Annotated in this window: 94 protein-coding genes, 1 pseudogene and 1 riboswitch (2 of these 96 only partly in view); of the genes and pseudogenes, 50 read left to right on the forward strand and 45 right to left on the reverse strand. The window is 64.3% G+C overall.

All coding sequences use genetic code 11. The features are described from left to right. The 3 genes from FQ746_RS10640 to FQ746_RS35155 all read right to left on the reverse strand — a co-directional run. Positions 1-2,647, reverse strand: partial view of a mechanosensitive ion channel family protein gene (locus FQ746_RS10640; RefSeq protein WP_144109210.1) — the 5' portion only. The gene continues 134 nt to the left of window position 1, outside the view; only the first 2,647 of its 2,781 coding nucleotides appear in the window; the start codon lies at positions 2,645-2,647; its stop codon lies off the left edge, out of view. A 246-nt stretch (positions 2,648-2,893) separates the two neighbouring features. Then, positions 2,894-3,796 (reverse strand): LysR family transcriptional regulator, encoded by a 903-nt coding sequence (locus FQ746_RS10645; protein ID WP_144109212.1) that lies wholly within the window; start codon positions 3,794-3,796, stop codon positions 2,894-2,896. A 51-nt stretch (positions 3,797-3,847) separates the two neighbouring features. Beyond that, on the reverse strand, positions 3,848-3,973 hold the full coding sequence (locus tag FQ746_RS35155; RefSeq protein WP_260853972.1) for a hypothetical protein: 126 nt from the start codon (positions 3,971-3,973) through the stop codon (positions 3,848-3,850). Here FQ746_RS35155 and FQ746_RS10650 point away from each other — a divergent pair. Next, on the forward strand, positions 3,972-5,522 hold the full coding sequence (locus tag FQ746_RS10650) for a UbiD family decarboxylase (protein WP_144109214.1): 1,551 nt from the start codon (positions 3,972-3,974) through the stop codon (positions 5,520-5,522). The genes FQ746_RS35155 and FQ746_RS10650 overlap by 2 nt on opposite strands. After that, the gene (locus FQ746_RS10655; protein WP_144109216.1) at positions 5,515-6,177 is read left to right on the forward strand and encodes a UbiX family flavin prenyltransferase; all 663 of its coding nucleotides are present in this window, start codon (positions 5,515-5,517) and stop codon (positions 6,175-6,177) included. The genes FQ746_RS10650 and FQ746_RS10655 overlap by 8 nt, the downstream gene beginning before the upstream one ends. 34 nt (positions 6,178-6,211) lie before the next feature. On the opposite strand, the gene FQ746_RS10660 is transcribed toward FQ746_RS10655, so the two are convergent. Beyond that, complete coding sequence (locus FQ746_RS10660) at positions 6,212-7,654, reverse strand: sigma-54-dependent transcriptional regulator (protein WP_144109218.1); 1,443 nt, start codon at positions 7,652-7,654, stop codon at positions 6,212-6,214. 1,350 nt (positions 7,655-9,004) lie between these two features. Between FQ746_RS10660 and FQ746_RS10665 the strand changes: the two genes are divergently transcribed. Both FQ746_RS10665 and FQ746_RS10670 read left to right on the forward strand, forming a co-directional pair. Continuing rightward, the gene (locus FQ746_RS10665; protein ID WP_144109219.1) at positions 9,005-10,198 is read left to right on the forward strand and encodes a CpaE family protein; all 1,194 of its coding nucleotides are present in this window, start codon (positions 9,005-9,007) and stop codon (positions 10,196-10,198) included. 177 nt (positions 10,199-10,375) lie between these two features. Further along, complete coding sequence (locus tag FQ746_RS10670) at positions 10,376-11,803, forward strand: nicotinate phosphoribosyltransferase (protein ID WP_144109639.1); 1,428 nt, start codon at positions 10,376-10,378, stop codon at positions 11,801-11,803. 16 nt (positions 11,804-11,819) lie between these two features. On the opposite strand, the gene FQ746_RS10675 is transcribed toward FQ746_RS10670, so the two are convergent. Both FQ746_RS10675 and FQ746_RS10680 read right to left on the reverse strand, forming a co-directional pair. Continuing rightward, positions 11,820-13,658, reverse strand: coding sequence for an ATP-binding cassette domain-containing protein (locus FQ746_RS10675; protein WP_144109221.1), 1,839 nt, complete (start codon positions 13,656-13,658; stop codon positions 11,820-11,822). A gap of 3 nt (positions 13,659-13,661) precedes the next feature. Further along, on the reverse strand, positions 13,662-14,552 hold the full coding sequence (locus tag FQ746_RS10680) for an extracellular solute-binding protein (RefSeq protein WP_144109223.1): 891 nt from the start codon (positions 14,550-14,552) through the stop codon (positions 13,662-13,664). Between the two features lie 157 nt (positions 14,553-14,709). Here FQ746_RS10680 and FQ746_RS10685 point away from each other — a divergent pair, with 157 nt between their 5' ends. Next, positions 14,710-15,195: a molybdopterin-dependent oxidoreductase gene (locus FQ746_RS10685; RefSeq protein WP_144109225.1), complete on the forward strand. Its 486-nt coding sequence runs from the start codon at positions 14,710-14,712 to the stop codon at positions 15,193-15,195. Positions 15,196-15,239: 44 nt separating this feature from the next. Then, positions 15,240-15,731 (forward strand): winged helix-turn-helix domain-containing protein, encoded by a 492-nt coding sequence (locus FQ746_RS10690; protein WP_409932394.1) that lies wholly within the window; start codon positions 15,240-15,242, stop codon positions 15,729-15,731. 19 nt (positions 15,732-15,750) lie between these two features. Here FQ746_RS10690 and FQ746_RS10695 read toward each other — a convergent pair whose 3' ends face one another. Beyond that, positions 15,751-17,121: a DUF2325 domain-containing protein gene (locus FQ746_RS10695; RefSeq protein ID WP_144109229.1), complete on the reverse strand. Its 1,371-nt coding sequence runs from the start codon at positions 17,119-17,121 to the stop codon at positions 15,751-15,753. A 216-nt stretch (positions 17,122-17,337) separates the two neighbouring features. On the opposite strand from FQ746_RS10695, the gene FQ746_RS10700 reads away from it, so the two are divergent. Then, positions 17,338-17,817 (forward strand): nuclear transport factor 2 family protein, encoded by a 480-nt coding sequence (locus FQ746_RS10700; protein ID WP_144109231.1) that lies wholly within the window; start codon positions 17,338-17,340, stop codon positions 17,815-17,817. Positions 17,818-17,897: 80 nt separating this feature from the next. Further along, on the forward strand, positions 17,898-18,782 hold the full coding sequence (locus FQ746_RS10705) for a 2OG-Fe(II) oxygenase (RefSeq protein WP_144109233.1): 885 nt from the start codon (positions 17,898-17,900) through the stop codon (positions 18,780-18,782). 28 nt (positions 18,783-18,810) lie between these two features. On the opposite strand, the gene FQ746_RS10710 is transcribed toward FQ746_RS10705, so the two are convergent. From FQ746_RS10710 to FQ746_RS10720, 3 genes are all read right to left on the reverse strand, one after another. Further along, entirely contained in the window at positions 18,811-19,464 is a 654-nt protein-coding gene (locus tag FQ746_RS10710) for a cation diffusion facilitator family transporter (RefSeq protein WP_260853973.1), read from the reverse strand. A gap of 188 nt (positions 19,465-19,652) precedes the next feature. Next, a complete protein-coding gene (locus tag FQ746_RS10715) occupies positions 19,653-21,092 on the reverse strand; it encodes an MFS transporter (protein ID WP_144109235.1) in 1,440 nt (479 codons plus the stop codon). A 337-nt stretch (positions 21,093-21,429) separates the two neighbouring features. Next, a complete protein-coding gene (locus tag FQ746_RS10720; protein ID WP_144109237.1) occupies positions 21,430-22,326 on the reverse strand; it encodes an oxaloacetate decarboxylase in 897 nt (298 codons plus the stop codon). Positions 22,327-22,538: 212 nt separating this feature from the next. On the opposite strand from FQ746_RS10720, the gene prpR reads away from it, so the two are divergent. The 4 genes from prpR to FQ746_RS10740 all read left to right on the forward strand — a co-directional run bounded on the left by prpR (position 22,539) and on the right by FQ746_RS10740 (position 28,485). Continuing rightward, positions 22,539-24,548 (forward strand): propionate catabolism operon regulatory protein PrpR, encoded by a 2,010-nt coding sequence (gene prpR, locus FQ746_RS10725; protein ID WP_144109239.1) that lies wholly within the window; start codon positions 22,539-22,541, stop codon positions 24,546-24,548. Between the two features lie 136 nt (positions 24,549-24,684). Continuing rightward, on the forward strand, positions 24,685-25,248 hold the full coding sequence (ahpC, locus tag FQ746_RS10730) for an alkyl hydroperoxide reductase subunit C (RefSeq protein WP_144109241.1): 564 nt from the start codon (positions 24,685-24,687) through the stop codon (positions 25,246-25,248). Between the two features lie 158 nt (positions 25,249-25,406). Continuing rightward, on the forward strand, positions 25,407-26,999 hold the full coding sequence (ahpF, locus tag FQ746_RS10735) for an alkyl hydroperoxide reductase subunit F (RefSeq protein ID WP_144109243.1): 1,593 nt from the start codon (positions 25,407-25,409) through the stop codon (positions 26,997-26,999). Positions 27,000-27,330: 331 nt separating this feature from the next. Continuing rightward, a complete protein-coding gene (locus tag FQ746_RS10740) occupies positions 27,331-28,485 on the forward strand; it encodes an alkane 1-monooxygenase (RefSeq protein WP_144109245.1) in 1,155 nt (384 codons plus the stop codon). Positions 28,486-28,583: 98 nt separating this feature from the next. On the opposite strand, the gene FQ746_RS10745 is transcribed toward FQ746_RS10740, so the two are convergent. Then, positions 28,584-29,309 carry a pirin family protein gene (locus FQ746_RS10745; RefSeq protein WP_144109247.1) on the reverse strand — a complete coding sequence of 242 codons (726 nt, stop codon included), beginning with the start codon at positions 29,307-29,309 and terminating at the stop codon, positions 28,584-28,586. Between the two features lie 132 nt (positions 29,310-29,441). Here FQ746_RS10745 and FQ746_RS10750 point away from each other — a divergent pair, with 132 nt between their 5' ends. Further along, on the forward strand, positions 29,442-30,356 hold the full coding sequence (locus FQ746_RS10750) for a LysR family transcriptional regulator (protein WP_186310691.1): 915 nt from the start codon (positions 29,442-29,444) through the stop codon (positions 30,354-30,356). Here the strand turns inward: FQ746_RS10750 and FQ746_RS10755 are convergent. Beyond that, the gene (locus FQ746_RS10755; RefSeq protein ID WP_144109251.1) at positions 30,337-31,353 is read right to left on the reverse strand and encodes a 1-aminocyclopropane-1-carboxylate deaminase; all 1,017 of its coding nucleotides are present in this window, start codon (positions 31,351-31,353) and stop codon (positions 30,337-30,339) included. The two genes, FQ746_RS10750 and FQ746_RS10755, sit on opposite strands and share 20 nt — an antisense overlap. A 189-nt stretch (positions 31,354-31,542) precedes the next feature. On the opposite strand from FQ746_RS10755, the gene FQ746_RS10760 reads away from it, so the two are divergent. Together FQ746_RS10760 and katE are read left to right on the forward strand one after the other, a co-directional pair. Then, positions 31,543-32,064 carry an Lrp/AsnC family transcriptional regulator gene (locus FQ746_RS10760; protein ID WP_144109253.1) on the forward strand — a complete coding sequence of 174 codons (522 nt, stop codon included), beginning with the start codon at positions 31,543-31,545 and terminating at the stop codon, positions 32,062-32,064. 172 nt (positions 32,065-32,236) lie between these two features. Continuing rightward, positions 32,237-34,348 carry a catalase HPII gene (gene katE, locus FQ746_RS10765; protein WP_144109256.1) on the forward strand — a complete coding sequence of 704 codons (2,112 nt, stop codon included), beginning with the start codon at positions 32,237-32,239 and terminating at the stop codon, positions 34,346-34,348. Between the two features lie 109 nt (positions 34,349-34,457). Here katE and treA read toward each other — a convergent pair whose 3' ends face one another. After that, a complete protein-coding gene (gene treA / locus FQ746_RS10770; protein WP_144109258.1) occupies positions 34,458-36,266 on the reverse strand; it encodes an alpha,alpha-trehalase TreA in 1,809 nt (602 codons plus the stop codon). A 285-nt stretch (positions 36,267-36,551) separates the two neighbouring features. Between treA and FQ746_RS10775 the strand changes: the two genes are divergently transcribed. The 5 genes from FQ746_RS10775 (at position 36,552) to FQ746_RS10795 (ending at position 43,756) form a co-directional block, all read left to right on the forward strand. Next, positions 36,552-40,196: a response regulator gene (locus FQ746_RS10775; protein WP_144109260.1), complete on the forward strand. Its 3,645-nt coding sequence runs from the start codon at positions 36,552-36,554 to the stop codon at positions 40,194-40,196. A 17-nt stretch (positions 40,197-40,213) separates the two neighbouring features. Then, positions 40,214-41,059 (forward strand): CheR family methyltransferase, encoded by an 846-nt coding sequence (locus FQ746_RS10780; protein WP_144109262.1) that lies wholly within the window; start codon positions 40,214-40,216, stop codon positions 41,057-41,059. A gap of 11 nt (positions 41,060-41,070) precedes the next feature. After that, positions 41,071-41,709, forward strand: coding sequence for a chemotaxis protein CheB (locus FQ746_RS10785; protein WP_144109264.1), 639 nt, complete (start codon positions 41,071-41,073; stop codon positions 41,707-41,709). Then, positions 41,706-42,833, forward strand: coding sequence for a hybrid sensor histidine kinase/response regulator (locus tag FQ746_RS10790; protein ID WP_144109266.1), 1,128 nt, complete (start codon positions 41,706-41,708; stop codon positions 42,831-42,833). Before FQ746_RS10785 ends, FQ746_RS10790 begins: the two co-directional genes overlap by 4 nt. Positions 42,834-42,928: 95 nt before the next feature. After that, positions 42,929-43,756 carry a helix-turn-helix transcriptional regulator gene (locus tag FQ746_RS10795; RefSeq protein WP_144109267.1) on the forward strand — a complete coding sequence of 276 codons (828 nt, stop codon included), beginning with the start codon at positions 42,929-42,931 and terminating at the stop codon, positions 43,754-43,756. Between the two features lie 6 nt (positions 43,757-43,762). Here FQ746_RS10795 and FQ746_RS10800 read toward each other — a convergent pair whose 3' ends face one another. Beyond that, positions 43,763-44,704, reverse strand: a complete 942-nt coding sequence (locus FQ746_RS10800) for a LysR family transcriptional regulator (RefSeq protein ID WP_144109269.1) — start codon at positions 44,702-44,704, stop codon at positions 43,763-43,765. A 146-nt stretch (positions 44,705-44,850) separates the two neighbouring features. Between FQ746_RS10800 and FQ746_RS10805 the strand changes: the two genes are divergently transcribed. Continuing rightward, positions 44,851-45,642, forward strand: coding sequence for a class II aldolase/adducin family protein (locus tag FQ746_RS10805; RefSeq protein WP_144109271.1), 792 nt, complete (start codon positions 44,851-44,853; stop codon positions 45,640-45,642). A gap of 35 nt (positions 45,643-45,677) precedes the next feature. Further along, positions 45,678-46,661: a 2-dehydropantoate 2-reductase gene (locus FQ746_RS10810; RefSeq protein WP_144109273.1), complete on the forward strand. Its 984-nt coding sequence runs from the start codon at positions 45,678-45,680 to the stop codon at positions 46,659-46,661. A 50-nt stretch (positions 46,662-46,711) separates the two neighbouring features. Here the strand turns inward: FQ746_RS10810 and FQ746_RS10815 are convergent, their stop codons facing one another. The 3 genes from FQ746_RS10815 to FQ746_RS10825 all read right to left on the reverse strand — a co-directional run bounded on the left by FQ746_RS10815 (position 46,712) and on the right by FQ746_RS10825 (position 49,816). Continuing rightward, positions 46,712-46,897, reverse strand: a complete 186-nt coding sequence (locus FQ746_RS10815) for a hypothetical protein (protein ID WP_144109275.1) — start codon at positions 46,895-46,897, stop codon at positions 46,712-46,714. Between the two features lie 20 nt (positions 46,898-46,917). After that, a complete protein-coding gene (locus FQ746_RS10820; protein ID WP_144109277.1) occupies positions 46,918-48,663 on the reverse strand; it encodes an FAD-dependent oxidoreductase in 1,746 nt (581 codons plus the stop codon). 196 nt (positions 48,664-48,859) lie between these two features. Next, positions 48,860-49,816, reverse strand: coding sequence for a LysR family transcriptional regulator (locus FQ746_RS10825; RefSeq protein ID WP_313955570.1), 957 nt, complete (start codon positions 49,814-49,816; stop codon positions 48,860-48,862). Positions 49,817-50,306: 490 nt separating this feature from the next. Here FQ746_RS10825 and FQ746_RS10830 point away from each other — a divergent pair, with 490 nt between their 5' ends. The 7 genes from FQ746_RS10830 to FQ746_RS10860 all read left to right on the forward strand — a co-directional run bounded on the left by FQ746_RS10830 (position 50,307) and on the right by FQ746_RS10860 (position 62,054). Continuing rightward, on the forward strand, positions 50,307-51,479 hold the full coding sequence (locus FQ746_RS10830; RefSeq protein WP_144109281.1) for a porin: 1,173 nt from the start codon (positions 50,307-50,309) through the stop codon (positions 51,477-51,479). 170 nt (positions 51,480-51,649) lie between these two features. Further along, positions 51,650-52,999, forward strand: coding sequence for an efflux RND transporter periplasmic adaptor subunit (locus tag FQ746_RS10835; RefSeq protein WP_144109283.1), 1,350 nt, complete (start codon positions 51,650-51,652; stop codon positions 52,997-52,999). 18 nt (positions 53,000-53,017) lie between these two features. Beyond that, positions 53,018-56,245 carry an efflux RND transporter permease subunit gene (locus FQ746_RS10840; RefSeq protein ID WP_144109285.1) on the forward strand — a complete coding sequence of 1,076 codons (3,228 nt, stop codon included), beginning with the start codon at positions 53,018-53,020 and terminating at the stop codon, positions 56,243-56,245. A 118-nt stretch (positions 56,246-56,363) separates the two neighbouring features. Next, positions 56,364-57,842, forward strand: a complete 1,479-nt coding sequence (locus tag FQ746_RS10845) for an efflux transporter outer membrane subunit (RefSeq protein ID WP_144109641.1) — start codon at positions 56,364-56,366, stop codon at positions 57,840-57,842. Beyond that, positions 57,830-60,250 (forward strand): carbohydrate-binding family V/XII, encoded by a 2,421-nt coding sequence (locus FQ746_RS10850; protein ID WP_144109287.1) that lies wholly within the window; start codon positions 57,830-57,832, stop codon positions 60,248-60,250. The genes FQ746_RS10845 and FQ746_RS10850 overlap by 13 nt, the downstream gene beginning before the upstream one ends. A gap of 143 nt (positions 60,251-60,393) precedes the next feature. Continuing rightward, the gene (locus FQ746_RS10855; RefSeq protein ID WP_144109289.1) at positions 60,394-60,720 is read left to right on the forward strand and encodes a helix-turn-helix domain-containing protein; all 327 of its coding nucleotides are present in this window, start codon (positions 60,394-60,396) and stop codon (positions 60,718-60,720) included. Further along, on the forward strand, positions 60,717-62,054 hold the full coding sequence (locus tag FQ746_RS10860; RefSeq protein ID WP_144109291.1) for a type II toxin-antitoxin system HipA family toxin: 1,338 nt from the start codon (positions 60,717-60,719) through the stop codon (positions 62,052-62,054). Before FQ746_RS10855 ends, FQ746_RS10860 begins: the two co-directional genes overlap by 4 nt. Positions 62,055-62,091: 37 nt before the next feature. Here the strand turns inward: FQ746_RS10860 and FQ746_RS10865 are convergent, their stop codons facing one another. Next, the gene (locus FQ746_RS10865; RefSeq protein ID WP_144109293.1) at positions 62,092-64,074 is read right to left on the reverse strand and encodes an AI-2E family transporter; all 1,983 of its coding nucleotides are present in this window, start codon (positions 64,072-64,074) and stop codon (positions 62,092-62,094) included. A gap of 138 nt (positions 64,075-64,212) precedes the next feature. Further along, positions 64,213-65,493 (reverse strand): DUF445 domain-containing protein, encoded by a 1,281-nt coding sequence (locus FQ746_RS10870; protein ID WP_144109295.1) that lies wholly within the window; start codon positions 65,491-65,493, stop codon positions 64,213-64,215. A gap of 202 nt (positions 65,494-65,695) precedes the next feature. Between FQ746_RS10870 and FQ746_RS10875 the strand changes: the two genes are divergently transcribed. Then, complete coding sequence (locus FQ746_RS10875; protein ID WP_144109297.1) at positions 65,696-66,838, forward strand: exonuclease SbcCD subunit D; 1,143 nt, start codon at positions 65,696-65,698, stop codon at positions 66,836-66,838. Then, positions 66,835-69,459 (forward strand): AAA family ATPase, encoded by a 2,625-nt coding sequence (locus FQ746_RS10880; RefSeq protein ID WP_144109299.1) that lies wholly within the window; start codon positions 66,835-66,837, stop codon positions 69,457-69,459. The genes FQ746_RS10875 and FQ746_RS10880 overlap by 4 nt, the downstream gene beginning before the upstream one ends. Here the strand turns inward: FQ746_RS10880 and cobJ are convergent. From cobJ to cobG, 4 genes are read right to left on the reverse strand one after another with little or no spacing between them, the layout of a single operon-like run. Then, positions 69,456-71,216 (reverse strand): precorrin-3B C(17)-methyltransferase, encoded by a 1,761-nt coding sequence (cobJ, locus tag FQ746_RS10885; protein WP_144109301.1) that lies wholly within the window; start codon positions 71,214-71,216, stop codon positions 69,456-69,458. The genes FQ746_RS10880 and cobJ overlap by 4 nt on opposite strands. Continuing rightward, a complete protein-coding gene (locus FQ746_RS10890; protein WP_260853977.1) occupies positions 71,213-71,989 on the reverse strand; it encodes a precorrin-2 C(20)-methyltransferase in 777 nt (258 codons plus the stop codon). The genes cobJ and FQ746_RS10890 overlap by 4 nt, the downstream gene beginning before the upstream one ends. Further along, the gene (locus FQ746_RS10895) at positions 71,989-72,615 is read right to left on the reverse strand and encodes a precorrin-8X methylmutase (protein WP_144109303.1); all 627 of its coding nucleotides are present in this window, start codon (positions 72,613-72,615) and stop codon (positions 71,989-71,991) included. The genes FQ746_RS10890 and FQ746_RS10895 overlap by 1 nt, the downstream gene beginning before the upstream one ends. Continuing rightward, on the reverse strand, positions 72,608-74,140 hold the full coding sequence (gene cobG, locus FQ746_RS10900) for a precorrin-3B synthase (RefSeq protein WP_144109305.1): 1,533 nt from the start codon (positions 74,138-74,140) through the stop codon (positions 72,608-72,610). The genes FQ746_RS10895 and cobG overlap by 8 nt, the downstream gene beginning before the upstream one ends. Positions 74,141-74,221: 81 nt before the next feature. Further along, a riboswitch (cobalamin riboswitch) is annotated at positions 74,222-74,401 on the reverse strand. A gap of 84 nt (positions 74,402-74,485) precedes the next feature. Between cobG and cbiE the strand changes: the two genes are divergently transcribed. Genes cbiE through cobM form a run of 4 tightly spaced genes read left to right on the forward strand, consistent with a single transcriptional unit; the run spans position 74,486 to position 78,293 of the window. Then, positions 74,486-75,727 carry a precorrin-6y C5,15-methyltransferase (decarboxylating) subunit CbiE gene (gene cbiE, locus FQ746_RS10905; protein WP_144109307.1) on the forward strand — a complete coding sequence of 414 codons (1,242 nt, stop codon included), beginning with the start codon at positions 74,486-74,488 and terminating at the stop codon, positions 75,725-75,727. Continuing rightward, positions 75,727-76,815: a cobalt-precorrin-5B (C(1))-methyltransferase gene (locus FQ746_RS10910; RefSeq protein WP_144109309.1), complete on the forward strand. Its 1,089-nt coding sequence runs from the start codon at positions 75,727-75,729 to the stop codon at positions 76,813-76,815. The genes cbiE and FQ746_RS10910 overlap by 1 nt, the downstream gene beginning before the upstream one ends. After that, a complete protein-coding gene (locus tag FQ746_RS10915; protein WP_144109311.1) occupies positions 76,812-77,561 on the forward strand; it encodes a cobalt-precorrin-6A reductase in 750 nt (249 codons plus the stop codon). The genes FQ746_RS10910 and FQ746_RS10915 overlap by 4 nt, the downstream gene beginning before the upstream one ends. A 3-nt stretch (positions 77,562-77,564) precedes the next feature. Beyond that, complete coding sequence (cobM, locus tag FQ746_RS10920) at positions 77,565-78,293, forward strand: precorrin-4 C(11)-methyltransferase (protein WP_144109313.1); 729 nt, start codon at positions 77,565-77,567, stop codon at positions 78,291-78,293. Between the two features lie 79 nt (positions 78,294-78,372). On the opposite strand, the gene metE is transcribed toward cobM, so the two are convergent. Beyond that, a complete protein-coding gene (gene metE, locus FQ746_RS10925; RefSeq protein WP_144109315.1) occupies positions 78,373-80,667 on the reverse strand; it encodes a 5-methyltetrahydropteroyltriglutamate--homocysteine S-methyltransferase in 2,295 nt (764 codons plus the stop codon). Between the two features lie 145 nt (positions 80,668-80,812). Between metE and FQ746_RS10930 the strand changes: the two genes are divergently transcribed. After that, positions 80,813-81,733 carry a LysR family transcriptional regulator gene (locus FQ746_RS10930; RefSeq protein WP_144109317.1) on the forward strand — a complete coding sequence of 307 codons (921 nt, stop codon included), beginning with the start codon at positions 80,813-80,815 and terminating at the stop codon, positions 81,731-81,733. Positions 81,734-81,763: 30 nt separating this feature from the next. On the opposite strand, the gene FQ746_RS10935 is transcribed toward FQ746_RS10930, so the two are convergent. Both FQ746_RS10935 and FQ746_RS10940 read right to left on the reverse strand, forming a co-directional pair. Next, on the reverse strand, positions 81,764-83,299 hold the full coding sequence (locus tag FQ746_RS10935; RefSeq protein ID WP_186310692.1) for a rhomboid family intramembrane serine protease: 1,536 nt from the start codon (positions 83,297-83,299) through the stop codon (positions 81,764-81,766). A 105-nt stretch (positions 83,300-83,404) separates the two neighbouring features. Beyond that, complete coding sequence (locus FQ746_RS10940) at positions 83,405-84,898, reverse strand: MDR family MFS transporter (protein ID WP_144109321.1); 1,494 nt, start codon at positions 84,896-84,898, stop codon at positions 83,405-83,407. A gap of 266 nt (positions 84,899-85,164) precedes the next feature. Here FQ746_RS10940 and FQ746_RS10945 point away from each other — a divergent pair, with 266 nt between their 5' ends. After that, on the forward strand, positions 85,165-85,425 hold the full coding sequence (locus tag FQ746_RS10945) for a DUF1488 domain-containing protein (protein ID WP_144109643.1): 261 nt from the start codon (positions 85,165-85,167) through the stop codon (positions 85,423-85,425). A gap of 211 nt (positions 85,426-85,636) precedes the next feature. After that, positions 85,637-86,272 carry a carbonic anhydrase gene (locus FQ746_RS10950; protein ID WP_144109323.1) on the forward strand — a complete coding sequence of 212 codons (636 nt, stop codon included), beginning with the start codon at positions 85,637-85,639 and terminating at the stop codon, positions 86,270-86,272. Positions 86,273-86,276: 4 nt separating this feature from the next. Here FQ746_RS10950 and hmpA read toward each other — a convergent pair whose 3' ends face one another. Continuing rightward, the gene (gene hmpA / locus FQ746_RS10955) at positions 86,277-87,458 is read right to left on the reverse strand and encodes an NO-inducible flavohemoprotein (RefSeq protein ID WP_144109325.1); all 1,182 of its coding nucleotides are present in this window, start codon (positions 87,456-87,458) and stop codon (positions 86,277-86,279) included. A gap of 108 nt (positions 87,459-87,566) precedes the next feature. Between hmpA and norR the strand changes: the two genes are divergently transcribed. The 3 genes from norR to FQ746_RS10970 all read left to right on the forward strand — a co-directional run bounded on the left by norR (position 87,567) and on the right by FQ746_RS10970 (position 91,443). Next, positions 87,567-89,168: a nitric oxide reductase transcriptional regulator NorR gene (norR, locus tag FQ746_RS10960; protein WP_144109327.1), complete on the forward strand. Its 1,602-nt coding sequence runs from the start codon at positions 87,567-87,569 to the stop codon at positions 89,166-89,168. 92 nt (positions 89,169-89,260) lie between these two features. After that, on the forward strand, positions 89,261-90,376 hold the full coding sequence (locus FQ746_RS10965; RefSeq protein ID WP_144109329.1) for an alkene reductase: 1,116 nt from the start codon (positions 89,261-89,263) through the stop codon (positions 90,374-90,376). 266 nt (positions 90,377-90,642) lie between these two features. Further along, a complete protein-coding gene (locus tag FQ746_RS10970; RefSeq protein ID WP_186310693.1) occupies positions 90,643-91,443 on the forward strand; it encodes a DUF4148 domain-containing protein in 801 nt (266 codons plus the stop codon). Between the two features lie 34 nt (positions 91,444-91,477). Here the strand turns inward: FQ746_RS10970 and surE are convergent, their stop codons facing one another. The 3 genes from surE to FQ746_RS10985 all read right to left on the reverse strand — a co-directional run bounded on the left by surE (position 91,478) and on the right by FQ746_RS10985 (position 93,429). After that, positions 91,478-92,257 (reverse strand): 5'/3'-nucleotidase SurE, encoded by a 780-nt coding sequence (surE, locus tag FQ746_RS10975; RefSeq protein WP_144109333.1) that lies wholly within the window; start codon positions 92,255-92,257, stop codon positions 91,478-91,480. Between the two features lie 66 nt (positions 92,258-92,323). After that, positions 92,324-93,061, reverse strand: coding sequence for an LrgB family protein (locus FQ746_RS10980; protein WP_144109335.1), 738 nt, complete (start codon positions 93,059-93,061; stop codon positions 92,324-92,326). Then, complete coding sequence (locus FQ746_RS10985; RefSeq protein ID WP_144109644.1) at positions 93,058-93,429, reverse strand: CidA/LrgA family protein; 372 nt, start codon at positions 93,427-93,429, stop codon at positions 93,058-93,060. The genes FQ746_RS10980 and FQ746_RS10985 overlap by 4 nt, the downstream gene beginning before the upstream one ends. A 146-nt stretch (positions 93,430-93,575) precedes the next feature. Between FQ746_RS10985 and FQ746_RS10990 the strand changes: the two genes are divergently transcribed. Continuing rightward, positions 93,576-94,742 carry an epoxide hydrolase family protein gene (locus FQ746_RS10990; protein WP_144109337.1) on the forward strand — a complete coding sequence of 389 codons (1,167 nt, stop codon included), beginning with the start codon at positions 93,576-93,578 and terminating at the stop codon, positions 94,740-94,742. A gap of 42 nt (positions 94,743-94,784) precedes the next feature. On the opposite strand, the gene speB is transcribed toward FQ746_RS10990, so the two are convergent. The 8 genes from speB to FQ746_RS11030 form a co-directional block, all read right to left on the reverse strand. Beyond that, positions 94,785-95,726 carry an agmatinase gene (speB, locus tag FQ746_RS10995; protein WP_144109339.1) on the reverse strand — a complete coding sequence of 314 codons (942 nt, stop codon included), beginning with the start codon at positions 95,724-95,726 and terminating at the stop codon, positions 94,785-94,787. A gap of 10 nt (positions 95,727-95,736) precedes the next feature. Continuing rightward, complete coding sequence (locus FQ746_RS11000) at positions 95,737-96,273, reverse strand: helix-turn-helix domain-containing protein (RefSeq protein WP_260853997.1); 537 nt, start codon at positions 96,271-96,273, stop codon at positions 95,737-95,739. Positions 96,274-96,405: 132 nt separating this feature from the next. After that, positions 96,406-97,131, reverse strand: a complete 726-nt coding sequence (locus FQ746_RS11005; protein ID WP_144109341.1) for a DUF1989 domain-containing protein — start codon at positions 97,129-97,131, stop codon at positions 96,406-96,408. Between the two features lie 13 nt (positions 97,132-97,144). Beyond that, positions 97,145-98,416, reverse strand: coding sequence for a M20 family metallo-hydrolase (locus FQ746_RS11010; RefSeq protein ID WP_144109343.1), 1,272 nt, complete (start codon positions 98,414-98,416; stop codon positions 97,145-97,147). Continuing rightward, a complete protein-coding gene (locus FQ746_RS11015) occupies positions 98,413-99,285 on the reverse strand; it encodes an amino acid ABC transporter ATP-binding protein (protein WP_144109346.1) in 873 nt (290 codons plus the stop codon). The genes FQ746_RS11010 and FQ746_RS11015 overlap by 4 nt, the downstream gene beginning before the upstream one ends. Further along, positions 99,282-99,935, reverse strand: a complete 654-nt coding sequence (locus FQ746_RS11020; RefSeq protein WP_144109348.1) for an amino acid ABC transporter permease — start codon at positions 99,933-99,935, stop codon at positions 99,282-99,284. The genes FQ746_RS11015 and FQ746_RS11020 overlap by 4 nt, the downstream gene beginning before the upstream one ends. A gap of 20 nt (positions 99,936-99,955) precedes the next feature. After that, positions 99,956-100,618 carry an amino acid ABC transporter permease gene (locus tag FQ746_RS11025; protein WP_144109350.1) on the reverse strand — a complete coding sequence of 221 codons (663 nt, stop codon included), beginning with the start codon at positions 100,616-100,618 and terminating at the stop codon, positions 99,956-99,958. A 46-nt stretch (positions 100,619-100,664) separates the two neighbouring features. Continuing rightward, positions 100,665-101,522: a transporter substrate-binding domain-containing protein gene (locus FQ746_RS11030; protein WP_144109352.1), complete on the reverse strand. Its 858-nt coding sequence runs from the start codon at positions 101,520-101,522 to the stop codon at positions 100,665-100,667. Between the two features lie 356 nt (positions 101,523-101,878). On the opposite strand from FQ746_RS11030, the gene FQ746_RS35160 reads away from it, so the two are divergent. From FQ746_RS35160 to FQ746_RS11045, 3 genes are read left to right on the forward strand one after another with little or no spacing between them, the layout of a single operon-like run. Then, entirely contained in the window at positions 101,879-102,994 is a 1,116-nt protein-coding gene (locus FQ746_RS35160) for a membrane dipeptidase (protein ID WP_260853978.1), read from the forward strand. 19 nt (positions 102,995-103,013) lie between these two features. Further along, positions 103,014-103,826: an IS5 family transposase gene (locus tag FQ746_RS11040; protein WP_144109354.1), complete on the forward strand. Its 813-nt coding sequence runs from the start codon at positions 103,014-103,016 to the stop codon at positions 103,824-103,826. 18 nt (positions 103,827-103,844) lie between these two features. Further along, positions 103,845-104,159 carry a membrane dipeptidase gene (locus FQ746_RS11045; protein ID WP_144109356.1) on the forward strand — a complete coding sequence of 105 codons (315 nt, stop codon included), beginning with the start codon at positions 103,845-103,847 and terminating at the stop codon, positions 104,157-104,159. A gap of 193 nt (positions 104,160-104,352) precedes the next feature. Here the strand turns inward: FQ746_RS11045 and FQ746_RS11050 are convergent, their stop codons facing one another. After that, positions 104,353-105,234 carry a LysR family transcriptional regulator gene (locus FQ746_RS11050; protein WP_144109358.1) on the reverse strand — a complete coding sequence of 294 codons (882 nt, stop codon included), beginning with the start codon at positions 105,232-105,234 and terminating at the stop codon, positions 104,353-104,355. Between the two features lie 223 nt (positions 105,235-105,457). Here FQ746_RS11050 and FQ746_RS11055 point away from each other — a divergent pair, with 223 nt between their 5' ends. Beyond that, positions 105,458-106,231 (forward strand): SDR family oxidoreductase, encoded by a 774-nt coding sequence (locus FQ746_RS11055; protein ID WP_144109360.1) that lies wholly within the window; start codon positions 105,458-105,460, stop codon positions 106,229-106,231. 27 nt (positions 106,232-106,258) lie between these two features. Here the strand turns inward: FQ746_RS11055 and FQ746_RS11060 are convergent, their stop codons facing one another. Continuing rightward, positions 106,259-107,161: an SDR family oxidoreductase gene (locus tag FQ746_RS11060; protein ID WP_144109362.1), complete on the reverse strand. Its 903-nt coding sequence runs from the start codon at positions 107,159-107,161 to the stop codon at positions 106,259-106,261. A gap of 77 nt (positions 107,162-107,238) precedes the next feature. On the opposite strand from FQ746_RS11060, the gene FQ746_RS11065 reads away from it, so the two are divergent. Beyond that, positions 107,239-107,682 (forward strand): winged helix-turn-helix transcriptional regulator, encoded by a 444-nt coding sequence (locus tag FQ746_RS11065; protein ID WP_144109364.1) that lies wholly within the window; start codon positions 107,239-107,241, stop codon positions 107,680-107,682. A gap of 38 nt (positions 107,683-107,720) precedes the next feature. Here FQ746_RS11065 and FQ746_RS11070 read toward each other — a convergent pair whose 3' ends face one another. Next, positions 107,721-108,194 (reverse strand): cupin domain-containing protein, encoded by a 474-nt coding sequence (locus FQ746_RS11070; RefSeq protein ID WP_144109366.1) that lies wholly within the window; start codon positions 108,192-108,194, stop codon positions 107,721-107,723. Positions 108,195-108,459: 265 nt separating this feature from the next. On the opposite strand from FQ746_RS11070, the pseudogene FQ746_RS35585 reads away from it, so the two are divergent. Next, positions 108,460-108,639, forward strand: a pseudogene (locus FQ746_RS35585) (alcohol dehydrogenase catalytic domain-containing protein); the annotation flags it as partial. 34 nt (positions 108,640-108,673) lie between these two features. Continuing rightward, on the forward strand, positions 108,674-108,919 hold the full coding sequence (locus FQ746_RS35010) for a zinc-binding dehydrogenase (RefSeq protein WP_222105862.1): 246 nt from the start codon (positions 108,674-108,676) through the stop codon (positions 108,917-108,919). A gap of 83 nt (positions 108,920-109,002) precedes the next feature. Here the strand turns inward: FQ746_RS35010 and FQ746_RS11080 are convergent, their stop codons facing one another. Both FQ746_RS11080 and FQ746_RS11085 read right to left on the reverse strand, forming a co-directional pair. Continuing rightward, entirely contained in the window at positions 109,003-110,262 is a 1,260-nt protein-coding gene (locus FQ746_RS11080) for an MFS transporter (RefSeq protein ID WP_222105863.1), read from the reverse strand. A gap of 761 nt (positions 110,263-111,023) precedes the next feature. After that, complete coding sequence (locus FQ746_RS11085; RefSeq protein ID WP_144109370.1) at positions 111,024-112,457, reverse strand: MFS transporter; 1,434 nt, start codon at positions 112,455-112,457, stop codon at positions 111,024-111,026. A 212-nt stretch (positions 112,458-112,669) separates the two neighbouring features. Between FQ746_RS11085 and FQ746_RS11090 the strand changes: the two genes are divergently transcribed. Continuing rightward, the gene (locus FQ746_RS11090; protein ID WP_260853979.1) at positions 112,670-113,524 is read left to right on the forward strand and encodes a phytochelatin synthase family protein; all 855 of its coding nucleotides are present in this window, start codon (positions 112,670-112,672) and stop codon (positions 113,522-113,524) included. 28 nt (positions 113,525-113,552) lie between these two features. Here FQ746_RS11090 and FQ746_RS11095 read toward each other — a convergent pair whose 3' ends face one another. Together FQ746_RS11095 and glgA are read right to left on the reverse strand one after the other, a co-directional pair. Continuing rightward, on the reverse strand, positions 113,553-114,200 hold the full coding sequence (locus tag FQ746_RS11095) for a glutathione S-transferase family protein (RefSeq protein ID WP_144109372.1): 648 nt from the start codon (positions 114,198-114,200) through the stop codon (positions 113,553-113,555). 111 nt (positions 114,201-114,311) lie between these two features. Then, a protein-coding gene (gene glgA / locus FQ746_RS11100) for a glycogen synthase GlgA (protein ID WP_144109374.1) crosses the window boundary here: on the reverse strand, positions 114,312-115,343 show its 3' portion. It continues 573 nt past the right edge of the window; 1,032 of the gene's 1,605 nt are visible here — the last part of the coding sequence; the start codon falls outside the window, past its right edge — the gene reads right to left on this strand; it ends in the stop codon at positions 114,312-114,314.

A 115,343-nucleotide genomic window follows, 5' to 3' on the forward strand; every position in this document is an offset into this window, starting at 1 on the left:
CTTTCGCTGCTGCGTCGGCGGCCGCGGCATCGACCACGCGATCCTGCTGCGCCGGCCCGGCGGACGGCGCGTCGTGCGCCATACGGGCCGGTTCGCTTTGCGGGTCCCACGTGAGCAGATTGCGTTGCGGATTGGCGATTGCAATACCGCGCGCGCGGAACTGATCGAAGATGCGCCGGTTGAACTCGCGCTGCACGCCCCAGCGCGTGGTGTCGCGGCACTGGATCTGCCCGGCCAGCGTCACCGCCGAACCGTCGAGGCCATCGACGCCCCAGAAGCTGAAGTCCGACAGAATGCCGTCCTTGAACTGCGCGTCCTCGCGCAAAGCCGCGCCGATTTCCTTCAACGTGGCAATGGCCAGTTCGACATCCTCGCCGAACACGATGCTGACCCGCACCGCCGCGTTGCCCAGGCCGCGATTGGTGTTGTTGACCGTGGACACCGAACTGAACGGCACCGTGAACAGCGAGCCGTCGCTGCCGCGCAGCCGCACGGTACGGATCGACAGGTACTCGACGGTGCCGGACACGCCCGCGAGCGTGACCCAGTCGCCGACCTGCATCGCGTTTTCCATCAGCAGAAAAATACCGGTGATGAAATCCTGCACCAGCTTTTGCGAGCCGAAGCCGAGCGCCACGCCGAAGATGCTGGCGCCCGCCAGCAGCGGCCCGATATTCACGCCGAGTTCGCTCAGGCCGGTCAGCACCACGACCAGCGCGATGGCGCAGAACAACGCGCTGCGCAGCATCGGCAGCAAGGTGCGCAAACGGGCCGCGCGGACCAGATCGCCGCTGGTGGTCCAGCGGTCCAGCCGCTGCTCGACGGAGACGTTGACGCTTTCCCAGACCAGCAATGCGATCACCGCAGCGACGCCGATCGTGACGATCGCCGAGGCGAGCCGGTGGCCGACGGTGCCCGCGCCGAACAGGTCGATCACGTCGACACCCCACACCTGCAACAGCCCGAGCACGGTGAAGATGCCGATAATCCAGCCGATCACGCGGCGCAGCAGCGGGTAATACCGGTACGCGTGCCGGTGCACGAGCGATGTCGAGCCTTCGTCGTCGACATGGAACAGGCGGGCGAGCGCGCCGAACAGCACGATCGACACGACCCGCGCACCCACCAGGATCGCCAGCGACAGGCCACCGAGATGCAGCAGCGCCGCATAGCCGTTCTGCACGTCGAGCGCCCAGATGAACCACAACGCCATCACGACGAACACGGCGAACCAGGCCCACGCATCGGCGAGCGCACTGCCTAACATCGCCAGCGAACTGTGAGTCGAAAAGCGCCGGCGAATCAGTTCGCCGACCGGTTTCGCGCATTGCAGAATCAGGATCGACACCATCACGTGCGCGACCAGCGCCACGACCTTCAGCAGCGCCAGATGCGCCGCCGCGTTCAGGCCGACCGACTGCGCGATCTCGGCGATCGCCGAGCCGGCGCCCACCACGGTGACGATGCGCACCATCCAGTGTTGCGAGTAGATCGCCCACGCATCGCTCATGTGCAACAGACGCAGGCGCGGCGCGTGGGGCTGCAGGAAGAAGCCGCTGACGATCACGATCACGCGGCACAGCACGTAGAGGTCCACCAGGGCGTCGAGTGCGTGGTCTTGCGGCGTGCCGTCGTCGGTCAGTAACGACATGAGCGCGCTCGCCGCGCCGATGAACACCGCCAGCGGCAACAGCCGCAGCACGGTGATCAGCAGGGCGCGCGGCAGGCGTTGCAGCAGCGTCCAGTGCTGGACGGCGTTGCGTTTGCCTTGGGCTTCGGTGGCGGCGCCGGCTGTTGCGGTGGTACTGCCGGTGCCGGACGTGCTTATCGTGGCGGTCGTGCCGGTCGTGCCGGCCGTGCCGGCAGTTGCTGCGCTGCTCGTCACAGAGCCTGGGCGCGTGGCCTCCAGCTCCCGCGCCTGTCCGGCCGGGTCGGTAACAGCAGGCGACACCGGCAACGGCGGCGCACCGCTATCGGCGTCTTTCGGGGCGACCGGCACGTCCACAGGCAAATCGGCTTGCGGCGCGTTGTCCTGATCGCCGGCTTCGCGGCGCGCTGCCAGCGCGCTATACGCGCGCCGCAACAAGCGGCGCGCGAGCCACTCCAGCACGAGCGCGGGCAACAGCGCGGCGAGCAGCGACAACGCCACGTGCGCGAGCATGCTGCGAGCTTGCGGATTGGTCGATTGCCATTGCCACCAGGCACGCACCGAATTCACGTCGAGCAGCGCGGCCAGCGAGCCGCGCAACGAGCGCATCAGATGCACGGCCCAGTGCGCGCCCTGACGCGCCAGTTGCGAAGCCAGGCCATTGGACTGAAACGCGGCCGGCACCAGCGAAGCGGCGCTCGCGGCGGCGGGTGCCGACGCGCCGGACGCTGCCGACGCGCCAGCCGTTGCCGCAGCGGGCGGCGCACTCAATGCGCCGGCTGCGGCGATGGCCTGCAGCGTATCGGCGACCTGCGCGCGGCGTTTGGGATCGTTGAGAACGGAGAGCGCCTGACGCGCCTGATCGGGCGTCAACGTCACGGCGGACGCGGCGGCTTTGGACGCCGACGCAGGTTGCGCCGTAGCGGCAGAAACGGAAGCGGAGGAGGTTGCGCCAATAGCAAAGATGACGACGAGCCAGGCGTGAAGAATTTTGCGCATAAGTTGTAAAACGGGAGGCCGGGTGGAACGGCGGTGGCAGGACGCGTGAAAGGGGACGCACGAGTCAAGAAGTGCGTCAGGCGGTCTGACCCTGAACCGACAAGGCTTTGGTCATACAAGTTCCCGGCGTGGCCGGCCCGGAACCGCGTGGAGAGCGTATCTCCGTCGCGTTCTTTAGCGTGACAGGTAGCAGAAAGCTTGCCCGTCCGCCGGAAATAATTGCGATCGCGCAGGATCGCGCGTCGATTAACCGCTATCTCCTGTCATGGGCTCGCTCGCAATGCGCAGCAACTCGCGGGTGGCCGCCGCGCGGTCGAAGGCGCGCGTGGCGATCACGATTTCGGTGAAGCAGTTGGCGATCGCCAGCGGTTTGAACACCGCGCCGTCCGCGGCATAACGGGCGAGGCTGCGCGGCACCAGGCCAAAACCGAAGCCGGCCGCGACCAGCGCCACGACGCTCACCGAATCTGCCGCGCGCAGCACGTGGCGCGGCTCGAAGCCCGCCTCGAGGCACAGCGCCAGCGCCCGGTGCCCGATACCGATGCCGGGCGGATCGTCCACGACCACCAGCCGGTCGTACGCCAGTTCGCGCAGGCTAAGTCGCGGCGCGGCGCAAGCGGGATGGTCGCGCGGCAACACTACGTCGAGCGGCGTGCGCGAAAACGGCGTGATCGCGATGGAGGGTGGCAGCACGCCAGCCGGTGTGCGCAGAAAGGCCACGTCGATCCGCTCTTCGGTCAGCGCCGCCAGTTGCTCCTGTACGCCGATACCGCTCAGTTCGAGTTCGACATCCGGCCGCGCCGCTGAAAACCGCTTGAGCAAGGCTGGCAACTCGGGCTCCAGCATCGCCGAGTGAGCGTAGGCAATGCAAAGCTTGCCGAGTTCGCCGCGGCTCGCGCGCCGGCCGGCTAGCACTGCGGTCGATGCGTTATCGAGCGCGATCTTCGCATGCTCGAGAAATACCGCGCCGGCTTCGGTGAGTTCGATGCCGCGCCGCACGCGGTGGAACACCTTGAAGCCTAGCGAGGCTTCCAGCGCCTTGATCTGCTGGGTGACGGCCGGTTGCGCGATGTCGAGCCGTTCGGCGGTCCGGCCGAGATGCAATTCCTCGGCGGCAATGACGAAGGTACGAAAGTGCCGGAAGTCCATGAGAAGGAGGCCTTTAACCGAGGCGTCCGTTAGTGAGATAAGAATATCTTATCAAAAACGCTGTTTTGCCTTGCTTGATGTGAAATGCTGCGTCGCGTCAAATGGCGTGACCGGATCGATGCGCTGCTCCACCGCGCCGCGATCTACGTCGTTCAACGCATCTGCGAGGTTTCCCATGAATCAAAGCGTCCCGCACGACCAGCTTCTTCCCACCGACGCCGCCCAGGGCAAGCACACCGAAGTCGATGACCTGCGCTCCGCGCTGGCCCGACTGGCTGCGCACCCCGGGCAATTCCACGAAACGGACCGCGAGGTCGATCCAAAGGCGGAACTCGCGGGCGTCTACAAGCGCATAGGCGCGGGCGGCACGGTGGCGCGGCCGACTCGCCTCGGTCCGGCGATGATGTTCAACACCATCAAGGGCTTTCCCGACAGCCGCGTGCTGGTCGGCCTGATGGCGAGCCGCGAGCGCGTCGGTTTGCTGCTCGACACGCCGCCGCACCGGCTCACGCAACGCATGGGCGAAGCGGTGAAGAACGCGATCGCGCCGGTCGTTGTCGATATGCCCGAGCCGCCGTGCCAGGAGGTGGTTCATCTCGCGAGCGAGCCCGGTTTCGATCTGCGTACGCTGTTGCCGGCCCCCACCAACACCGAGACCGACGCAGGGCCGTTCTTTTGCCTCGGCCTCGTGCTCGGCACCGATCCGGACGAGGGCCATTCGGACGTGACGATCCACCGCCTGTGCGTGCAAGGCCGTGACGAGCTGTCGATCTTCTTCGCACCCGGCCGCCATATCGACCAGTTCCGTCAGAAAGCGGAAGCGCGCGGCGAAGCCTTGCCGGTGTCGATCAACATGGGTCTGGACCCGGCGATTCACATCGGCGCGTGCTTCGAAGCGCCCACTACGCCGTTCGGATTCGACGAGCTGTCGATTGCCGGCGGGCTGCGCGGCAAGCCGGTCGAACTGGTGAACTGCGTGAGCGTCGCGCAGAAATCGATTGCGCGGGCGGAGATCGTGATCGAAGGAGAAATTCTGCCGGACGTGCGCGTGGTGGAAGACCAGAACACCCACACCGGTCACGCGATGCCGGAGTTTCCCGGCTACAACGGCCCGGCCAATCCGTCGTTGCCGGTCATCAAGGTCAAGGCCGTGACGATGCGCCGGGGCGCTATTCTGCAAACGCTCGTCGGCCCGGGCGAAGAACACACCAGCCTCGCCGGCATTCCCACCGAAGCCAGCATTTACAACGCGCTCGATGCGGCGATGCCCGGCTTCGTCAGTCAGGTCTACGCGCATACCGCCGGCGGCGGCAAACTGCTCGCGGTGATCCAGGTCAACAAGCGCAACGCCTTCGACGATGGCCGCGCGCGTCAGGCGGCGATCATCGCGCTCGGCGTGTATTCGGAACTGAAACACGTGATGGTGGTGGACGCCGACGTCGATCCGTTCGACAGCGACGACGTGCTGTGGGCGATGACCACCCGCTTCCAGGGCGACATTTCCACGATGCTGCTGCCGAAGGTCAACGGCCATGTGCTCGATCCGTCGCAAACGCCGGACTTCAATCCGGCGTTGCCGGCGCGCGGCGTGACCTGCAAGACGGTGTTCGACTGCACCGCGCCCTATGCGTTGCGCGACGAATTCGCGCGCGCCCAGTTCAAGGACGTGGACCCGCGGCCGTTTGCGCCGCATCTGTTCGACGCTGCGGAGATCGATCATGAGTAAGCGCACAGGGCAGGGCCGCCGCCGGCTGATCGTCGGCGTGACGGGTGCGACGGGGATCATCTATGCGGAGCGCGCGTTGCGGATGCTGCGCGAACTCGATGTGGAAACCCATCTGGTGATGACCCGCGCGGCCGAACTGACGCGCGAATACGAATCGCCGCTCAGCCGTCAGGACCTGCACGCGCTCGCCGATGTCGTGCATCCGGTCGGCGATGTCGGCGCCTGCATCGCTTCCGGCTCGTTCCGCACGCTCGGCATGCTGGTGGTGCCGTGCTCGATGCGCACGGTCGGCGAGATTGCTTCGGGCGTCACCAGCACGCTGCTCACGCGCGCGGCGGACGTGGTGCTCAAGGAGCGTCTGCGGCTCGTGCTGATGGCGCGCGAAACGCCGCTGAACCTGATCCACCTGCGCAACATGACCACGGTGACCGAGGCCGGTGCCGTCGTCTTTCCGCCGGTGCCGGCGTTCTACGCAAAGCCGGCCGGTATCGAAGATCTGGTCGATCATTCGGTGAGCCGCGCGCTGGATCTGTTCGGGCTGGATACGGAGCGGATCGAAGGATGGCGCGAGGCCGAGCATCTGGCGCGGGTCGGCGCCGCGTCGACGTCGGCGCCGCCTTCAGAGGCATACGACGAAGAAGCGTTGGCGCAATAAGGGCAAAGCGCGCGGGACCGCTCGCGCAGATGCGTCAGGCTAGCGAGGGCGAACGCCGCTCCGCCTCGTCGTCGGCCTCCGCGTCGCTGCTTCCATTGGCTTGCGCGCCGCGCCCGGCGCCCGGTTCCGCATGCAGCCGGTTGGCGTTCATCAGCCGATACAGCGTCGCGCGGGAGATACCCAATTGCGCCGCCGCCTCGGACAGTTTGTAGCCGTGGCGCTGCAGCGCCTGTTCGACGGCATCTTTCTCGGCCTTCGCGCGGATTTCCGCGAGCGTGACGGCCGGGCCATGGTCGGTTTCGGGCAAGCCGAGATCGCTCGCCGTGATGAAGCGGCCTTCGCTCATCACCACCGCGCGCCGCACGCAGTTGATCAGCTCGCGGACGTTGCCCGGCCACGGATAGTTGGACAACGCAACGATCGCGTCGCTCGACAGCCCGCGCAGTTTGCGCGCGCCGTCCTGTTTGTAGAGGCTCAGCGCGTATCGGGCGAGCAGCTTGATATCGCCGCCGCGTTCGCGCAACGGCGGCTCGACGATGCGCAGCACGCACAGGCGGTGATACAGGTCGGCACGAAAGCGTCCGTCTTCGACGGCCTGATCCAGATCGACGTGGGTCGCGGAGATGACCCGCGCGTCGACCTTGATCGTCGCGTTGCCGCCCAGCCGCTCGATGGTGCCTTCCTGCAGGAAGCGCAGCAACACCGCCTGGCACTCGTGCGGCATGTCGCCGATTTCGTCGAGAAACAGCGTGCCGCCATGCGCGCTTTCGATCCGGCCGATCTTGCGTTGCAGCGCGCCGGTAAACGCGCCGCGCTCGTGGCCGAACAATTCGGCTTGCAGCAGGCTCGGCGGAATGGCCGCGCAATTGATTGCGACGAAGGTCTGGCCGGCGCGCGTCGAGCGTTCGTGGATCGCCCGCGCGGTCAGCTCCTTGCCCGTGCCCGACTCGCCGGCGACGAACACCGGCGCCTCGGTCACGCTGCATTTGTCGATGTAGCGGTATAGCTGCTGCATCGCTTCGCATTGGCCGACCATGCCGTGACGGCCGAGCGAGGCTTCGGGCGCCGCGCGGGTCTGGCGCAGGCTCGAGAGCCCATGCGCATGGCCCAGCGCGAACACCAGCCGCTCGTTGAGCCACGGCTGGGTCACGAAGTCGAAGCAGTAATCGAGGATGAAGCGGCTGACCAGCTCGTCGTCCGCCTGGCCGGGGGCGATCTGCGCGACCCAGTTGGTTTCGACGCGGCGCATGCAGGACGCGAGTGCCGACAGGTCCAGCGGGCTGCATTGCGCCGGCAACTGGACGAGGCCGACCTTGATATCGTCGCGCTCGATCATCCGCTCGGCGATGACGGTGCTTCTGGCATGTACTGCGGACCAGCCGGAGTCGGCGAGAAAGCCGACGAGCTTGGCATCGGGATGATCCGACACATAGAGAACGGTACGTTCGGTGTCGGCAGGCGAATACGTCGTGTTCATGGAACCCCCCGGATTAAAGCGGCACTCTCAGGACTGCGTTTTCTACTTCTGTCTATTACAGATAGAAACCGCCGGTCCGGCGTGCTGAAGCCCGGGCAGGCGATGCCTTTCTCAGAAGCGGCGATGGGGGATTTGAAGCCAGGCGGCGCAACAGCCGCGCCGCGAAGTGCGACATCCAGGACAGGCTGCGGATAAACCGATGCGCTTGCTATGCGCTTGCTATTTGCAGCCAGACGTTTTCATCCCCGAATCAAAATGCCATTTCTTTGCTGCGTTGCTGGTCTTGTCGATCTCTTGTCGACCGATTAATCGCGCTCTGCCGTGGCGCGTCGCCTAACGATAAGCGAAAGCGCTTTAAAGCGCCATATAAACCCTCGTTGATTCAAAAAGGTTTTTTTAATAGTCATTCCGCATTGCCCTTAAATACGCTGCGGGTCAAGACGGGTTATGCGGGGCATCCCACACAACGCCTGAAATCGATCCGGGAGACTGTGGCGTGCGCGTCACACAGGACCGCCAACGCCCAGCTTTTAGTCGCGCGGCGATGTTTCACGCTTGCGACAGATCGGACGGGGCGGGTTGTGGCGACTTCGCGCGTCGCGAAATCGGCAGAAATGACTCGCGGTTGGCGGAAAGCCCCGCTGGGCCGTTGGTTACGTGGTGCGTCGGCGTGTCGGGCACCAGGTCATTTCTGCCAACCGTCGTGCGGAACGCGCCGGGCGCGTGTCGCAGACGAAACAAGCCGGACCGGTTTCGCCCTCCGTCACACTGCAATGCAGCATCAATGCCCGTTGCATCAGGGTTTGCGGGCGCATGGCACAGGCGTTGCGTTATGAGGTGGGCAGCAGCAGTCGGGCAGCGCAGTAACAGGCAGGAACCTCAGACAGGGCGGCGGCCGGGGAAAGCCGAAGCGTTCTGCGAGGGCGGCGGGGCCAACATAAAAGCGATACGACAAGGCAGGACAACAAGCCTGACGGGAAGGCAGTACGGCGGGGCCAACGAAAAACAAACTGAAACCCAACGGGAACGACGGGGCCAACAGAACAAGACAAGAGTAAGCGGCGGGGCCACCCGATCAGAAAAAGCAGGCAAGCAGTCAAGCAGGGACGGGGCAGCGCACGGTCGCAGACCAGCCGGCGCTAGAAGCAGCGAGGAGCCAATGGTCAGAGTCTCCTTAGAGAGGCGCAATGCACGAGCTGGACCGGGCGCCGTGTTCGCGAGGTTGCGGACACGGCTCACCTGGAAACGGTCTTCTCTTTAGCAGGTATCACTCTCGGGGGTGTCATGACAGATGCGATTCGCCAACTCGCGCGCCTGCGATCTCTGGCATCCGGCGCGGCTTGATCCGACATGATCGACATCTTTCTGCTTTCATCCAGCCCTGAACGGGCATCGCACATCGTTTCGCGTATCGAGGCGAGCGGCGTGGCTTACCGGCTGCGGCGCGCCTACGGCTCGGCCGGGCAGATCTGCGTGCACAAGCAGGCCATTACGCGTAGCAGCGTGCTGATTGTCGACGACGCCGAACTGGTCGCGCGCGAACTCGACGGCGTCGAAGAAATGCTGGCTTGCGTACCAGCCTTGCGTTGTGTGCTGATCGCCCCCGCGCCTTCGGACGCGCTGCGCGGCGCGGCACGCCGCGTCGGTGTGCAGCAGGTGCTGGCGTGGCCGAACGAGACCGACGAGCTCGTCTCGCTTCTTCTGCGGCTCGATGCCCGACAGCGAATGAGCGAACGCATGAGCGCGCGTCCGAGCGGGCGCATCGTTTCGTTCGTATCGCCTAAAGGCGGCAGCGGCACCACGCTGATCGCCGTGAATTTCGCGCAAGCGCTGGCCGCGTCGCGCAACCGGCGCGTGTTGCTGATCGACCTGAGCCGGCAATCGGCGGACGCCGGTCTGTTTCTCGCGACCAAGCCGTCGCCCCAAACGCTCGCCGATCTCGACGTGCCGGTCGAGCAACTCGACGCCAGGCTGCTCGAGGCGTGTGTGATGCGCATCCAGGCGAATTTTCATGTGCTGACAGGACCGCGCGACCCGCTCGACGGCGCCGCCCGCTTGCAGCCGGCGCAGGTGGAGCGCGTGCTGGCGCTGGCGCGCAAGCGTTACGACGCGGTGATCGTCGACCCCGGCAGCGGCACCGATCTCGATGCATCGGCATTGCGCGCCGTCGCCGTCAGCGACTCGGTGTCGATGGTCATGCAGCAGAACCCGCTGTATCTGCAAGGTGCGCGGCGTCTGCTCGATAGCCTCGGCGCGCAGGGTCATGCCGCCGGGACGGTGCGGATGGTCGTCAACCGCTACGATCGCCAGGCGCGAATCGATCTGCCCACACTCGAACGGACGCTCGGCGCCAAAGTCGCGCATTGCCTGCCGCGCGACGACAAGCACGCGGACGCCGCGCTCGGTCTCGCCGTGCCGCTCGTGAAGTGCGCGGCCGACAGCGCGCTTGCTCAAGGTATTCGCCTGCTGGCCGACATTCTCTGGCAGCCCGGCGCGGGACGTCGCGAAACCTCGATCGTGCAGCGCAACGAGTGCGGTCTGTAAGACCGGGCGAGCGCCGTGGGACGCTGCCCGTCTGCGCTTCGGCTTCAAACGCGACGCGCTACACTGCCGGGAACCGTCCGACCCGTTCGACCTTCCCGAGAGAATCACGTGAGCGCAGCGTCTTCCGTATCGAACCTTCTTCCGCAAGCCGATGATGGCCTTCACGGCCTCGACGACATGACGTCGATTCTGTCTAACCCGATCCTCAACACGGATTCGTACAAGGCTTCGCACTATCTGCAATATCCGCCCGAGGCGTCGGGCATGTTCTCGTACGTCGAGTCGCGCGGCGGCCGCTACGGGCGCACGCTATTCTTCGGCCTGCAGATGCTGCTCAAGACGTATCTGTGCCGGCCCATCAACGAGGCCATGATCGCGCAGGCCAAGGCCTTCTTCGAAGCCCATGGCGAGCCGTTCAACGAAGCCGGCTGGCGCTACGTCGTCGAACGCTATCAGGGCTATCTGCCGGTACGAATCCGCGCGGTGCCGGAAGGCTCGGTGGTCCCCACGCACAACGTGTTGATGACCGTGGAGTGCGACGATCCGCAGGTGTTCTGGCTGGCGTCGTATCTGGAAACGATGCTGCTGCGCGTCTGGTATCCGGTCACGGTGGCGACGCAAAGCTGGCATCTGCGCAAGACCCTGCATGCGTACCTGCGCAAGAGCAGCGACGATCTCACGCAATTGCCGTTCAAGCTGCATGACTTCGGCGCGCGTGGCGTGTCGAGCGCGGAGTCCGCGGCGATCGGCGGCGCGGCGCATCTGGTGAGTTTCATGGGCTCGGACACGGTGCTCGGCGTGGTCGCCGCAAACCGCTTCTATCACGAACCGATGGCGGCATTCTCGGTGCCGGCCGCGGAACACAGCACGATTACGTCATGGGGCCGCGAGCGCGAGACCGACGCGTTTCGCAACATGATCGCGCGCTTCGGCAAGCCGGGCGCGATCGTCTCGGTGGTGTCCGATTCCTACGACCTGTTCGCGGCGCTGAAAGTGTGGGGCGGCGAATTGAAGCAGACCGTGCTCGACTCCGGCGGCATGCTGGTGATCCGTCCCGACTCCGGCGATCCGCTGACCATCGTGCTGCAGACTCTGACGGCATTGGAAGCGTCGTTCGGCGCGACGCTCAACGGTAAAGGGCGGCGCGTGCTGCAGAACGTGCGCGTGATTCAGGGCGATGGGGTGAACGCGGAATCCATCGAAGCGATTCTCGCCGCGATGGACGAGGCCGGTTTTGCCGCCGACAACATCGTGTTCGGCATGGGCGGCGCGTTGTTGCAGCAGATCAACCGCGATACGCAGCGCTTCGCGATGAAGTGCTCGGCGATCCGGCTGGGTGGCGAATGGCACGACGTGCGCAAGGACCCGGTGACGGACGCGGGCAAGCGCTCGATGAAAGGGCGGCTCACGTTGCTGGTGAACCGTCGTACCGGCGAATATCGCACGGTGACGCTGCCCGTGGTGTGGGACGCGCAGACCGTCGAGGGCGAGTGGGACGATGCACTCGTCACGGTGTTCGATACCGGCAAACTGCTGAACGAGGTGTCGTTCGCGGAAGTCAGGCAGCGCGCGCACGCAGGCGAGCGCGATTCGACGGACGACTGAGGTTGGGCGTGGAAGATCAGGCGGCGGTCCAGACCGATACGCCGCTGGCATCGATATCGAGGCGGCAGGGCTCGCCTTCGCGCAGACCGGCGTCCTCGCTCGCGATGTCGAACAGAACCCCGGCGATATTCACACGGATATAGCGCTCGCCGCGCCGTAATTCCACGGAAACGACGGTACCTTCAAAAGCACCCGTCGAGGCAAGCGTGATGGCATGCGACGAGACTCGCCACATGACGCGTGAGTGCTTCGTGTCAGCGGTGCTTGCCATGTCGGCGGCTATCGTGAAACCCGCTGCGATTTCAAGCTGACCCGCGGCGACCATCCGCCCCTCGCCGACGTTGTGCAGACCGAGCAACGCGGCCACTCGCATCGAAGCGGGCCGTTCGAAGACGGCGTCTATCGAACCCGCCTGCAAAACGCGTCCCTGTTCCACCACCAGCACTTCGTCGGCGAGCAGAGCGGCTTCATCGGGGTCGTGCGTGACGATGACCGTGACCGCCGTGATCTCGCGTTGCAGTGCGCGCAGCGCCTGCTGCAGGCGTCGCCGGCGCGGTGTATCGAGCGCGGCGAACGGCTCGTCGAACAGCAGCAGTTCGCTATGCCGGGTCAGCGCCCGCGCGAGCGCGACGCGTTGCCGTTGACCGAACGACAACTGCTGCGGCAAACGATCGAGCAACGGGGTGAGGCCGAGATGGTCGAGCCAGTAACGTGCGCTGGCGGCGTCGGCATCGACGGGAAAGCTCAATTGCCGCGCCACGTTCATGTGTGGAAACAGCCCATAGTCCTGCGGCATGTAGCCGATCTGCCGGCGCTCGGGCGACAGCGTGCCGAGATCCGTCGTGCCGAGTCGCACCTCGCTCGATGCGTTGGACTCGAGCCCCGCGATCAGACGCAGGGCCAGCGACTTACCCGAACCCGACGGACCGATGATCGCCAGACGGCGCGTCGCGGGCGACCACGCGAGGTCGAGTTCGAAAGCGCCGAGACGGCGCCGCAAATGAAAGGCGAGCTTGCGTTCGGGGTTCTCGTTGCGACGAGTCACCGGGCCCGTGTCGGGAAGCAGCGCGTCGTCGCTATTCCCGGTCTGCGCGGGCGGGCTTTTTTGCCGGAGGCTGTAGATGGACAGCGCCGCGCACACGATCGCGATGGCGAGGGTGGGCAGCAGCAGTGGCATCATCGCCGGCAGACCCTGGCCGCCGAATACCACGTAGGTGTAGACCGGCAGTGAGTACGGGTGATACGCGACCATCACCGTGGCGCCGAACTCGCCGAACGCACGGAGCCAGGCGAGCGCGAGACCGGCGCGAATCGCCGGCCACGCGACCGGCAGCATGACGCGCAGGAAGCGGCTGCCGGCGTGATGGCCGAGCGTCGCCGCGACGTCGTCGAGGACCGGATCGACGGCGGCGAACGCGGACTTCGCGGCGATGATGAGGAACGGCGCCGCGACGAAGGTTTCTGCCAGCACGATACCGGCGAACGAGTCGGTCAATACGCCGCCGGTCAGGCGGCCGACCCAGCTATACGGCCCGAGCAGAAACAGCAACAGCACGCCGCTCGTGAGCGGCGGCAAGGCGAGAGGAAGCTGCACGACGAAGCCGAGCAGCGCCATTTTGCGCGAGTTCGACCGTGCCAGAAAATAGCCGAGCGGCACGCCGCCCAGCAGCACGACGAACGCGGCGACACTGGCGCTCGCGGCCGACACACCGACCGCCGACCACGTCGTGCGCCAGTCGACGTTGGTCCAGTCGGCGGCGCCCAGTTGCGGGATGCTGGCGACGAACGGCGCGACAAGGTAGACGGCAAGCAGGCCCGCCAGCCACAGCAGCGGTCGCGCGTACGAGCGTTGCACGCGTTACTGCAGCGCGGCGTCGATCACGGCCTGGACCGAAGGCGGAATAGCCTGCACGTTGCCGCTGATAACGGGCTTGATCACGTCGACGCCATGCTGTTGCAGCAGCGCGCGGCCTTGCGCGCTAAGCAGGAAGTCGACGAAGCTGGTGGCGCCCGAATGGTTCGGCGCGTCGTTCAGAATGGTCAGCGTGTAGCTCGCTTTGGCGTGCAATTCGGGTGCGGGTTGCAGCGCCGGAATTTTCAGGTCGGAGGTTTCGGTCGAATAGAAGAAGCCGGCGTCGAGCTGGCCGGATTGCAGGCGACCCACGAGGGTTTCTTCCGGCAGGACCTGAGCGGGGTTGTCCGGTGCGCCGAGAATCTTGTCGACGAGGTCGGGCTGATGGTAGAGCGCCGCGGCTTTGGTCACCATCTCGACGGTGAATGCGCCCTTCGGATCGAGCTTCGGATCGGTGCGGCCGATGCGGATGCCCGGCTCCTGCAGTACCTCGTCCCAGCGCTTGCTCTTGAACGCCGCCGCAAAACGGCTCTTCGGGTTATAGCCGATCATCAGCGGCGATTCGGCGAAATTCACGTACCACGAGACGTGGTCGCCATTGGCCTGGCCCTGCAGGCTGTCGTTCACTTTCGGACTCGCGCTGATGAAAACATCGCCGCGCCGCAGCTTGCCTTTGATCTCGTTGGCGATCTTGTTGGAACCCGCCGCATAGCCGCGGAAATGCTGGCCGGTCGCCTTTTCGAACGCGGGGCCGATGCTGCGCTCCATCAGATTGACGAGCGAGCCGGCGTACAGCACGTTCACCGTGTCGTCCTGGGCGAGCGCAGGCGTGGCCGTCGCGATGGCGCCGACGGCCACGACAGAAGTCACGAAGGAAGCGAGCAGCTTGCGGATCATGCGATAACCCCATTTCGTTATTGAGAGCGCTATATTACGACGTCATCGCACCGGATGGTATGTGCGCAGCGGGCCAGTTGGGCCAATATGTTTCTTATACTTCGTCATATATGTTCGGATATAGCGAACTCCCGAACCCAACCTATCCCGACCGTTTATGAATACCTTGACGACCGCTTCCCCTGCTGTCGACGGAGCGCTGGTTTTTAGCGGACGCTTCCAGCAACCGCTCCGTGTCGGGCTCGACCGCCTGCGCGAGTACGAGAGCGTGCTGGCGACGCCGTTCGATCTGCGCTGCTACACGAGCAACCGGTTTATCCGTAGCGTCGCGCCGTATCGCGGCGTGCGCCTGACCACGCTGATCACCGAGGCCGGTTTGCCGAACGCGGTGCAGGGCGAATTCAAGCGCACCGTGTTTCTCGCGATTGGGCAGGACGGCTACGTCGTGACGTTTTCATGGCACGAGCTTTTCAACACACCGGTCGGCGAGAGTGTGCTGGTCGCTTATGAATGCGACGGCCGGCCATTGAGCCCCGCGGAAGGCGCGCCCATTCTGTTCTCCGGTGCGGATATCCTGCCGGCGCCGCGGCACGTGAAACGGCTCGCGCGGATCGAAGCGCAGGTGCTCGCGCCGCTGGCTTGAATGCTGCCGCGGATGCTGCCGCGGGCGCGACAGGCACTTCGTGTATGCTCTCGCGCATGGCCGATACCGCTAAAACCCGATCCGTCAGCGTGACCCGATCCGCGCAGAAAACCGCTTCGAAAGCCGCTTCGAAGCCGGCTTCGAAGCCGGCTGTAAAACCGTCTGTCAAACCTGCGAGCAAGTCCGCGAAAACACGCCCGGAAGTGCGCTTCAGAATGCGCATTCGCAGCGGCGATGCGGTCGCGCTCGGGCCCGGCAAGGTCGAACTACTTGAGGCCGTGCGCGATTACGGCTCCATTTCCGCTGCCGCGCGTAGCCTCGATATGTCGTACCGGCGCGCGTGGCTGCTAATCGACGAGTTGAACCGTTCGCTGAAGGCGCCCGCTACCTCGTCGGAGCAGGGCGGTCAGAGCGGCGGCGGTTGCACCCTGACGCCGGTGGGTGAAACCATCGTTCGCCTGTATCGCGACGTCGAGAACGAAGCGCAACGCAGTTGCGCGAAACAGATCGCCGAGTTGACCCGGCTGATCCGTTAGCACGCGGCCGAAGCCGCATTCAGCCATGCCGCAGACAGAATGCCGAAGCCGGCGCGGCGCCGGGTTGAACGCGTGCCGAGGCATGCAGGCGGCTCATCAATTCGACGAAGCTCGCCACGCTCGCGGTGCGCAACGGGTGGTAGTCGATCTGATGACGTTCGCAAACCCGTTTGAGCGTGTTCATCGAATCGTGATCGACGCAATCGACCGGGAACACGACGACATCCGCGCCCGGCAGCGCGGCGGCAAGCAGACCTTTACGGTCTTCCACGCCGCCGTCGTGAATCGTCAGATCGCCGCCTGACGCTTGCACCAGCCGCCGGAGCGCGGCATTCGAATTGGGGCGGCCGCCCACGTAGACCACCCGTTTGTCGCGCAGCCACGCGAGGCTCGCCCGGCGTGCATCGCCCGAGTCGGCGGGCTCGGCGGTATCCACGGTCGCGCGTTCCAGCGCGTCGCATTCGCTTTGCACCAGCCTGAGCAGCGACAAGGCCTGATCGCGACTCTTGCGCAGCGCCAGCGCGGACTCCTGTTCCTGCAATACGCGTTGTTCGGCCGCTTCGCGGCGGCTCGTGTGCAGCGCGACGCGTTGATCGGCGTCGTGCAGTTTGTCGCGCAATTTCTGCGAGTGCCATTCGGTTTCTGCCGGATCTGCGTCTGCATCTGCGTTCGCGGGCAGGACTCTCGCGAGTTGTGCGCCGAGTTGTTCGACCTGCTTCTGCAAGGCGGCGATCGACGCGTCGCGCTCCGCCGTCAGCTCCTGCATACGGGCCTGCTGACGCTCGATTTTCTCTTTCAGTTCGGCGTTATCGGCTTCGAGGGCAACCAGCCGGCGGATGTCCGCGCGATTGGCCGCGCCTACCAGATGCGACAGCATGTGCAGATCGCCGAATGCTTTCTGGCGCACCGGCATGGTCGCGTAGCGGTGCGTCATCAAAGCCCAGTAAGCGGGCGGAATGTCGCCGCTTTTCAATGCGTCGTCCCACAGGTCCAGCAGGGCAGCTTCATCGGCGGCCGCTTCGAAGCGGCGGATAGCGACGGCGTAGTGTTCGTCGAGCAGCTTGTGCAATGCCTTCGCGGCGCTACCGCCTTCGATCGCGAGTTCGACCGCCGAGTGGTGGATCTCCAGATCGCTGGCCTCGCGCCGGTCGAGACTCGTGAATCTGGGTACCAGCTTGCGCAACTCATGCGTGCTCAGACAGGTGCCGATGATCGAGCAATGCAGGTGACTGTCGAGTTCGGCGAGCTTCGCACGTCGGTTGGTGTTCGGCAGCGATACCTGCGCCTGCGAGCAGCACGGCTCGGCCGCACGCATGCCGGTGCCGGCGAGTTCTTCGCCGGACAGTTTCAGACGCGAGGGCTGGGCAAGACGGAAAGGGGGCGTGTGCATGAAATCCTCTAAACCGGGCCGGTGTCGGGCTGATCGAATGGGAAGCGATATGTTCAATGGAATATAACGGTGGGCAAACGACGAGACCTCAGAAAACGCCGACCGCAATATCTGAGAGGATATAACGAAAGGACGGGCTGATGCACGCGATCCGTCCGAGCCCTTACAATCCGTTTCGCACGGGTTTCACTTCGGGTCAACCAGACAAATCAACGAATGAGCCATCCCAATCAGCAATTGATCGAGCGCTTCTATACGGCGTTCCAGCAGCGCGATGCGCAGACCATGGCCGCCTGCTACACGGACGACGCGATTTTCGTCGACCCGGCCTTCGGCGAGCTTCACGGCGAGGCGGTGCGCGACATGTGGCGAATGCTCGTGGCCCGCGCGCAGAATTTCTCGCTGAGCTACGAGCGTGTCGTCGCCGACGAACGCGAGGGAAGCGCGCATTGGGTCGCGCGCTATCTGTTCAGTCAGACCGGCCGTTCCGTGGTCAACCGGATCGACGCCCGGTTCGTGTTCCGCGACGGACTGATCGCCGAACATCGCGACCGCTTCGATCTATGGCTGTGGACGCGTCAGGCATTAGGCCTCAAAGGCACGCTGCTGGGCTGGTCGCCGCTGGTGCAGCGGGCGATCCGCGCGCAGGCCCGGAAAGGTCTCGACCACTACCGGCAGCGGCAGCAGCGCGGCTGATGCGTTAGCAGCGGTTTGCCGGCTTGCTATCATCGCGGCAGTTGATAGAGTATTTGTCATCCGATGAACAGGGACATGTCATGCCAGTAGTCGATGCTTCATGGGAACAATGGTTGTCCAGCAACGTATCGCGCGGTTGCAGCATGGATTCGATGATCGACGCGATGGTGCAGGCCGGCTTCGCCGGCGAGGCCGCGCGAACGGCGGTCGGCAAGGCGTTCGGCCTGACCCTGGCGGTGACGGGCGCGGCCTCGCACGGCGCCGCGGCCACCGAAGCCGTGCTGGCCAAACCGGCGCCGAGTGCTTATCAGTACGACGCCATGCCGGTCGCCAGCGGTAATGTGATTCACGCTTACGACCGCGACGTGCGCGTTTTGATGCGCTGCGAGAAGCCGCAGGTCATCGTGTTCGGCGACGTGCTGTCGGCCGAAGAGTGCAACGAGATGATCGAGCGCTCGCGGCATCGTCTGAAACGCTCGACGACGGTCAATCCCGCCACCGGCAAGGAAGACGTGATTCGCAACCGGACCAGCGAAGGCATCTGGTACCAGCGCGGCGAAGACGACTTCATCGCACGGATGGACCGGCGGATTTCCAGCCTGATGAACTGGCCGGTCGAGAATGGCGAAGGCCTGCAAATCCTGCATTACGGCACCACCGGCGAGTACAAGCCGCATTTCGATTACTTCCCGCCGGATCAGCCGGGCAGCTCGGTGCATACGGCGCAGGGCGGGCAACGGGTGGCGACGCTGGTGATCTATCTGAACGACGTGCCGGACGGTGGCGAAACGATTTTCCCGGAAGCGGGCGTGTCGGTGGCGGCGCGGCAGGGCGGCGCGGTGTATTTCCGCTATATGAACGGTCAGCGCCAGCTCGATCCGTTGACCTTGCACGGCGGCGCGCCCGTGCTCGGCGGCGACAAGTGGATCATGACCAAATGGATGCGCGAGCGCGCTTACGGTTGAGATTGTCCGGTCCGCCCGGGCCCGGCGCTCATTCCGAAGTCTGACGGGCCGCGCCGGCGCCATGCGCGGTCGACGAATCGGCCCACAGCTGTTTCAGCGCGTCGCGGGCGCTGACATAACCCATCCGCATGATCATCGAGCCGATCGCAGCGCCAGCCAGGTGATCGAGCATCGGGAAGCCCGCCATGCTGCCCGCCAGACCCAAAGTCGCGACGAGTGCGGAGACCGCATCCACGCGAGCATGCCAGGCGCTCGCCAGCAGGATCGACGAGCCGTTGCGGCGGCCGGCGGCGCGCAGATAGCGGAACAGCGATTCCTTCGCGAGCATGACGACGCCGCTCACGAGCAGCGCGCAGGTTTGCAGCAGCGGGCTGGCATCGAGCGGTGCGTCCTGCGTGACGCTATGCCAGAGCATTTCAAACGCGGTCACCCACAACACCACGGCAATCAGCAGCGAAGCGACGACGGGCGGTCCATCTCCGGCGCGGACGTGGGCGCGCCGTGTCGAGCTGAAATAGAGGACGAGTAGCACCAGGCCGTCCGCCGCGAGATCGCTCGCTGTGTGGACGCCGTCGGCCAGCAAACCATCGGAATGAGCGCAGAGGCCGATCACGATCTGCATCGCCATCAGAAACGCGTTGAGGAGCACGCTGACCCACGCGGCCTTAAACAAGGCGGCCACCGTGGGTTTTTTTGCTGGCGCCGAGTCGGCTTGTCAGGTGCGCTAAAAACAGGGGCATCGCGTCGGGACCGTTCGTTTTGTCCCTGCACGGTACTTGGCGATCGTGGCACGCGCATGACAGCCGCGTTCGCGATCGACGCGTGACGAAGCGGGCCGAAGTGCGCACCCAGGCCCGCTTCGTCGATACGTCAGCTCTTCGCGGTCCCTTCCTGATTGCGCGATCCGCCGCCGATGCTTTGTCCGGCATCGTGGGCGAGGCCGACATAGCCGAGCACCGAAATCAGTGTCAGCACACCCGCGCAGAGGAAGGCAAGGCGGAAGTCGGCGAGCGTGAACAGGCGCCCCGTGTTCTCGCCGTTCAAAAACGCCGCCGCGCGCAGCGAGACCGCGCCGAAGGCGATGCCGAGGCCGATGGTCATCTGCGCGGCGGCGCTCCAGAGCGTGCTGGCGCCGCTCATCTGCGATGGCGCGACATCGGCGTAGGCGAGCGTCGCCAGCGTCGAAAACTGCATGGAGCGCGTCACACCGTAGACGAACACGACGAACAGCACGAGCAGCAGCGGCACGTCCGGCGTCAGCAACCCACACGCGACGATGGAAATGCCGGCCACGGCGACGTCGACGATCGACACCATGCGAAAGCCGTAACGCTGCAGGATGCGCGTGGTCAACGCCTTCATGCCGAGGTTGCCGACGGCGCTTGCCAGCAGCAACAGCCCCGACTTGAACGCCGACAGCCCAAAGCCGAGTTGAAACAGCAAGGGCATCAGATAAGGCACCGCGCCAATGCCGATGCGCGTGAACGAGCCTGTGACGACGGTGACGGAGAACGTCGGAATCTTGAGCGTGGACACGTCGATCAACGGATGCGGATGCCGCTTCGCATGCCGGAATGCAACGACCCCGAGCAGCAATCCGACGACGATGAGCGCGCCGGCTACCCACGGACTTTCGCCCACCTGGCTCGCCAGTTCCGCGCCGTAGAGGATGGCCGTCAGGCTCGCCGCGCTCAGCAGCAGGCCGACGATGTCGAGCGGTTTGCGCTCGCTGCCGCGCAGGTTCGGCACCATGGCGAGGGCGATGGCCATCGCGGCGAGACCGAACGGTACGTTCAGCAGGAAGATCCAGCGCCACGATGCGTAGGTGGTGATGAAGCCGCCCACCGGCGGGCCGATCACGGGAGCGGCGATCGCGGGCCATGTGATGGTCGAAATCGCCTGCATCATTTTGCTTTTTTCGGTGCTGCGGACCACGATCAGGCGGCCCACCGGCACCATCATCGCGCCGCCGATGCCTTGCAACAGCCGCGCAGCGGTAAATTCGGCGACGTTCTGCGACAGCCCGCACAACACCGAAGCCACCGTGAACACGCCAATCGCGCTGAAGAACACCGTGCGCGATCCGCAACGATCCGCGACCCAGCCGCTCACCGGAATGAAGATGGCCAGCGCCAGCATGTAGGCCGTCATGCCGAGGCTGAGACTGTTCGGGCCGACGCCGAACGAATGCGCCATTTGCGGCAGCGCGGTAGCGATCACCGTGGTGTCGAGGTACTCCATGAAGAACGTCGCGGCGACGATATAAGGCAGCCAGCCGACATGGGATTGACGCGTGTTGCCGGTGCTCATCGCGCGGTCCTCGCGGTTTTCTGGACGTGGCGGGCGTGGCGGACTTGGCGGGCGGTGCGGGTGGCGAGGTTTTGAGCGGACGGCCAGGCCGCGCGCGATGCTTGGGACTTCATGTTCTTGCGACGGCCTTTCGGAAAAGAGCGGTGTCGCGAATGCGCGGGGGGCGCAGTCGCAAGCGACCGATGAGAGGGTGGTTTGCCGTGGGCGGCCACGCGGTGTGCTCCGTCAAAAACGGGGCGCGTGGGCCGCCAGCCCTGAATCGTATCGCAATCCGCGACGCTGCATCGTATGGGCCGGCCTTACCGGCCCATTGCGACGCTTTCCGTCGTCGTTCGGATTACCTTGTCGCTAAGTCCTTCGCCGCGTATTCGCGATCGAGCTTGTCGTACAGTGGCTTGTTGACGAGGCGCTGGCGCTCGCTGAACGGCGCAACCAGCGTCGCGTCTTCGTCGAGTCGACCCTGTTTCTGCAGCGTGCCGAGCGCGCGTTGCATGCCGAGCACCGCGCCTTGCAGCGCCGCGTTCGCGTACAGTACGATGCCGTAGCCGAGTTTGGCCAGCGCTTCACGCGATTGCACCGGCGTCTTCCCGCCGATCACGATGTTGATCAGTTGCGGCGTGTCGAACAGGCCGGGCAGGCGCTCGATGTCGGCGAGCGATTCGGTGGCCTCGATGAACAGAATGTCGGCGCCCGCTTCGATGAAGCGATGGCCGCGTTCGATGGCGTCTTCGATACCGTGCACGGCGGCCGCGTCGGTGCGCGCCATGATCTGCAGATTGCCGTCTTCGCGGGCATCCACGGCCGCGCGAATCTTGCCGACCATTTCGCTCGTACCGACGACTTCCTTGCCGGAAAAGTGGCCGCATTTTTTCGGCATGACCTGATCTTCGAACTGGATCACGTCGGCGCCGCTGCGCTCGAGCACCCGCACGGTCTGCCGTACGTTCAGCGCGTTGCCGAAGCCGGTATCGGCATCGACGATCAGCGGCAGCGCGACCGCGTCGCGAATGCGCGCGCAGTGCTCGGCGACTTCGGCCAGTCCGATGAAACCCAGGTCGGGCAGACCCAGCGACATGTTCGTGACGCCGGCGCCCGTGATGTAAATGGCTTCGAAGCCGGCGTCTTCGATAACGCGCGCGCTCATTGCGTTGAAAGCGCCCGGCACGAGCAGGCCCTGGCGCTGGGCGACTTTGGCGCGGAAAGCGGCGCGGCGGGCAGCGGTGGTAGTGGTCATGATGAGGTGTCTCCGATGATCGGTTGAAAAGAGGCGGCGGTTTGTCCGTCCAGCCTGTTGCAGGTTGCATGCCATTAATGAGGATCGGCGATTTTCGTCCATGAATCAGCAGCTTGCGTTTGCGGCCGACACGAGGCGCGACATGGCACAATGCACGCGAACGTTTCGTGAAACGTTTCTGGAACGTTTCGCTTTTGCCTGGAGCTTGTGCCGTGTCGACTTTCACGCCGTCGTTTGCCATCCCGCCGTCGTCGCAACCAGGCGTTGCGCTGGTGAGTATCAGCCGTTTGCAGTCGCTTTGCGAAGCGGTTGCACCGCGCTACGCGGGGCAAGCGAGGTTTTTCCCGGTTCGCGAAGGCTACGGCGCGGCGGTGAGCGTGCTTCAGGATTATGTCGACGCCGGTGCGGTCGATGTCGTACTGGCAGCCGGCTCGAACGGCGCCTACCTGCGCGAAAACCTCAGCGTTCCGGTCGTCATGGTCAAGGTGAACGGCTTCGACGTGCTCAGCGCGCTGACTCGCGCGACCACCCGCTGGCCGGGCGCTTCGGTCGGTCTCGTTCTGCATGAAACGATCTCGCACGAGCTTGCCGATCTCGGGCCGTGGCTGAAAGTGCCGTTGAAACAGCGCGCCTACCGTTCCGTCGACGAGGTGCGGCTCGCCGTACAGGACCTTGCCGCCGAAGGATGCAAGGTGGTCATCGGCCCCGGCATGGCTTGCGATCTGGCGCAGCAAGCGGGGCTGGACAGCGTGTTTCTCTATTCGCTCGGTGCCGTCGAAGAGGCATTCGAGCGCTCGGTCGAACTCGCGCGCGTCAGTCGCCAGAAAGAGTCCAAGCGGGTGCGTCTGAACACGATCGTCGCGCATCTGCGCGACGGCGTGGCCGCGTTCGACGCCGCCGGGCAACTCGAAGCCGTGAATCCCGCCATGCTCGACCTGCTCGGGCTCACGCGCGAAACCGACGTGGCCGCCCAGGTGACGCGCGCGGTCGGCCCCTGGCTGCGCGACACGCTCGAGCACGACGCCGCCGTCGAAGAGCGCATCGAGCAGATCGGCGGGCGGGCTCTCATCGTCAACTGCCTGCCGATCGTCGAGCAGGGCACGCGTTCCGGCGCCGTGGTGACCGTGCAGGATGCGCTGGTGGCGCAACGGATCGACCGCTCGCTACGCACCAGCCAGCGGCCGAAGCAACTGGTCGCGAGGCATCAACTGGACGATCTGATCGGCGCTTCGGCCGCGCTGGAACGGGTGCGGCGGCTCGCGCGCGCAGGCGCGGCGCACGACGCCACCGTGCTGCTGAGCGGCGAGAGCGGCACCGGCAAGGAACTCGTCGCGCAGGGCATCCACAATGCCAGCCGGCGGCGCGGCAATCCGTTCGTCGCGTTCAATTGCGCGGCGTTGCCCGAAGGCCTGATCGAAAGCGAACTGTTTGGTCACGAGGAGGGCGCATTCACTGGCGCGCGACGCGGCGGCAAGCCGGGCCTGTTCGAGATCGCCCATACGGGGACGATTTTTCTCGACGAGATCGGCGAGATGCCGGCGGCGTTGCAAAGCCGTCTGCTGCGTGTGCTGCAGGAGCGCGAGGTGATGAAGCTCGGCTCGGGACGCGCCACGCCCATCGACGTGCGGGTAATCGCCGCGACCCATCGCGATCTGCATGTGCTGGTCGAGCAGGGCGCGTTTCGCGCGGACCTGTATTTTCGCCTCAACCTGCTGCAGATAGCATTGCCGCCCCTGCGCGAGCGCCGGGAGGACCTGCCGCAACTGGCGCGGCACCTGTTGGGGCGCAGCGCGTTCCAGTATGGTCTGTCCGATTGGTCGGAGGCGGCCAGCGAGCGGATCCTGACCTTCATGGCGCCTTTGTTCGAGCGGTATGCGTGGCCGGGCAATGTGCGCGAACTGGACAATCTGTTGACTCGCGCCGCCATTTATCCAGGCTATGCTGGAGAGTCAGCGGGCGAACCGTCGATCGATCGCCAGGCGCTTTTCCCGGAATTCGGGCGGATGCGGCAGGCCACGGAGGACAGCGGATCTATTGCCGTGCATCAGCCGGCAGGGTCGCGAATCGTGCGTGACACTACGCCGCCGAGCCCCCGTCCTACCCGCGAGGACGCGCTTCGCGCACTGGCGCAGGCCGGCGGCAACCGGGCCGCAGCCAGTCGCGCGTTGGGAATCGGCCGAACCACGTTCTGGCGATTGATGCAAAATGACGGGCCGCAGTAACCCGCTGCAATAGCCACGAGTCAGGCGGTAAATAGCGTCAGGCTATCACCATCATAAGAACAATCCGCTTTACCTATTAAGCGTCGTCTGACATACTGGCCCAACTTTCCAACCACTCAGAAAGAGGACTCAGCAAATGCCGATCATCAATAGTCAAGTTCAACCGTTCAAGGCGCAGGCTTATCACAACGGCGACTTCGTGACCGTCACCGAAGAAAGCCTGAAAGGCAAGTGGTCGGTTTTCGTTTTCTACCCGGCCGATTTCACGTTTGTTTGCCCGACCGAACTGGGCGACCTGGCTGATCGCTACGCCGAATTCAAGAAGCTCGGCGTCGAAATCTACAGCGTGTCGACCGACACGCATTTCACCCACAAGGCATGGCACGACACGTCGGACACGATCCAGAAGATCGAGTACCCGATGATCGCCGACCCGACGCTGGCAATCTCGCGCGCTTTCGACGTGCTGATCGAAGAAGAAGGTCTGGCACTGCGCGGCACGTTCGTGATCAACCCGGAAGGCCAGATCAAGCTTAGCGAAGTGCACGACAACGGCATCGGCCGTGACGCAGGCGAACTGCTGCGCAAGGTGCAGGCTGCGCAATACGTCGCATCGCATCCGGGTGAAGTTTGCCCCGCGAAGTGGACGCCGGGCGCAGACACGCTCACGCCGTCGCTCGACCTGATCGGCAAGATCTAAGCCAGTAGCAAGATTCGCCTCTCGCAGTACGCGCCTCATGGCGCATGAACGTGCGGCACGCTTTTCACAGCGCGCCGTACGTGCCCGGTCCGGGTGCCTGCTATCCGCAAGCGCCCGGACCGGGAACCCAACACCCATCGTCACGGAATCGAATAGCCATGCTTGATGCCAACCTCAAGACCCAGTTGAAAACGTACCTCGAAAAGGTTAGTAAGCCTATCGAGATCGTCGCGTCGCTCGACGACAGCGCCAAATCGCAAGAGCTGCGGGCATTGCTGAACGATATCGCGACGTTGTCGGAACGCGTCACCGTCATCGAGCGTGCGGACGACAGCGTGCGCAAGCCGTCGTTCTCGATCGGCGAGCCGGGCAAGGACATCGGCATCCGCTTCGCCGGCATTCCAATGGGACATGAATTCACGTCGCTGGTCCTCGCGCTTCTGCAGGTCGGCGGCCATCCGGTCAAACTCGACGACGCGGTGATCGAACAGATCCGCAGTCTCGACGGCGACTATCAGTTCGAAACGTATTTTTCGCTGTCATGCCAGAACTGCCCGGAAGTCGTCCAGGCACTGAACGTGATGGCGCTGATCAACCCGCGTATCCGCCACGTGGCGATCGACGGGGCGCTGTTCCAGAACGAAGTCGAAGCGCGCCAGATCATGGCGGTACCGACCATGTTCATGAACGGAGAGGTCTTCGGCCAGGGCCGCAGCGGCGTGAAAGAGATTCTCGCGAAGCTCGACACCAACGCCGGCGCGCGTGCCGCCAAGGCGCTCGAAAACAAACCGGTGTTCGATACGCTGATCGTCGGCGGCGGACCTGCCGGTGCGGCAGCGGCCATTTACTCGGCACGCAAGGGTATTGCAACGGGCGTGGTCGCCGAGCGTTTCGGCGGTCAGGTGCTGGACACGCTGGCCATCGAAAACTTCGTCTCCGTGACGGAGACCGAAGGACCGAAGTTCGCCACGGCGCTCGAGCAGCACGTGAAGACGTATGAAGTCGACATCATGGACGTACAGCGCGCCGAGGCGCTGATTCCCGGCCGTATCAACGAAGTGCGTCTTGCCAACGGCGCCGTGCTGAAAGCGAAGACGATCATCCTGGCAACCGGTGCGCGCTGGCGCGAAATCAACGTGCCGGGCGAACGCGAGTATCGCAATCATGGCGTCGCGTATTGCCCGCACTGCGATGGTCCGCTGTTCAAGGGCAAGCGTGTTGCGGTGATCGGCGGCGGCAACTCGGGCGTTGAAGCGGCAATCGATCTGGCCGGTATCGTCAGTCACGTCACGTTGCTGGAATTCGGCGCTACGCTGCGTGCCGACGAAGTGCTGCAACGCAAGTTGCGCAGCCTCGCCAACGTCACCATCGTGACGCAGGCGCAGACCACGGAAGTCACCGGCGACGGCAAGAAGGTCAACGGGATCGTGTACAAGGACCTTCGTTCGGGCGACGTCAAAACGGTCGAGCTGGAAGGCGTATTCGTGCAGATCGGTCTCGTGCCGAACACCGAATGGCTCAAAGGCACGGTCGAGTTGTCGAAGCATGGCGAGATCGTGGTCGATGCACGCGGCGCGACGTCGGTGCCCGGCGTGTTTGCCGCCGGCGACGTCACCACGGTGCCGTTCAAGCAGATCGTCATTGCGGTCGGCGAGGGCGCGAAAGCATCGTTGTCGGCGTTCGATCACCTGATTCGCCACAGCGAAGAAGAGACGGTCACGAGCGAAGCCGAGGTCGAAGCCACCGCGTGATTCGCGTCAGTAGTTAGCTAGTCGGCAGAATGAACGGCGGCCTTAAAAGGCCGCCGTTTTTCATTGGGAGAAGCACCGCGCCTCTCCTCATCCTCTCAATACCGCCAAAAACACCCGTTTCATTCAGCCGCTCGACCCCTGTCGTCACAGCCTCGCTAAACGCGTGAATGTTTGGAGCCGCGCACCTGGCCAGAATCCTTGGCGATCCCACCTGTCAGGCCATATAACTCCGTCAGTCGGCGCGACGTCCAGCCGGCTGGTCAAGCCGGCCGCCCGCTGTCATTTCGATGCAGCCCTGCGGACCCAGGCGACATAAAAAAGGAGGGAGACAATGGCAACATCGCAAGCGGCCCCGGCTCGCTGGGTCGACGGCAAGCGCTATCTGTGGCTACTCGGCGCGCTCACCATTACCTTGCCGTTGCATGCGGCAAACTTCGCGCTGCTGAGCGGCTGGCACATCTTCTGGTGGTTCGGGCCGATCTTCGTGTTCGGCATCATCCCGGTACTCGATTCACTGATCGGCGACGATACCAGCAATCCCCCCGAGGACGTCGTCGCGACGCTCGAGAAAGAGCGCTATTACCGCCGCGTCGTCTATCTCGCGACTTTCATCGAATACGTATCGTTCGTCGGCGCCGTATGGATCGTCGGCACGCATGCGCTCACGTGGTACGACTACCTGGGCTTTGCGTTGTCGCTAGGCGCGGCGACCGGCGTGTCGATCAACACCGCGCACGAGCTTGGCCACAAGACCGATCGCACGGAGCGCTGGCTCGCCAAGATCACGCTCGCGCCGGTCGGCTACGGGCATTTCTTCGTCGAACACAATCGCGGCCATCATGTGCGCGTCGCGACGCCGCCGGACCCGGCCAGCGCGCGCTTCGGCGAATCGTTCTGGCGCTTCCTGCCGCGCACGGTGTTCGGCAGCATCGCGTCGGCGTGGCGGCTGGAGAAGCATCGGCTGGAGCGCCTCGGCAAATCGCCCTGGAGCTGGCGCAACGAAGTGCTGCATTCGTGGGCGATGACCGTCGTGCTATGGGCGGCCATGGTCGCATTGTTCGGCAAGACGGTGCTGCCGTTCCTGGTGATCCAGGCGGTGTATGGCGCGTCGCTGCTCGAGGTCGTCAACTACCTGGAGCACTACGGGCTGTGCCGCAAACAACTCGCGAGCGGGCGTTACGAGCGCTGTCAGCCGCAGCATTCGTGGAACAGCAATCGCGTCGTGACCAATCTGTTTCTCTATCAACTGCAGCGTCACGCGGATCATCACGCGAATCCGGCGCGCTCCTATCAGGCGCTGCGCCATTTTCAGCACGCGCCGCAATTGCCGTCCGGCTACGCGACGATGATCATGTTCGCGTACGTGCCGCCTCTCTGGTTCCGGGTGATGAACCCGCGCGTCATTGCGCACTACCAGGGCGACATGGCGCAGGCCAATATCCGCCCGGCGATTCGCGATCGTGTGCTCGCGCAATCCGCCATGTAAGTCGACGAAAAAAACGCCGCCCTGAATGCTCAGGGCGGCGTGCTACGAAGTACTGCATGTCTTCGCTCGACGCTAAACGCGAGCGCGGCAACCTCCGCTTAGCCCCAGAACGCCGACACTTCGTTGTCGCGCAAGTCGAACACCAGCACTTCCGCATCCTGACCGTGCGAGAAGGTAAGCGCTTCCTCGTCGCGTACCCGTGCGCCATCGCCTTCGCCTAACGTCACGCCGTTCACCGTCACGCTGCCCCGTGCCACGTGAATATAGGCGTAGCGGTGGCTGGCCAACTCGAGCCGCGCGGTTTCGTCGCCATCGAACAGACCGGCATACACCCGTGCATCCTGCTGCAGCACGAGCGAGTCGTTCGCGCCGTCGGGCGACATCACCAGACGCAACACGCCACGCTTCTGTTCCGCGCCGAAGTGGCGTTGCTGATAACGCGGCGTCGTGCCTTTCTCCGCGGGCGCAATCCAGATCTGCATGAAGTGCACGGGTTCGCTTTTCGAATGGTTGTATTCGCTGTGCGCGACGCCGGTGCCGGCGCTCATCAACTGGATGTCGCCGGGCACGATCACCGAGCCGGTTCCCATCGTGTCCTTGTGCTCCAGCGCGCCTTCCAGCACGTACGAAAAAATCTCCATGTCGCGGTGCGGGTGCTTGCCGAAACCTTGCGCCGGGGCGACCCGGTCGTCGTTGATCACGAGCAGATCGGAAAAGCCGTTCTGCTTCGGATCGTGATAGCTGGCGAAGGAAAACGTGTGACGCGAACTGAGCCAGCCGTGCTCCGCGCGGCCGCGTTGATTGGCGTGTCTGATTTCAAGCATCTTGTTTCTCCTTGGGTTGTGCGATCCGGACATCGGTCTGTCCGCGATCCGTGAATGAGATTCTAGGTCAATTCAGATGGGTATAATCAGCCGGAAAAGTGAAACACTGTCGCCATGGAGTGGACAATACGCATGCAACTCGATGACATCCGGATCTTCGTCGCGACGGTGGACGCGCGTAACTTCACTGCGGCCGCGCTGCGGCTAGCGCTGTCCAAACAGTTCGTCAGCCGCCGCGTGATGGCGCTGGAAGAGGCGCTGGGCGTCCAGTTGCTGATCCGCAATACGCGCAAGCTGGCCGTCACCGAACTCGGTCAGGAGTTCTACGAACGCGGTCGGCGCATCCTCGGCGAGGTGGAAGATGCGGAGCAGGCCATGTCGCTCAGGCGCGCCGGACCACGTGGCCTGCTGCGGGTGAGCGCGCCGATGTCGTTCGGCATGACGCACCTGTCGCCGCTAATCGCGTCGTTTCTGCGCGAACACGGCGAAGTACGTTTCGATATGGAGTTGAGCGACCGGACCGTGGACGTGGTCGGCGAAGGCTTCGACATGGCGATACGGATCGGCGCGTTGCCGGATTCCACGCTGATCGCGCAAAAGCTGGTGGAGGTGCGCATGGTCGTGTGCTGCAGCCCGGGTTATCTGCGGCGGCGCGGCACGCCGACCGTCCCCGCCGATCTGCAGCGGCATGCGTGTCTTCTTTACGGCCACGGGGGCGCGGTGAACTGGGAGTTCGAAGTGGACGGCGCCACGCGGAACGTGGAGGTGCAAGGGCCGTTGCGCGCCAATAACGGCGAGTTGATTCGCGATGCGGCGGTCGCGGGCCTGGGCATTATCCGGCTGCCCGATTTCATCGTCGCGGATGAACTGGCGAGCGGCCGGCTGGTGCCCGTGCTGGAAACGTTTCTGCCGGCCGCGATGAGCGTGCACGCGGTTTATCCCCAGCATCGCCAAAGCTCGCTGACCATCCGCGCGTTCGTCACGTATCTGCGCGAGCATCTTGCAAAGAGTGTGGCGAACGACGCGATCAACCGTCGCGGAAAATAAAGCTATACCCGTTCAACGCCGGCACGCCGCCCAGATGCGCATACAGCACGCGCGAGCCTGCCGGAAATTCGCCGTTGCGGACCATTTCGATCATCCCGTGCATCGACTTGCCTTCGTACACAGGATCGGTCAGCACGCCCTCCAGCCGCGCGCAAAGCCGGATCGCCTCCAGCGTGCCCGGATTCGGCAGCCCATATTCCGGCCCGCCAAAACGCTCGTCGAGCACTACGTCCTTCGCCGTGATGTCGTAGTCGAGTCCGACCTTCTCCGCGGTCTGCCGCGCGATCCGCGTAATCTGTTCGCGCGTTTGCGCGGGCTTCGCTGAAGCGTCGATGCCGATGACCCGCTCGGCCCGGCCGTCGGCGGCAAAGCCCACGACCATGCCGGCCTGCGTGCTGCCGGTCACCGAGCACACCACCACGTAATCGAATTTGAAGCCGAGTTCGGCTTCCTGCTGACGCACCTCTTCCGCAAAACCGACGAAACCGAGGCCGCCAAGCGGATGGTCCGAGCAGCCCGCCGGAATCGCATAAGGCTTGCCGCCGGCGGCGCGCACGCTATCCAGCGCGTCTTCCCAGCTTTTGCGAAAGCCGATGTCGAAGCCGTCGGGCACGAGCCGCACATCCGCGCCGAGAATGCGCGACATCTGGATGTTGCCGACCCGGTCGTACACCGCGTCCGAATAGTTGACCCAGTTTTCCTGCACGAGTACGCACTTCATGCCGAGATGCGCGGCGACCGCGGCCACCTGACGCGTCTGGTTCGACTGAATGCCGCCGATGGAGACCAGCGTGTCGCAACCCTGCGCCAACGCTTCAGGAATCAGATATTCGAGCTTGCGGGTTTTGTTGCCGCCGAAGGCGAAACCGCTGTTGCAGTCTTCTCGCTTTGCATACAGATGCACCTTGCCGCCGAGATGATCGGACAGGCGCTTCAACGGCTGGATCGGCGTCGGGCCGAAAGTGAGCGGGTAGCGGGGGAATCGTTGCAGGTCCATGGCAGCTCCGGTGTGAGTGGATCGTCGCGAACGGCAGATAGCAGGCAGCAGGCAGCAGGCAGCAGTCCGTTACGTGGCAACCATGTTAGGGAAAGAGGCTTGAAATGAGCTTGCGAAAAAAATGCGCGAGACGTAGTTTAAATAGCTTAAGAAGCTATCCTGCGTAACGAAAATTCCGTTAAAACACTCATGAACACAACAAAAGTTCGTACCCGCCGAGCCACGTCCGCCGCCAGCAAGGCGGAGCCGTCGCAGTCGCTCGATCGCATCGACCGGGCCATCTTGCGGCAATTGCAAACCGATGCGTCGATCTCCAACGTCGCGCTGGCCGCCAGGGTCAAGTTGAGCGCGCCGGCCTGTTTGCGGCGCGTCGAACGTCTGAAGGAAACCGGATTGATTCGCGGCGTCGTCGCGCTCATCGAACCGAAAGCGGCGGGCGCCGGCATGCTGGTGATCATCGGCGTGGTGCTGGATCGCTCGACGCCCGAGTCGTTCGCCGAATTCGAGAAAGCGGCGCAGAATGTCGCGGGGTGCATGGAGTGCCACGTCGTAACTGGCGAGTTCGATTACTTCATGACGGTTCGCACGCGCGACAGCGAGAGCTTCAATCGTCTGCATGCGGAGCAGTTGCTGTATCTGCCCGGCGTGCGGCAAATCCGTTCGTTCATGGTGCTCAAGGAGATTCTGTCGACCACGAAGTTTCCGCTGTAATTACACGGCCGTTTTCAACTCGGCCCGCATTTTGCGAAGCGCCGCCGGTCGGCAATTTCTGGCTCGAACACGGGTTGGCGGGTGACAGCGCCGGGCCTGGCCACGAGCGAACCTGCGGGAACAACCCTTGCTGTTTCCTGGAGGAGTCTTAGCACACAAGGAGCCAATCCCCATGGCAGGAAAAACAAATCAGCAGACAGCCGCAGCGACCCCCACGCAGGCCAACGATCCGAAATCGCAAGACCTCGAACAGTTTCGCGTCAGTCCCGAAGGCCAGGCGCTGAGAACCAATCAGGGCGTCAAGATCTCCGATAACCAGAACTCGCTGCGCGCCGGTCCGCGCGGTCCGACGCTGCTCGAAGATTTCATCATGCGTGAAAAAATCACGCACTTCGACCACGAGCGTATTCCCGAGCGCATCGTGCACGCGCGCGGTTCGGCCGCGCACGGCGTGTTCCAGGTGTACGAGTCGCTCGGCGAGTACACCAAGGCGGCCTTTCTGCAGGATCCGGCGGTCCAGACCCCGGTCTACGTGCGCTTCTCCACGGTCCAGGGCCCGCGCGGCTCGGCCGATACCGTGCGCGACGTGCGCGGTTTTGCGGTGAAGTTCTACACGCAGGAAGGTAACTACGATCTGGTCGGCAACAACATGCCGGTGTTCTTCATTCAGGACGCCATCAAGTTCCCGGACTTCGTGCACGCGGTGAAACCCGAGGCGCCCAACGAAATGCCGACCGGCGGCTCCGCGCACGACACCTTCTGGGACTTCGTGTCGCTCGTGCCCGAGTCCGCGCACATGGTGCTGTGGACGATGTCGGACCGCGCAATTCCGCGCAGCCTGCGTTTGATGGAAGGCTTCGGCATTCACACGTTCCGCTTCGTCAATGCCGAGGGCAAGGGACACTTCGTCAAGTTCCACTGGCGTCCGGTGTTGGGCTCGTACTCGTTGCTGTGGGACGAGGCGCAGAAACTCGCCGGTAAAGACCCGGACTTTCACCGCCGCGATTTGTGGGAGTCGATCGAAAAGGGCGATTTCCCCGAATTCGAACTCGGCGTGCAGATCGTCGCGGAAGAAGACGAGCACAAGTTCGACTTCGATCTGCTCGATCCGACCAAGCTGATCCCGGAAGAACTGGTGCCGGTGAAGATCGTCGGCAAGATGACGCTCAATCGCAACCCGGACAATTTCTTTGCGGAAACCGAGCAGGTCGCGTTTCACCCGGGGCACGTCGTGCCGGGTATCGACTTCTCGAACGATCCGCTGTTGCAAGGGCGTCTTTTCTCGTACACCGATACGCAGATCAGCCGTCTGGGCGGCCCGAATTTCCACGAGATTCCGATCAACCGACCGGTCGTGCCGTTCAACAACAATCAGCGCGATGCGATGCACCGGCAGGCGATCAACGTCGGTCAGGCTTCGTACGAACCGAATTCGTTGAGCGGCGGCTGGCCGAAGGAAACACCGCCCGCGGCGTCCGACGGCGGCTTCGAAAGTTATCAGGAACGCGTGGACGGGACGAAGATTCGCGTCCGCAGCGAGTCGTTCGCGGATCACTTCTCGCAAGCGGCGCTGTTTTACAACAGCATGTCGCAGCCCGAGAAAGACCATATTGCCGCGGCTTATCAGTTCGAACTCGGCAAGGTCACCAAGCCCGAGATTCGTGCACGCGTCGTCAACGAGATTCTCGCGAATTTCGATGCGGACCTCGCGGCCACGGTTGCCGAAGGGCTTGGATTGCCGGCGCCGAAGAAAGGCACGGCCAAGCTCACCGGCCCTAAGTCATCGCCGGCATTGAGCTTGCTGAACCGCGTGCAGCCCGGTATCAAGACGCAGAAAATCGCCTTGCTGGCCGCGCCCGGTTCGGATGGCGCCGCGATCAAGAAGCTGCAACAGGCGTTGAAAGGCGAGGGCGCTTCGCCCATGCTGATTGCGCCGACACTCGCTGCGATCGACGGCATGGCGCCGGATGCGACGATTGCGGGCTTGCCATCGATCATGTTCGACGCGGTAATCGTAGTGGGCGGCGAAGCTGGTGCGAAGACGCTCGCGCAGTCGGGCGATGCGCGGCACTTCGTGCTCGAGGCGTTCAAGCATCTGAAGGCGATTGCTGCCATCGGCGCGGGGCGCGACGTGTTGAGCGCGGCGCATCTGCCGGCCAATGCCGACGGCGTCGAAACGGGCGACGACAAGCAGGCCGCCGATGTGCTGAAGGCGTTCATCAAGGTCGCCGAACAGCATCGCGTGTGGTCGCGCGCGGCGCTTGCCGAGAGTGTGCCGGCGTGATGCCGGGGTAGCCCGCAGTACGACGTAGGTATCACGTGAAACTGGCCGGTGCGAACCGGCCAGTTTTTTTACGTCTGCGCCCGGCTTACGCCGGGCACTGCGCAGAAACTCAGGGCTTCACCTCGGTTCCCTGCAGCCGATGCGAATTCTTCGGCGCAGCCGCCGCCGAAGCCGCCGCCGCCGACACACCCGCCGGCCCTTCCGGAATATCGGCAGGCCGGGCGGCTTGCGCGGGTTGCGGATACAGCACGAGCAACGCGCGCAACACGCCATTGGTCCAGCCGAACCCATCCTGCAGCGGATACTCGCCGCCGCCCGCACTTACGCCGGGCGAGGTTGCATCCACGTCGTATTTCTCGACCAGCTTGCCGGTGCGCTGATAGTAGGCGACGTTGGTTTTGATCCAGCGCGTCGCGATGGTCTGCGCCAGTTCGGGCTCGCTATACCGCCGCAAGCCGAGCACCGCGAGATATTGCAGCGGCGCCCAACCGTTCGGTGCATCCCATTGCTGCCCGCTATTCACCTGCGTCGTGGCAAGCCCGCCTGGCCGCAGCAATTCGCGGCGCACGGTCGCGGCGACCTCTCTCGCCTGTTGCCGGCTCGCGACCCCCGCATAGAGCGGATAAACCGTCGCCGCCGTCAGCCGGTGCGTGAGCGTGCCATGCACGAAGTCATAGTCGCCGAACGCTTTCAGTTGCGGGTCCCACAACTTGCTGCGGATCGCCTCGGCACGCGTGGCGGCGCGCTGCTCCATGTTCTCGGCGTGCGTCGCATCGCCCGTCACGCGATAGGCTTTGGCGAGCGTGCGTTCGAGTTCCACCATCAGACTGTTCAGGTCGACGGGCGCAAGCGACGTGACGTCCACCGTGGCGAGCGTCTTGCCGTCCGCGAACCAGCGCGAGCTGAAATCCCAGCCGGTTTCTCCGCCTGCGCGCAGATTGCGCCACAGGTCCGCGGCATCGCGTTGCGGGGTCTGCTGCGCGGTGAGCACGTCTTCGCGATACGACTCGTCGCGAGGCGCGCTCCGTTCGTCCCAATAGCGGTTGAGCAGCGTGCCGTCGGGCAGACGCACCACGTGCTTGCTGGCCCGGCCCGCGGCCAGACCGTTGCTGCCGTCCATCCAGTACGCGTATTCGCGCTGCAATTCGGGCAGATAGCGGGCGTACACGGCATCGCCGTCTTTCTGCGCGACGAGTTGCACCATCTGCGCGAAGAACGGCGGTTGCGAGCGGCTCAGATAGTACGTGCGGTTGCCGTTCGGAATGTGGCCGTAGCGGTCGATCAGGGTCGCGAAGTTGTTGAGTTCGTCGACGACCAGCGCGTGCTGTCCGCTCTCTTCGAGGCCGAGCATGATGAAGTACGAGTCCCAGTAATAGATCTCGTCGAAGCGGTCGCCCGGCACGATGTACGGATTCGGCAGCGGCAGCAGCGACGACCACGGGCTGGCGTTCGCATCGGGCTCGCGACGCAACACGTTCCACAGTGTGTCGATATGGCCGACCACGTCCTGGTTCGGATCGGACACATACGATTTGGCCGCGCGCGCGGGCAGCGTGAAGTTGCGCTTGACGAAGTCGGCGAGACTGAAGCCCGCCTGCTGTTTTGCCAGGGCGTAGGCGGCGGCGATCCGGGGCGGCGGCGAGAGCGGAACCATGTCGGCGAACGTCTTGCTGTCGGGGTAGAGATGCGCGAGTTCGACATCGCGATAGAGCGTTGCATATTGCTCCGAAGGCGGCACCGGCACGACGGGCGAGGCTTGACTCGGCGGCTGAACCTGCAGCGCGACGGTCGTGGACGCGCCTTGCTCGGAGGGCGCGGAGGGCGCCGCAAACGAAAGCGACGCATGCCAGACACACGCGGCGATGAGTGCGCAGCGCAAGGGTGCGCGAGAGGGTTGGAGAGAAGCGGAATAGGTCATCGGCTACCGGTTAGGAGTGTGGCTCGGAAGAGGGCGTAACATTCCTCGCACGATTGACTCCTGTTCGCACCGCAAAGTTGCGCCGCACAAAGATTAAAACGCTCGCGGACGGCATGCGGTGTTCGGTCTGGATGCCCCGCCCAGCAAGGCCGAAATGCATTCATAGGGGGAAAAGAAAGCCCCCATCGGTTATGATGACCGCCGTCGCGAAAAAATAAAAAACGCAGGCAGTAAATCCGAAAAATCTTCCGAAACCCATTCGATTCAGAGCCGAAGACAGAAAAAATGACCGCATCTCAGGCCGTCGATCAACACCGTTTTCGCAGCATCATCCGCCGCAACATCGCTCTACCCCTTGTTGTCGGTCTGGTCACGATCGCCGTTTTCATCGGCTTGATCGCCTATCTCGTGTCGACGATGAACTGGGCCGAGCATTCCGAGCGTGTCATCGGCTCCGGTAATGAAATGATGCGGCTCGCGGTGGACCGCGAATCCTCCATGCGCGGTTTCCTGATCACCGGCAACGAGAGCTTTCTCGAGCCCTACGAAACGGGCGGCCCGAAATTCACGGCCGAAATCCAGGCGCTTCAGCAACTGGTCTCCGACAACCCCCCGCAAGTCGAAAAGCTCAAGCAGATCGAGGCGATTCAGGCGCGCTGGACGCGCTACGCCGACGACATCATCGACGCGCGGCGGCGTCATCAGGACTACGAGAGCATCGTCGCGAGCGGGCGCGGCAAGATCGAATTCGATGAAACGCGCCGCGAATTCAGCGACTTTCTCAACGAAGAGTTGCGCTTGCGGCAGGACCGTTCCGAGGCGACGCGCCGCGTCACCGTCACGCTGGTGGGCGTATTTCTGCTGTTCAGTCTGAGCGTGAGCGGCCTGCTCGCGTGGGTGGGGCGGCGCGAACTTTTGGGCCTGTCGTCGACCTACGACGGCGTGCTGCAAAAGCAGGCCGAACAGAACGACGTGCTGCAGCAGCAGGTCTGGTTACGCTCCGGGCAGCGCTTGCTGGCCGAGAAAGTGGTCGGCCAGACCAGCCCGCCGCTGGTCGGTCAGGCCATGCTCGATTTCCTGGCGGAATATCTCGACGTCGCCGTCGCCGCGCTGTACGTGCGCGACAAACAGCATGGCACGCTGCGCCGTGTCGCCGCTTACGGCTTCAGCCGCGAAAGCGAGCAGGCCGCCGCGCGCAATTTCGCGGAATCGGAATCGCTGATCGGCCAGGCGGCCGTCGCGCGCCGCATCCTCGTGCTGCGCGATGTCCCCGAGAATTACGTGCGGGTAATGTCCGCTACCGGCAGCAGCGCGCCACGCAATCTGCTCATCATGCCGATCGAAAACGACGGCAAGGTGAACGGCGTGGTCGAGCTGGGTCTGATCCGCGCCTTGACGCCGCGCGACCAGGAATTCATGGAGTTGATCGCGAACAGCATGGGCGACTTCATCGAAGCGGCGTTGTATCGCGAGCGTCTGCAGGACGCGCTGGCCGAGACCCAGCAGTTGAACGAAGAACTGCAGGTGCAGCAGGAAGAGTTGCGCGTGTCCAACGAAGGACTCGAGGAACGCGGTCGCGCGCTGCTGGATTCGCAAACGCGTCTGGAGTCGCAACAGGCCGAACTCGAGCAGACCAACGTCCAGCTCGAAGAGTACGCACAGCGTCTGGAGCGGCAGAAGTCCGACCTGCTGCGCGCACAGGACGACCTCGCGGCCAACGCCGCCCGTCTCGAACAGTCGAGCCGCTACAAGTCCGAGTTTCTCGCCAACATGTCGCACGAACTGCGCACGCCGCTGAACAGTTCGCTGATCCTCGCCAAACTCCTGCAACAGAATCGCACTGGCAACCTGAGCGACGAACAGGTGCGCTATGCCGAAACCATTCACGCGTCCAACAGCGACCTGCTGGTGCTGATCAACGACATTCTCGATCTGTCGAAAGTCGAGGCGGGTCAGGTCACGGTCGAACTGGAAACGGTGTCGGTAGATGCGACGCTGCAATCGCTGCAGGAAATGTTCCGGCCGCTCGCGGAGACCAAGCACCTGCAGCTGGCTTTCGAGCGCTTGCCCGGCACGCCCGATACCTTCGTCACCGACGGTCAGCGCGTGACGCAGATTTTGCGCAACCTGCTGTCGAACGCGGTGAAGTTCACCGAGCGCGGTGAAGTGGCGCTGTCGGTTGCGCCGGCCGAAGGCGAGATGCTGCGCATCGACGTGCGCGATTCGGGTATCGGCATTCCGGCCGACAAACTCGAGATGATCTTCGAAGCGTTCCAGCAGGCGGACGGGTCCACCAGCCGTCAATACGGCGGCAGCGGTCTGGGTCTGTCCATCTCGCGGGAGTTCTCGCGTTTGCTGGGCGGACGCATTACCGTGGCGAGCGAAGTGGGCAAGGGCAGCGTGTTTACGCTGTGGCTGCCGCTCGACGGCGAAGCGGCGCTGGCTAATGTGGGCTTGGGCGCCCAAGGTGCGAACGGCGTCAGCGGTCATGCCGCGACGCCGGGCTTCGGTCATGCGGTCACCGCGCAACCTGCGGCCGGCACGTCCGCTTCGTTGTCGTCGTTGTCTTCGTCGCTGTCGTCGTCATTGTCCCGTGCGCAATCGGCGGCCGAACCGCCGCTGGTGCGCCCGGCCGCCGTTTCCAGCCACGGCCAGCCGGCCGTCATCACGCCGGCCAACGGTCTGAGTGCCGGCAATCCGCCCGAACCGACCAGCGGCCCGATCGCCGACGATCGCGACAACCGCACGCGCGTGGGCCGCCTGATCGTCGCGGTGGAAGACGATCTGGCCTTCGCCGAAATCCTGCGCGAACTCACGCACGAACTCGACTTCGACTTCGTGCACGCCAGCAATGCGGCGAGCGGCCTCGCGCTGGTGCGCGACATGCGCCCGGCCGCGGTCCTGCTCGACGTCGGTCTGCCGGACCGCTCCGGATTGACCGTGCTCGAATGGCTGAAAAACGATCCGCTCACGCGGCACATTCCGATCCACATCGTGTCGGCCACCGACCACGCCGACAAGGCGCTGCATCTCGGCGCGATCGGCTACACGCTCAAGCCGACGGCGCGCAGCACGATGGAAGCGGCGATCCGCCGCCTCGAAACGCGCCTGCAACAACGCCTCAAACGCGTGCTGGTCATCGAGGACGACGCGGCGATGCGCGAAAGCATCCGCGCGCTGCTGCAAAGCGAGAACACCGAGATCGTCGCGGTGGCCACGCTGTCGGAGGCGCTCGAATACCTCGGCAAGTTCTCGTTCGATTGCGTGGTGACCGACCTCGCGCTGCCCGACGGCACCGGCTACGACCTGCTGGAACGCCTCGCCGGCAACACCGCGCATGCCGCACTGCCGGTGATCGTTTATACCGGCCGCATGTTGTCGGACGAAGAAGAACACCGTCTGCGCCGCTATTCGAAGTCGATCATCATCAAGGGGGCCAAGTCACCCGAGCGGCTGCTCGACGAAGTGACGCTGTTCCTGCATAGCGTGGAGTCGTCGCTCGCACCGGAGCAGCAGCGCATGTTGCGCACCGTGCGCCAGCGCGACAACGCTTTCGAAGGCCGCACCATCCTGCTGGCCGAAGACGACGTGCGCAATATCTTCGCGCTGTCGCACGTGCTGGAGCCGCTCGGCGCGAAACTCGAAATCGCGCGTAACGGCCGCGAAGCGCTGGAAGTGCTGGAAAACGGCCCCGAAGTGCATCTCATCCTGATGGACATCATGATGCCGGAGATGGACGGCATTACCGCGATGGGCGAGATTCGCCGTAACCCGCGCTTCGCGCATCTGCCGATCATCGCGTTGACCGCGAAGGCGATGGCGAACGACCGCACCCGCTGCCTCGAAGCCGGCGCCGACGACTACGTGTCCAAGCCGATCGACGTCGACAAGCTGGTTGCGTTGTGCCGCGTCTGGTTGCGGCAACGTTAAGGGAACACGGGTCCGCAATGAGCAAGTCCGCCTTCGACGCGCCGCCACGCATCAGCGATTTCGACATCGAGTTGAAGTTGCTGCTGGAGGCGATCTACCTGAAATATCAGCACGACTTCCGTCACTACGCGATGTCGTCGCTGCGTCGTCGCCTGTCGCAGGCGCTCGAAGAGTTCGGGTTGAAGACGCTCTCGCAGTTGCAGGACCGCATCATGCGCAGCGGCGACGAGTTTTCGCGGCTGTTCCAGTACCTGACGGTGCAGGTCAGCGAGATGTTCCGCGATCCGTCGTATTTTCTGGCGCTGCGTGAACACGTGTTGCCGCGTCTGCGTACCTATCCGTCGATCAAGGTGTGGGTCGCGGGGTGCAGTACCGGCGAGGAATTGTGGTCGCTCAAAATCCTGTTCGACGAAGAAGGGTTGACCGAACGCACGCTGTTCTACGCCACGGATATCAACCCGGACGCGCTGGCGCGCGCCGAGTCGGGCATCTATTCGCTCGACCGGATTCAGGGCTTCACGCAGAATTATCTGGCGGCCGGCGGCAAGCGTTCGCTGTCGGATTACTATCATGCCGCGTATGGCGGGGCGCGCTTCGCCGGCTCGCTGAAGGACCGCGTGGTGTTCGCCGACCACAGCCTGTCCACCGACGAAGTGTTCCTCGAAGCGCATCTGGTTTCGTGCCGCAACGTGTTGATCTATTTTGACCGCGGCCTGCAGGATCGCGCGCTGGGCCTCTTCGAAAACGCGCTGGTGCGGCGTGGTTTTCTCGGTTTGGGCAGCAAGGAAAGCTTGCGGTTTTCCAGTCACGACCAGGCGTTCGACGAGTTCCGTCCGGCCGAACGCATTTACCAGAAGCGCTAGGTCCGATCGCCATGGCTCCCTCCATCGCCAAGCCAGTCGTCGATGCCCTGCCGGGTACGGCAGGCGCGCGCACGTACGAACTCGTGGTGATAGGCGGTTCCGCGGGCGGCATCGAGGCGCTGAATGTTCTGCTCGCCGCGCTGCCGCGTAGTTTTGCGGCGGCGGTGATGATCGTCACGCATCTGCCCGCCGATACGCCGAGCTACCTGGTGCATGCGCTTGCGCATCGCTGCGTGTTGCCGATGCTCGAACCCGACGCGGGCGAGCCGATCGTCGCGGGACGCGTGCTCGTCGCGCCGCCCGGTTATCACATGATGGTCGAAGTCGATCGCACGGTTGCGCTGTCCACCGACCCCGCCGTGCGCTTTTCGCGCCCCTCGATCGACGTGCTGTTCGAATCCGCCGCCGCCGTGTATCGCAACCGGCTGCTGGCCATTCTGCTGTCCGGCGCCAACGACGACGGCGCGCAAGGACTCGAGCGCGTGCGCGCGCTCGGCGGCACCGCGTGGGCGCAGACGCCGGACAGCGCCAGCTCGCCCGAAATGCCGCGCGCAGCGATCGGGCGCGGCGCCTTCGACGCTATTTATTCTCCTGTAACCATGGCCCGGCAACTTGCCGGGCTTTCGACCTCTCCTGACCCGATGCCATGACGAATTCACCCGTGAACATTCTCATCGTCGACGACATCGTCCATAACATCACGGCGCTCGAAGCGCTGCTGGTGCGACCGGACATCGCCGTGCTGGTGGCGGACTCGGGCACGGCGGCACTCGACCTGCTGCTCAAGCACGAAGTGGCGCTGGCGATCCTCGACGTCAATATGCCGGGCATGAACGGCTTCGAACTTGCCGCGCTGATGCGCGGCAGTCCGCGTACTTCGCACGTGCCGATCATCTTCCTGACGGCGACGGCTCAGGACGCGTCCCGCACGTTTCGCGGTTACGAAGCGGGCGCGGTCGACTTTCTGTACAAGCCGTTCGACCCGCGCATCCTGCAATCGAAGGTGGATGTGTTCGTCCAGCTCGAACAGCAGAAGCGCCAGCTCGCGGCGCAGCTCGTGACCACGCAGCAGATGCTCGAAGCCAATGAGATGCTGATGGCCGTGCTCAGCCACGACTTGCGCACGCCGTTGAGCGCGGTGCTGGCCTCGGCGGAGTATCTGATGCGCACGTCCACCGACGAGCAGTCGACCACGGTGGCCGCGCGCGTGAAGAACAGTTCGCTGCGCATGGCGCGGATGGTCGATCAGCTTCTGAATCTCGCGCGTCTGCAGGGCGGCCGCCTGCCGCTGCAGCCGCGCTCGATCGAACTGGCGAACCTGTGCCGCTCGGTGATCGACGAATTTACCTCGCGGGAAAACGGCAAGCGCATCGTGTTCTCGAGCCGCGGCAATACCGCGGGCGCGTGGGATACCGATCTGGTGTGGCAGGCCGTGTCGAATCTGATCAGCAACGCGTTGCATCACGGTGCGCCGGGCGGCGACATCGGTGTCGAAGTGGATGGCGACGCGGCGGACTCCGTGCGCATGAGAATCAGCAATGCCGGCACTATTCCGTCGCACGTGTTTCCGCATCTGTTCAAGGCGTTCGGGCAAAACAACAGCGGCGCGCGTTCGCGCGAGGGGCTGGGGTTGGGGCTGCATATCGTGCAGGAGATTGCGCGCATGCACGGCGGCAATGTGGGCGTGCAATCCGACGATTCGGTGGGGACGGTGTTTACGATCGAGTTGCCGCGAATGGTGACGTTGCAGCGCGGATCGTTCACGCGCAAGTAAGGGCGAAGTAGCGCAGGTCAGTGCCGGCGGGCGCCGGCGAGCCGCTGTGCTACGCTTGCCGCACTTCAACCGCAAGCCGCGACGCGGCCCTGATCATGCGTTCCTGGCGCATTCCATCGCCGCACCGAAGCGGCCATGCCGGCCATCACCTCAGCACCGCGCGAGCCACCGAACTCGTGATGGCGATCTCGCGACCCGACCCGGATGCGCTCGCCGCCAGCGTGCTCGGAACCGTGGGCGACTTCCTGCCCATTTCGCAGTGCACCATCTTCGCTTATGAATTCGACGCGCGGCCGCGAACCGTGTCGGTCGCGGACCATCGCGGCGGCCGCTTTCTGCGCGATGTCGCGCAACGCTATGCCACGCATTTTCACGCGCTCGACGGCAACCGCGCGATCATCGACCGTTCGCGAACGACGCCGCACGATGCGCTGATGCTGCATCGGCAGCAAGGCGACGAGATCGAAAACGAAGCCTATCGCGCGGCCTGTTACGCGCAGCCGAACGTGTCCGACCGGCTATCGTTGCTCGTGCAACCGGTGCAGAGTGTGTGGCTGTCGATCAACCTCTACCGGGACGGCGCTTACGGACTGTTTGAGCCGGACGAGATGGCCCAGGTGGAAGACATCGCGCCTCTGCTGGCGCATGCGGCTAAAGCGCATTACGCGCTGAACGGGCAACATCAGCAAGGCTCGGCCGCCGCCATGCTGGCGCGCGTGCGGCGCGCGTGCCCGGCGTTGACGCCGCGTGAAATCGACGTGGTGCGCGGCATGCTCGAGGGCGAAAGCGCCGCCGCCATCGGCATGCGAATGGGCATCAAGGCGAGCAGCGTGACGACCTATCAGAAGCGTGCTTATGCCAGGCTGGGTATTTCCAGTCAGCGGCAGTTATTCGCATTGAGCTTGTTGCCCGAGCAGACGTGAGTCGGATCACCCACGTTTGCCGCGTCCCGTGGCCTGCGTCTCGCGGTCCCAGCGCTCGAGCCACGGCACGATGAACTCCGCGAACCCATCGGCGGGCGGCGACAAAGCACGTTCGGTGGAGCGATACACGCAGACTTCGCGAATGGTTTCGGGGTCGACGATTCGCTTCATTACCAGCCCGAAAAGCCTCGCAAGCGGGGCGACGTAAGCCGGCGACAGCGTGATCGCCAGCCCCTGCGACGCAATGCCGAACGCCGTGGTGACGTTGTCCACGACCTCGACCGGAATGATGCGGGCGTCCGCCGGCAGGTCGGCGAGCATCTGCTCGACCGCGCGCTCGTGGTCGCGGCCGGTGGCGATCACCGGCACGTCGCGCAGATGTTGCCATAGCAGGCGGCGCTTGCCGGCGAGCGGATGCGTCGGCGCGCACCACATTACCCACGGACTCGCGAACGCCGGGTCGCTACGGACCCGCGCGCCGGTTTGCCGGTTCGGACCGATGGCCAGATCGACGTCGCCGTTTTCCACCCGTTCCACCAGTTGCTCGACGATCGTGTCGCACAGACGCACGACCACCTTCGGTTTGTCGCGCGCGTATTCGGCGATGGCGGCGGGCAGCGCGGTGGCGGCGAGCACCAGCGGCGCACCGACGCGCACGATGCCGGCCGCGCGATTGCGGATGTCGTCGGCGGACTGGGCGGCCGCGCGTACATAGCGCAACACGGATTCCGCCGACGACAAAAAATCCTGACCCGCGCTCGACAGATCGACGCGCCGCGTCGTCCGGTCGAACAGCCGGAAGCCGAGTTCCGTTTCGAGGTCCGCCAGCAACTGGCTGACTGCGGACGACGTAAGCCCAAGCCGCTCCGCCGCGGCGCCGATGCTGTGAAGATCGACGATGGCGAGGAACGCTTCGAACTGTCGGATGGTGATGCGTGTGAGCGGCATGCGCTGATTCTAAAGAAAAACTTAAGAATCGTAAAAAATAGATTGATTGTGCCAGGGGCGCGGCGGGTCGAGACTGTCGGTCAGCCTCGAAAACGGTTACAGCACTGCGCCAACATCACAACAACACCACGACAACGGAGACTTCGATGAGCACCCTCGACAAAGCACCGGTCCACCCGGCGACCCCCACCGCGATGCACCCCGACGAATGGCATGCGCGAGTGCAACTGGCCGCCTGCTACCGCATTTTCGACATGCTCGGCTGGACCGAGATGATCTACAACCACATCACCCTGCGCGTGCCGCCGAGCGTCGCCGGCGACGAGCGGCACTTTCTGATCAATCCGTTTGGCCTGCATTACAGCGAGGTGACGGCGAGCAATCTCGTCAAGATCGACTCGCAAGGTCGCGTACTGGACGGCTCGCCCCATCCGGTCAATCCGGCCGGCTTCGTCGTGCACGCGGCGATTCACGAAGGCCTGCCCGACGCGCATTGCGTGATGCATACCCACACCACGGCCGGCGTGGCGGTCGCGTGTCTCGAAGACGGTTTGCAGCAGACCAACTTCTACAGCGCGCAGTTGCACGATCGCATCGCGTATCACGACTTCGAAGGCATCACCGTGCATGCGGAAGAAGGGCCGCGCCTGCTCGCCCATATCGGCGACAAACAGGCGGTGATTCTGCGCAATCATGGTCTGCTTGCGTGGGGTCACACGTTGGCGCAAACTTTCGCGGTTTTGTGGACGCTCAATCGCGCCTGCGAGATTCAGGTGGCGACGTTTGCGATGGGCCGTGCGCGAACGGTGCCGGAAGACGTGGCAATTCGCTGTTCGCGCGATTCGTTGCAGTTCGGTCCGCGCCACGGCGGCGGTCAGGATGTGTTCGATGCGCTGGTCCGCAAGGTCGATCGCCTCGACGCGAGCTACAAAGAATAACCCGCACCCAAAAAGATTCAGGCAAGGATGACTCGATGAAAATAGCACTCTACGGCGCCGGCGCGATCGGTGGCTGGATGGGCGTGAAGCTGTCGCAGGCAGGCCACGAGGTCAGCGTGATCGCGCGCGGCGCGACGCTCGCGGCGTTGCGCCAGGACGGCCTGCGGTTGATCGAAGGAGAAGAGACGCATACGGTGCAGGTCACGGCGAGCGATCGGCCCGCCGACCTCGGTGTGCAGGACCTCGTTGTGATTGCCGTCAAGGCGCCGGCGATGGCCTCGGTGGCCGCGCAGATCGCGCCGTTGCTCGACCCGCAGACTCTTGTACTGACCGCGATGAACGGTGTGCCGTGGTGGTTCTGCGAAGGGCTCGGCGGCGAGTTCGCAGGCAGGCGGCTCAAGACGGTCGACCCCGAAGGCGCGCTGGCCGCCGCGATTCCTGCCGGGCAGACCGTAGGCTGCGTCGTGCATGCGAGTTGCCTCGTCGAAGCGCCCGGCGTGATCCGGCATCACCAGGGCTATGGCCTGATCGTCGGTGCGGCCGACGGCCGGCCTGCCGAGCGCGTTGCCGCGCTCACCGCTGCGCTTACCGCTGCCGGATTCAATGCGACGCAATCGGCACAGATTCAGCGCGACGTCTGGTACAAGCTGTGGGGCAACATGACGATGAACCCGGTCAGCGCCATCACCGGCGCGACGACCGACCGGATACTGAACGATCCGCTGCTGCGCGAATTCGTCACGCGCATCATGCTGGAGGCGAAAGACATCGGTGCGCGCTTCGGCATTGCAATTGACCAGGCGCCCGAGGATCGTCATGCCGTCACGCTCAAATTAGGCGCGATGAAAACCTCGATGTTGCAGGACGTGCAGGCGGGCAAGGCCGTCGAACTCGATGCGCTGGTGGCCGCGGTGCGCGAACTCGGCCAGATCACCGGCGTGCCGACGCCGAACACGGACGCGCTGCTGGGTCTCGCGCGTTTGCATGCCAGTACGTTGGGCTTGTATCCGCAGCAGTGACGACGCGTGAGACGTAAAAGCCGCCGTGCATAGTTAGCGCGGCGGCTTTTTTACGCCTGCGAGGGCGACGGCAAGCGCGCCGCTTCGATCAGCGTCAGCGCGCGTTGCGGATCGTCGAGTTCGGTCATGCAAAGCATCGCGAGGCGCGCGAGGTACAGCGATGCCTGCGTTTCGCCTTCGCCCGTCAGAGTCTTGCACAGCGTCGTGTAGACGACGTCGAGATCGCTATCGGTCATGGTCGACTTTTCCTTTTGCATTAGTTCGTCAGGCTGGCTTCGATCGCGCTTTGCACGTCCCGCGCACGGCCGTTGCGCCAGCGAGCCAGCACATGACCATCCGGGCGGATCAGATAGACGGTGCCGGGTTGGGCGTCGAGCATTGCATGCAGATGGCCGTGAGTGTCATAGGCATGCGGGCGGGCGATGGTGGCCTTACCCGGCTCCCCAGGCTCAGTCAGCGTGATGGCCTGGAATGCAATCCGCCGGTCCTCCAGCGACGCCTGGAGTGCATGCCATGCGTCGTGCTGCGTCGCGTCTTCGCCGAAACACAGTGCGGTAAAGCAGGGGCCGAGCAGATCGGTCAGGTGAATGCCACGCTTCGTGTCGCCGTCGATCTTCGTCAGACGGCATTCCGGCAGCACCGTGCCGGGTGCGGGCCCGCGCGCGAATTCCGCCGACGCCTGCTGCGCGACCCGGTTCAGCGGTGACTCGCGATACGCGATTGCATGCGTTTGCCGCGGGTTGATTAGCGGACGGACCTTCGGGTGATCGATGGCGAGGCCAAGCACCGCGCGTCGCATCAGGTCGAACGCGAACGACGGCGGCGCCATGAATTCCGTGCTCTTCATGCCGTAGCCGAGATTCTCGCGCGCCGCGAAGACACGCTCGTCGCTATAGCTGTCGAGCAGCCGCGCCGACGCCGTGCCGTTGACCACGGCGCCGAGTTTCCAGCCGAGGTTGTCGGCGTCGTCGATACCGGAATTCGCACCGCGCACGCCGAAAATCGGCACGAGATGCGCGGCGTCGCCGGCGAACAGTACCGGGCCATGCCGATAGCGCTCCAGTGTCAGCGCGTTGGCCTTGTACACGGTGATCCAGATCGGCGACCACGTGCCGGTTTCGCCCATCGAGTCCAGCAGGTTTTGCACGCGCGGCATCACGTTCTCAGGAAGGATTGCCGCGTCGGCATCTTCGTCGTCGCGTAGCTGGTAGTCGATGCGCCACACGTTGTCCGGCTGCTTGTGTACCAGAACCGTGGAACCGGGATTGGACGGCGGGTCGAAGTACGCGAGTCGCTCGGTCGGGCGCTCGCTGTTCAGCGCAATATCCACGATGACATAGCGGCCTTCGTAAGTCGTGCCGGTGAGCTTGAGTCCAAGCGCGTCGCGAATCGTGCTGCGGCCGCCGTCGCAGGCAATCACCCAGTCGGCGTGCATGCGCCACGTGGTGTCGCCGGTGCTCAGCGTCAGGGTGGTGGGGCTCGGGTCTTGTGTTGCGTTCGCGGCGTGCGGTTGCGCGACATCGATTGCGGTGACACGGGTTTGCCAGCGGATCTCGATCAGATCGCCATGCCGTTCCACTTCGTCGAGCAGCAACTGTTCGATCTGGTATTGCGCGATGTTGATCATCGGCGGGAGCGACTGCTCGTCGTCCTGATGCATCGCGAAGCGGAACACCTCCACGTCACGGTAGAAACTGCGGCCGCCGGTCCACGGCAGACCTTTCTGTAAAAACCCGTCGACCACGCCGAGGCGTTTGAAAATCTCCAGACTGCGCCGCGAAATGCAGATGGCGCGGCTGCCGGTGCACACACCGTCGTCGGCTTCGATGAGCACCGAGCGCACGCCTTGACGTGCCAGCGCAAGCGCGGCGGTCAACCCGACCGGGCCGCCGCCGACGATCGCCACGGCACGCCGCACGGGGTCGCTGCCGTCGACGAGCGGCGGCACCGTGCCGTCGTGTTGGACCGCTGAGAACGGATAGGGGGCAAAGCGGGCGCTCATGCGTGTCTCCGATAGTTGTCTGCCGATGGCCCGTCGCATTACGCAGAAAGCGCGCTGAAGGCAACGATTCGTTAGCGAAGTATGCAGCAGGGTGAACGCCGGCTTGTCCTCATTTTGGGTACAGCGTGCGTGGGGTTGCGCAGTGATTGGATGGGCGGACGAGCGACCGCGGCGGCGACCACAAGCGCCGTCGCCTTCAGGCCGTGGGACGCTCCGGCACGGCCGCGCCGTATGGCATGCCGTTTGTCTTCGCCGACGTGGTGAGCCGTTCGGCATTGGTGCGAAACCAGTGCACGGAAAAGTCGACGAACGAGCGCGTTTTAGCCGAGATATGGCGCCGGTCGGCATACACGATGGCCAGCTCCTTCTCGGCGTTGATGATGCGGTAGTCGCCGAGCACCGGCACGAGATGACCGTTGCGCAAGTCGTCCATGACCTGGTTTTCGGGCAGCACCGCGACGCCCATGCCGGCGAGCGCGGCGTAGCGCAGCATCAAGGCATTGTTCACCGCGAACGAGGCTTCGAGCGTCAGTCGCGTTTCCAGCGTTTCCGGCGAAACGAAGGTCCAGTCGCATTCGTGCGAGGTGGCGTTGAGCGCCAGAATCTTGTGCGAGACCAGGTCCATGGGCCGCGTGGGCGTACCTTTCGCTTCGAGGTAGCCGGGCGACGCGACCGCAATGGGGCGCACGCTCAGCAGCGAGCGCTTGATGAGCGTCGTACCGCTGATCTGCCTGGGCAGCACGATGCCGACGTCGAAGCCTTCGCGCACGAAGTCGACATGCTGATGCAGCAGCGTGAGCGAGAGTTTGACGTTGGGATACTGCTGCAGGTACTGCTGCAGCAAGGGCGTGAGACTGGATAGCGAGAACGACGCGCCGGCCGCCACGCGCAGCGTGCCGGAGGGTTCGGTCGCGCCACGAATCGCGACCGTTTCGATCTCTTCGATTTCGTCCAGGATGTTGCGACAGCCCTTCGCGTAGATTTGCCCCTCCTCGGTGAGCGACAGGCAGCGCGTATTGCGATTGACGAGCCGGGTGTTGAGGTGCGCCTCCAGCTGCTCGAGGTAGCGCGTGACCATGGCATTCGAAATGCCGAGGTTGCTGGCGGCATGACCGAACGACATGGTTTCCGCGATATTAAGAAATACTCGCATTGCCTGAATCTGATTCATCATTTCACCATTAACGAGAAAGGATAGCTTTATTGATCTTGATAATGCCGGCGCGAGTGATAGGCGTCCGCTTGGTTCGATTTTATCCTGGGATGAATATCAATAAGTCTTATTAATTGGGGCCAGGGTATCGACAAATCTTTCTCAAAAATAGACGGCAATTTGTCCTGTGGGGCCACCACAACGTTCACGTTGACCATTTCCTGCGGAATTGTCGGACATGCTGTTGGGCAAAGGCTGAGCCCATCGGCGCCACCGTGATCCAATGCGCTGTCTTAATAAAAATCAAAAATAGTTTTGCATATTTAATGGCGATTTTATAAACGGCGTCGCATCTAGAATTTGGCCTGCACATAAGTCTCGTATTCCACGCTGGATCAAATGGAAATTGAGTGGGTGCAATGATGGTTTCGGCAAATGGTCGAGCAAATTCAGCCAACCCCGTTTTACGATTCAACGCCAAGGTATTCCTATGAAAAAAATCATTACTGCAACCGCCGTATCCGCCACTTTCGCGACGCTCGCAGTCCCGGCCCACGCGCAGAGCAGCGTAACGCTGTACGGCATCGTCGACGCGGGGCTCACTTACGTGAGCAATCAGGTCAGCCGCGAGTCGCAGGTCACCCCCGACGGCCGGATTACGGGCGGCAAGGCAGTGTTCGGCATGACGGGCGGCAACGTGCAGTCGAGCCGCTGGGGCCTCCGCGGTGCCGAAGACCTGGGCGGCGGAATGAAGGCGGTCTTCAACCTCGAAAGCGGCTTCAATATCACGAACGGCAGTCAGGCGCAGAAGAACACGCTGTTCAACCGTCAAGCCTACGTCGGTCTGTCCAACGAGTTCGGCACGATCTCGCTGGGCCGCCAGTACGACTCCGTGGTGGACTATCTGAGCCCGCTGTCGGCTACCGGTAGCTGGGGCGGCACTTACTTCGGCCACCCGGGCGACAACGACAACCTCAACGCGTCGATCAGCGTCAATAACTCGGTCAAGTTCCAGAGCGCGAATTACGCGGGCCTGTCGTTCAGCGGCCTCTATGGTTTTTCGAATCAGGCCGGCTTCGCGGACAACCGCGCGTACAGTGCCGGCGCCGGCTACAAGGCGGGCGGTCTGCAACTGGGTGCGGCCTATTCGCAGTACCAGGGCATGAACCTGAACCAGACTTCGGGCGCGATCCAGGGCGGCACGTTCGCCGCGTCGTCGTTGAGCGGCGTGCAGAACCAGCGCACGTGGGGTCTCGGCGGCAGCTATGCGTTCGGCCCGGTCGTGCTCGGCACGGTGTTCACGCAAAGCCGCTATCAGGATCAGCTCGCAGATATCTCGGTGCGCTACAACAACTACGAGGTCAACGCGCGTTACAACGTGACGCCGGAACTCGGTCTGGGAGCCGCCTACACGTACACGCAAGCACTGCGCGCGACGCCGGGCACCACCAACTCGGGCACGGGCGCGGCGCACTGGAACCAGTTCGGCCTGCAAGCCGATTACGCGTTGTCGCGTCGCACGGACATCTATGCCGAATCGGTCGTCCAACTCGGCGCCAATAACGGCCGGGGTGTCAACGCGGTGCAGGTGAACGGTACCTCCGGCCCGTCCGCCTCCAGCAATCAGTACGTCGTGACGACGGGTATCCGTCACCGGTTCTGATTCTCGCGGTACCTGCTGCTTTTTTCTGGCAACGGCGGACGCATTCGCCTGCGCATTGGCCTGCGCATTGGCCTGGTCCTGTCCGACCCGCTGGCCACCAGCCGGGTCGGGCGGGCAACGCCAATACCGGGGCGGCGCCGGTTATCACTCAATCATTCGTTGGGGCATTCATGTCAGTTTCGGTACTGGGGGGCATGATGCGCTCCTCGAATGTGCAGCGGCGCCGGCGCGATTCGTGGGCCGCCCGGCCTCGCCAGTGGGCGTGGTTTGTCGTCGTCGGCGCGCTGCTCGCGGGCTGTAGCAAATCGGGTGCGCCGCCCACGCCCCCGCCGGTCGAAGTCACGGTGCTCAGCATCGAGCAACGCGACACGCCCACGGAATTCGTCTTCACTGCCCAGACCCAAAGCTCGAGCGCGGTCGAAATCCGCGCCCGGGTAGACGGCTTTCTGGACAAGCGGATGTACACCGAAGGCCAGATCGTGCGTCAGGGGCAGACGCTCTTTCTGATGGACCCCAAACCCTTCGAAGCCGCGTTGCAAACCGCGCGGGGCGCACTGGCGCAACAACAGGCGCGGCTCGAAGTGGCGAAGTCGAATCTCGCGCGTGTCGAGCCGCTCGCCGCGCAGAACGCGCTGAGCAAAAAAGACCTCGACGACGCGCTCGGCAGCGAACACGAGGCACGCGCCGCGGTTATCGCCGCGCAAGGCCAGGTGCAGAGCGCACAACTCAACCTTGGCTATACCACGATCAAATCGCCGCTCGCCGGTCTGTCCAGCTACGCGCGGCAGCAGGAAGGCAGCTATGTCACGCCGGCCCAATCGGGTCTGCTGACCTACGTGTATCAGATGGACCCGATGTGGGTCGACTTCAGTATTTCCGAGAACGAGATGCTGCGTTTTCGCGATCAGGTCGCGAAGGGGCAACTGCGGTTTCCGCCGCGCGACGGATTCGACGTCACGCTGCAACTGGCCGATGGCTCGACTTTCCCCGCGCATGGCCGCATCGATTTCGCCAATCCGGTGTTCAGCACGGAGACCGGCACCTTCCTCGTGCGCGCAGTCGTCGCGAACGGCAACGGTACGCTGAAACCGGGGCAATTCGTGCGGGCGCGCGTGGCGGGTGCGATTCGGCCGAATGCCGTGATGGTTCCGCGCCGCGCGTTGCAGCAGGGCGCAAAAAGCCATTTCGTCTGGACGGTAGACGCGCAGAACAAGCCTCATCAACGCTACGTCGAAGTGGGCGAGTGGCAAGGCGACGACTGTTTCATTACCGAGGGTTTGCGGGCAGGAGAGCGCATCGTCGTAGACGGTGCCATGCGCGTGTCGCCGGTCGCCACGCTCAAGATCGCGAGCGGGCGCGAGCCCGGACCGCTTGCACAGAGCGCAGGCACAGGCGCAGATGCGACGGAGGGTGCACACGCCACCACGGACGCCACCACGAACGCGACTTCGAACGCCACCACGAACGCCACCGCCAACGCATCCACGAACGCGGAAGCGAACGTCAAGCATAACGACTAGGCCAGGGCGCACCGCCGCATGAAAATCTCCCATTTCTGTATCGACCGGCCGATCTTCGCGTCGGTCGTCTCCATCGTGATTGCGCTCGGCGGTCTGCTGGCCATGTTCGCCTTGCCGATCGCGCAGTACCCCGACATCACGCCGCCGCAAATCACCATTTCGGCGAGCTACCCGGGCGCGAGCGCCGACGTGGTCGCGAACAACGTAGCCGCGCCGATCGAGCAGCAGGTCAACGGCGCGGACAACATGATTTACATGAGCTCGTCGAGTTCATCCACCGGCGCACTGACCATCAACGCGTATTTCGGTATCGGCACCAATCCCGATCTCGCCCAGGTGGACGTGCAGAACCGCGTGAACCTCGCGCTTCCGCAATTGCCGCAGTCGGTGCAATCGCAAGGCGTGCAGGTCCAGAAAAAATCGTCGGCGTTCATGATGGTGGTCGCCATCTATTCCCCGGACAGCCGCTATACCCCCACCTACGTCGCCAACTACGCGAACGTCTACGTGCTCGACGCACTCAAGCGGATTCCAGGCGCGAACCAGGCCAGTATTTTCGGCACACCGGACTATGCCATGCGTATCTGGCTGCGACCGGACCGCATGGCGCAACTCGGCGTCACGGCGAGCGACGTGCAGCACGCGGTGGCCAATCAGAACCAGCAGTTCGCAGTCGGACGGCTCGGTCAGTCGCCGACCGGCGCACCCGTCGAGCAATCGTTCGCGGTCACTACCAGCGGGCGGCTCTCCGACCCCGCCGAGTTCGAGAACATCATTATTCGCGCGGCCAGCAATGGCGCAGCCAGCAGTGGCGCGGCCAGCAATGGCGCGGCCAGCAACGGCGCGGCGATCGTGCGTCTTAAAGACGTCGGCCGCGCAGAGCTCGGCCAGAAAGACTATTCCATCCGCAGCCGCTTCCAGGGCAAGCCGGCCACGGTCATCGCCATCTACCAGCAGCCGGGCGCCAACGCGCTCGACGTGTCGAATCAGGTGCGCAAGACGCTCGCGGAGATGAAGCGCTCGTTCCCCGAAGGCATCGACTACAGCATCGCGATGGACACCACCAACTTCACGCGGGCGTCCATTGCCGACGTGGTGAAGACCTTCTTCGAAGCGGTCGCGCTGGTGGTGATCGTCGTGTTCGTGTTCCTGCAGAGTTTGCGCGCGACGCTGATTCCCGTGCTGGCGGTGCCCGTATCGATTCTTGGCACGTTCATGGGAATGGCCGCGCTCGGCTTCTCGATCAACATGCTGACGCTGTTCGGCATGGTGCTGGCCATCGGTATCGTGGTGGACGACGCGATCGTCGTGATCGAAAACGTCGAGCGAAACATGACGGTGTACGGGCTCGATCCGAAGGCCGCCGCCAAACGTGCGATGGACGAGGTGTCGGGCCCGGTCGTGACCATCGTGCTGGTCATGTGCGCGGTGTTCGTGCCGGTTGCGTTTCTGGGCGGCATTACTGGCCAGATGTACAAGCAGTTCGCGATCACCATCGCCATCTCGGTGGTGCTGTCCGGCATCGTCGCACTGACATTGTCGCCGGCGCTGGCGGCGCTGTTGCTCAAACCGCGCCAACGCGACAAACCGGTCTTCTTTCAACGTTTCGATGCCGCGTTCGAACGCGTGACCGCCGGCTACAGCCGCGCCGTGACGCTCGCCATCAAACGCTGCGGCGTGGCGCTGCTGCTGTTCGCGGGCATGGTGGTGCTGGCGCTCACGATGATGCGCTCCATTCCCGGTGCATTCCTGCCGCCGGAAGACCAGGGGTATCTGCTCGGCGCGGTGCTGATGCCCGACGCGGCGAGTCTGGATCGCACGGGTCGCGTGACCGCGCAGGTCACCGACTACTTTACGAAGCAGCCCGGCGTCGACAGTGTGACCGTGGTCGACGGCTACAGCCTGCTCGACAACCAGACCATGAACAACGCGGCGGCGTTTTTTATCGGCCTCAAAGGTTTCGACGAGCGTTACGCCGGCGCCAACCGCAGCACGCAGAATGCGCCTGCGCTGCTGGCCGGCGCGTACCGCACGCTCTCGCAGGTGAAGGAGGGCATCGTGGTGCCGGTGAACCCGCCGTCCATTCCTGGGCTGGGCACGACCGGCGGCACCGAGATGTGGATTCAAAGCAAGGGCGACGCCGACACGGCGCAGCTTGCTCAGGTGGTGCGCGATTTCGTCGCGAAGGCGAAGGCACGGCCGGAACTGGCGGGCGTCACGTCGACCTTCAACGCGTCTTCCCAGCAGTTGCTCGTGGAGGTGGACCGCGATCGGGCGGCGACGCTCGGCGTGCCGGTCGACGAGGTGTACAGCACCATGCAGACGCTGTTCGGCTCGCTGTACGTGTCGCAGTTCAACCAGTCGAGCCGCTTGTGGCAGGTGATCCTGCAGGCCGAGCCTTCGTACCGGCTGCAGCCGTCGGACCTGGATCAGGTGTTCGTGCGCAGTGCGGGCGGCGCGATGGTGCCGCTCAAGTCGGTCGTGACTCACCGCTACGTGACCGGCCCGTCCCTGATGACCCGCTTCAACAACTTCCCGGCCGTGCTGATTACCGCGAACGCCGCGCCGGGCTATAGCTCGGGTGAAGTGATCGCCGCCTTGCAGACGCTTGCGCAGGCGCTGCCGCCCGATTTCGGCGTGGGCTGGAGCGGCGAGGCCTACGAGGCGCGGCAGTCGGGCAACACTTCGGTGCTCGTGTTCGCGTTCGGTCTCGTGATGGTGTTCCTGATTCTCGCTGCGCAATACGAACGCTGGAATCTGCCGGTCGGCGTGCTGATGGCGGTGCCGTTCGCGTTGTTCGGCGCGTTGCTGGCCATCCTGCTCCGAGGATTGAACAACGACGTTTATTTCCAGATCGGTCTGACGATGCTGGTCGCGCTCGCCGCGAAAAACGCCATCCTTATCTTCGAATTCGCGGTGCTCGAGCGTCAGCGCGGCGCGTCGGTGCTCGAGGCCACGGTGAATGCCGCACGCGACCGTTTGCGCCCCATCGTGATGACCTCGTTCGCCTTCATTCTCGGCTGCGTGCCGCTGGCCATCGCGACCGGCGCGTCGCAGAACAGCCGCCATTCGATCGGCACCGGCGTGATCGGCGGGATGCTCGGCGCGACCGGTATCGCGGTGTTCTTCATCCCGATGTTCTTCTTCCTGCTTGAGAGTTTCAGCGCGCGGCGCGCGGGGCGAGGTGCTGCATCGGCCGATGACCATCCGACCGGCGACGCTCCGGTCACGAAGCGGAACCAATGACATGCGACCAGACTTCTTATCACTTGCCTCGCTGGTCGTCCCGTCGGGAAAGCGTGCGGCTAAGCGCGCCGCTGCGCCCGGTTCCGCGCTGGCCGCCGCGCTAGCTGCCGCGCTCGGCATGGCGTTCTGTTTAAGCGGCTGCACGCTCGGTCCCGACTACGTCCGCCCGCCAGTCGACACGCCCGCTGCGTTCCGTTTCGCGAAGCCAGACGCGGCAGCACAAGCACAAGCACAAGCACAAGCACAAGCACAAGCACAAGCACAAGCCGCAGCGTCGATCGCCGACACCGCGTGGTGGCAGCAGTTCGGCGACCCGGTGCTGAACCAGTTGATCGCCACCGCGCTCGCACAGAATCAGGACGTGCGCATCGCCGCGGCCCGCGTCGAGGAATATCGCGGTCAGTTCGTCAGCACGCGCTCGCAGTTGTTCCCGCAAGTGAGCGCCGGGTTCAGCGCGGGACGGCAGCGCCTGTCGCCGCTCGCGCAAACCTCGTTGCCGCCGGGTGTCGGCGGAGTCTACGACTCGTTCGGTGCGACGCTGCCGGTTTCATGGGAGATCGACCTGTTCGGCCGGGTGCGGCGTCAGACCGAGGCGGCGCGCGCGACCTTGCTTGCGAGCGAAGAAGGGCGGCGCGGCACGATCCTGACGCTCGTGGCGTCGGTCGCGGCGTCCTACATCGATCTGCGCAGTCTCGACCGGCAACTGGTGATCGCCAAAGCGACGGCAGCCAGCCGTGCCGGCTCTGTCAAGGTGTTCGGGTTGCGCTTCGGCGCCGGCGAGGTGTCGCAGGTCGAACTGGCGCAGAGCCAGTCCGAATACGAGGCCTCGCTCGCCGAGATTCCCGCGCTCGAGGCGCAGATCGGTCAGCAGGAAGACGCGCTTTCCGTGCTGTTGGGCCAAAACCCCGGGCCGATCCTGCGCGGCCGCGAACTCGAAGCGCTGGCGTTGCCGCTGGTGCCGGTGGACTTGCCCTCCGCACTACTCGAGCGGCGTCCCGACGTGCTGCAGGCGGAACAGGATCTGATCGCCGCCAACGCGCAGATCGGCGCGGCGCGCGCGCTGTATTTCCCGCAAATCTCGCTGACCGGTGTACTCGGTTCGACCAGTACGCAGTTGTCGCGGCTCTTCAGCGGGCCGGCCGGCACGTGGGCTTTCGCGGGTTCGCTGACGCAACCCGTTTTTAGCGCGGGCAACATCGCCGGGCAGGTGCATCAGGCCGAAGCACGCCAGCAGCAGGCGCTGGCCGCTTACCAGAAGGCGATTCAGAGCGCGTTCCGGGAAGTCGCCGATGCGCTGATCGGCGCACAGAAATCGCGCGAGCGTCTCGCGTCGCAGACCCGTCAGGTCGACGCGCTCGTCACGTATGCGCGGCTCGCCCGGCTGCGTTACGAAGGCGGCTATACGAGCTACATGGAAGTGCTCGACGCGGAGCGCAGCCTGTTCGACGCACAACTCAGCGAGACGCAAACCCGGCGCGACGAAGCCACCTCGCTCATCGGTCTTTATAAAGCGCTGGGCGGCGGCTGGGGCGATGCGTCCGGGCTCGCTTGCGGCGCATCTGCAGCAACCTCAGGAGGAGTGAGATGTCCAGAGTGAACAAAGCATTAGCCATGCTGATCACCACGACCTGCATGGCGTGGGGTGTCGCCGAGGAGGCGTGCGCCGCCAGTCCGGTCGCGACGCCGTCGCCCGGCGCGTCGCCCAGCACCCCGTTAATCTGGCCACGCAGCTTCGACGCCGACCAGCAGCACCTCGAGATCTATCAACCGCAGGTCGAAACCTGGCAGGGCAACCGCATCACCGGCCGCGCCGCGGTGGCGGTCGGTCCGGCAAGCGGCGCGCCGGTCTATGGCGTGGCGCACTTTGCGGCGAACGCCGAGGTCGATAAATTCTCGGGTCTCGTGCAACTGAGCAGTATCGAAATCGCTAACGTGGATGTACCCACCCAGCCCGAACTCGCCGACAAGATCCGCGCGGTGCTGCTCGCGCGCTTGCCGGCAGCAGGGCTCACCACGTCGCTCGACGAGCTGCAGACCCGCTACGCCGCGTCGGAGCAGCGCGCGGCCACGCAAAGCGTCGACGTGCGCAACGACGTGCCGCGCATCGTGTTCGCGACTACGCCGACGGTGCTGGTGCTGGTGGATGGCGCGCCGGTGTGGCGTCCGGTCGACGGAACGCGTTTTGAACGCGCGCTGAACAGCCGCGCGTTGCTGCTGCAGGACGAGCACGGCGTGCGCTACCTGCATGCCGCCGGCTACTGGTATGTCGCCGGTGCGCCCGGCGCGGACTGGGTCGTGCAGACGGCGCCGCCGCAGTCGCTGCTGGCCGCCGCGAAGCACGCGCAAACGAACATGGCGGCCGATCCGTTGCTGCCCGCGAGCGGCAAGCCAGCCGCTCACGCGCCGGCCGTGCTGATCGCCACCGAGCCGACCGAACTGATCGTCACCGACGGACCGGCCACGCTCTCGCCGGTCGCGGGCGTGAGCCTGCTGGCGATGTCCAATACCGACCACGCGGTGTTCGTCGATCCTGCGTCGAACCAGTATTACGTGCTGATCTCGGGGCGCTGGTTCCGCGCGAATTCGGCGCAGGGTCCGTGGCAATACGTGAGCGGCAGCGCGCTGCCCGCCGACTTTTCGAAAATTTCGCCGCACGATCCGAAGGCCAATGTGCTGGTGTCGGTACCGGGCACGCCGCAGGCGAAAGAAGCGGTGATCGCCGCGGGCATTGCGCAGACGGCCACCGTCTCGCGCACCACGGCGACGCTCGCCGTGAAGTACGACGGCGCACCGCGCTTCGCGCCGATCGCGGGCGCTTCGACACTGAGTTATGCGGTCAACACGAGCACCCCGGTCATCGAGGCCGGCACCGGCCGCTACTACGCAGTGTGGAACGGCGTCTGGTTCGAGGCCTCGGCACCCACCGGTACCTGGCACGTCGCCACCTCGGTGCCCGCGGCGATCTACACGATCCCCGCCAGTTCGCCGCTCCATTACGTGGTCTACGTGCGCATCTATGCGGTCACGCCGGACACCGTCGTCGTCGGCTATACGCCGGGCTACATGGGCGTGGTGGTCGGCGCCGACGGCACGGTGGTGTACGGCACGGGCTATGTGTACGCGCCATACGTCGGCGCGGTCTATTACGGCTATCCGCCCACTTACGGCTACGGCGCGGGTTTTGCCTTATCCGCCGCCGAGGGTTTCGCGTTCGGCTTCGCGGCCGGCGCGATCTGGGGATGCGCCGATCCCTACTGGGGTCCGTATTGGGGCCCGGCCTGGGGCGGCGCGGGCTGGAACAACGTGAACGTCAATCAGGCGAATTTCTACGGGCGCTGGGGGCAGGGCACGGTCACGCATGCATCGGGCTGGAACGCCTGGACTGGCACCGAGTGGCGTGGCACGGCGGGCGCCGGTTATAACCCGGCAACCGGCGCGCGCTTCCAGGGTAGCGGCGGCGCGGCGTTCAATCCTTATTCGGGGAATTACGCGGCCGGGCGCCAAGGCTCGTTCTCGAACGCGTCGACCGGGCGAAGCGGGGCGGCGCGCGGCGGGATCGTCGGCAACGACTACAACGGCAATGTCGCGGGCGGCCGGCAGGCCGCGGGCTATAACGCGCAGACCGGGCGCGCCGGTGCGGCCGAAGCCGGCTTTAGCGGCAACACGCATACCGGGCAGTACGACGCACAGAGCAAGGGGTTCGTGACCAACCGGTCGAAGGGCAACGCGGTCGCGTGGAACAACGGCGACGTGTACGCCGGGCATGACGGCAACGTGTATCAGCACACACCGGAAGGCGGCTGGCAGCAACGTACGCCGAGCGGATGGCAACCCGTGCAACCTAAGACAGACGTCGGCAACGATCTGGAACAGCAGCGACAGGCGCGCGATGTCGGCGGACAACGGGCGGATCGCACGGCCGGACAGTGGGGCGACGCGCGCGGATCGTTCGGTGCAGGGCGGAGCGACGGAGGAGGAATCAGACGCGGCGGCTTCCGGCGCTAGGCTTCTTTAATGTCATGTATACGGAACATTATTGGTGGAATTAAAGATAACGTCCGGTATACGTGACATTACTGGCTATTCATCAATGTTTAACATACAATACATAAACCGAATAAATTTGTTTAATGTGTCGTATACAGAACATGAATCTGGCTGAACTTGGAGAAGCGTTCCGGCGGGCCCGTATCGGGGCCTGCCTGACCCAGCAGGAAGTCGCGACGTTGAGCGGCGTTCCTCGCGGGCGCATCAGCATGTTCGAAACCGGCATGCTGCCGGAACTGGGTGCCGTCAAGTTGCTCAGTCTGTTCGACGTCGTCGGTCTCGAGATTCTGGCCCGTCCGCGTGGGCACCAGCGCACGCTCGACGACGTGCTGCGCGAAGCCGAAGAAGCCTACGACACGAGCGACACGCCAAAACGCGTGCGCTCGAAGGGTGCGCCACGCGGCAAGGCGTCCGGAGGCGAGTCATGAGTCGCGAGCCGCTGGACGTCCATGTCGTCGCGTCACACGGCGGCGCGCAACGGGTCGGCACGCTCGCGGAAGAGTCCGGCCGGTCTGTCTTCACCTATCTGCCCGACGTTCCCGCCGGGCTGCTCGTTTCGCTGCTCATGCCCGTGCGGGCCGAGTCGTATGTCTGGCCGCGTCTGCATCCGTTCTTCCAGATGAACCTGCCGGAGGGCGCGAAGAAAGACATTCTGATCCGCCAGCTCGGTCCGCACGCCGACGTGAGCGATTTCGGTCTGCTCGCGCTAACGGGCGCGAATACGATTGGCCGCGTCCGGGTGGTGCCGCGCGGCATGACGCCCGCGGCAGCCGCAAGCAAGCCCAACATGGCGGAATTGTTGGCCTCGACCGACTCGCGCGAGAACCTGCTGCGTCTGCTCGAAAGCGGGGTGAGCGAAGGCGTGTCCGGCGTCATGCCGAAAACGCTGCTGCGCTCCGTGGCTAAAGCCACGACCTGGACCGACGACTTCATTCTGAAAACCGGTTTCGACGATCTGCCCGGCCTCGCGATCAACGAATACCTGTGTCTCGAGGTCGCCCGTTATGCCGGACTCGAAGTGCCGGAAGCCCGGTTGTCAGCAGACGGACAGGTGTTGGCGGTGCAACGTTTCGACCGTATCGAGAACGGCGAGATCGTCGCGGTCGAAGACTACTGCGCGCTCAAAGGTCAGGACGCGATCAGCAAGTACGACGGCTCGCTGGAAAGCCTGGCCAGGCTCACGGAGACTTACGTTTCGCGCGAGACCTTCAAGGACAATGCGCGGCGCCTCTTCACGCTCCTGCTGCTGAACTACGCCATCCACAATCAGGATGCGCACCTGAAGAATTTCGCGCTGGTCTACAGCGATTCGGGCGATGCGCGGCTTGCGCCGGTGTACGACGTGCTGAGCGGCACCGCTTATCCGAAATACGCCACGGCTAATCCGGCGCTGGATCTGAAGAGCCGGCGAGTGTGGGCCTCGGGCGCGCTATTGCAGAACTACGGCGGTGCGCGGTTGGGACTGAGCCGGGCAGATATGAACGACGCCGTCGCGCGGGTTACGGCGGCGGTCGACGAGGTCACACCGATGGTGTCGGCGTTCGCCGACCAGTACGTGGAGTTTCGCGAGGTCGCGAAACGGATGCTTGATGCGTGGAGCGCCGGTCTGGACGATATCAAGCCGGATGCGAAGCCGGGCAAGACCAGACCGGCTTCGCTACGCGAAAAGATGGGTATGTCGGATGCCGATGCTTCCGCGACTCGCAAGGAGACGAATCCCTATGCGAACCCCGACGGCGCGTTCAGTCATAAGGCCAGATAGGCCGCCGTTTCACGCCTCATGCCTCACGCCTCATGCCTCACTCCACCTTCGCTGGTTGCGCCACCTGGCGCAGCTTCTGCCCATTCTGCGCAGCCAGACACTCTTCGATCATCGTCCGAAAATTCGGCGCGGCATGTGAGGCGCCGGTTGCACCGGTCTCGTGGCCGTTCTCCGCCGACAGTCCGCCCACGCCGACCACCAGCGTCGCTCCCGGCCGCCATTCGCGCGTGCGTCGCAGCATATTGCGCAGATACGGCGGCGATTCCGGCGCATCGAGCGAGACGATGCAGATAATCGGCGTGTCCTTGAAGCTGGGCTCGTCGGCGCGCGCGCTGCGATAGCCGGAGTGGGTTGCCATCATCGGCGTGAGGCCGTGGCGTCCGAGCAATTGCACGGCGATGGCAGCGGTCACTTCGTCGAAAGCGCCGCGTCCAGGCACGCACAACACAGTGGTCTTCTCGACCACGCCGTCACGCAAAAGCACGGGCCCATGAACATCGTGGCCAGCAGAGCCAGAAGGGCCAGAAGCGCCGGAAGCGCCGGATTGCCTCTCCGCCTCCGCCGACCCTCCGCCGCCGCCCTCGCCGGACTCCCCCTGTAACAGACGATCCGGCAAGCCTTCCGCAATCTCCAGGTTTTCGACGATATCCACCAAGGCCTCGTTGATTCGCGTCAACTGATCGGGCATCAGCACGCCGCGCATCGCATCGTTGCGCGCGAGCTTGAGCCCTTCCAGCGCGACACGGTCGTAGTAGTCGAGCAGCGACATCTCGCGCAGCAGACGCTCGGCCTGCACGATGGCTTCGTGCGGATCGTCGGCCAGTATCCGTTGATAAAAATTCTGCGCCGGCGTGAGCGCCGGCTGATCGCCTAGCAGTACGGTGAGAAAGTTCAGCCGGTCCGCGTAACGGCCCATGGTGACCACGCACAGCGTGAGCGGCGTGGACAGCACGAGCCCGACCGGTCCCCACAGCCAGCTCCAGAAAATCGCCGCCACCACCACCGCGAGCGGCGACAGGCCCGAGCGGTGTCCGTACAGCAAGGGCTCGGCAATCTGCCCGGCCACCACGTCGACCACGATGAAGAGGATCAGCGTATAGACGGCCATGGTCCACTGCGGCTGGATCGCGGCGGCAAGAAACACGGCGAGAATCGCGGCAATCCAGATACCGATGTACGGCACGAAACGCAGCAACGCCGCGATCACGCCGAACAGCAGCGCGCCGGGCACGCCGATGATCGCCAGACCAATCGCAATCGTCCCGCCCGCGCTCAGGTTCACCCCCAGTTGCGCGACGAAGTAGCGGCTCAGACGGCTCGCGGCGTCGTTGATCGCGGTCGTCGTGCGATGTAGATCGCGCGAGCCGAACAGGCTGATCAGCCGGTCGCGCAAGTCCTCGCGCTGAAGCAGGATGAAGATCGTCACCACCAGCACGATGAAGGTCGTCTCGATCGGCGCAATCGCGGGCGACAGCGCGCGCTGCGCGAGTTGCAGCGGCGTCGGCGACGGCTCGTGCACTTCCACCGGCGTCGGCACGGCCGGCGCATTACGCGCGGCGCGTCCAGTCGGGCGCGGCGGGTTGGGTTTGGACGGCGCGACGCGTTGCAGCGTGGCGGCGGCGCGGCTCATCATCGAATCGGCGCGGCCCACGGTCTTTTCCTGAACCGTTTCGATTTTCTGCTCGATCGCCACCTGGTATTGCGGCAGGTCGCCAGCCAGTTGCACGAGTTGCGCGGTGATCAGCGCGCCCACCGCCAGCAGCGACGCCAACGCAAACAGCACGGCAATGAAGATGGACGGCAACTGGCCCATATGCAGCCGTCGCAAGGTCTGCACGAGCGGCGCGAGCAGGAAGCTGAGCAGCACGGAGAGCGTGATCGGAATCAGCACCTCGCGGCCGAAGTACAGCGCGCACACCACCGCGACGCCGGTGATGACCGAAGCGAGACCATGCAGGCTGGGCGTGCCCGGCGGGTATACGCGATTCGGCCGCCCATGCGGCGGTAAGGAAATTTTCATGAGCACACGGTCCGGGTTGGGTGGCACCGCCGTCAGGAACGAGGCGGGCGCGGCGGGAATCTCGACTGGCGGCGCAAGCCGCTTGAGCAATCCACGTGCCCGGATTGTAGGCGCTTTGAATCGCGCGCAGCAGAAGCGTTAGCCCATGTGCAGGCGCAGCCATTCGAACAGCAGCGACAAGCCGTACAGCAGGAAGCCGATGAACCCGCCGACCAGCGTCCCGTTGATGCGGATAGTCTGCAGATCCCGGCCGATGTTCAGTTCGACCTGATGCGACATATCGCGCGCATCCCAGTTCTTCACGGTATCGCTGATATGACGCGTGAGGAACGCCGCGAAATCCGGCGCCATCGCGCGTGCGGCGTCTTCGAGGTGGTCGTTCAGCGACTGCCGCAACGCCGGATCGTTTGCCAGTTCGCGGCCGACCCATTGGCCCATCGCCATCGCGCGCGCGTGCAGCGCGGAGTCGGGACTGAGCAGATCGCGTTTGAGCCACGCGCGCAGATCGCCCCACATGTCTTTCACGTAGTTGCCGAGCGCGTCGCCTTCCACGAGGTAGCGCTTCAGCTCTTCGCCTTTTTCGGCGAACGCGGGATCGGTCTTCAGTTTGACGATGAGTTTCTGCGCGGCCTCGTCGAAGCGCTCGCGCAACTCGTGGGTCGGATTCGCGGCGATCTGTTCGAGCATCCGGTTCGCGGCATTGGCGATCGCGTCGGCGCCTTTCTCGCCGAGCCAGGCCGAGGGCAGGATCTTTTCCATCTTCGGATATTCGCCTTTGACCCACTCGACGATCCGTTCGGCGATGAACTCGCGCGCCGCCGGCTGGCGCAAAAAGCTCACGACCTGTTCGATCCCGGCGTCGAGCAGGTCCTGATGCCGGCCGTCCTTGGTGAGCGTGTCGAGAATCGAGCCCATCGAGTGCGAGAGGTCGACCTTGTCGAGCACGTCGCGCAGCGCTTCCTTGATAAAGCTCTGAATGCGCACGTCGTCCGCGAGCTCGAGGATGCCGGCGGTGAGCTTGACGACGTAATCGCCGAGACGGGCCGCATTGGCGGGCTGCGTGAGCCAGCCGGCGATGGTCTGCGCCGGGTCGTGTTTCTGGATCAGACCGACTAGCGAGGGCACGTCGAGAAACTTGTCCTGGACGAACACCGCGAGATTGTCGGCGATCTTGTGCTTGTTGTTCGGGATGACGGCGGTATGCGCGGCCACGAACGGAATCGGCACCCGGCGAAACAGCGCGACGACCGCGAACCAGTCGGCCAGTGCACCGACCATCGCCGCTTCGGCGACGGCCTTGATGCCGTCGACCCACACGCCGTGCGGCAAAAACGCGGTGGCGATGAATAACGCGGCGGCGGCGGCCAGAAGCAGCAGCGGAACGAGCTTGGCTTTCTTGAGTTCGGTCTCTTTGTTCATCGGCGGCGTGGTGGTGTCCGGTTCTTCGGCTAAAGCGGAGCAACGCAGTATGGCAACGCAGTCAGGCAACGCATGCAGGGAACCGCGAGTGTAGCGCCACCGGCTTTGCAGCGACGCGGCAGGGCACGGTAACATCCGTGGCTGGACCGGGCAGCCGCAGCGTACATCGCCATGGCCCGCCACAACGACAAGGGAACACACAGTGATCAGGTTTCTGCACACCGCGGACTGGCAGATCGGCACGCAATTCGGCCAGTTCGAACCGGAAGAAGCCGTGCACCTCGCGCAGGCGCGCATCGAAACCGTACGCCGCATCGCCGCCGAAGCCACCGCGCGGCAGGTCGACGCGGTACTCGTGGCCGGCGACGTGTTCGACCTGCAGACTGTCTCCGACACGGTCATCCGCCGTCTGTTCGGCGCGCTGCAGGGTTTCAGCGGCGCATGGATCATGCTGCCGGGAAATCACGACGCGGCGCTGGTCGAAAGCGTGTGGACTCGCGCGCAGCGCCTGAACTGCATTGCGCCGAACGTACGGATTGTGCTCGAACCCGGCGTGGTGCTGCTCGACGCATGCCGTTGCGCGCTGCTCTGCGCGCCGCTCACGCAACGCATCACCTACGACGACACCACCGCGTTCTTCGACAGCGCGGAAAGTCCTCCCGACTATCACCGCGTGGGGCTCGCGCATGGCAGCGTCGGCGGCATCCTGCAGGAAGGCATCGACTCGTCGAACCCGATTGCGCCGACCCGCGCCGCGAGCGCGCGGCTCGACTATCTGGCGCTCGGCGACTGGCACGGTCATCTGCGCGTGGACGAGCGCACCTGGTATGCCGGCACGCATGAACAGGACCGCTTTCGCGCCAACGATCCGGGCTTCATGCTCGACGTGACGTTGAGCGAGCCGGGCGCGACGCCGCTGGTCGAAGCGGTGCGCGTCGGGCAATACCGCTGGCAGCGCTGGGATACGACGATCGCGGTCTCCACCGACGTGGATGCGCTGAAGGCGCGTCTGTCCGCACTGGGCACGAACGACGTGTTGCGCGTAACGGTCACCGGCACGGCCACGCTCGCCGACGCCGAGGCGATCCACGTCGCGGTGGAAGAAACCCGCGCACGCGTGCGCGCGCTGCGGGTCGATCTGAGCGGTTTGCAGGTGCTGCCGACCGAGGCCGATCTGGCCGAACTCGGCGCGCACGGCGGTTATCTCGCGAAAGTGGTCGCGCGATTGCGCGGCCTGCAGGAAGCCCCGCAGTCCGACCCGCAACAGATTCGCCGCGCAGCCGAAGCCTTGTTGCTGCTGGCGCGTTTTCAACGTGAGTTGCCGCGCGAAGCGAGGACCGCATGAAGCTGGAAAGTATCGCGATTCAGGAGTTCAAGCAGTTCGGCGGCCGTCTGTTCGTCGACGATCTGCAACCGGGGTTGAATCTGTTCACGGGGCCAAACGAAGCCGGTAAGAGCACGATTGCCGAAGCCATCCGCTCGGTGTTTCTGGAGCGCTACAAGGCCTCGCATCTGAAGGATCTGTTGCCCTGGGGCAAGGCGAGCGGACAGCCGTCGGTGGAGGTGAGTTTCGATCTGGACGGCACGCCTTGCCGGCTTTCCAAACAGTTCGTCACGCGGCAGCGCTGCGAGTTGCGGATCGGTCAGTCCGTCTACGGCGAGGACGAAGCCGAAGACAGGCTTGCGGCGCTGCTCGGTTTCGCGCGTGCCGCGCGCGGACCCTTGAAGGCCGAGCACGCCGGCGTACCGGGATTGTTGTGGGTGCAACAGGGCGGCACTCACGAGGTGCGCGATTCGACCGGCCACGCGGCGCAGTATCTGCGCGATGCGCTGTCGCAACTGTCGGGCAGCAGCGAATCGGCCGGCGAAGACGCGCTGATCGCCGCCGTGCAGCGCGAATTGCGGCAACTGCTGACCGCGCGTACGCAGAAATCCACCGGACCGCTGGCCGAGGCCGAGCAGAATCTCGCCGCGCTGCTGATCGAGCGCGATCAACTGGAACAGCAGCGCCAGCAGTTCGAGGACAACATCGCGCGGCTCGCCGCGCAGCAGGAAGCGTTCGACGACACGCAGCGCAAGCGGCCATGGGAACAGCACGAGCAGAAGGCGCTCGCGGCCCAGCAGCGTGCGGACGCGGCAGCCGAACTCGAGCGCAGCGTGCGGACGCTCGCGCAATCGCTACAGGTGAGCGAAGCCGAACTGGCGTTGTCGCTGCAACAGGAACAGGGCGCGAGCGAACTGGAAGCGGCCGTGGCGCGCGAGCGTCAGCAACTCGATGCGGCGCGGGCCAATGTCAGTGCTGCCGAGAACGAGCATGCGCAGGCCGAGGCGAGCGTCGCGCAGTTCGAGCAGGCGTTGGCGGCCGCAAGCCGGGCGCTGGACCTGGCGAATGCGGCGGTCACGGCCGCCGATCTGCGCAGCCAGATCGGTTTGTATCGCGCGGAAAGCGAACGCCTCGACGCGGCCATCGCGGCGGCGGCCCAGGCGAACGACGCGGTGCTGGAAGCCGCGCGCGCGGCCGCGGCGCTCGAAATGGACGAAGCGAAACTGAAGCATCTGGCCGCGCTCGACGGCGAACTGACCATATTGCGCGCGCGCACCGAAGCGGCGATGACGCGCATCGAATACAGCTTGACCGGTCCGATCACGGTTGGCGAAACGCAGGTGAGCGGTAGCGGCGTGCTGCGTCTCGACGAGGAAAAGCGCATCGGCCTCGGTGCGCTAGGCGAATTGCGCGTGATACCGGGTGTCTCCGATCTGCCGGCGCGGCTCTCCGAACTGGCGTCGCTCGAAGCCCGTCACGGGCAGTTACTCCAGGCGCTGGGCGTGAGTTCGCTGGCGGTCGCCGACGCGCGTCACGAGCAATGGAAGACGTTGCGCGATCAACAGAAAAGCCAAGCGAAGATTCTCGACGTGCATGCGCCCAAAGGCATCGAGGCCTTGCGCGCCGCATCGGCGACGGCGACGGCACGCGGGCAGGCCTCGCAGGAACGGCTGGCGCTGCTGCCGGACGTGTCCGCCGCACCGCCGCTCGACGAAGCGCGCCGCAACGCCGACATCGCGCGCGATGCGCTCGACGCCGCCCGCAAGACCTTGGCTCTCGCGGCAGAAAAACGCTCGAGCGCGACGGCCACCACCGGGTCGCTCGCCGCGCAGGTGCAACGCAAGGAAGCGCAGTTGAGCGACGACGCGTTCCGGCGTCAGCGCGCGCAGTGGCAAGGCCGGATCGTCGAACAGCGCGTGCAGGTCGATGCACTGCGCCAGCAGCGCGAAGGCCGCGCGCGCGAACTGGAAGCGGCGCGGCTCGACGATCCGGCGGCGGAAACGAAACGCTACCGTGCGTCGGCGGACCTGGCGCGCGCCGAGCAGCATGAACGGCAGGTGCGCATCGCGCAGCTACGCAGCCAGCTGGAAACCGTCGGCGCATCGGGACTGGGCGAGCGCCTCGCGGCCGCGCAAGCGGGCGTGGAGCAGGCCACCCGGCGTAAGGACGAACTCGGCTTGCGGGCCAGCGCGCTGAGTCTGCTGGACGAAGTGCTGGTCGACGAGCGCGACGCGGCGGTCGCGCAATTGCGCGCGCCGCTCACCGAGCGTCTCGGCCATTATCTGAAGCGGATTTTTCCGCAGTCGAGCCTTGCGCTCGGCGACGATTTGAGCCCCGCGACACTGGATCGTTACGGCCGCGCCGATACACTCGACGCGCTGAGCTTCGGCACCCGCGAACAGCTCGGCATCCTGACGCGGCTCGCGTATGCGGACCTGTTGAAGGCCTCGGGCCGGCCGACTTTACTGATGCTCGACGATGCCGCCGTGCATACCGACGCGGCCCGGCGCGACGCCATCAAGCGCGCGTTGATCGACGCGGCGACGCGGCATCAGATTCTGGTGTTCACCTGTCATCCGGAACTGTGGGACGACCTCGGCGTGCGTCAGCGCGCGATCGACGATCTGAAGGTGCCGGCCTAAGCCGGGTACGAGCGCGGCGTGTAGACCCATGCCGCGCCGTCTGCAGCATGCGCGTCGTGTGCATCGCCCGAAGCGCCGGAGCGCGCGAAACGCCGGGTGGTCGACGAACCGATGATCACCATCGTGCGCATATCGACATCGGAAGAGTTCAACTCGCCGAGCGTCAGCGAGCGCAGCGTGCCGCCCGGGCGGCCGACGTCGCGTCCGAGTACGACCGTGGTCGCGGGCGAACGGAACTGCCGCACGATGTCCAGCGCCTTGTCGAGCTGCCACGGCCGCGCGCGGGAAATCGGGTTGTAGAAGGCCATCGCCAGATCTGCTTCGGCTGCGTGCCGCAAGCGTGTTTCGATGATCGACCACGGCTTCAGGTTGTCGGACAGCGACAGCATGCAGAAGTCGTGACCCAACGGTGCACCGGCGAGCGCGGCGGTCGCCATCGCGGCGGAGATGCCCGGCACGATCGACAGGTCGACGGCGTCCCAGGCCGGGTTCGCCGCGTGTTCCAGCGCTTCGAGCACGGCGGCGGCCATTGCGAACACGCCGGGGTCGCCGGACGACACCATCACCACCGAACGGCCCGTGCTCGCCAGTTCGAATGCATGTCGCGCGCGCTGCATTTCCTCGCGATTGTCGGTGCCGTGGACGCGCTGGTCGGCGCGCAACGGGCCGGCCATTTCCACGTAGGTCGTGTAGCCGAGCAGGTCGGTGGCTTCGTCGAGCGCGCGGCGCGCAGCGGGCGCCAGCAGATCGCGATGGCCCGGGCCGAGGCCGATTACCGTGAGACGGCCGCGCGCCTGGCCGATGGTCGCCGGGTCGATGGCGAGCGGCGCGAGCGCAAGTGCGAGTTCTAATGCGTCGTCGGCGTGATTTTGCAGCGTTTCGTAGGGCACGCGCAGCGCGGCATGCAGCAGGTCGGGCGCATTCGCCTCGTGATCGACGGTTTGCGCAGCGAAGCGCAAAGGGACATTCAAGCGGGCCGCCGCGCCGGCGAGTGCCGGGTCGGTCATCCGGCCGGTCGGCGCGAGCAACGCCGCCAGCGACAGCGCTGCGAGCCCGTGTGCATCCAGCGCTTTCAGCACGCGGGTCGACAGTTCGTCACCGTCAGCGCACGTATGAGAGCCGGCTACCGCCACGACGACGCTGCGAGGATGAATCACCAGTTCATCCTCATGCCCATCCCATGCGCGCGGCGTCACGCGAATCGCGAGCCGCGCCGATGCGCTGCGTGGTAGCGCGGCATCGTCGAGCCACGGTGCGTCGCCTTCTATGCGCGTGCTTTCACCGGCGAGCAGATCGGACACGAAGCGTTTGCCTTGCCCGATATCGGCGAGCGCATAGCCCTCGGGCGGATTCAGCACGCAAGTGCCGAAGCGCAGTTCGCCGCTGGTCGTGATCGCGGGCGCCACCGCTAGCGTGGCCGCGATCTCGCGCGCCATCACGTTCACGCCGGCCAGCCCGCCGAGCAGCGGCACGACCGCGCTGCCGTCTTCCGCCACGGCCAGCACCGGCGGCTCCGCGCCCTTGTCGGCCAGCATCGTCGCAATGCAGCGGATCACGATGCCCGCCGCGCACAACGCGACGATCGGCGTGCCGCGCGCATACAGGTCACGCAGATGTGCGCCGAGTTCGGTGTAGGCCACATCCGCATCGACGCGTCCTTGCAGCGCATGCACCTGCGCGCCTTCGAAAGCGCGCTGGATGCGCCGCGCCGTCGCCAATGCACCGGCGCCGAGAATCACGATGGCGGGGGGCTTCATCCTTGCCATTTTTCCCCCGGCACGACCAGCAGCGAGAAGTAGGGCGAGGCCATCGCATCGACGTCGGCGAGCGGCACGATCCGCTGATTGCCCATCGTCGCGCGTTCGACATAGAGCGCGCGCTGCGCGAGTCCGAGTTCGCCGAGCACGCGCCGCACCTTGTCGAAGTTGCGGCCGAGTTTCATGATCACGGCGGCGTCCGCGTCGGCCAGACGCCGGCGCAATTCGTGCTCCGGCAACACGCCGGACAGCACCGACAAACTCTGGTTCCGATACACCAGCGGCGAGCCCAGCACCGCCGCGCCGCCTAGCATCGAGCACACGCCGGGCACCACTTCGCTTTCGTAGCGCGCGGCGAGCCGGTCATGCAGATACATGTACGAGCCGTAGAAGAACGGATCGCCTTCGCAGATCACCGCCACGTCGCGCCCGGCGTCCAGATGCGCGGCGACGATTTCCGCGGCCGTATCGTAGAAGTCGGCGATGATCGCTTCGTACGACAGCGGCGGTTCGAGCGCTTCGGTGGTGACCGGATACACCAGCGGCAGGTGCTGTTGCGCGTCGTCGAGATGCGCTTCGATAATGCTGAACGCGTTGCCCTTTTTGCCCTTCGCCACGAAATAGCCGACCACGGGTGCTGATTTCAGCAAACGCAGCGCCTTCAGCGTGATGAGTTCCGGGTCGCCGGGACCGACGCCCAGGCCGAACAGGCGACCGCGCCGCTTTGTTTCTGTCGCGGTTTTCGTGATGGGGTTATTCATCGCGTCGGCCATTACTCGATCTCCGTGGCGAGCGCATTGACGGCGGCCGCCGCCATGGCGCTACCGCCGCGCCGGCCGCGCACGGCCACGTAAGGCACGCCGCGCGCATGTTGCGCAAGCAGCGCCTTCGACTCCGCCGCGCCGATGAAGCCGACCGGAAAGCCGAGGATCAACGCGGGCGCGGGCGCGCCGGCATCGAGCATGTCGAGCAGATGAAACAGCGCGGTCGGCGCATTGCCGATCACGACGACACTACCGGCCAGATGCGGGCGCCACAATTCGAGCGCGGCCGCCGAGCGGGTGTTGCCGAGTTTGCGCGCAAGCGCCGGCACATCGGCATGCGTGAGCGTGCAGAGCACGTCGTTGCGAGCGGGTAGCCGGGCGCGCGTGATGCCGTGCGCGACCATGTTGGCGTCGCACAGAATCGGCGCGCCTTGCGCAAGCGCCGCGCGTCCGGCGCTGCCGGCGTGCTCGGAGAACAGCAGGTCGTCGACGATATCGACCATCCCGCACGCGTGGATCACGCGCACCGCGAGTTTTTCGAGGTCGGCGGGAATGCGGGAGAGGTCGGCTTCGGCGCGAATCGTCGCGAAGGATTGGCGATAGATCTCCTGACCGTCGCGAATGTAATCAAGCATCCAGAGGGCTCCGGGCCAGGCGTTCGAGAAGCCCGGCCGCCTGTTCGATGGTCAGTCGGGACGCGACGCGCAGGCCGAAGAGGGGCAGGGCGGCGTCGGGTCGGGTGTCGTGGGTGGCGTCGTCGGGCGTGTCTTTGCCGACGCTAATGTTGCGGTACAGGTCGTAGTAGCCGGGCTCGACGGCCAGCAGCGTGAACGGTGCGGGGTGCGCGGCGGCGCACGAGCGCTCGCAGCCGCTTAAGTGGACGACCACACCGGCGGGCAGGCGAGCGGCCAGTTGCAGCGCGTCGGTCTTGGTGTCGGCGCGGCCTTTTGCGCAGCCGCTGGAACCGGTGCACGCGATCAGCCGAGCCAGCGGCTGCGTCGGATCGCAGGCGAGGCTGAGTACTTCGAGTCCGTTCAGCACGTTGGAAACAGCCGGCCCGGCAATGTCGGGCAGCAGCACGCTTTGCCACGGCGTCATGTGCAGCGTGCCGTCGCCATGCTGACGGGCGAGCGTGGCAAGTCCGTGCAGGCTCGCGGCATCGAGACGTCCGAGCGGCGGCTGGCCGCCGATCTGCCAGGTGTGGGGAACGCGCTGCGGGTGAGCGCCGAACCGGCGCGTGGCGTCGGCGGGCGTTGCGCGTTGCCAGTTCAGCAGAGACGTATCGCGGGACAGCGGGAAATCGAGGTGGCGTTGCGCGTGGCTTAACACCATGTCGATGTCATGCGCCGCCAGCAGATGACGCATGCGTGTGGCATCGGCGTCGGCAAGCTCGATGAACGTGAGCAGCAAAGCGCGCGCGAGCGGGACGACTTGCGAGGGCAGAACGGCGGCGAGTGCGCCAGAGCCATACGTGCTGCCGGTGCTGCCGGTGCTGCCGGGACATCCCGCAAGCCCGAACACGAAGCGGACCTCGTCGCCGTATTTCGCCGCCGCAAACCAGACGTCATGCGGATGATCGACCTGCGCCAGCCACTCGCCGCCATCGACCAGCAATGCGAACTTCGGCGACAACGCCGCGAAGCGCGCTTCCCGTTGCAATAGCGCGAGCAAGCCGGCGCATAGCGGACGGGTGTCGATGAGCGCACCCGGATCGCGTCCCGCCGCCGGACTCAGCATGACGTTGCGGATATCGTCGGCGGCTTGGGCAGCCTGAGCAGCCTGAGCCGCCTGTGTGGCCTGCTGCGATGCCTGCGTTGCCTGGTCCACACCGGCCTGTGCTTGCAAGCCAACCGCCTCGGGCCCCAAACCCACCGCCATCAACGCCTCTATCAACACCGCTTCGCGCTCGCGCCGCACACCCCGCACCTGCAGATTCGCGCGATTCGTCAACTCGATCACGCCAGCGGCATGTTCCGCACTGGCGCGGGCAATCGCGTCCGCCTGCTCCGCGCTCAACACCCCGCCTGGCAACCGGATCCGGCAGATCCCGCCGTCCCGCGCGGCCACGATGCGCAGCAGCCCCGGACACGCCGAAGGCCGCGGAGCAAACGCCGCGTCGGATAAAACCAGGGAGGGCAAAACTTGAGTCAAGACGGACACCGGGTTGAGCGTCGCGCGGCGGCCCGAGCAGACCGCGAGGGGTCTGACTGCGGCATCGGTACACCCCGCCCGATGTAGGCTGGCACGAACAGTCTCGCCGGCAGGTCTCCTGGCTGGCAGGTCATCGTCCGTCGCGGCCTTCCCGGTCAAACCAGTGGCGCGGAGCGCAGGCGGACTCGCTGCATACAGTTGCGGGGGCAGCCACAGTGGCACTGTGTTCCCTCTTCGGCCCCGAAGGGCACCGGCGGCTGTATTATGCCTTTTTTCGGATAGCACAACGAGGCTGGACGCTTTTACCGGCGTGGCACAGCGCATGTTTTGAAGATACAGGATGAGGATGGTTGCATGCCGGCGTGGCTGACCGTGGTGGGCATAGGCGACGATGGTTTCGCCGGTTTGGGCAGGCCCGCGCGGCGCGCGTTGCTGCAGGCGTCGGTGGTGTATGGCGGCGAGCGTCATCTGGCGATGTTGCCGGCGCGCATCGGCGCACGGCGCGCGGCGTGGCCGCGGCCTTTCGATCTCGCACCGCTGCTGGCCGAGCGCACGGCCGGGCGCACGCAGCCTGTCTGCGTGCTGGCGAGCGGCGACCCGATGCTGTTCGGCGTCGGCGCGACGCTCGCGCGGCATCTGCCGGCCGACGAGTTGCGCGTGTTGCCGGCGCCGTCGTCGCTGTCGCTGGCCGCCGCACGGCTGGGCTGGCCGTTGCAGGACGTGGCGACGGTGTCGCTGGTCGGCCGGCCGTTGCCGTCGATCAGCGCCTATCTGCACGACGGCGCCCGGGTGTTCGTGCTGAGCGCCGACGGCCGCACGCCCGCAGCGCTCGCCGCCTGGCTCGCCGCGCAGGGTTTCGGCGCGAGCCGGATGATCGTGCTGGAACATCTGGGCGGCGAGTCGGAGCGCCGTATCGACGCGCTCGCGCACGCGTGGTCCACGCGCGAAGTCGCCGCCTTGAATCTGATTGCACTGGAATGCCGGGCCAGCGGTTCGACGCCGCGATTGCCGCTGACCTGCGGCTTGCCCGACGACGCGTTTCGCCACGACGGCCAGTTGACCAAGCGCGATGTGCGGGCCGTCACGCTCGCGCGGCTTGCGCCCGCGCCCGGCGAATTGCTGTGGGACGTCGGGGCGGGCAGCGGTTCGATCGGCATCGAATGGATGCGCGCGCATCCAGCGTGTCGTGCCATTGCGATCGAAGCGAATGCCGAACGGCAAGCGTTCATCGAACACAATCGCGATGCGTTGGGCGTGCCCGGTCTGCAACTCGTCGCGGGACGCGCGCCCGAGGCGCTGGCCGGGTTGCCGAAGCCGGATGCCGTCTTCGTCGGCGGCGGGGCGACCGTGCCGGGCGTCCTGCATGCGTGCTGGGCAGGTCTGCGCGATGGCGGCCGGCTGGTCGCCAACGCGGTCACGCTGCAGGGCGAGGCGGCACTGGTTGCGTGGCGCGCGCAATACGGCGGCACGCTCACGCGCATCGCGCTCGCCGATGCGCAGCCGTTGGGCGCCTTCGATACCTGGCGCCAGGCCTTGCCCATCACCTTGCTGGAAGTGACCAAGCCCGCCGTTGATCCGCACGACGTTCCCGCCTGATGCGCGACGAGACTCCCGAACAGCCCGCGCCGCTGCGTAGCGGCTACACCACCGGCAGTTGCGCGACCGCGACTTCGCTGGCGGCGGCGCGTCTGCTGCTGACGGGCGCGGTCAGCGACGTTGCGGAAATCGTGCTGCCGAAAGGACAGCGCGTGCCGATGCCGCTGGTGTTCTGCCGGCTGATCGCAGAAGGCGCGGAGGCCGGTACCGTCAAGGACGCCGGCGACGATCCCGATGTGACTCACGGCGCGATCGTGTTCGCGCGGGTGCGTTTGTCTGCGCAATCGGGCGTGGTGTTCCGCGCGGGCCCTGGCGTCGGCACGGTGACGCGCGCTGGCCTCACGCTGCCGGTCGGCGAGCCGGCCATCAATCCGGTGCCGCGCCAGATGATGACCCACCACCTCACCGACCTCGCCGCCGAACACGGCTATGCAGGCGGCTTCGAAGTGACGATCGGCGTCGAAGGCGGCGAGGCGCTCGCGCTGAAGACCATGAACCCGCGGCTGGGCATCGTCGGCGGGTTGTCGATTCTCGGCACGACCGGCATCGTGCGGCCGTTCTCGTGCTCGGCCTATATCGCGTCGATTCATCAGGGCATCGACGTGGCGCGCGCCAACGGCTACACGCATCTCGCCGCGTGCACCGGCAACGCCAGCGAGGACACGATGCGCGCGCACTACGCGTTGCCGGACATCGCGCTGATCGAAATGGGCGACTTCGTCGGCGCGGTGCTCAAGCATATGAAGCGCGCGCCGGTCGCGCGTCTGAGCATCTGCGGCGGCTTCGGCAAGCTCAGCAAGCTGGCCGACGGGCATCTCGATCTGCACAGCCGCCACTCGAGCATCGATCTTGAACGGCTCGCGCAATGGGCTGCGCTCGAAGGCGCGGACGACGCGTTGCAGGCGGCGATCCGCGCAGCCAACACGAGTCAGCAGGCAGTCGCGCTGGCGCGCGCGCAGCACGTGCCGCTCGGCGATATCGTCTGCCGGCACGCGTTGGCGGTGGCGCGCGGGATCGTGCCGCCTTCGGTCGAGGTCGAGATGTTCGCGATCGACCGGCAGGGCAATCTGATCGGAGCCGCGCGATGACGGCGGCCTGGCGGGTTCTGTTGCTGGGCGGCACCGGCGAGGCGTTGCGGATCGCGAGACGGCTCGGTCCCGCCGACGTGTACAGTCTCGCCGGCCTCGGCAAGGTGCCCGACGATCTCGCGTGTGCGGTACGGGTAGGCGGTTTCGGCGGCAGCGCGGGTTTGGCGCGTTATCTCGCGGAGCAGCGCATCGGTCTCGTGATCGACGCAACGCATCCGTATGCCGCGCAAATCAGCGCGAATGCCGTCGCGGCGTGCGGGGTCGCGCAGGTTCCATGCTGGGCGCTGCGGCGGCCCGGCTGGCAGCCGCAGCACGACGACGACTGGCGAATGGTCGGCGACTGGGCCGAACTCGTCGCCGCGCTCGCGCCATTCGAGCGGCCGTTGTTCACGCTCGGGCGCGAACCGCTCGCGCATCTGGACGAGATTCCCGTGCATCAGTTCTGGACCGTGCGCTGTCTCGACGCGCACGAAGGCCGGCCGCGCGCGCGGATTCTGGCCACACGTGGGCCGTTTTCTCTGGAAAGCGAGCGTGCGCTGTTCGCCGACGCAGCGTTCGACGTCGTCATCAGCAAGAACAGCGGCGGCGGCGCGACGCAGGCGAAACTCGACGTCGCGCGCGAACGCGGCTTGCCGGTGCTGATGCTTAGGCGTCCCATGTTGCCGCCAGTCGAGCGGGAATTCGACGATGTCGCGGCGCTGCTCGACGCGTGGTCGTCCGCTTCGTCTCAATCCATCACGGAGTAAAGCATGACGGTGTATTTCATCGGCGCGGGTCCTGGCGACCCGGAGCTCATCACGGTCAAAGGGCAGCGGCTCGTGCGCAGTTGTCCGGTGATCCTGTATGCGGGCTCGCTCGTGCCGTCGGCGGTGCTCGACGGGCACGCCGCCGAACAGGTGGTGAATACCGCCGAACTCGATCTCGAGCAGATCGTCGCGCTGCTCGCGGCCGCGCATGCGAAGGGCCAGCACGTGGCCCGCGTGCATTCCGGCGATCCGTCGCTGTACGGCGCGATCGGCGAGCAGATTCGCCGGCTGCGGGAGTTGAACATTCCGTACGAGATCGTGCCGGGCGTCACGGCCACCGCAGCATGCGCTGCCACGCTCGGCTGCGAACTCACGTTGCCCGGGATTTCGCAGACGCTGATACTCACACGCTTCGCGAGCAAGACCCGCATGCCCGAAGGCGAGCAACTCGGCGACCTCGCGCGGCATCGCGCGACGATGGCGATTCACCTGGGCGTGCGCCATCTCGCGCGCATCGTCGAGGAATTGCGGCCGCATTACGGCGGTGCGTGTCCCATCGCGGTGATCTATCGCGCGAGCTGGCCGGACGAAGAGACCATCGCCGGCACACTCGACGATATCGTCGGCAAGGTGCAGGGCACGTCGATCGAACGCACGGCGCTGATTCTGGTGGGCGAGGTGCTGGCCGCGGAAGGGTTCGCGGAGTCGACGCTGTATGCGAAGGGCGCGTGAACGCGCCATCGCAGAACAAAGTAGAACAAAGCAGAACAGAGCCGCGCGACCCCGCTGGCGGATTTTCAGCGCGGCGGAATCACGCCGTTTCCGCCACGTCCTGCCGCGCTGCCAGCTTTAACCGTAGCGCCTTCGCGGCCCGCACCATATGCGTGAGCGCCGCCTCCGTCTCGGGCCAGCCACGCGTCTTCAAGCCGCAGTCCGGATTGACCCACAGACGCTCGGCCGGGATCACTTCACACGCACGTTCCAGCAAACGCAGCATTGCGGCCTCACCCGGCACGCGCGGCGAGTGAATGTCGTAGACGCCCGGACCGATCTCGTTCGGATAAGCGAACGCGCCGAAGCCGTCGAGCAGTTCCATCGCCGAGCGCGAGGTTTCGATGGTAATCACATCGGCGTCCATCGCCGCGATCGACGGCAGGATGTCGTTGAATTCCGAATAGCACATATGCGTGTGAATTTGCGTACGGTCCGCAACGCCCGATGCCGAGATACGGAACACGCGCGTCGCCCATTCCAGATACGCGGGCCAATCGGATTCACGCAGCGGCAAGCCTTCGCGGAATGCCGGCTCGTCGATCTGGATGATGCGGATGCCGGCTTTCTCCAGGTCGACCACTTCGTCGCGAATCGCCAGCGCCAGTTGCAGCGCGGTGGTCGAACGCGGCTGGTCGTCGCGCACGAACGACCATTGCAGCATCGTGACCGGACCGGTCAGCATGCCTTTCATCGGGCGCGGCGTGAGCGATTGCGCGTAACGGGTGGTGTCCACCGTCATCGGCTCGGGACGGTAGATGTCGCCGTAGATGATGGGCGGCTTCACGCAGCGTGAGCCGTAGCTCTGTACCCAGCCATTCTCCGTGAACGCATAGCCCCACAACTGCTCGCCAAAATATTCGACCATGTCGTTGCGTTCGGCTTCGCCATGCACGAGCACGTCGAGATCGAGCGTTTCCTGCTTGCGCACGGCGAACTCGATTTCGGCGCGCATACGTTGCAGGTAGTCGAGCGCGCGCAGTTCGCCGCGTTTGTAGGCGGCGCGCGCCCGGCGGATCGACGCGGTTTGCGGGAACGAGCCGATCGTCGTGGTCGGCAGCAGCGGCAGCGCCAGGGCCTCGCGTTGCACGCGATTGCGCTCGGCGAACGGGCTGCGACGTTGCGCCAGCGTGTCGTCGACTGCGGCGACGCGGCGTTGCACCAGCGCGTTGACGACGGCAGTGGAGCGGCGTCGCGTATCGAGCGCTCGATCGGCGGCGGCGAGTGCGTCTCGTGCCGCGTCCGGGTCGCGCAAGGCGAGTGCGAGCGTGCTCAGTTCAGCCAGTTTCTCGGTGGCGAACGCGAGCCACGATTTCAGTTCGCCGTCGAGCTTCTGCTCGCTGGCGAGCGTAACCGGAACGTGTTGCAGTGAGCACGACGGTGCGATCCACAGGCGCTCGCCCAATTCCGCGTCGAGAGTCCGCAACGACGCGACAATCGCGCTCAGGTCCGCGCGCCAGATATTGCGGCCGTCGATCACGCCCACGGACAGCACGGCATGCGGCGGCAAGGCTGCACGCCATGCATCGAGCTGTTGCGGCGCGCGCACCAGGTCGAGATGCACACCGGCAATCGGCAGACGAGCCACGCGTTCGGCATGCTGTGCGGCATCGTCGAAGTAGCTCGCCAGCAGCACCTTCACACCGTTGGTGCCAAGCGCCTCGTACACCGCAGAGAACGCGTCGAGCCACTGCGCGGGCAGATCCACGCAAAGCGCGGGCTCGTCGAGCTGCACCCATTCGATGCCGCGTTGTTTCAGCGTGTCGAGAATGCGGTTGTAGCGGATCACGAGTTTCGGCAGCAACGACAGGCGATCGAACTCCGGTACATGACTCTTCGACAACCACAGAAAAGTGATTGGCCCGATCAGCACCGGTTTGACCGGCAGGCCTTGCGCCAGCGCTTCGTCGATCTCGTCGAAGAACCACGACACGCCGCCGTGGAAGCGTGTGTTCGCGTCCAGTTCGGGCACCAGGTAGTGGTAGTTGGTATCGAACCACTTGGTCATTTCCTGCGCGGGTTGTGCGGCATTGCCACGCGCCAGCTCGTAATACTGGCCGAGCGACAGCGTGTTCGCGTCGAAGCCGAAGCGTGCCGGCAACGCGCCGAGCAGCGCGCTCAGATTCAGCATCGGATCGTAGTAAGCGAAATCGCCGACCGTCACGAAGTCCAGTTGCGCGTCGCGTTGCAATTGCCAGTGACGCGCACGCAGCGCCTCAGCGATCTCGAGCAGATCGGCTTCGCTCGACTCGCCGCGCCAGAACGCTTCCTGGGCGAATTTCAGTTCGCGCTGTGCGCCGATGCGCGAGAAACCGGAAATATGCGTGCGGGCCATGTGACGTCCTCGTTGTGCGTATGAATTGACGCGTAGTGTGAAAGTCACGCTATGATTCTTCAAGCGACATGTTTTCACCAATGTATGAGCCACATTCATATCCACCCGAATACGCGGTTTTTTCATCATCACGCGGAGCTTCCCGATGCTTGAGTTTCGCCATTTGCGTTCACTCATCGCCATTGCCGATTCCGGCAAGCTGGTGGCGGCCGCCGAACGCGTCCATCTGAGTCAGTCCGCGCTCTCGCATCAGATTCGCGATATCGAGGCGCACTACGCGGTATCGCTATTCGAGCGCACGCGGCAAGGGCTGCGCTTTACCGCAGCAGGCGAACGGCTGCTGACGCTCGGGCGCGAGACCATCGCGGCGGTGAATGCGGCCGAACGCGATCTGGTGCGCCTGAAGGGCGACACGCGCGGCGAATTGCGTATCGTGCTGGAGTGCCACACGTGTTTCGACTGGCTGATGCCGGTCATGGACGAATTCCGCCGCCGCTGGCCGGAAGTCGAAGTGGATCTGGTGGCGGGGTTTCACGCGGACCCGCTGCGTCTCTTGAGCGACGGCAAGGCCGACGTGGTAATCGGTTCGAAGCCCGCGACGAAGCGCAGTTTGTCTATCGCACCCCTGTTCCGTTTCGAGATTCTGGTGGTGATCGCCAACGAGCATCGCTTGCGCAACAAGCGTCGTGTGAATGCGGACGACCTGCGTGACGAGACCTTGATTACCTATCCGGTGCCCGAAGCGCGCATCGATCTGATCCGCGAGGTGCTGGAACCGGCCGGTATTGCGCTGGAGCGGCGTACTGCGGAGTTGACCATCGCCATCATGCAACTGGTGGCGAGCCGCCGCGGTATCGCGGCATTGCCCAACTGGGGCGTGAAGAACTACGTCGATCACGACTACGTGCTGGCCAAACGGATCGGCCCGCAAGGGCTGTGGAGCGAACTGTATGCGGTGGCCGCGAAAGGCTTTGCGAGCCGGCCTTATTTCGACGACTTCGTCGGGATCGTGCGCGATACCTGTGCAGCCCAACTGGATGGGATCGAGTTGCTGGCGCAGGAGTGAGTGGGGCGATGCAGGGCTTGCCTCGCACGATTAGCGGCGTCCCTGACTGTCCGCGGCGATGAGTTTTTTCATCAGCGCGGTCTGTGCGATCGCATCGTCCCTGAGTGCGTGAATCGGTGCCAACGCAGCCTCGTCGTGATCCTGGTCGTGCGAGAGCAGCAGCGCGGCGCGCCGGACGATCTGCCGGTTGTCGTCGAAGTAACGCAGCATCGCCTGCCGTAACGCCGAGTGCGTTGAACCGGCAGGCAATCCCGTCTGATCGACGCGAGCATAAAGCGCGTCCCATTCAGGCACGATCTTCACGAGCGCCTGATTCGAGGCGACGTCTTTCTCCGGTTGTGAGCGAATGGGCTGATGTCGCCACTCGAATTCGTCGGCGATCACCTTGCGTTGGGCCGGAACGAGTTCTGCGCGCATTCGGCTGAAGCGAAGCTCGGCAAGCGTGTGCTGGCTGAAATGCGTCAACGGATAAAGCGACGCCGCCAACGCGCCGCAAGCAACCAGCCACGACGCCAGCGCGCTATGAAAAGAAGTCTGCTGACGAGCCGCTTTTTCGAGCGGACGCGCGAGCAGTGCGCCGATCAGCAGGCCGCCGGCAAGACCGCCCAGGTGCGCGGCGTTGTCGATATTGCGGCTCTGCGAAGCATCCCAGAGCGAGATGACCAGATACGCAATCATGATGTTGCGTTGACGCGTGGCGATCGCGGCGGGAAGCTCGCGGCGAAAGCGCAACACGTAGATCAGCAAGGCGCCCGCCACACCGTAAATCGCACCGGACGCACCGGCGCTGTTGAGGCCCGGATGAACGAGCAGGCTCGTGATGCTGCCCGCGAGGCCGGCAAACACGTAGAGCGCCAAAAACCGCAGATTGCCGTACAACCTCTCGGTCAGCCGTCCCAGTGCGTACAGCACGACCATGTTCGAAACCAGATGAAACAGCCCGAAGTGGATGAACATCGAAGTCAGCACGCGCCAGGGTTCGTCGTCGAGCGTATAGGCACCGAAGTTCGTGCCCCAGCCGATGGTCGCGAGGAAATCCGGTTTGAGCACGCCGACGCCCGCGGCGCACATGGCGAGAAACACGGCTACGTTCAGCGCGATCAGCAGGTACGTGGCCCAGGGCAGCGGCGTGACCGTGGCGAGCTTGCTCTTGAAGGTGGTGAGCGCAAGTCGCTCGGCCGCGTAGGCGGGCGTCATGCGCACGGGCAGCAGTTCGAGAATGCGGCGCAGGTCGGTCTGGTCACGCGCTTTGACCGTCACGCGCTCCGTCTCGCTATTGCTTGCGTGCACATCGAACGAGAGACGAAGTCCGGCGAGCCGGATGTCGAACAGGTCCGCGGACGGCAGTTGCCGCGGCCGGGCGTGCCCGGCTGGGCCGAGCGTGATGTGTGGTCCGGCAAAGCACAGTTCGCCTCTCATGCCCAGTGCATGAGATAAAGCGGTAAGGAGGCTTTGCCTCCCGTGAGGCTTGATCACGTAACGCACGCGAAACGTTTGCGTGCCGTCCGTGCCGATGGATTCGTCGCGTCCCGCAGCGTGGTCCGGCGCTGCAAGGGGCGATTCCATACGATCGATATGGTCCATATGATCGCTCTCTCTCAGTGTTCTATTTGTGTACGCCTCGCTGGCGTCGCGTCATTCTGAGGGGAGTTTGCGGCGATTTCAAGCGGATCAATCTTCCAGTGGCGCGAGCGCCTCGAGCGGCACCGGTTTCGCCGCGCCGATGTGAATAGTCGGCACGAACAGCAACAACGCCACCACGAAAATCGCGATTACGAAGAGGGAGATAAAAGTGAGGTGCAACGATTGATGCAGCACCATGCGGATCATGTCGCTATCGCCGAGACTGGCGACCTGGTTCTGCAGTAGCGCGCGCAATTGATCCGAGGTCACCGTGCCGGCACCGCGCGCATGGCTCAAGCCGAAATTCAGCACCGCGCCGAACAGCGTCGCGCCGAGCGTGCTGCCGAGATTGCGCGAGAACAGATTCGACGCCGTAGCGCTGCCGCGCTCGTCCATGTGAACGATCTCCTGGATCAGCATCAGGCAACTGACGCTCGACGTGCCCATGCCGAAGCCCATCACCAGCGAGCCGAACGCCGCGATCAGCGGCGACGCGCCTGGCGCGAGGAACAGCAGCAGCAACGCGCCCAACGGCACGAACGCGCTGCCGCCGATCAGCATGCGCCGCAAGCCGACACGCTGGAACGTCTTGGCGGCGAGCGTGGCGCCGCTCGGCCAGCCCACCATCATCATCGTCAACGCAAGACCGGCGACGACCGGCGAGCGATGCAGCACGCCTTGCACGTACATCGGCAGGAACGTGGTGGCGCCCATCAGGATCATGCCGGCCAGTACGGTCGAGCCATTGCAGGCGGCAATCGGCCTGCGGCTCCACAGCGCGAAGGAGATCATCGGCTCGGCCGCGCGGCGTTCCTGCCAGACGAACAGCAGCGTACACAGCACGAAAACCGCAGCGGCGATGGAGGCCTCGCGGAAAGCGTCGTCGCCGAGATAGGTCAGGCCCATCATCAGCGCGGCAATGGCGGCCATGAAGAGCGCTGCGCCGCCGAAATCGATCGACGGTTTGGCGCGCCGTTCCGATTCACGCAGGAACGCGATGAAGCCCACGGCGGATGCAATGCCGATCGGCACGTTCATCCAGAAGATCCACGCCCACGAGAGGTTGTGGATGATGGCGCCGCCGACCATCGGACCCAGCACCGCCGAAATGGCCCACACGCTCGCCAGATAACCTTGCACCTTGCCGCGTTCGCGAGCCGGGTAGAGGTCGGCGACGATGGTCAGCGTGACGGGTTGAATCGCGCCGGCGCCGACGCCCTGAATCAGACGGAACACGATCATCGCGGGCATCGACCACGCGAAGCCGGCGAGTATCGAACCCACCAGAAAGATGGCGATGCCGGTGAGCACGACGGGTTTGCGTCCGTACAGGTCGGCGAGCTTGCCGAACACCACGGTCATCGCGGTTTGAGTGAGCAGGAACGACGAAAAGACCCAACTGTAGAGATGCAGGTCGCCGAGTTGCGCGACGATCTGCGGCATGGCGGTGGAAACGATGGTGGCTTCGATCGCGACCATCGCCATCGAAGCCATCACGGCGGCGATGACCAGACGGCGCGAAGATTCGGGGCTGCGTGACATGGGTGGAAGTTAGTATCAGTATGTGGGACACGTCGGACGGCGCGGCCGCGGATTCAGGCTTGCCGTGGTGTCTCCGGGCGGCAAGGCAAAGGGCGGCCGGAGTGGAGTATGCGCCTGCTGCGCAATTCGTGCCAAGGCGGAGGACGGCGTGGCGGTCGTTTGCCGGCTTGGCGAAGCCGGTCGACACGACCGCTGTTCGACCCTCACGAGCCCGTGGCACAACGCTTGCGCGCGTCACGGTTTCTTTCGACATACGGAGAAGCATGATGAGAATCGAATTCACCGGCCGCAGGGAAGTGATCGCCGCGGCGCGCGTCGCCTTCGAAGCCAACGTGGACGGAGCCGATGTCTGGTGCAGTGTGTCGCTGGATGCGCTCAACGATCATTTCGGCAACGACGGTCCGTCCGCTCACGATCTGGTGGGCACGTTCGAAGCCAATCGTGCGCAAATTGAAAACGCTACACGCCGGGTGCTGGAGAAAAACGGCGGCCAGTCCGTCGAACTCGAAACCGGCGACTTCCACTGAGAGCGTCCGCTCTTCAGGCAGCCAGTCAGCTAGCTCAAAGCGTTTCGGTCGCACGCGTGCCATAGCGCCTGGGCCGACTCCGCCGGATCGGTCGGTTCGACCATCCGGCGCTCCGACTGCGGTATAGTCCCGCCACCGATGCCAGGTGTGACCCGCGGCCCCCGAGGCCGCCGGTCATACCGGTTCAGTCAAGGAACGTCTGGAGAGCGTCATGCAGGAAATTATCGAAGGGATCATCCGTTTTCAACGCGAAGTCTTCCCGCAGCAAAGCGGCCTGTTCAAGCGGCTGTCGACTGCGCAGAGTCCGAGCGTGTTGTTCGTCACCTGTTCGGATAGCCGCGTGGTGCCCGAACTGCTTACACAGACCGAGCCCGGTGCGCTGTTCGTGATTCGCAACGCGGGCAATATCGTGCCCTCGTACGGGCCGGAGCCGGGCGGCGTCTCAGCCACCGTCGAATATGCGGTCGCGGTGCTGGGCGTGCGCGATATCGTTATCTGCGGCCACTCCAATTGCGGCGCGATGACGGCCATTTCGACCTGTATGAATCTCGACCATCTGCCGGCCGTCGCAGGCTGGTTGCGTCACGCGGATGCCGCGCGAGCCATCAACGCATCGCGCACTTACGATTCGGATGCGCATCGCCTCGACTCGCTGGTCAAGGACAACGTGATCGCCCAGTTGTCGAATCTGCGCACGCATCCGTCCGTCGCCGTGGGTCTGGTGAACAAGAAGCTGAACCTGCACGGCTGGATCTTCGATATCGAGAGCGGCACCATGCTCGCACTCGACGGCCGCACCGGCGAGTTCTTGCCGTTGGTGGAAAACCCCGAAATCTACGCAGTCTGAGCGACTAGTCGAGCGCTGCCGCCGGGCCGAAGAATTCGTAGCGGCTTTGCGCATCCGGTATACCGATGGTGCGCAGATGCTTTCTGATCGCCTTCATGAAGGCGACCGGTCCCACGAAATAGACGTCCGCGTCGCGTGTGTCCGGTAGCCAGTCCCGCAGTCTGGTTTCGTCGAGAAAGCCGGTCGCGTGGGCGCCGTCATCTTCGGCGCGCGCGGTTTCGTAGCAATAAAAGCGTTTCAGTTGCGGATGTCCGTTGGCCAGCGTGTCGACGGCATCGCGAAACGCATGGACGCCGCCATGCCGTGCCGCGTGGATGAAATGCACCGGACGCCCGGTGTGCAGCGCCGCCTGCAGCATCGCGAGCGTCGGCGTGATACCGACACCGCCGCTAATCAGCACGAGCGGTTTGTCTCCCGGCTGCAAAACGAAATCGCCTGCGGGCGGAAATACGTCGAGCGTGTCGCCCTCGGCGACGTTCGCGTGCAGATGACCCGACGCGGCGCCGTTCGCTTCGCATTTGACGCTGATCCGATAGTCGCGGCCGTCGGGCGCGGCCGACAGCGAATAGTTGCGGCGCAACTCCTCGCCATTCACGCGCAGCTTGATGCCGAGATACTGGCCGGGCCGGAACGACATCAACGGGCCGCCGTCGACTGGCCTCAGGTAAAACGAAACGATCTCTTCGCTCTCACGTACCTTCCGCTCGACGCGGAACGCTCGTGTGCCGCGCCATCCACCTGGCGCGTGTTCGCGCTCGGCGTACAGCTTTTCTTCGAGTCCCGTCAGCAGCGCCGCGAGTTGCCCGTAGGCGGCCGCCCATGCGTCGATCACCGCATTGGTTGCGACGTGCGCGCCGAACACATCGCGGATCGACTGCAACAGGCATTGCCCAACCACCGGATAGTGTTCGGGCAGGATATTCAAGGCGACGTGTTTGTTGATGATTTGCCCGACCAGTCCTCCCAGTTGTTCGAGTTCGTCGATATGACGGGCGTACATCAGCACGCCCTTAGCTAGCGCGCGGGCTTGCGCGCCACTTGCCTGATGGGCCTGATTGAACAGCGGGCGCAACTCCGCATGGTCGGCTAGCAGCTTCTCGTAAAAATGCGTGGTGAGCGCTTCGCCGCGGCTTTCGAGTAAAGGCGCGGTCGACTTGACGATGGCGATGTGTTCGGCGGAAAGCATGGGTGTCCTCGGCGATAGGTTGATGGAGCCTGACGGGCTGCGGGGTCTTCCTATACAGCATCCGTGCCATGTGTAAAATCCTGCCAAATCAATTGCCTGGAATCCTGAATGGTCGATTCGACTCTGGTCAAAGAGACTCGTCGTGAGGTCGGAACGACTCACCTCGCGGTGCTCGACGCGCTAACGCCGCTCGTTCAGGATCTCGCCCGCGACTTGCCGGGCACCGAGCGCTATCGCCGTCTGCTCGATGCGCTGCGCTCGCTGTTCCCGGGCGACGCCGCGGCGCTGCTTCGTCTGGATGGCGACGTGCTGGTGCCGCTAGCCGTGGACGGCCTGAGCAGCGACACGCTTGGCCGCCGCTTTCGCGTGAGCGAGCATCCGCGCTTCGCGCAGCTTCTGTCGCGGCCGGAGCCCACGCGCTTCGCTGCGGATTCGCCTTTGCCCGATCCCTACGACGGGCTGGTCGAGGGCCTGGACGGCCAGCTCGAAGTGCACGACTGTCTCGGTTGCCCGCTGTTCATCCAGGGGCGCCCGTGGGGTCTGCTGACGCTCGACGCGTTGAATCCGGCCCAGTTCGACAATGTAGATATGGCCTGGCTGCAGGCCTTTCTCGGCCTCGCAGCCGCGACGGTCAGCGTGGTCGAACGCATCGAGACGCTCGCGCGTTCGAACGACGACGAGCGTCGGCGCGCGGAAGCGTATCGCCAGGCAAGTGGGGAAGGCGTGCGCGAAATGACCGGCAATAGCGAAGCGCTGCGTCGTCTGCTCGACGAGATTGCCGTGGTGGCCGGCAGCGATCTCACCGCGTTGATCACGGGCGAAACCGGTGTCGGCAAAGAACTCGTGGCGACCGCCATTCATGCGAGGTCGGCGCGCGCGAACAAGCCGCTTATCAGTCTGAATTGCGCGGCGTTGCCCGAGACGCTGGTCGAAAGCGAACTGTTCGGTCACGTGCGAGGCGCGTTCTCGGGGGCATCGGCGGACCGGCGTGGCAAGTTCGAACTGGCCGATGGCGGCACGCTGTTTCTGGACGAAGTCGGCGAACTGTCGCTCGCCGTGCAGGCCACGCTGCTGCGCGTGCTGCAGAACGGGCAATTGCAGCGGGTCGGCTCCGATGCCGCCCATACCGTCGACGTCCGGCTCATCGCCGCCACCAATCGCGATCTGGCCGAGGAAGTGCGAGCGGGGCGGTTTCGCGCCGACTTCTATCATCGGCTGAGCGTTTATCCGATACGCGTGCCGCCGCTTCGCGAGCGGGGCAAAGACGTGCTGCTACTGGCCGGCACGTTTCTCGAAGAAAACCGTTCCCGCCTGGGGCTGCGCAGTCTTCGACTGGCAGCCGATGCGCAAGCTGCGTTGTTGCGCTACACGTGGCCGGGCAACGTACGCGAACTCGAGTATCTGATCGCACGCAGCGCGCTCAAGGCGCGCGCGGCCGATCGCGATAGACGCCGGATCCTGACGTTGAGCGCAGCCGACCTGGCGTTGTCGGCAGGCCTTGAACAGTCCAGCGACACCACGTCGGGGAACGCCGACAACCAGAGTGCAGCGTCGCAACAGGATTTCCGCGCGGCGGTCACGGATTTCGAGCGGCAACTGGTCGAAGCTGCGTTGGCCCGGCACGAACAGAATTGGGCCGCGACGGCCCGCGCACTCGGACTCGACCGGGCCAACCTGAACCGGCTGGCGCGGCGCCTTGGATTGAAATAACCGGATTAAAGTACGGCTTGCTTCGGCCCGCATCTTGCTGCACTGCAACGGCATGCCCGTGTCAACGTGCGTAACTTTTTCGAGGAAACACTATGTCAACTGAATCCGCCAACGTCGATAGTTACCTGTTCGAACCCGTCCAGCTCGGTCCGCTGCAACTCGCCAACCGCATCGTGATGGCGCCGCTTACGCGAAGTCGCGCGAAAGAGGCGGATGTTCCCAGCGAACTCGCCATCGAGTACTACGCGCAACGCGCGACGGCCGGTCTGATTATTGCCGAGGCCACGCAGATTTCGCCGCAAGGTAAGGGCTACGTGTTCACGCCGGGCATTTACGATCGCGCGCAGATCGAGGCATGGCAGCGTATTACCGAAGCCGTGCACGCGAAGGGCGGCCATATTTTCCTGCAACTGTGGCACGTGGGGCGGATTTCGCATCCTTCACTACAGCCGGACAATGCGTTGCCGGTTGCGCCATCGGCCATCAAGCCCGAAGGCCAGGCCTATACCGACGACGGCTTCGTGCCGCACGTCACGCCCCGGGCATTGGCGACTTCCGAACTCGCCGGTCTCGTCGAGCAATATCGGATTGCCGCGTTGAACGCGCAGGCGGCCGGCTTCGACGGCGTCGAGATTCACGCGGCCAATGGCTATCTGCTGGACCAGTTCCTGCGCGACAAGACCAATCAGCGTACCGACGCGTACGGCGGCTCCATCGCGAACCGCGCGCGCCTGTTGCTGGAAGTCGCGGATGCCGTGACCAGCGTATGGGGCGGCGAGCGCGTCGGCGTGCGGATTTCTCCGCTCAGCAGTTTCGGCGATATTGCCGACAGCAATCCCGAACCGCTGTTCAAGCATGTGGTGAAGGAACTCAGCGCGCGCAAGCTCGTGTATCTGCACGTGATCGAAGGCGAAACCGGCGGTACGCGCGAGGTGCCCGGCGGCTTCGATCTGCAGGTGCTGCGCGAATCGTTCGACGGTCTGTTCATGGCGAACAACGGTTATGACAAGGAACTCGCGCAACGCGCGCTGAAGACCCGGCGCGCGGATCTGATCGCGTTCGGCCGGCCGTTCATTTCCAACCCGGACCTGGTGACACGTCTGAAAACCGGCGCAAATCTCAACGAGCCGGACCCGGACACGATGTACGGCGGCGGCGCCGAAGGCTACGTGGATTACCCGACCCTGGAACAGGAAGCGCAGCGTTGAGCGGTGCTCGTCTTGCGCGTCTCCCCGCGCATCTATTCTGCGATATCCGACACAGGCAAGACGTGAGCGGACGTTTCGGGTCTCAAGACGCTTCGATCCGGAAACGTCCGCATCCAGTTCCGGGGAAGCGTCGTACCTTGACCTGATCGACCCGCGGTTCGGGTCGTGGCGCGCGCACCGTCCGGTGCGCGGGAACCCTCCGATGAATGCGCCCGCGTCGACGCTCACGACGACGCGTGCCGTCACGGTCGTACGGGGGACAGGTCATGCAAGTCGGAATTGGAAAATACGTACTGACGGGTGCGGTGGTGGGTGCGGTGGCAATCGGGGCGTACATCATGATTCCCGAACCCATGCACCGGTCGATGGACGATCTGGATGCGACGTCCGGCGAAACGTCCGCGCCGGCGACGCGCGCCAGCACGGTGAATCAGACGCCGGGCGCTACGACGAGCGGCGTCGTGACCAGAGAGCCTCGTGCGATCGGCACAACGGACGCAAGTGCGGTAACGGCAATGGAGCCCGCGCCGACAGTCGAGCAGGAACGGCCGCCGATGCTGAAGACGTCGCAGAGTGCGAACGTTGCGGCCAGAGCCGGCGCGCATCGCGGTGCCGTACATGCGAGTCGTGCGCCGGGTCGCAGCACGAGGGCGCGCGTCACGACGCAAGCTCAGGCAAACAAAGCGGGAGAGCCGACCTTCTTCGACGCAGCGCGCGGCGGGCGCGTGACGTCTGCGCCGGCCGTGCCCTCACCCGTGGTCAACCGGGCCGCAGCAGCGACCCCACAACCGCCGCTCATCCAGACGGCTCAACCGACGACATTGCCGACCACTGTGCCTCCGCGTTTAGCCGTTGAACCAACGCAGCAAGCGAGCACTGCGCCGTCCGCATCGGCCGCGCCCCCTGGCGGCACGGTCATCAAATCGGAAGACGGACCGAAGACCCGCGCCCAGGTCCGTGCGGAAATCGTCCGCGCGCGTGCCGATGGCGACTTGCCTGCGTTCGGTAATCCCGATCCTGCCGGACCCGGCGGTGCGCCCAGCATGACGACGACGCTGCGCCCTTGAGGGCGCAGCGCCTTGTCGACGTCGCCAACGCCTTTTACCCCAACGCCTTCGAAAGCCGCTCGAAGATGCCGAGGTCGGTGCGATCGAACGCGAGCGGGGTGACCGACACACGCCCCGACGCGACCACGGCCGTTTCGCTATCCGGGTCGTTGACGCGTTTGCCTCGTTGAAAACGCAACCAGTGGTAGTCGATACCGCGCGGATCGACTTGCGGCAACACGTCGATATCTTCGACGAGGCCCACGCCCTGACGGGTCGGCGTCAACGGTCCGGCCGCCGCGGCATCCACATCGGGGAAATTGATGTTCAGACACGTCGGCGCGTCGTGTCCGATCGCGAGCAACTGGCGGATCACGCCCGGCGCCAGCGCGCGCGCCGTGTCCCAGCGCACCTTGTCGCGATTGCTGAAAGTCTGGCTCAGCGCGAACGACGGCAGGCCGAGCAGCAGGCCCGTCATCGCGGCGCCGACGGTGCCGGAGAACATCGTTTCGACACCCAGGTTGCCGCCGCGATTCACGCCCGACAGAATCAGCGTGGGCGGCGCTTCGCGCATCAGATGGCGCACGCCCATCACCACGCAGTCGCCCGGTGTGCCGCCGACGCCGAAACGCCGCTCGCCATGGCGGCTCACGCGCAACGGCGAATGCAGGCTGATCGAATGCGAGGTGCCGCTCTGATCGTGCTCGGGCGCGACTACCCACACTTCGTGCGCGAGTTCGGCGGCTACGGCTTCGAGTACGGCAAGACCAGGTGCATCGATACCGTCGTCGTTGGTCAGCAGTACGCGGGGCACTTTGGATTCGTCAGCGGACATCGCGGCAAACTCCTTTCAGAAAATAGCGGAGGCGTCATTATCCAGCGATCGACGCCAACGTGTCGTTCAGGACAACCAGCGCGCCGCCAGCGGCATCAACACGGGCACCACGAACGCGGTGAATACACCGTTCAGGCCCATGCCGAGCCCCGCGAAAGCGCCCATTTCCTCGCTGACCTGGAAAGCTCGCGCGGTACCGATGCCATGCGACGCGATACCGAGCGCAAAGCCGCGCACTTCGGGCTCGACGATGCGCAGCGTATTGAGGATCGTGCGCGCGAACACCGCGCCGAACACGCCGGTCGAGATGACGAGCACGGCTGTCAATGAAGGAATCCCGCCGATCTCGGCGGCCACGGCCATCGCGATGGGCGTGGTGGCCGACTTCGGTGCGAGCGACGCCACCGTTGCATGCGAAGCGCCGAATAGCGCCGCGACGCCGACCGCCGACACGATCGCGGTCAACGACCCCGCCACGAGTCCGCCGAATAGCGGCCACGCGAAGCGCCGCAGCTTGGGCCACTGCCGGTAGAGCGGCAACGCGAGCGCGACCGTCGCCGGGCCGAGCAGGAAGTGGACGAACTGCGCGCCTTCGAAATACGTCGCGTAGGGCGTGTGGGTGATTTCGAGCAGCGCCACCAGCAAGGCCACGGCGATCAGTACCGGATTCGCGAGCGGATTGAAGCGTGCCTTCGCATAGATGCCTTGGGCGATCAGATAGGCGATCAGCGTGATGGTCAAACCGAGCAACGGACTCGCGGCAAGGTAGACCCAGATCGCACCGAGTCTCGGCAGCGCGCTCATGATGCGCTCCGCGCGGTGACCGTATCGCGTCGTTGCCGACGCATCAATGCGCGCGTGACGAGCGCCGCGACCGCGATGGCGAGCGTCGTGCTCACGGCGATGGAGACGATCACCGCCAGCGCATCGCCGCGAATGCGACTCGCCGATACCATGATGCCGACCCCGGCCGGCACGAAGAGCAAGGACAGATGACGCAGCAGTTCGAGCGAGGTCGGCTCGATGGCGTCGGCAGTCCGCGGTCGCAGCATCAGGAAGCCGAATAGCAGCAACATGCCGATCACGGGTCCGGGCACCGGCAGGTGGAACAGGTACGACACGCCTTCTCCAAGGCATTGAAACGTGAGTAGGACGGCAAACGCGGCCAGCATGAAGGTCTCCAGACATGAAACGGAAAATGCGGTCATTGTGTACCATGCAGGCTGCTTCGCGCGCATGGCCCGGTCAGGCGAGCAGTAGCCCGATCGTGCAGTGGACGATCGCGCGCCCTCCATCACGATGCCAAGGATGACCCGCCATGCAGATAGCCGCCTTCAAGATCGACGTGCCCGATGCGGACCTCGACGATCTGCGCCGGCGCATCCGCGCGACGCGTTGGGCGCCGCTCACGCCGGCACCGGCGTGGCAGCAGGGCACCGACTCCGCGTGGCTGCGTGAACTCGCGCACTACTGGTCCGACGTGTTCGACTGGCGTGCCGCCGAACGCAGGCTGAACCGTCAACCGCAATTTCTGGCCGACGTGAACGGCCAGCGCGTGCACTTCGTGCATCGGCGCGGTGTGGGCCCGGCGCCTTATCCGCTAGTCATCACGCATGGCTGGCCTGGGTCGTTCTTCGAGTTTCACGATCTGATCGAACGGCTCGCCGACCCGGCTGCGTTCGGCGGCGATCCCGCCGATGCGTTCGACGTCGTGGTGCCGTCGTTGCCCGGCTTCGGGTTTTCGCCGGCGCCGTCCGCCGCCGGGATATCGGCGCATCAGGTGGCCGATCTGTGGACGGCGTTGATGCACGGTCTCGGCTATGAACGCTTCGGCGCACAGGGCGGCGATATCGGCTCGGGTGTGTCGGCCGCACTTGCGGCACGGCATGCCGACGTGGTCGACGGAATCCATCTGAACTACGTGCCCGGTACGTACGAACCTGCCGTGACTGCGGCTCAACAGCCGCTTACGCCGGAAGAGGAAAAATTCCTGCAGGAGAAGAACGAATGGTTCGCGCAGGAAGGCGCGTATGGGCATATGCACAGCACCAAGCCGGCGACGCTCGCCGCTTCGCTCAACGATTCGCCGGTGGGACTGGCCGCATGGATTGCCGAGAAGTTTCGCTCATGGAGCGATTGCGGTGGCGACGTGGAGCGCGTGTTTTCGAAAGACGACTTGCTGACGAATATTTCGATCTACTGGCACACCCAAAGCATCGGCCCGTCGACGCAGATGTATTGGGAAAACCGTCTGCAGCCGATGAGTTTCGCCGGACGCGAACGTGTCGTGCCGCCGGTCGGCTTCGCGCATTTTCCGCACGAGTTGAGTCACCCGCCGCGTAGCTGGCTCGAACGCACGTTCAACGTCGTGCAGTGGACCGAGATGCCGCGCGGCGGCCATTTCGCCGCGATGGAGCAGCCTGAACTGCTCGCTCACGAGATTCGGACTTTCTTCCGCGGGGTGCGTGGCGCTTCTCGGGTTTGAATCTCGGGCTTGAATTTCGGGCTTGAATCTCGGGCTTGAATCTCAGCGCACGTAACGCTTCGCAAACAGGCAGAGCATTTCGTACATCAAGGTCGCCGCAACCAGCGCGGTGTTGCCGCTCGGGTCGTACGGCGGCGACACCTCGACCACATCGCCGCCAATCCAGTTCAACCCGTCGAGTCCGCGCAGCAGCGCCAGGGTTTCGCGGGTCGTCAGTCCGCCGATTTCGGGCGTGCCCGTGCCCGGCGTGAACACCGGATCGAGCCCGTCGACATCGAGCGACAGATACACCGGCGCATCGCCGACGACGCGGCGCGCTTCCTCCGCGATAGCGGCGGCACCGACAGCATCGAACTCCTCGATGAACACCACGCGCATGCCGTTATCGAGCGAATAGCGCCAGCCTTCATCCGAATTCTGCGCACCGCGTATGCCGATCTGAATGGTCCGCTTCGGATCGAGCAGCCCGGCTTCGACTGCGCGGCGAAACGGCGCGCCGTGCGTGAATTTCGATCCCTTGAAACTGTCCCAGGTATCGGTGTGTGCATCGATATGCACGAGCGCGATCGGCTCCTTGCGCGCCATCGCCTGAAAAATCGGGTACGTGATGGAGTGATCGCCGCCTGCGCTCAGCGGAATTTTGCCGGCCGCGAACACCGGTTCGAAGAAGCGGCGAATATCTTCGTGCGCGCGTTCCAGATGGTAGAGATCCGTAAATGGCACGTCGCCGATATCGCCGACACGGCAGGCGTCGAACGGGTTGAAGCGGGTCACGTGATGCGTCGAACGCGTCAGCGTCGACATGTTGCGGATTTCGCGCGGACCGTAACGCGCACCCGGCCGCGCGGTGACGCCTCCGTCGAACGGGACGCCCGCGAGCACGATATCCAGCGCGTTCAGATCGGTGCAGGGCGGCACCCGCAGGAAAGTCGGAATACCGCTGAAACGCGGCAGATGCATCTGCGAGAGGTCGGTGCCTGACACGTTGGAATTCCTAGAAGGTGGGCGGTGTGTTGATCCACAGCACCCGTGTGACGACGTCGCCGGGATTGCGATAACTGTGCGGTACGTTGCTTGGAAAATAGAACGAGTCGCCGGGTTGCAGGCGATAAAGCTCGGCATCGAGCGTCAGTTCCAGTTCGCCTTCGATCACGTAGCCGAGTTCTTCACCGACGTGCGAGATCTGCTCGTCGCTGCTCGAGTGCGGCTCGATCACGTGAATATCGCCTTGCAGCAACTGACCGGGCGCCGGCACGACCACGCGTTCCAGCACGATCGAACCCTGCTTGCCGGCCGTCGGGAAACTGACCGACGGCCGCGCGTTCGCGCGCTGCACCGGCGACGTGTTGATGTCGGGCCCCGACACCAGCTGGGCGATGTTGGTGGATAGCGCGAGCGCCAGCCGGTGCAGCGTGGCGAGCGAGGGCGTGGCGTGACCGCCTTCCACTTTCGATAGCAGGCTTTCCGAGCAACCGGCCGCCTCGGCGAGCGCCTTCAGCGTCAGTTGGCGCACCATGCGCGCGTGCTTCAGACGGACGCCGAGCGAATCGCTGGGCGCGGCCGGCGAGGTCGCGACGGCCGGCGCGGCGGCTGGCCGGCCGCGGCGCCTGGGGGGAGTCGTTTTTATGGTTGCCACCGTAGCCCTATCGAAAGGTTGGATGCTTTACGCGAGAACCGTGAACTCGACTTCGAGCGGGTTCAACGCGTTGATGGGGATGATATCTTGCGGGCAGGCGGACATGACCACCACGCAATCCATCACGGCCTTGATATCCACGTGATCGCCGGCTTTCGACACGGGCGCGAGCCAGTCGATCGAATAGTCCGGCTTGATCGGAATGTTCATCCACAGATTGAACGGTTGCGGCACTTCGCGCGCGCGCAGTCCGATGGCCTTCAGCGCAAGACGCATGTTGTCCGCGCAGTTGTCGTGATAGCCCTCGACGCCGAGATTCCTGTAGCGATACAGATCGCACGCGGCCATCAGCGTGTCGTGCACGCCCGGCGACGTGTCGACCACCAGTTCCGCGATAGCACGGCGATGGTTGCTGACGAGCGGGTCGCCTGCTTGCGGAATCACCTTGTCGATGAACGCGCGCGTGTGTTCGAACGACAGGAATTCGTTCAGATGTTCCGCATTGAAGATCCACGTATCGCACACCTGCGTGCCGTGCGGATTGGCAATGCGAATCGTCTGGCCGGCCTTCACGCGGACTGCGCGGCCGCAACGGGCGGGCACCGTATAGGTGTGGCCGATTTCGGGTGTGCCGTCGGCGGAGATCGGCTCGTCGAGCGTTGCGTTCAGGCCGGTTTCGGTGCCGTTGTCGTGGACGTGATCGTGCAGATGATCGTGGTCGTGAGTGTGAGTGTGAGTGTGAGTGGTGCTCATGTTGATTCCTTCATCAAGCGTCGTTGCAAAGAGCGGTGAGGCAATGCGCGAGCGCACGTGTGCCTAGCACCAGGTAATCGTCGTCGGTATGTTCGAGCGGGTTGTGACTGATGCCGTCGCGGCTCGGCACGAACAGCATCGCAGTGGGGCAGTGTTGCGCGAGGTACATCGCGTCGTGGAAGGCGCCCGAGGTCAGCTTCATGGTCGGCGCGTCGAGCGCGTCGGCGGCGTCGCTCAGGCGCGTCAGCAGCGCGGGAGCGAAGTCGACCGGGGCGTGCGAGAAGAGCGCTTCCAGCGCGACGCCGTGACGTTGCGCGCATTGCGCGATCTGCTGGTCGAAAGCGGCCAGCACGCGTTCGTCCGGATGCCGGAAGTCGACCGTGAAGGTCACGCAGGACGCAATCGTATTGATCGAGTTGGGTGTGACCGACCAGCGTCCGAACGTGACACGCGTGTCGGCCAGACCGAGTGTGTGAGCGAACGCGTCGATCTCGGCGCGTACCGCGATGGCGAGCGTCATCGCATCGCGACGCGCCGGCATCGGCGTGGTGCCTGCATGTGCGGCCACACCGTTGCAGGTCACGGCATACCAGCGCACGCCCTGAATACCGCTGACAATGCCGAGCGGCAGGTCGGCGAGTTCGAGTTGCGGCCCCTGTTCGATATGCAATTCGATGAAGGCATGCCCGGGCGTTTGTTCCGCACGAGCCGTAAGCGACGGGAACGCGTTTGCGTGCGCATCCAGCGCTTCGGCGAGCGTCACGCCGTTCGCATCGCTCACCGTGCGATAGCGTTCCATCAACGCCGGTTGCACGAATGCGCTCGAGCCCATCGCGCCGGGTTGAAAGCGCGTGCCTTCTTCGTTGGTCCACACCACCACGTCGAGCGGACGGCGCGTGCGCACGCCGGCATCATTGAGCGCCGCGATGCATTCGATGCCCGCCAGCACGCCATAGCAGCCGTCGAGCCTGCCGCCGCTGGGTTGCGTGTCGGCGTGGCTGCCGGTCATCACCGGCGCGAGGTTTTCGCTGCCCGGACGACGGATGAACAGGTTCGCGCAGGCGTCGGTCGTGACCGTGCAACCGAGTTCGGTGGCGCGGTCGATCAGATAGCGGCGCGCGTCGAGATCGCGTTCGGAAAGTGCCGGGCGGTCCACGCCGCCGTCGCTGCGCGCGCCGAAGCTTGCGAGCGTTTCGATCGAACGCAGCAGACGCGCCGCGTCGACGTGAGCGGCGACTGTGCTTGCCGCGTCGCCGAGTGGGGCCAGTGAGGAGAGAGCGCTCATACGGCCCCCCGAATTTGCGTGGCGAGCGCGACGGCTTCTTGCGCACTTTGATTCGAGTTCGCTGAAGAAGCGCCGAGCGTGGCCGGCGACAGGCTGCGATCGAACCAGGGCTTCAGGAACTGCTGCAAACGCGGCGTCTGCGTATTGCCGAACAGTTGCGCGGGCGCGCCGGCTTCGACGATCTTCCCCGCTTCCATGAAGACCACCTTGTCGGAAATCTTCGCGGCGAAGCTCATTTCATGCGTAACCATCACCATCGTCATGCCGTCCTGCGCAAGCGAGCGGATCACGCTCAATACCTCTTCGACCAGTTCTGGGTCGAGGGCGGACGTCGGTTCGTCGAGCAGCATGACTTCCGGTTCGATCGCAAGTGCGCGGGCAATTCCCACGCGCTGCTGCTGACCGCCGCTCAAACGCGCGGGATACGCGTCCGCTTTGTGTTCGAGGCCGACTCGTTGCAACGCGGCGAGCGCGAGACGCCGGGCTTCGTTCTTGCCGATTTTCTTCGACAGCACGAGTGGCGCCGCGACGTTCGCGAGCACCGTCATGTGCGGCCACAGGTTGAATTGCTGGAACACCATCGCCACCGGGCGGCGCACTTCGGCGATGCTCGCCTCGCTGTCACGGTCGCGCTCGGTGCGGCCTGTCGAGCGGTAGCCGAGCAACTGGCCTTTGATCCACACTTCGCCTTCGTCGTACGCCTCGAGAAAGTTCATGCAGCGTAACGCGGTGGTTTTGCCCGAACCGGACGGTCCGATCAGCGTGACGATTTCGCCGCGCATCACGTCGAGGTCGATGCCCTTGAGCACGCGGGTCGCGCCGTACGACTTGCCGACCGCTTTGAGTTGAAGAATAGGGAGAGCGCTCATGACGTCTTCTGCAAAAAAGGAATCAACGCGGTGGCGCGCGCGGCGACCAGCGCAACGGCCTGGGTCAGCAGCCAGTAGCACACGATCAGCATCGCGTACGGGCCGATGTACGTGTAGGTGGACGCGACGATGTCGCTTGCCGTCATGGTCAGTTCGGGCACCGTGATGATCGACGCGACCGCGCTTTCCTTGATGACGAGAATCACCTGGTTGGCGAGCAGCGGCACCGTGAACGCTAGCGCCTGCGGCAGTTCGATGGCGCGAAACGCGGCCCGGCGACCGATGCCGAACGCGCGGGCGGCTTCGATCTGGCCGTCGGGAATGCTGGCCCAGCCGGCGCGAAAGATCTCGGCGAAATAGGCCGCCGCGTAAAAGGACAGCGACACGATGGTGGCCTGCACGGCGGTCATCGTGAGACCGAGCACCGGCAAGCCGAAATAGACGATGACCAGTTGCGCGAGATACGGCATGCCGCGCACCAGCCACACATAGATTCTGTACGGTACGCTGAGTGCCTTGGGAAAGCGCATCCGCGCGGCATTCAGCACGAACCCGCCGAGCATGCCGAAGCACGCGGCCAGCAGGCTGACTTCCAGCGTCACGAGCATGGCAGCGGCGAAGCGCGGCACGAGCGAAATAAAAGCGTTCATGGAGGTGGGCCTTTTCCTGTTCAACCGCGCCTGGCGAGTCGTCGCTCATAGCCGTGTGCGGCGAGCGACAGCATCGTCGTGATGGCGAGGTAGAAGCACGCGGCGAGCGTGTAGACCTCGAGCGGCCGATAGCTGGACGACGACAGTTGCTGGCCGACGCGCATCAGGTCGGTCACGGCGATCACCGAAATCACGGCCGACGCCTTCACCACGTCGATCATCTCGGAGACCAGCGCCGGCAGCGTCACGGCCACCACTTGCGGGACTTCGATATGCCACAGCGTCTGGCGTCGCGTCAGGTTGAAGGTGCTCGCGGCCTCGAGCTGCCCGCGTGGAATCGAGCGGAAGCCCGCGCCCAGAATCTGCGATTGATAGGCCGCGGTGTTCAACGACAGCCCGATCGCCGCCGCGACCACGCCGGGCAACGTCAGGCCGATTGCCGAGGGCACGTAATAGAACACCAGCAGTTGCGCGAGCACCGGTGTGCCGCGGAACACGCTGACGTAGACCCGCGCCGCGCGCGACAGCAGGCGGCTGTCGCTCACGGACATCGTGTAGATGAATATGCCGGCGAAGAAACCGCACAGTACGGCGAGCGCGGACAACCACAGCGTGGTTAGCGCGCCGTCGAACAACTGCGGCAGATAGCCGAGGCAGCGGGTCAGAAGGTCAGGCGTGTTCATGGCGTCTCGATGAGCGGATTACGGGCGAGGCAGCGTCGAGCGGGTATTACATCGTCGGCTCGGGCAGCGTGTCGGACGGGACGTCCATCGTCGTGCCGAACCACTTCTGCTGGAGCTTCTTCATCGTGCCGTCCTTGTTGGCGCGCGCGATGCCGTCGCTGAACAGCTTCACGAGCGATGCGCTGTCCGCATCCTTGCGGCCGACCCACGCGAAGTAGCTCTTCGGCCCAATGGTTTGCGTCATCACCATGAAGACGCCGGGGCGTGCCTTCATCAGCGGTCCGAGGTTCGACAGCGATTGCGCGACGGCGTCGAGACGGCCGACGGCCAGGTCGGCATAAGCCTCGTCGAACGCGACGTATTGCTTGATCTGCTTGATACCCGGCTGGCCGGCGTCTTTCAGCTTCTTGTCGAGCGCCATCAGCGCCTGCAATTGCGCGGAACCGGTTTGCGAACCGACGATCTTGCCGTTCAGGTCGTCCGGCGATTTGAGCGATGTTTCGTTGGCGCGCAGCAGGACGCCAGTGGTTGCGTCCGCAACCGGCAGCGTGAACGCGAAGTGGCTCGCGCGGTCCTTATTGACGGTGACGGCCGTGATGACCATGTCGAAACGTTTGGCATCGAGGCCCGGCAGCAAGCCCTGGAACGGCAGGTCCAACTGCTTCAGCTTCACGTCGGGAATCGACTTCAGCACGTATTGCAGCAGGTCGGCGTCGTAGCCGACGATCTTGCCGTTCTCGACCGATTCGAACGGGGCATAACGTGCTTCGGTGGCGACGGTAATCTCTTTGGCCGCCTTCACGCGGGCCAGAAGATCGTTGGTCTGCGACCAGCTCGGCACCGAAGCGCAGAGCGCGAGCGCGCCGGTCAGGGACAGTACCAGTGTGCGGAAAGGCTTGTGCATGTTGCTCCCGAAGATTCGATGCAGGGTTGAAATCAGGGTGAATTAAATTCAAGCGACTTGAATGCAGGTCAATACGCATGAAGTGTGCCAACGACCGACGCCTTGTTTTCGCGGGATTGGTGGCGAATTCGCTGCACCTTGGACGGGATGAAGCATCGATCAACGCACCCGATTAGTGCCGCAAGCACGGCTTTGGCTCACGTTCAATGGGTCGTTGTCCGGTTGCGATGCCGTGGGTGTCACCGCTAGAATCCGCGAGACATTTTTCGCGTTTCCTTTTCGTGAGCAACGTTGTGGGCACATTGAAAGCAGCGGTTTCGAGCCTTGTCTGGTCGGCTATTCGTGACGACAGCGCGATGGCGGAAGACACTGCGCTCGTGGAGATAAGCGGATGGATGGCGCCGCTCGATCCATTAGCAGATGAGGTCGATTACTTTCTGCTTGCGGCCAACGAGCCGTGCTGCGGTGGTTGCGTGTCGCGCGATCCGCTGGATTGCATCGAGGTGTTTGTTCGCGCGGATGGGGACGCACTGGTGCCGGTTCATACACAACGCGTGACGGTGCGCGGTCGTCTGCAGCGCTTGCCCGATGACCCTGCCGGTTGGCGCTATCGAATTAACGAGGCCCGTATCGTGGCCGGTCACGACGAAGCGTCCGACCTCTCACGCGGCATCACGCGACGCGCATTCCTGGCGTCTGGCGCGGCATTCGGACTCGCGGCTTGCGCGCCGGGTCGCTTCGGCAATTACACCGAGTCGACCGAGACATCGCTTCCTGCGTGGCAGAGCACGCCGGGATCGATCACGCTCGACATGCACAGCCATGCCGGCCGTGTGATCGTTTCGCGCAATCCTTCTATAGGTGTCGATCGACCGTTCCTGCCGATGAACGCGCCCATGCGCGCGGGCGGTATGAATGTGATCTGTCTGGCCATCGTCACCGATACGACGGTCACGCGCGTGTCGGCGGATCGCAAGCGCTTCGAGGCATGGCGCGCTGCCGAGCCCGGTGAACTGTATGCGCTGAGTCAGGCCGAATTCGTTCGCTTGCGGCGGCTGGTCGAGCGCGAGCAACTCGAAGTGGTTACCGATGCCGCGACTCTCGCGGCTTACGGGCAGCGTGGCCCGTGCGTGATCGTTTCAGCGGAGGGTGCGGATTTTCTCGAAGGGCAAATCGATCGTGTGGACGAGGCTTATCACGCACACCAGTTACGTCACCTGCAATTGACGCACTATCGCGTGAACGAACTCGGCGATATTCAGACCGTGCCGCCCGTGCATGGCGGTCTGACGGATTTTGGCGCCGACGTGGTGCGTCGTTGCAATACGCTAGGAATCGTCGTGGACGTGGCGCATGGAACGTACGATCTCGTCAAACGTGCGGCGGCCACATCGAGCAAGCCGCTGGTGTTGTCGCATACTGCGCTTGCGCTTCATCCCCGGCCTTTAGAGCGTGTTAGGCACTTTGTGTGAGACCTGGTATCCTGGCGGGATGAAAAGAGCAGACCGCAAAGGGTATCCGACCGATGTGTCCGACGAAGAATGGAGCTTCGCGGCACCTTATCTGACGCTGATGGACGTCACCGCGCCGCAGCGCAAATACGGACTGCGCGACATGTTTGATGCATTGCGCTGGATGGCTCGGGCCGGCGCGCCCTGGAGGATGCTACCCAATGATTTTCCACCTTGGGAGTTGGTGTATCAGCAGACGCAACGCTGGTTGCAGGCAGGCTGTTTTGAGCACATGGTCAGCGACCTGCGCTCGGTGATACGCGTGGCACAGGGACGGCAGGGACAGCCCAGCGCCGTCATCCTGGATGGCCGCACGATACAGTCGAGCTGCGAGAGCGGGCCACGCGCGGGCTATGACGGTTATAAGCGCAAGCGCGGCAGCAAGGTCCACATTGCGGTGGACACGCTGGGACAGTTGCTGGCGGTACATGTGACACCTGCCAATGAACAGGAGCGCGCACAGGTAGCAGAGCTTGCGCGTCAGGTCCAGCAGGTAACGGGACACACGGTCAAGGTGGCATTTGCCGATCAGGGATACACGGGCAAAGAGCCAGCGCAGGCCGCACTCGATGAAGGCATTGAACTGCAGGTGATCAAACTGGAAGAAGCGAAAAAGGGCTTTGTACTGCTGCCCCGGCGGTGGGTGGTCGAGCGCAGCTTTGGCTGGCTCAACCGTTTCCGCCGTCTCGCACGTGATTACGAACGACTACCCAAAACGCTTGCCGGGCTTCATTTCGTGGTCTTCGCAATGCTTATGCTCGTTCACGCAGTGCCAGTTCTTCAAAGTGCCTAACACGCTCTAAGCCGGTCTATTACGGCCGATCATGCGCGAGCGGTTGCGGATACGGGCGGCGTCATTGGCGTGTGGCCGAGTTCGGGCTCGTTCCGCGATCTGAAGGGGATGGCGCACGGCATGATGCGAATGGCCGACGTGGTCGGCGTCGATCATGTGGGCTTGGGTACGGATATGCTCGGGTTTATCAATCCGCCTGTGTTTCATACTTACGAACAGCTGCCGGCGTTGGTCGCGGAATTGCGTGCAGTGGGGTTTTCGCAGGAGGAAACGGGGAGGGTGCTTGGTGGGAATTACCGGAGGGTATTCGAGGGCACGATGGTGGCGGGCTGAGGGGCGGCGGTTGGCGATCCCCTCACTCGAAAACGCCGCTTTCACCCAGCATTTCAACTGGCCAGAACCCATGACGCCCTCGACGATAATCAATCGATGGGCGAGCGGTTCTATGCAAGGCTTCGTTGGAGTCGCCATCTGAGCCGACTGTGCAGAAGAGAGTACACGGGGCGAGCATTGGCGCGCTGAGTACTCAAACCCTTTGAGAAAGCATCGTCACGAAGAAATCGGTGACCACCCGAACGCGTGCCAAGACAAACCTGCGCTTTGGCCAGATGACGCTGACGTCTCTCGTTTCATTCGTAAATTGATCGAGCACGGTAACGATGTCTGGATGCTGAAGTTCATCCACCAGCGACGCTCGGGTGAACATGCCTATCCCTACACCAGCCAACACCGCGGAAAGAATCGTCTCCATGCTGTTCGAAGAAAGATTGCCGCTCACCGGCACGCTGACATTTCCTTTGGGGCCGCTAAAAGCCCAATTCGTCGTCTCGTTGTAGACAAGACAATTGTGGTTGACCAGATCTTCAGGAGACTTGGGCGCTTCGTGTCGAGCAAAATACTCGCGCGACCCAACGCATACCAGTGCACTGCCCGTTACCCGTTTCACCACTGAATCCGGATCGTGCACTGGCCCGACTCTAATCGCCATATCGATTCCGTCCGCGAGCAAATCCCGGACGCTGTCCGAAAGACTAAGATCCAACTCGACCTTCGGATGGCGTACCAACAATTGCGGAATGAGCGGCAGCACATGCAGCCGGCCAAATGTCGAGGGTGCAGCGATCCTGACTAGACCGGAAACTTCCAGCGCGCTGCTGGTTAGCTCCCCGTCCGCTTCGTCCATTTCCTCGAGAAGCGGCTTGATGCGGTCATAGTATTTGCGCCCCTGATCGGTCAGCGTCACGCTGCGCGTGCTCCTGTTAAAAAGCAGCACACCAAGCCGCTTTTCCAACGCACTGATGGATTTGCTCATTCCGGATTGCGAATCGTCGAGCCTCCGTGCGGCAGCGGAAAAGCCACCCGCTTCTACAACCGTAATGAAAGCGGTCAACTCATGAAATCGATCCATTGCGTTTCCTTGGCGAGCGAGGCGGGCCTCGCGCGACCTTGTCTGGAATTGGTCGGGTAACTTCCGCTGGGCAGCTCTACTTATTCTTTCAGAGAATGATGCCTATGAAATATTTGCCCATTATCAATGTTAACCAATCAAATTAGTATCGATGTGTGTCCGATCTCTCGGTCGGCCGGGCGCAAAAGCGAGCGTCGCAACACTCATCATCAGGAATAGAGCCATGAGCACTGCAAGCAATCATCGAGAACATTCGTCACTGCCCTTATCGAGCCTTTCAGAAAAGAAGGTGGTAGTGGTCGGCGGGAAAACAGGAATCGGCCTTGGAATTGCGCGCGCGGCGTATGCAGCCGGTGCGTCGGTGACGGTCGCCAGCCGGCGGGTTACCTCGGCGGAGGACCGTCCCGATCTGGCTGATTTCGAGCAGGTGACTCTGGATATCTGCGATGAGGCAGCCGTGAGAAAGGCCTTCGACAGCATAGGACCATTCGACCATCTCGCCGTTACAGCCGGGCCCGACCTGGGGACCTGGGGGACGTTCATGGACGACGACATGCGCGGCGTTCGAAGCTATATGGAAAACAAGTTCCTGGGCAGTTGGGCCTGTGCGCGTTATGCAGCGCCCCATCTGAGAGCCGGCGGCTCGATTACCTTCCTTACCGGTGGCCTGGCCGCGCGGCATAAGAGCGGCTTTAGCGCCGTTACCGCCGCATTTGTCGCGGTGGAAGCCCTATCGGGCTCGCTCGCACTCGAACTCGCTCCTACCCGCGTCAACACGATACGTCCCGGCTATGTCGACACAGACTTGTGGCGCGTTATGTCCGACAACGAGCGCGAGGCCTTGAAAGCAAGAGTGAGTGAGTCCTTTCCAGCGCGACACGCAGGCACCGTCGACGATATTGGACACGCTGCGCTGTTCCTGATGACCAACCCTTATGTAACTGGCACGGTCCTCGAAGTATCGGGTGGTGAGAACCTGGTTCCGAGCGTTTTTTAGCGCGCTCCATGAGTTCTTGTGTTCCGCCTAAGCCTCGGCGGCCGCCTGCTGGTTGCGCACGAAGTCTGTCACCGTAGTCTGAAAGGGCGTCGTCGGTCGCCCGATCAACCTGGCCAGCGTGCCGCCATCATCGAACAGCGCTCCCTTTTCCACGCCCGCATCCGTGTCCGATAAAATCCTGGCCACCATCTCCGGGAGTCCTGCCTCGAGAGCCGCCGATCGAAACTTTTCAGGCGCCATGTTCCGATAGGCCGTCAAATTGCCGGACGCTTTGGACACCACGGCGGCAAGTTCGGCGAGCGTGAAAGACTCGTCGCCCGCCAACTCGTAGATACGACCCGCGTGCTCGCTCCCGAGCAGGACGGTCGCCGCAGCCCTGGCATAGTCGGCACGCGCGGCGGACGAGATGCGGCCATCACCCGCCGCACCGATGAGGACGCCACCCTTCAAGGCAAGCGGCAGCCGCCACGTGTACACCTCCGAGTACCAGCCATTGCGCAGCAGCACGAACGGCACGCCGGCTTCTGCGAGGGCCATTTCGGTGTCGCGATGTTCTTCGGCGAGGAAGAGCGGTGACCTGTCAGCGTGGAGAATGCTGGTATAGGCAATCAGGCCAACACCGGCATTCTTCGCAGCGCCGATGACGTTGCGGTGCTGTACCTTACGCTTGCCATTCTCGCTGCTGGAGATGAGCAGAAGCCGGTCCACGCCTGCAAGCGCACTCGCTAGCGTTTCAGGTCGTGTGTAGTCGGCGGCCCGCACGGCTACGCCTTTATCACGAAGCGCGTTCGCGGCTCCTTCGTTCCTGGCCGGATCGCGCATGCCCGCGACGATCGCGCTGGCGGGCACTGACTCGAGCAGTGTTTCGATGACGAGACCGCCGAGCTGGCCGGTTGCTCCCGTGACGAAAAGCCTGGGGGTATCGGACATATCCTGCTTCCTTGTGGTGACCAGTGGAAAAAAGTTACTCTATCGAGACCACATGGCGGTGTGAAGGAGGCAGGACTTTGGGACAGGGTAACGTAGGCGTAACCAACGCGGCATCCGTTGACGTATCTGGCAGTTTTTCCAACCAGCATCAGCATCGACCAGCGTGGTCGTTCGACCCGCAATGCCCGGTGCGAGACGTTCTTGACCGGATCGGAGACAAGTGGTCGACGCTCGTTCTCGTCACTCTGGCGAACGGGCCGCATCGTTTCAGCGCTGCTCGGCGCGCGATCCCGGACATCTCCAAACGAATGCTGACGCAGACCTTGCGCGATCTGGAACGCGATGGACTGATCGCGCGGGCGGTGTTCCCGACCAGGCCGCCGAGCGTCGAGTACCGCCTGACGCCCTTAGGCGAAACGGTTCTCGAGCCCTTGAGCGTTCTTGTCCAGTGGGCCGATCGCAGCCATCCGGCGATCAGGAACGCCCGCCTAGCATACGATGAAAGCTCGCAAAGTCTTTGAATCGGCGCATCGGTTTTTCGCTCTGCGTCGCGCAGTCATTAGTACGGCCGGCCGTCTTTGTGTTCAAAGACCCACTGGCCCGCTGGATTCATCACGGCGACGAGATCGTCGATGGCATAGCTCACTTCATCATCTGCGGCCCGGGTACCGACTTCGATGATCGTGGCATCGCTCGACGAAATGTTCTGAATATGATGTGGTTGGCCACCCGCGTGAAAGCCCGCGCACATTCCCGCTTTCATTGGATAGCTCTCAATTCCAATGTGGAGTTGGACTTCCCCGTGCAGAACAAAGACCCACTCGTCCTGCCGCGAGTGTTGGTGATGTAGCGCGGACACCGCGCCTGGCCTTAGCGTTGTCAAATTCACGCCGAACTGGCTGATTCCGAAGAGGTCTCCGAGTGGTTTCTTTTCACGTCCGGCCATGCGGGATGCGAATGGCTCCGGGTAATTGGAAGGTTTGATACGGGGCGCCGCATCGGCTGCCACGATGCAGATTTTCAGATGATCCATTCGGATTCCTCGCTTCCTGGAAGTAGCGAGAACCGATTCTGTGAGTGAGCACGTGACGTGTCAATCTTGATTCGATTAATCAACCTGTTGACGGCCCCATCAGTTTCCAGCCGGAACGCAAATCGACCCGCCAGGCGCCTATTTCCTGCGTTTCGAAGTCGACGTCGATAAACCCTTCAGCGCTTGAAAAGCCGCTTCAAAATGTTCAACGAGCGGCGACGACGGATTCTTCACCCACGTCTGCAAACCATGGCCAGTGACGGCCATGGCCGTGACAGCGGTGAGATCCGCAAGTGCAGACTCAATTCCGCGACTGCGTAGAGCATCGGCTATCGCCTCTGTGGGGTTGTTTGCCCGCCAGTTGCCTTCTGGCGTTGGGCTGGATGTATCGGGGGTCGTGACGGCCGTAGGGGAAGGCGTTACCGACGTCGCCGTCGGCGATGCCGTATTCGGTCCGGCCGACTTCACGAACTATTCGAGTGCTGGTGCGGCCGACTACGCCGTTCTCTGCCATTGGCGTGCGGACCGGCGCAGAGAACATCGAATCCGAAGGCGGGTTGAAGCTTCGCTGGGATACGCTTGCAGAATACGGACAACTCGCGGCCAAGGGACGTTTCCAGATACCGGTAGCACGGACCTTCACTCTGGAGGACTGGCGCGAGGCGCTCGATATCAGTCTGGCCGGTCGCGCTCGCGGCAAGCTGGTTCTGGTGCCATTCAGCTAAGCGGGAGTTGCTGGCCGGCGGTTTTGTCACCGGCTATGCGCTCATCACGCGACGATAAAACCCGCGCCCCGCGCACGCCTCACCTAGTGACTCAACGAAAACCCTTGCTCATCTTCATCCTCGGCTAAAGCCTTCGCTTGAGCCTGCGCCTTCTCCGAGACAGACAGGAAGCAGGTCAGCAAACCCGACAACAGATAAAGCCCGCAGAAAATCCAGATCACGCCCGCAATCCCGACGGTGCTCTGGAACAGACTCACGATAATCGGCCCGAGCCACACGCTCGCACCCGCACCGAGTCCGAGCACGGACAACGCCGCAGCCTTTTCCTTCGGGCAGATTTGCGGCACGAGTCCCGACAGCGGCACATAGCACGCGAGCGTCGCACCATAAAACGCGCCGAACACCGCTGCCACCGCGAAGTCGCCCTTGAAGATCAGCGGCATGTAATAGAACAGCGGCACGCTGATAGCGGTGCCCAGACAACCGGCAAAGCCGATCACGCGGCGATAGCCGATCTTGTCCGCGGCCATGCCCGAGCCCAGATTGAAGACGATGTTGCTGAGGAAAACGATCGACAGCAGATGCAGCCACTGTTCCAGCGTGAAGCCGAGCGTGTGCGTGAAAAACGCCGGCATGATCACCAGAAACGCGTACTCCGACGACGTATTGATTGCACGCGTGACACCGGCGAGCAGGATCTTCGGCTCGCGCCAGACAATCGACACGCTGCCGAACAGAATGCCGACCGGGTTTGCGCCTTCCGGTGCGCGCCGCTCGCTGCCGCTACGGTCGCGGCAGCACAGCAGCGCGATCAGCCCTCCCACTACGACGAGGCCGAGCGACGCCCAGAACGTCGCCATCTGACCGATAGCCGGAATCGCCAGACTGGCAAACAGCGAGCCGAGCGTCGGCAACCCGGCGGCAAATGCAAACCAGAACCAGCCGACGGCGGCCCCGAGTTGACGCGGCGGCGTTGCCGCCGCAATCCACACGAGAAAGCCGAACGCAAACAGCGGATAGCCGATGCCGCGCAGTGCATACGCCGCGACCATGATCGGATAGCTGCCGGGCGCCACGCCGAAACGCAGGAACAGCACTTCGAATACGGCCCAGATGACGAGGCCGACGGTCATCACGCGCCTGGGTCCCCACAGGTCGGAGAGCGCACCGGAAAGCCACGATGCAATCGAAACGGCAACGCCGTAGACCGTGAAGAGCAGCGCCACGCGCGCCGTGGAAACGCCATGGCTCGCGAGAAACGGTGCGAGATAGCCGGCCTCGACGCCATCGCCGATCATGAAGAGCAGCAGTCCGAGAAAACCGAACGAAAGCGACTTTGGCATGCCGATACGATCGAACAGAGTCGGCGAGGCGGTTGATGAAGAGTCAGAAGAAAAAGAGTCAGCAGGGGAAGCCATAAAAAAGTTTGCTCCATGAAAACGCGCATTCGATAGACGAGCGCACGCTAACCGAGACGACATCCAGCGAGTCGTCGGTGCGGAAAAGAACGCAGCACGGCCGTCGGGCAAACAGCCGACAGCAGAGCTACTTCAGGGAGTGGACTGCCAATCCGTCAATGGGAATGAGCAGTCAGGCGAGCGAGCACACGCGAGTGCACCCGGCCGGCGCGATCTACGCGCGCGTTGGGGCCGACGGATCGTCGTAAGTAAAGCGCTGGGCGAGTCGTGCACAGTGCGTGGGGCGCGTGACCAGCAGCGGGCCTGCGCAAGGATGGAGACGGAACATGTCGGTAGCCGTGGTGTGGATTGCCGTCAGCCGGGTAGGGTCCGGAATGGGTCAGGATGTCCTGACCGGCTTCGCCAATGCCTGGAATTTCCGCGCGATCTTTAGCCGCACTTCGGAGAAGGCGCCAGTGTCTCCCCTGGCTCTTCACCGCCTGCCTTGCAGACGACGTTCCGGACGGACAGGTGTCCGGCAACGTGAGGGTGGTCGGGAATAGGCCCGAACCGATTGAACGATGTGTAACGACAGCGGCTGGACAGTGATTCAACTCAGCCGCCCCGAATTGCGATGCACGTCATGGTGCGTGAAGAATTATAACGAGCGATGACGTCGATCAAAAAAATCAGGGCCAAGTGCGACTCTAGGTCGCGCTCTTGCTGCGGTGTCCGGTCACGTGCTGTCCGGCATCGGACGACAGGGTGAAGACGTCGAAAATGGCCATCACGCTCAACGCAGCGACGAGCAGAAACGCGAGACTGAAATCGGCGGGTGTGAGCGCATGAGCCGCGTGTCCATGCCACCACGCAGCCAGTCGCAGCGCGATGGCGCCGGCCGCGACGCCCATGCCCATCGTCATCTGGCTCAACGTGCTCGACAGGGTCGACGCGCCGCTCATCTGCGGCTTGGGCACGTCCGCAAAACCGAGCGTGTTGATGGCGGTAAATTGCAGCGAGCGCGCGACGCCGCTGACGAACAGCGCCAGCAGAATCCACCCATACGGTGTCGCCGGTTCGAGCAGGCTCATGCTGGCCAGCGTCAGCGCGGCGAATGCGCCGTTCACGACCAGCACGGTGCGAAAACCGAAGCGCCGCATGATCTGCGTGGTGACGAGTTTGGTCGACAGATTGCCCGCGAACACGGCAAGCGTGAGCAAGCCCGACTGAAACGGATTCATGCCGAAGCCGACCTGGAACATCAACGGCAACAGGAACGGCACCGCGGCGATCGAAATGCGAAACAGCGAGCCGCCGCCTATCGCCACCCGGAACGTCTTGATGCGGAACGCCGACAGGTCGATGAGCGGATGCGCGCTGCGCGTCAGGTGAAACCACGCGGCCGCGCAGGCCGCGAGGCCGATGCCGAGGAATAGCAGCGCGCTATGCCACGACGCGTCGTCACGGCCGATCGCTTCCATCGCATACATCACCGAGGTGCCGGCCACGCCGGTCAGCAGAAAGCCGAGCCCGTCGAACGCGCGGCAGTCCGCATCGCGCTCCGAGCCCACGAAGCGCCACGCCAGCACGATGCCGATCAGACCAAGCGGCACGTTCAGATAGAAAATCCAGCGCCACGACGAATAGGTGGTGATAAAGCCGCCCAACGGCGGCCCGAGTACCGGCGCGATGAGTCCCGGCCACGTGATGATGGAGATGGCCCGCATCAACTGTTCTTTGGGCGTGACGCGCAGCACGGCGAGTCGTCCGACCGGTACCATCATCGCGCCGCCGATGCCTTGCAGAATGCGGGCGCCGGTGAACTCGACGAGCGTGTCGGTCACGCCGCACAACATCGAGGCCGCGGTGAAGATGGCCAGCGCGGCGGTGAATACGGTGCGTACGCCGATCCGGTCGGCCAGCCATCCGCTGATCGGGATGAACACCGCGAGCGTCAGCAGATACGAGGTCATGCCGACGCTCAGATCGACCGGACGGATATGGAACGAGTGCGCCATTTGCGGCAGCGCGGTCGCGATGATGGAACCGTCGAGGTTCTCCATGAACAAAGCGGCGGCGACCAGCGTGGTGATCAACGGGGAGCCGCCGGGGCGCATCGCGGCGGGGGACGAGACCGGCATCGACAGACACTCCTGAGTCGAAAGCGAAATGACGGGAACAAGGGGTGGCGCGAGGCGGTCATGGTAACAGCGCGATGCGCCTGTCTGCGAGCGGGTTTGCGTCGGGCGCGAAAGAGTCCGCGCTCACGTGGCGCTGAATTTCGTGTTAAAGAGACCCTTGGTGCTTCATCGACGCGGCGCAGTCATCCCACTCATCAGCAACGGAAGGATCAATGTCCAGATATTTACTAGAACGCGTGCCCGGGCGCGCGGGTTTCATGACGATGCTGGCCGTCGCGCTCACTGCCTGCGCGCCGATGCCGCCAGGCGCGGATCAGGTGGCCGCTGCACCGAGCGTCGCCCAGTCGGCGCCTCAGGCCGCCAGTGCGCCGGTAGCGTCGAACCCCGCGCCACCCGTGAAGCCCGCGGCCGACGGTCCATTGCCCGTGCCGCCGAAGCTGCTGGCGTTGACGCAACCCGCGGGTCAGTTGCGTCTGAAGTTCAGCGCCGACAATCAATCGTACTGGCCGCTCTCGCAGTACTACGAGACCCAGCGCAACGAAGCCTATTGTTCGGTTGCGAGTTCGGTCATGGTGCTCAACGCATTGGGGATCCAGCGTCCCGCGTCCAGTCAGTATCCGGACTTCCCGTTCTACTCGCAGACCGACTTCTTCAACGGGATGGATGCGCAGGTGGCCAACGCCGCGCAGGTGTCGAAGGAGGGGATGACGCTGGATCAACTGGCCACGGCGTTGCAGACGTTCCCGGTGAACGTGACCAGGTACCACGCGACCGATCTGACCTTGCCGCAATTTCGCCGGCTGATTCGCGACACCACCCGTCACGCCGATCGCTTTGCGTTGCTGAATTTCCATCGCACGGAAATCGGCGAGGTGGGCGGTGGACACTGGTCGCCGCTGGCCGCGTACGACGCGCACAGCGACAGCGCGTTGTTGCTGGATGTCGCGCGCTACAAGTATCCGGCGGTGTGGGTGCCGGTGGCGCGTCTGTATGCCGGCGCGCAGGCGGTGGATAACGTCAGTAACCTGTCGCGCGGTCTCGTGGTCGTGACACGACGGCCGAACTGAACGAAGCAGTGGCGGCGACTACGGACGCTCACTCGTCTTCGTTACGCCACTCCTTGAGGTTCTCGCGCGCGTTCAGTTCGATGAACGACGGCAACGCACGCAAACCGCGAATATAGCGGGCGAGATCCGGCCAGCCAGATGCGGGACGCGGCATGTTGCGCGTCCAGCGCAGCAGCACCACGGCGAGCAGATCGACGGTGCTGAGTTGGCCGCCGACCAGGTAGTCGCGTCCGTCGGCGAGTTGCGCGTCGAACGTCTCGCAGGCCGTTTCGATGCGTTGGCGCGCGAGCGCCTGGACCGCTTCGGCACCGGCGGCGTCGCCGTCGACAGCGGCATAAAACCAGTCGCGCATGGCAGGGAGCAAGGTATTGGCGAGGTAGACCATCTGTTCCAGCCAGGCCGCCCGGTCTGCTGTGCCGGGTGCGGGCGCAAGGCCCGCTTCGGGATGCCGCTCGGCAAGCAGCATCAACAAGGCGGCGGATTCGTGACGCGGCACGTTATCGACGATCAGCGTCGGCACCCGGCCGGATGGATTGAGCCTCAGATACTCGGGGTCGTGTTGCTGGCCGGCGTCGATATCGACCAGCCTGGCGCTGAACGGAACGCCCATTTCGAGCAGCATCCAGTGCACCGGCATACTCGCCGCGCCCGGCGAATAGTAGAGAAGGTAAGACATGCGCGCTCCGTCACATGCCGATCGAGCTGCGATCGAGCGGGTTTGAACGCGCGTAGTCTACCGTCGTTTGTCAGGCGGCTGCCACCTGTAACGAGGTGGCAGCGAGAGGTTTCATGCGCTGCGTGCCATCTCCGCCACGCCCGTGTTGAAAGTGTCTTCGGCATGGAGGCGGCGGGTGCCGGTCGAGGCCGCACGTTGACGCAACGGCGTCTTGCGCGTGCGAGGAGCATCGCGCAAAGCCGGACGGGCTTCGACCAGATCCGCATATAACGCGAGATAGTGCGAGGTCGAGGCTTCCCAACCGGAATCGCGGCTCATTGCATTGCGTTGCAACGCATGCCACGACGAGGGCCGCACGAAAGCGGCCAGCGCGCGATCGACCGCATGCAGGACGTCGTCACGACTTTCGCCTTCAAACAGGAAACCGGTTGCGCTGTCTTCATTCGCCCCGCCGTGGTCCGGCGCATAGTCGACGATCGTATCGGCGAGACCGCCCACGCGTGACGCAACGGGAATCGTGCCGTAACGCATTGCATACAACTGTGTGAGACCGCACGGCTCGAAACGGCTGCCGTGCAGCAGCACGTCTGCGCCCGCATGCAACATATGCGCGCGCTGCTCGTCGTAGCCGATCTGCACGCCGACGCGTCCCGGCCACGCAGCGGCGAGCTCCTGCAGCGCTTGCTCGAGTCCGCGCTCGCCCTGGCCGAGAATCGCAAACTGCAAACGCGGATGACGTTCGAGCAGCACCGGCAGCGCATGCACGACCACGTCGGCGAGTTTCTGCTCGGTCAGACGGCTGCCGATCGCAACCAGCGGCGCGAACGGATCGCGCGTCAGGCCGAAGGCCTGTTGCAGTTCCCGCTTGCAGGCCTGCTTGCCGGCGGTGTCGTCGACGGAATAGGGGCGGGCGATGTGTTCGTCGGTCGCCGGGTTCCACGTTAGCGCATCGATACCGTTGACGATGCCCGAGAGCTTGCCCGCATGAGCCTGCAACACGCCTTCCATGCCATGGCCGAAGTGCGGCGTCAGAATCTCACGAGCATAGCGCTGGCTCACGGTCGTCACGCGGTCCGCGTGGACGATGCCCGCTTTCATCATGCTGAGCGAACCGTAGAACTCGATGCTGCGTTCGTCGGACAG

The sequence above is a fragment of the Paraburkholderia sp. BCC1886 genome (assembly GCF_900996245.1).
GTDB lineage: Bacteria > Pseudomonadota > Gammaproteobacteria > Burkholderiales > Burkholderiaceae > Paraburkholderia.

Coding starts and splice junctions, on each gene's coding strand:
- FQ746_RS10915 (WP_144109311.1), top strand. CDS start 76,812: ATGACGGCGGCCTGGCGGGTTCTGTTGCTGGGCGGCACCGGCGAGGCG.
- FQ746_RS10980 (WP_144109335.1), bottom strand. CDS start 93,061: ATGAGCGCGCTGCCGAGACTCGGTGCGATCTGGGTCTACCTTGCCGCG.
- FQ746_RS10890 (WP_260853977.1), bottom strand. CDS start 71,989: ATGGCCGACGCGATGAATAACCCCATCACGAAAACCGCGACAGAAACA.
- FQ746_RS10830 (WP_144109281.1), top strand. CDS start 50,307: ATGAAAAAAATCATTACTGCAACCGCCGTATCCGCCACTTTCGCGACG.
- ahpF (WP_144109243.1), top strand. CDS start 25,407: ATGCTTGATGCCAACCTCAAGACCCAGTTGAAAACGTACCTCGAAAAG.
- FQ746_RS10815 (WP_144109275.1), bottom strand. CDS start 46,897: ATGACCGATAGCGATCTCGACGTCGTCTACACGACGCTGTGCAAGACT.
- FQ746_RS10850 (WP_144109287.1), top strand. CDS start 57,830: ATGTCCAGAGTGAACAAAGCATTAGCCATGCTGATCACCACGACCTGC.
- FQ746_RS10805 (WP_144109271.1), top strand. CDS start 44,851: ATGAGCACCCTCGACAAAGCACCGGTCCACCCGGCGACCCCCACCGCG.
- FQ746_RS10965 (WP_144109329.1), top strand. CDS start 89,261: ATGTCAACTGAATCCGCCAACGTCGATAGTTACCTGTTCGAACCCGTC.
- FQ746_RS10910 (WP_144109309.1), top strand. CDS start 75,727: ATGCGCGACGAGACTCCCGAACAGCCCGCGCCGCTGCGTAGCGGCTAC.
- FQ746_RS10695 (WP_144109229.1), bottom strand. CDS start 17,121: ATGCACACGCCCCCTTTCCGTCTTGCCCAGCCCTCGCGTCTGAAACTG.
- FQ746_RS11090 (WP_260853979.1), top strand. CDS start 112,670: ATGTCCAGATATTTACTAGAACGCGTGCCCGGGCGCGCGGGTTTCATG.
- hmpA (WP_144109325.1), bottom strand. CDS start 87,458: ATGCTTTCCGCCGAACACATCGCCATCGTCAAGTCGACCGCGCCTTTA.
- cobM (WP_144109313.1), top strand. CDS start 77,565: ATGACGGTGTATTTCATCGGCGCGGGTCCTGGCGACCCGGAGCTCATC.
- FQ746_RS10810 (WP_144109273.1), top strand. CDS start 45,678: ATGAAAATAGCACTCTACGGCGCCGGCGCGATCGGTGGCTGGATGGGC.
- FQ746_RS10745 (WP_144109247.1), bottom strand. CDS start 29,309: ATGCTTGAAATCAGACACGCCAATCAACGCGGCCGCGCGGAGCACGGC.
- FQ746_RS10760 (WP_144109253.1), top strand. CDS start 31,543: ATGAACACAACAAAAGTTCGTACCCGCCGAGCCACGTCCGCCGCCAGC.
- FQ746_RS11025 (WP_144109350.1), bottom strand. CDS start 100,618: ATGAACACGCCTGACCTTCTGACCCGCTGCCTCGGCTATCTGCCGCAG.
- FQ746_RS11015 (WP_144109346.1), bottom strand. CDS start 99,285: ATGAGCGCTCTCCCTATTCTTCAACTCAAAGCGGTCGGCAAGTCGTAC.
- FQ746_RS10845 (WP_144109641.1), top strand. CDS start 56,364: ATGGCGTTCTGTTTAAGCGGCTGCACGCTCGGTCCCGACTACGTCCGC.
- norR (WP_144109327.1), top strand. CDS start 87,567: ATGGTCGATTCGACTCTGGTCAAAGAGACTCGTCGTGAGGTCGGAACG.
- FQ746_RS10780 (WP_144109262.1), top strand. CDS start 40,214: ATGAGCAAGTCCGCCTTCGACGCGCCGCCACGCATCAGCGATTTCGAC.
- FQ746_RS10950 (WP_144109323.1), top strand. CDS start 85,637: ATGCAGGAAATTATCGAAGGGATCATCCGTTTTCAACGCGAAGTCTTC.
- FQ746_RS11010 (WP_144109343.1), bottom strand. CDS start 98,416: ATGAGCGCTCTCTCCTCACTGGCCCCACTCGGCGACGCGGCAAGCACA.
- FQ746_RS10785 (WP_144109264.1), top strand. CDS start 41,071: ATGGCTCCCTCCATCGCCAAGCCAGTCGTCGATGCCCTGCCGGGTACG.
- FQ746_RS11085 (WP_144109370.1), bottom strand. CDS start 112,457: ATGCCGGTCTCGTCCCCCGCCGCGATGCGCCCCGGCGGCTCCCCGTTG.
- FQ746_RS10680 (WP_144109223.1), bottom strand. CDS start 14,552: ATGATCCGCAAGCTGCTCGCTTCCTTCGTGACTTCTGTCGTGGCCGTC.
- FQ746_RS10685 (WP_144109225.1), top strand. CDS start 14,710: ATGAATACCTTGACGACCGCTTCCCCTGCTGTCGACGGAGCGCTGGTT.
- FQ746_RS10970 (WP_186310693.1), top strand. CDS start 90,643: ATGCAAGTCGGAATTGGAAAATACGTACTGACGGGTGCGGTGGTGGGT.
- FQ746_RS10990 (WP_144109337.1), top strand. CDS start 93,576: ATGCAGATAGCCGCCTTCAAGATCGACGTGCCCGATGCGGACCTCGAC.
- FQ746_RS10855 (WP_144109289.1), top strand. CDS start 60,394: ATGAATCTGGCTGAACTTGGAGAAGCGTTCCGGCGGGCCCGTATCGGG.
- FQ746_RS10795 (WP_144109267.1), top strand. CDS start 42,929: ATGCGTTCCTGGCGCATTCCATCGCCGCACCGAAGCGGCCATGCCGGC.
- FQ746_RS11050 (WP_144109358.1), bottom strand. CDS start 105,234: ATGGATCGATTTCATGAGTTGACCGCTTTCATTACGGTTGTAGAAGCG.
- FQ746_RS10860 (WP_144109291.1), top strand. CDS start 60,717: ATGAGTCGCGAGCCGCTGGACGTCCATGTCGTCGCGTCACACGGCGGC.
- FQ746_RS35160 (WP_260853978.1), top strand. CDS start 101,879: ATGGCGGAAGACACTGCGCTCGTGGAGATAAGCGGATGGATGGCGCCG.
- FQ746_RS11095 (WP_144109372.1), bottom strand. CDS start 114,200: ATGTCTTACCTTCTCTACTATTCGCCGGGCGCGGCGAGTATGCCGGTG.
- FQ746_RS11060 (WP_144109362.1), bottom strand. CDS start 107,161: ATGTCCGATACCCCCAGGCTTTTCGTCACGGGAGCAACCGGCCAGCTC.
- FQ746_RS10670 (WP_144109639.1), top strand. CDS start 10,376: ATGACGTCGATTCTGTCTAACCCGATCCTCAACACGGATTCGTACAAG.
- FQ746_RS10665 (WP_144109219.1), top strand. CDS start 9,005: ATGATCGACATCTTTCTGCTTTCATCCAGCCCTGAACGGGCATCGCAC.
- FQ746_RS10700 (WP_144109231.1), top strand. CDS start 17,338: ATGAGCCATCCCAATCAGCAATTGATCGAGCGCTTCTATACGGCGTTC.
- FQ746_RS10705 (WP_144109233.1), top strand. CDS start 17,898: ATGCCAGTAGTCGATGCTTCATGGGAACAATGGTTGTCCAGCAACGTA.
- FQ746_RS10820 (WP_144109277.1), bottom strand. CDS start 48,663: ATGAGCGCCCGCTTTGCCCCCTATCCGTTCTCAGCGGTCCAACACGAC.
- FQ746_RS10655 (WP_144109216.1), top strand. CDS start 5,515: ATGAGTAAGCGCACAGGGCAGGGCCGCCGCCGGCTGATCGTCGGCGTG.
- FQ746_RS11005 (WP_144109341.1), bottom strand. CDS start 97,131: ATGAGCACCACTCACACTCACACTCACACTCACGACCACGATCATCTG.
- FQ746_RS10870 (WP_144109295.1), bottom strand. CDS start 65,493: ATGAACAAAGAGACCGAACTCAAGAAAGCCAAGCTCGTTCCGCTGCTG.
- FQ746_RS35155 (WP_260853972.1), bottom strand. CDS start 3,973: ATGGGAAACCTCGCAGATGCGTTGAACGACGTAGATCGCGGCGCGGTG.
- cbiE (WP_144109307.1), top strand. CDS start 74,486: ATGCCGGCGTGGCTGACCGTGGTGGGCATAGGCGACGATGGTTTCGCC.
- FQ746_RS11020 (WP_144109348.1), bottom strand. CDS start 99,935: ATGAACGCTTTTATTTCGCTCGTGCCGCGCTTCGCCGCTGCCATGCTC.
- FQ746_RS10755 (WP_144109251.1), bottom strand. CDS start 31,353: ATGGACCTGCAACGATTCCCCCGCTACCCGCTCACTTTCGGCCCGACG.
- FQ746_RS10825 (WP_313955570.1), bottom strand. CDS start 49,816: ATGCGAGTATTTCTTAATATCGCGGAAACCATGTCGTTCGGTCATGCC.
- FQ746_RS10930 (WP_144109317.1), top strand. CDS start 80,813: ATGCTTGAGTTTCGCCATTTGCGTTCACTCATCGCCATTGCCGATTCC.
- FQ746_RS10790 (WP_144109266.1), top strand. CDS start 41,706: ATGACGAATTCACCCGTGAACATTCTCATCGTCGACGACATCGTCCAT.
- FQ746_RS10715 (WP_144109235.1), bottom strand. CDS start 21,092: ATGAGCACCGGCAACACGCGTCAATCCCATGTCGGCTGGCTGCCTTAT.
- FQ746_RS10750 (WP_186310691.1), top strand. CDS start 29,442: ATGCAACTCGATGACATCCGGATCTTCGTCGCGACGGTGGACGCGCGT.
- katE (WP_144109256.1), top strand. CDS start 32,237: ATGGCAGGAAAAACAAATCAGCAGACAGCCGCAGCGACCCCCACGCAG.
- cobJ (WP_144109301.1), bottom strand. CDS start 71,216: ATGAAGCCCCCCGCCATCGTGATTCTCGGCGCCGGTGCATTGGCGACG.
- FQ746_RS11055 (WP_144109360.1), top strand. CDS start 105,458: ATGAGCACTGCAAGCAATCATCGAGAACATTCGTCACTGCCCTTATCG.
- FQ746_RS10840 (WP_144109285.1), top strand. CDS start 53,018: ATGAAAATCTCCCATTTCTGTATCGACCGGCCGATCTTCGCGTCGGTC.
- FQ746_RS10940 (WP_144109321.1), bottom strand. CDS start 84,898: ATGTCACGCAGCCCCGAATCTTCGCGCCGTCTGGTCATCGCCGCCGTG.
- FQ746_RS10660 (WP_144109218.1), bottom strand. CDS start 7,654: ATGAACACGACGTATTCGCCTGCCGACACCGAACGTACCGTTCTCTAT.
- FQ746_RS11080 (WP_222105863.1), bottom strand. CDS start 110,262: ATGCCAAAGTCGCTTTCGTTCGGTTTTCTCGGACTGCTGCTCTTCATG.
- FQ746_RS10775 (WP_144109260.1), top strand. CDS start 36,552: ATGACCGCATCTCAGGCCGTCGATCAACACCGTTTTCGCAGCATCATC.
- FQ746_RS10645 (WP_144109212.1), bottom strand. CDS start 3,796: ATGGACTTCCGGCACTTTCGTACCTTCGTCATTGCCGCCGAGGAATTG.
- FQ746_RS10985 (WP_144109644.1), bottom strand. CDS start 93,429: ATGCTGGCCGCGTTTGCCGTCCTACTCACGTTTCAATGCCTTGGAGAA.
- FQ746_RS11040 (WP_144109354.1), top strand. CDS start 103,014: ATGAAAAGAGCAGACCGCAAAGGGTATCCGACCGATGTGTCCGACGAA.
- surE (WP_144109333.1), bottom strand. CDS start 92,257: ATGTCCGCTGACGAATCCAAAGTGCCCCGCGTACTGCTGACCAACGAC.
- FQ746_RS10690 (WP_409932394.1), top strand. CDS start 15,240: ATGCTCTCGCGCATGGCCGATACCGCTAAAACCCGATCCGTCAGCGTG.
- FQ746_RS10935 (WP_186310692.1), bottom strand. CDS start 83,299: ATGGAATCGCCCCTTGCAGCGCCGGACCACGCTGCGGGACGCGACGAA.
- FQ746_RS10800 (WP_144109269.1), bottom strand. CDS start 44,704: ATGCCGCTCACACGCATCACCATCCGACAGTTCGAAGCGTTCCTCGCC.
- FQ746_RS10720 (WP_144109237.1), bottom strand. CDS start 22,326: ATGACCACTACCACCGCTGCCCGCCGCGCCGCTTTCCGCGCCAAAGTC.
- FQ746_RS10895 (WP_144109303.1), bottom strand. CDS start 72,615: ATGCTTGATTACATTCGCGACGGTCAGGAGATCTATCGCCAATCCTTC.
- FQ746_RS10880 (WP_144109299.1), top strand. CDS start 66,835: ATGAAGCTGGAAAGTATCGCGATTCAGGAGTTCAAGCAGTTCGGCGGC.
- FQ746_RS10865 (WP_144109293.1), bottom strand. CDS start 64,074: ATGAAAATTTCCTTACCGCCGCATGGGCGGCCGAATCGCGTATACCCG.
- FQ746_RS11070 (WP_144109366.1), bottom strand. CDS start 108,194: ATGGATCATCTGAAAATCTGCATCGTGGCAGCCGATGCGGCGCCCCGT.
- FQ746_RS11030 (WP_144109352.1), bottom strand. CDS start 101,522: ATGCACAAGCCTTTCCGCACACTGGTACTGTCCCTGACCGGCGCGCTC.
- FQ746_RS10650 (WP_144109214.1), top strand. CDS start 3,972: ATGAATCAAAGCGTCCCGCACGACCAGCTTCTTCCCACCGACGCCGCC.
- metE (WP_144109315.1), bottom strand. CDS start 80,667: ATGGCCCGCACGCATATTTCCGGTTTCTCGCGCATCGGCGCACAGCGC.
- ahpC (WP_144109241.1), top strand. CDS start 24,685: ATGCCGATCATCAATAGTCAAGTTCAACCGTTCAAGGCGCAGGCTTAT.
- FQ746_RS10945 (WP_144109643.1), top strand. CDS start 85,165: ATGAGAATCGAATTCACCGGCCGCAGGGAAGTGATCGCCGCGGCGCGC.
- treA (WP_144109258.1), bottom strand. CDS start 36,266: ATGACCTATTCCGCTTCTCTCCAACCCTCTCGCGCACCCTTGCGCTGC.
- FQ746_RS10740 (WP_144109245.1), top strand. CDS start 27,331: ATGGCAACATCGCAAGCGGCCCCGGCTCGCTGGGTCGACGGCAAGCGC.
- FQ746_RS10835 (WP_144109283.1), top strand. CDS start 51,650: ATGTCAGTTTCGGTACTGGGGGGCATGATGCGCTCCTCGAATGTGCAG.